This is a genomic window from Pyxidicoccus caerfyrddinensis (assembly GCF_010894405.1).
Classification (GTDB): Bacteria; Myxococcota; Myxococcia; order Myxococcales; family Myxococcaceae; genus Myxococcus; species Myxococcus caerfyrddinensis.
In genome coordinates, this window is sequence record NZ_JAAIYA010000002.1 from 169,771 (window position 1) to 282,966 (window position 113,196).

General features: G+C 70.6%; 96 protein-coding genes (2 of these 96 cut by a window edge). 54 read left to right on the plus strand and 42 right to left on the minus strand.

Annotated elements, in window-relative coordinates:
• Together G4D86_RS04300 and G4D86_RS04310 are read right to left on the minus strand one after the other, a co-directional pair.
• Positions 1–110, minus strand: partial view of a zinc-ribbon domain-containing protein gene (locus G4D86_RS04300; protein ID WP_163989665.1) — the start only. Its footprint begins 556 nt before the window's first position; only the first 110 of its 666 coding nucleotides appear in the window; its start codon is at positions 108–110; its stop codon lies off the left edge, out of view.
• A 764-nt stretch (positions 111–874) separates the two neighbouring features.
• A complete protein-coding gene (locus G4D86_RS04310) occupies positions 875–5,101 on the minus strand; it encodes a DEAD/DEAH box helicase family protein (protein ID WP_163989671.1) in 4,227 nt (1,408 codons plus the stop codon).
• 159 nt (positions 5,102–5,260) lie between these two features.
• Between G4D86_RS04310 and G4D86_RS04315 the strand changes: the two genes are divergently transcribed.
• The 4 genes from G4D86_RS04315 to G4D86_RS04325 all read left to right on the plus strand — a co-directional run bounded on the left by G4D86_RS04315 (position 5,261) and on the right by G4D86_RS04325 (position 9,873).
• Positions 5,261–6,667 (plus strand): M16 family metallopeptidase, encoded by a 1,407-nt coding sequence (locus G4D86_RS04315; RefSeq protein WP_205519454.1) that lies wholly within the window; start codon positions 5,261–5,263, stop codon positions 6,665–6,667.
• Positions 6,664–8,139: a M16 family metallopeptidase gene (locus tag G4D86_RS04320; protein WP_163989674.1), complete on the plus strand. Its 1,476-nt coding sequence runs from the start codon at positions 6,664–6,666 to the stop codon at positions 8,137–8,139. The genes G4D86_RS04315 and G4D86_RS04320 overlap by 4 nt, the downstream gene beginning before the upstream one ends.
• Before the next feature lie 120 nt (positions 8,140–8,259).
• Positions 8,260–8,733, plus strand: a complete 474-nt coding sequence (locus G4D86_RS52580; RefSeq protein ID WP_240360034.1) for a hypothetical protein — start codon at positions 8,260–8,262, stop codon at positions 8,731–8,733.
• Positions 8,734–8,745: 12 nt separating this feature from the next.
• Positions 8,746–9,873, plus strand: coding sequence for a hypothetical protein (locus tag G4D86_RS04325; RefSeq protein WP_240360035.1), 1,128 nt, complete (start codon positions 8,746–8,748; stop codon positions 9,871–9,873).
• Between the two features lie 18 nt (positions 9,874–9,891).
• On the opposite strand, the gene G4D86_RS04330 is transcribed toward G4D86_RS04325, so the two are convergent.
• The 5 genes from G4D86_RS04330 to G4D86_RS04350 form a co-directional block, all read right to left on the minus strand.
• Positions 9,892–11,100, minus strand: a complete 1,209-nt coding sequence (locus G4D86_RS04330; protein ID WP_163989677.1) for a DUF1615 family protein — start codon at positions 11,098–11,100, stop codon at positions 9,892–9,894.
• 159 nt (positions 11,101–11,259) lie between these two features.
• Positions 11,260–11,928 (minus strand): hypothetical protein, encoded by a 669-nt coding sequence (locus tag G4D86_RS04335; protein ID WP_240360036.1) that lies wholly within the window; start codon positions 11,926–11,928, stop codon positions 11,260–11,262.
• A gap of 697 nt (positions 11,929–12,625) precedes the next feature.
• A complete protein-coding gene (locus G4D86_RS04340; RefSeq protein WP_163989680.1) occupies positions 12,626–13,435 on the minus strand; it encodes a hypothetical protein in 810 nt (269 codons plus the stop codon).
• A gap of 121 nt (positions 13,436–13,556) precedes the next feature.
• Positions 13,557–15,359, minus strand: a complete 1,803-nt coding sequence (locus tag G4D86_RS04345; protein WP_163989683.1) for an acyl-CoA dehydrogenase — start codon at positions 15,357–15,359, stop codon at positions 13,557–13,559.
• A 22-nt stretch (positions 15,360–15,381) separates the two neighbouring features.
• On the minus strand, positions 15,382–15,798 hold the full coding sequence (locus tag G4D86_RS04350) for a hypothetical protein (protein WP_163989686.1): 417 nt from the start codon (positions 15,796–15,798) through the stop codon (positions 15,382–15,384).
• Positions 15,799–16,087: 289 nt separating this feature from the next.
• On the opposite strand from G4D86_RS04350, the gene G4D86_RS04355 reads away from it, so the two are divergent.
• Positions 16,088–16,705, plus strand: coding sequence for a hypothetical protein (locus G4D86_RS04355; RefSeq protein WP_163989688.1), 618 nt, complete (start codon positions 16,088–16,090; stop codon positions 16,703–16,705).
• Positions 16,706–16,708: 3 nt separating this feature from the next.
• Here the strand turns inward: G4D86_RS04355 and G4D86_RS04360 are convergent, their stop codons facing one another.
• On the minus strand, positions 16,709–17,299 hold the full coding sequence (locus G4D86_RS04360) for a hypothetical protein (protein ID WP_163989692.1): 591 nt from the start codon (positions 17,297–17,299) through the stop codon (positions 16,709–16,711).
• 65 nt (positions 17,300–17,364) lie between these two features.
• Between G4D86_RS04360 and G4D86_RS04365 the strand changes: the two genes are divergently transcribed.
• Complete coding sequence (locus G4D86_RS04365; RefSeq protein WP_163989695.1) at positions 17,365–18,102, plus strand: hypothetical protein; 738 nt, start codon at positions 17,365–17,367, stop codon at positions 18,100–18,102.
• A gap of 14 nt (positions 18,103–18,116) precedes the next feature.
• Here the strand turns inward: G4D86_RS04365 and G4D86_RS04370 are convergent, their stop codons facing one another.
• The 5 genes from G4D86_RS04370 to G4D86_RS04390 form a co-directional block, all read right to left on the minus strand.
• Positions 18,117–18,317, minus strand: a complete 201-nt coding sequence (locus G4D86_RS04370; protein WP_163989697.1) for a hypothetical protein — start codon at positions 18,315–18,317, stop codon at positions 18,117–18,119.
• The gene (locus tag G4D86_RS04375) at positions 18,314–19,162 is read right to left on the minus strand and encodes a hypothetical protein (protein WP_163989700.1); all 849 of its coding nucleotides are present in this window, start codon (positions 19,160–19,162) and stop codon (positions 18,314–18,316) included. The genes G4D86_RS04370 and G4D86_RS04375 overlap by 4 nt, the downstream gene beginning before the upstream one ends.
• A 43-nt stretch (positions 19,163–19,205) precedes the next feature.
• Entirely contained in the window at positions 19,206–20,273 is a 1,068-nt protein-coding gene (locus tag G4D86_RS04380) for a pilus assembly protein (RefSeq protein ID WP_240360037.1), read from the minus strand.
• Positions 20,274–20,325: 52 nt separating this feature from the next.
• Positions 20,326–21,900, minus strand: coding sequence for a pilus assembly protein (locus G4D86_RS04385; protein WP_240360038.1), 1,575 nt, complete (start codon positions 21,898–21,900; stop codon positions 20,326–20,328).
• A 76-nt stretch (positions 21,901–21,976) separates the two neighbouring features.
• Positions 21,977–22,738: a TadE family protein gene (locus G4D86_RS04390; protein WP_240360039.1), complete on the minus strand. Its 762-nt coding sequence runs from the start codon at positions 22,736–22,738 to the stop codon at positions 21,977–21,979.
• A gap of 270 nt (positions 22,739–23,008) precedes the next feature.
• Between G4D86_RS04390 and G4D86_RS04395 the strand changes: the two genes are divergently transcribed.
• The 6 genes from G4D86_RS04395 (at position 23,009) to G4D86_RS04420 (ending at position 31,545) form a co-directional block, all read left to right on the plus strand.
• Positions 23,009–23,857, plus strand: coding sequence for an FAD binding domain-containing protein (locus G4D86_RS04395; protein ID WP_163989712.1), 849 nt, complete (start codon positions 23,009–23,011; stop codon positions 23,855–23,857).
• On the plus strand, positions 23,850–24,320 hold the full coding sequence (locus G4D86_RS04400; protein ID WP_163989713.1) for a (2Fe-2S)-binding protein: 471 nt from the start codon (positions 23,850–23,852) through the stop codon (positions 24,318–24,320). Before G4D86_RS04395 ends, G4D86_RS04400 begins: the two co-directional genes overlap by 8 nt.
• Positions 24,317–26,662, plus strand: coding sequence for a xanthine dehydrogenase family protein molybdopterin-binding subunit (locus tag G4D86_RS04405; protein WP_163989716.1), 2,346 nt, complete (start codon positions 24,317–24,319; stop codon positions 26,660–26,662). Before G4D86_RS04400 ends, G4D86_RS04405 begins: the two co-directional genes overlap by 4 nt.
• Before the next feature lie 148 nt (positions 26,663–26,810).
• Positions 26,811–29,945 carry a GAF domain-containing protein gene (locus G4D86_RS04410; RefSeq protein WP_163989720.1) on the plus strand — a complete coding sequence of 1,045 codons (3,135 nt, stop codon included), beginning with the start codon at positions 26,811–26,813 and terminating at the stop codon, positions 29,943–29,945.
• Entirely contained in the window at positions 29,942–30,400 is a 459-nt protein-coding gene (locus tag G4D86_RS04415) for a response regulator (protein ID WP_163989723.1), read from the plus strand. Before G4D86_RS04410 ends, G4D86_RS04415 begins: the two co-directional genes overlap by 4 nt.
• The gene (locus G4D86_RS04420) at positions 30,397–31,545 is read left to right on the plus strand and encodes an ATP-binding response regulator (RefSeq protein WP_163989726.1); all 1,149 of its coding nucleotides are present in this window, start codon (positions 30,397–30,399) and stop codon (positions 31,543–31,545) included. The genes G4D86_RS04415 and G4D86_RS04420 overlap by 4 nt, the downstream gene beginning before the upstream one ends.
• On the opposite strand, the gene G4D86_RS04425 is transcribed toward G4D86_RS04420, so the two are convergent.
• Positions 31,542–32,417: an alpha/beta fold hydrolase gene (locus tag G4D86_RS04425; protein WP_163989729.1), complete on the minus strand. Its 876-nt coding sequence runs from the start codon at positions 32,415–32,417 to the stop codon at positions 31,542–31,544. The genes G4D86_RS04420 and G4D86_RS04425 overlap by 4 nt on opposite strands.
• Before the next feature lie 185 nt (positions 32,418–32,602).
• On the opposite strand from G4D86_RS04425, the gene G4D86_RS04430 reads away from it, so the two are divergent.
• Both G4D86_RS04430 and G4D86_RS04435 read left to right on the plus strand, forming a co-directional pair.
• On the plus strand, positions 32,603–33,373 hold the full coding sequence (locus G4D86_RS04430; RefSeq protein ID WP_163989732.1) for a cysteine hydrolase family protein: 771 nt from the start codon (positions 32,603–32,605) through the stop codon (positions 33,371–33,373).
• Positions 33,374–33,436: 63 nt separating this feature from the next.
• Positions 33,437–33,646: a hypothetical protein gene (locus tag G4D86_RS04435; protein ID WP_163989735.1), complete on the plus strand. Its 210-nt coding sequence runs from the start codon at positions 33,437–33,439 to the stop codon at positions 33,644–33,646.
• A gap of 9 nt (positions 33,647–33,655) precedes the next feature.
• Here the strand turns inward: G4D86_RS04435 and G4D86_RS04440 are convergent, their stop codons facing one another.
• The 7 genes from G4D86_RS04440 to G4D86_RS04470 form a co-directional block, all read right to left on the minus strand.
• Entirely contained in the window at positions 33,656–34,444 is a 789-nt protein-coding gene (locus G4D86_RS04440) for an FRG domain-containing protein (RefSeq protein ID WP_163989737.1), read from the minus strand.
• Between the two features lie 97 nt (positions 34,445–34,541).
• Entirely contained in the window at positions 34,542–35,468 is a 927-nt protein-coding gene (locus G4D86_RS04445; protein ID WP_163989739.1) for a DUF4202 family protein, read from the minus strand.
• 179 nt (positions 35,469–35,647) lie between these two features.
• The gene (locus tag G4D86_RS04450) at positions 35,648–36,055 is read right to left on the minus strand and encodes a response regulator transcription factor (RefSeq protein WP_163989743.1); all 408 of its coding nucleotides are present in this window, start codon (positions 36,053–36,055) and stop codon (positions 35,648–35,650) included.
• A gap of 148 nt (positions 36,056–36,203) precedes the next feature.
• The gene (locus G4D86_RS04455; RefSeq protein ID WP_163989745.1) at positions 36,204–36,440 is read right to left on the minus strand and encodes a hypothetical protein; all 237 of its coding nucleotides are present in this window, start codon (positions 36,438–36,440) and stop codon (positions 36,204–36,206) included.
• Between the two features lie 257 nt (positions 36,441–36,697).
• Positions 36,698–37,411, minus strand: coding sequence for a SitI6 family double-CXXCG motif immunity protein (sitI6, locus tag G4D86_RS04460; RefSeq protein ID WP_163989748.1), 714 nt, complete (start codon positions 37,409–37,411; stop codon positions 36,698–36,700).
• Positions 37,412–37,413: 2 nt separating this feature from the next.
• Positions 37,414–38,130: a SitA6 family polymorphic toxin lipoprotein gene (sitA6, locus tag G4D86_RS04465; protein ID WP_163989751.1), complete on the minus strand. Its 717-nt coding sequence runs from the start codon at positions 38,128–38,130 to the stop codon at positions 37,414–37,416.
• Between the two features lie 52 nt (positions 38,131–38,182).
• Positions 38,183–39,205, minus strand: coding sequence for an aldo/keto reductase (locus G4D86_RS04470; protein WP_163989754.1), 1,023 nt, complete (start codon positions 39,203–39,205; stop codon positions 38,183–38,185).
• A 126-nt stretch (positions 39,206–39,331) separates the two neighbouring features.
• On the opposite strand from G4D86_RS04470, the gene G4D86_RS04475 reads away from it, so the two are divergent.
• Both G4D86_RS04475 and traC read left to right on the plus strand, forming a co-directional pair.
• Positions 39,332–40,255 (plus strand): LysR family transcriptional regulator, encoded by a 924-nt coding sequence (locus G4D86_RS04475; protein WP_240360040.1) that lies wholly within the window; start codon positions 39,332–39,334, stop codon positions 40,253–40,255.
• Between the two features lie 89 nt (positions 40,256–40,344).
• The gene (traC, locus tag G4D86_RS04480) at positions 40,345–42,156 is read left to right on the plus strand and encodes an outer membrane exchange accessory lipoprotein TraC (protein WP_205519455.1); all 1,812 of its coding nucleotides are present in this window, start codon (positions 40,345–40,347) and stop codon (positions 42,154–42,156) included.
• Positions 42,157–42,434: 278 nt separating this feature from the next.
• Here traC and G4D86_RS04485 read toward each other — a convergent pair whose 3' ends face one another.
• Positions 42,435–43,685 (minus strand): MDR family MFS transporter, encoded by a 1,251-nt coding sequence (locus G4D86_RS04485; RefSeq protein ID WP_163989756.1) that lies wholly within the window; start codon positions 43,683–43,685, stop codon positions 42,435–42,437.
• 241 nt (positions 43,686–43,926) lie between these two features.
• Positions 43,927–44,523, minus strand: coding sequence for a hypothetical protein (locus G4D86_RS04490; protein ID WP_163989759.1), 597 nt, complete (start codon positions 44,521–44,523; stop codon positions 43,927–43,929).
• A gap of 125 nt (positions 44,524–44,648) precedes the next feature.
• On the opposite strand from G4D86_RS04490, the gene G4D86_RS04495 reads away from it, so the two are divergent.
• From G4D86_RS04495 to G4D86_RS04505, 3 genes are all read left to right on the plus strand, one after another.
• Entirely contained in the window at positions 44,649–45,686 is a 1,038-nt protein-coding gene (locus tag G4D86_RS04495) for a LysR family transcriptional regulator (RefSeq protein WP_163989762.1), read from the plus strand.
• Entirely contained in the window at positions 45,683–46,588 is a 906-nt protein-coding gene (locus G4D86_RS04500; RefSeq protein WP_163989765.1) for an AEC family transporter, read from the plus strand. The genes G4D86_RS04495 and G4D86_RS04500 overlap by 4 nt, the downstream gene beginning before the upstream one ends.
• 186 nt (positions 46,589–46,774) lie before the next feature.
• Positions 46,775–47,575, plus strand: coding sequence for a nucleotidyltransferase family protein (locus G4D86_RS04505; protein WP_240360041.1), 801 nt, complete (start codon positions 46,775–46,777; stop codon positions 47,573–47,575).
• Between the two features lie 120 nt (positions 47,576–47,695).
• Here G4D86_RS04505 and G4D86_RS04510 read toward each other — a convergent pair whose 3' ends face one another.
• Positions 47,696–47,905 carry a hypothetical protein gene (locus G4D86_RS04510; RefSeq protein ID WP_163989770.1) on the minus strand — a complete coding sequence of 70 codons (210 nt, stop codon included), beginning with the start codon at positions 47,903–47,905 and terminating at the stop codon, positions 47,696–47,698.
• A gap of 242 nt (positions 47,906–48,147) precedes the next feature.
• Between G4D86_RS04510 and G4D86_RS04515 the strand changes: the two genes are divergently transcribed.
• On the plus strand, positions 48,148–48,351 hold the full coding sequence (locus tag G4D86_RS04515) for a hypothetical protein (protein ID WP_240360042.1): 204 nt from the start codon (positions 48,148–48,150) through the stop codon (positions 48,349–48,351).
• A 60-nt stretch (positions 48,352–48,411) separates the two neighbouring features.
• Positions 48,412–48,702 (plus strand): hypothetical protein, encoded by a 291-nt coding sequence (locus tag G4D86_RS04520; RefSeq protein ID WP_163989775.1) that lies wholly within the window; start codon positions 48,412–48,414, stop codon positions 48,700–48,702.
• A gap of 6 nt (positions 48,703–48,708) precedes the next feature.
• Here the strand turns inward: G4D86_RS04520 and G4D86_RS04525 are convergent, their stop codons facing one another.
• Entirely contained in the window at positions 48,709–49,899 is a 1,191-nt protein-coding gene (locus G4D86_RS04525) for a hypothetical protein (protein ID WP_163989776.1), read from the minus strand.
• A 122-nt stretch (positions 49,900–50,021) separates the two neighbouring features.
• On the opposite strand from G4D86_RS04525, the gene G4D86_RS04530 reads away from it, so the two are divergent.
• The 10 genes from G4D86_RS04530 (at position 50,022) to G4D86_RS04575 (ending at position 66,242) form a co-directional block, all read left to right on the plus strand.
• A complete protein-coding gene (locus tag G4D86_RS04530; protein WP_205519456.1) occupies positions 50,022–53,117 on the plus strand; it encodes an MG2 domain-containing protein in 3,096 nt (1,031 codons plus the stop codon).
• Positions 53,114–55,564 (plus strand): alpha-2-macroglobulin family protein, encoded by a 2,451-nt coding sequence (locus tag G4D86_RS04535; protein WP_240360043.1) that lies wholly within the window; start codon positions 53,114–53,116, stop codon positions 55,562–55,564. Before G4D86_RS04530 ends, G4D86_RS04535 begins: the two co-directional genes overlap by 4 nt.
• A gap of 174 nt (positions 55,565–55,738) precedes the next feature.
• On the plus strand, positions 55,739–56,773 hold the full coding sequence (locus G4D86_RS04540; protein ID WP_163989784.1) for an effector-associated domain EAD1-containing protein: 1,035 nt from the start codon (positions 55,739–55,741) through the stop codon (positions 56,771–56,773).
• A 61-nt stretch (positions 56,774–56,834) separates the two neighbouring features.
• Positions 56,835–59,186, plus strand: coding sequence for a hypothetical protein (locus G4D86_RS04545; protein ID WP_163989787.1), 2,352 nt, complete (start codon positions 56,835–56,837; stop codon positions 59,184–59,186).
• A 93-nt stretch (positions 59,187–59,279) separates the two neighbouring features.
• Positions 59,280–59,657: a hypothetical protein gene (locus G4D86_RS04550; RefSeq protein WP_163989790.1), complete on the plus strand. Its 378-nt coding sequence runs from the start codon at positions 59,280–59,282 to the stop codon at positions 59,655–59,657.
• A 255-nt stretch (positions 59,658–59,912) separates the two neighbouring features.
• Positions 59,913–60,749 carry a Hint domain-containing protein gene (locus G4D86_RS04555; RefSeq protein WP_163989793.1) on the plus strand — a complete coding sequence of 279 codons (837 nt, stop codon included), beginning with the start codon at positions 59,913–59,915 and terminating at the stop codon, positions 60,747–60,749.
• A 145-nt stretch (positions 60,750–60,894) separates the two neighbouring features.
• The gene (locus G4D86_RS04560) at positions 60,895–62,628 is read left to right on the plus strand and encodes a M1 aminopeptidase family protein (RefSeq protein ID WP_163989795.1); all 1,734 of its coding nucleotides are present in this window, start codon (positions 60,895–60,897) and stop codon (positions 62,626–62,628) included.
• A 53-nt stretch (positions 62,629–62,681) separates the two neighbouring features.
• Complete coding sequence (locus tag G4D86_RS04565; protein ID WP_240360044.1) at positions 62,682–63,545, plus strand: hypothetical protein; 864 nt, start codon at positions 62,682–62,684, stop codon at positions 63,543–63,545.
• Between the two features lie 240 nt (positions 63,546–63,785).
• Positions 63,786–65,369 carry a M4 family metallopeptidase gene (locus G4D86_RS04570; protein WP_240360045.1) on the plus strand — a complete coding sequence of 528 codons (1,584 nt, stop codon included), beginning with the start codon at positions 63,786–63,788 and terminating at the stop codon, positions 65,367–65,369.
• Positions 65,370–65,405: 36 nt separating this feature from the next.
• Positions 65,406–66,242 (plus strand): Hint domain-containing protein, encoded by an 837-nt coding sequence (locus tag G4D86_RS04575; protein ID WP_205519457.1) that lies wholly within the window; start codon positions 65,406–65,408, stop codon positions 66,240–66,242.
• 69 nt (positions 66,243–66,311) lie between these two features.
• On the opposite strand, the gene G4D86_RS04580 is transcribed toward G4D86_RS04575, so the two are convergent.
• From G4D86_RS04580 to G4D86_RS04590, 3 genes are all read right to left on the minus strand, one after another.
• On the minus strand, positions 66,312–66,956 hold the full coding sequence (locus G4D86_RS04580; protein ID WP_163989805.1) for a solute carrier organic anion transporter: 645 nt from the start codon (positions 66,954–66,956) through the stop codon (positions 66,312–66,314).
• Between the two features lie 2 nt (positions 66,957–66,958).
• Positions 66,959–67,360: a hypothetical protein gene (locus tag G4D86_RS04585; RefSeq protein ID WP_205519458.1), complete on the minus strand. Its 402-nt coding sequence runs from the start codon at positions 67,358–67,360 to the stop codon at positions 66,959–66,961.
• 113 nt (positions 67,361–67,473) lie between these two features.
• A complete protein-coding gene (locus G4D86_RS04590) occupies positions 67,474–68,961 on the minus strand; it encodes a serine/threonine-protein kinase (protein WP_163989809.1) in 1,488 nt (495 codons plus the stop codon).
• A 79-nt stretch (positions 68,962–69,040) separates the two neighbouring features.
• On the opposite strand from G4D86_RS04590, the gene G4D86_RS04595 reads away from it, so the two are divergent.
• From G4D86_RS04595 to G4D86_RS04625, 7 genes are all read left to right on the plus strand, one after another.
• Positions 69,041–69,874 carry a YARHG domain-containing protein gene (locus tag G4D86_RS04595; protein ID WP_163989812.1) on the plus strand — a complete coding sequence of 278 codons (834 nt, stop codon included), beginning with the start codon at positions 69,041–69,043 and terminating at the stop codon, positions 69,872–69,874.
• Positions 69,875–69,946: 72 nt separating this feature from the next.
• Positions 69,947–70,618, plus strand: a complete 672-nt coding sequence (locus tag G4D86_RS04600; protein ID WP_163989815.1) for a MotA/TolQ/ExbB proton channel family protein — start codon at positions 69,947–69,949, stop codon at positions 70,616–70,618.
• Positions 70,619–70,620: 2 nt separating this feature from the next.
• Entirely contained in the window at positions 70,621–71,049 is a 429-nt protein-coding gene (locus tag G4D86_RS04605) for an ExbD/TolR family protein (protein WP_163989818.1), read from the plus strand.
• Between the two features lie 10 nt (positions 71,050–71,059).
• Complete coding sequence (locus G4D86_RS04610; protein ID WP_163989821.1) at positions 71,060–71,851, plus strand: energy transducer TonB; 792 nt, start codon at positions 71,060–71,062, stop codon at positions 71,849–71,851.
• A gap of 150 nt (positions 71,852–72,001) precedes the next feature.
• On the plus strand, positions 72,002–74,749 hold the full coding sequence (locus G4D86_RS04615; RefSeq protein ID WP_163989823.1) for a TonB family protein: 2,748 nt from the start codon (positions 72,002–72,004) through the stop codon (positions 74,747–74,749).
• A gap of 1 nt (position 74,750) precedes the next feature.
• Positions 74,751–75,671 carry a hypothetical protein gene (locus G4D86_RS04620; protein WP_163989826.1) on the plus strand — a complete coding sequence of 307 codons (921 nt, stop codon included), beginning with the start codon at positions 74,751–74,753 and terminating at the stop codon, positions 75,669–75,671.
• Between the two features lie 90 nt (positions 75,672–75,761).
• The gene (locus G4D86_RS04625) at positions 75,762–77,918 is read left to right on the plus strand and encodes a caspase family protein (RefSeq protein WP_163989829.1); all 2,157 of its coding nucleotides are present in this window, start codon (positions 75,762–75,764) and stop codon (positions 77,916–77,918) included.
• A gap of 63 nt (positions 77,919–77,981) precedes the next feature.
• Here G4D86_RS04625 and G4D86_RS04630 read toward each other — a convergent pair whose 3' ends face one another.
• The gene (locus tag G4D86_RS04630; RefSeq protein ID WP_205519459.1) at positions 77,982–78,890 is read right to left on the minus strand and encodes a DUF5995 family protein; all 909 of its coding nucleotides are present in this window, start codon (positions 78,888–78,890) and stop codon (positions 77,982–77,984) included.
• A 125-nt stretch (positions 78,891–79,015) separates the two neighbouring features.
• On the opposite strand from G4D86_RS04630, the gene G4D86_RS04635 reads away from it, so the two are divergent.
• Both G4D86_RS04635 and G4D86_RS54250 read left to right on the plus strand, forming a co-directional pair.
• Positions 79,016–79,651 carry a hypothetical protein gene (locus G4D86_RS04635; protein ID WP_163989832.1) on the plus strand — a complete coding sequence of 212 codons (636 nt, stop codon included), beginning with the start codon at positions 79,016–79,018 and terminating at the stop codon, positions 79,649–79,651.
• A gap of 37 nt (positions 79,652–79,688) precedes the next feature.
• On the plus strand, positions 79,689–80,108 hold the full coding sequence (locus tag G4D86_RS54250) for a hypothetical protein (protein ID WP_163989835.1): 420 nt from the start codon (positions 79,689–79,691) through the stop codon (positions 80,106–80,108).
• Between the two features lie 13 nt (positions 80,109–80,121).
• Here the strand turns inward: G4D86_RS54250 and G4D86_RS04645 are convergent, their stop codons facing one another.
• Positions 80,122–80,904, minus strand: coding sequence for an alpha/beta fold hydrolase (locus tag G4D86_RS04645; RefSeq protein ID WP_163989838.1), 783 nt, complete (start codon positions 80,902–80,904; stop codon positions 80,122–80,124).
• Between the two features lie 98 nt (positions 80,905–81,002).
• Here G4D86_RS04645 and G4D86_RS04650 point away from each other — a divergent pair, with 98 nt between their 5' ends.
• Complete coding sequence (locus G4D86_RS04650) at positions 81,003–81,545, plus strand: nuclear transport factor 2 family protein (RefSeq protein WP_163989841.1); 543 nt, start codon at positions 81,003–81,005, stop codon at positions 81,543–81,545.
• 80 nt (positions 81,546–81,625) lie between these two features.
• On the opposite strand, the gene G4D86_RS04655 is transcribed toward G4D86_RS04650, so the two are convergent.
• A complete protein-coding gene (locus tag G4D86_RS04655; protein WP_163989843.1) occupies positions 81,626–82,969 on the minus strand; it encodes an erythromycin esterase family protein in 1,344 nt (447 codons plus the stop codon).
• 143 nt (positions 82,970–83,112) lie between these two features.
• A complete protein-coding gene (locus G4D86_RS04660; RefSeq protein ID WP_205519460.1) occupies positions 83,113–83,481 on the minus strand; it encodes a winged helix-turn-helix transcriptional regulator in 369 nt (122 codons plus the stop codon).
• Between the two features lie 167 nt (positions 83,482–83,648).
• Between G4D86_RS04660 and G4D86_RS04665 the strand changes: the two genes are divergently transcribed.
• The 3 genes from G4D86_RS04665 (at position 83,649) to G4D86_RS04675 (ending at position 89,351) form a co-directional block, all read left to right on the plus strand.
• Positions 83,649–84,425: an SDR family NAD(P)-dependent oxidoreductase gene (locus G4D86_RS04665; protein ID WP_163989847.1), complete on the plus strand. Its 777-nt coding sequence runs from the start codon at positions 83,649–83,651 to the stop codon at positions 84,423–84,425.
• 556 nt (positions 84,426–84,981) lie between these two features.
• On the plus strand, positions 84,982–86,169 hold the full coding sequence (locus G4D86_RS04670; protein ID WP_163989850.1) for an efflux RND transporter periplasmic adaptor subunit: 1,188 nt from the start codon (positions 84,982–84,984) through the stop codon (positions 86,167–86,169).
• On the plus strand, positions 86,166–89,351 hold the full coding sequence (locus G4D86_RS04675) for an efflux RND transporter permease subunit (protein WP_163989853.1): 3,186 nt from the start codon (positions 86,166–86,168) through the stop codon (positions 89,349–89,351). The genes G4D86_RS04670 and G4D86_RS04675 overlap by 4 nt, the downstream gene beginning before the upstream one ends.
• Before the next feature lie 82 nt (positions 89,352–89,433).
• On the opposite strand, the gene G4D86_RS04680 is transcribed toward G4D86_RS04675, so the two are convergent.
• Positions 89,434–90,336: a LysR family transcriptional regulator gene (locus tag G4D86_RS04680; RefSeq protein WP_163989855.1), complete on the minus strand. Its 903-nt coding sequence runs from the start codon at positions 90,334–90,336 to the stop codon at positions 89,434–89,436.
• Positions 90,337–90,512: 176 nt separating this feature from the next.
• Between G4D86_RS04680 and G4D86_RS04685 the strand changes: the two genes are divergently transcribed.
• On the plus strand, positions 90,513–91,205 hold the full coding sequence (locus tag G4D86_RS04685) for a type 1 glutamine amidotransferase domain-containing protein (RefSeq protein WP_205519461.1): 693 nt from the start codon (positions 90,513–90,515) through the stop codon (positions 91,203–91,205).
• 211 nt (positions 91,206–91,416) lie between these two features.
• On the plus strand, positions 91,417–92,673 hold the full coding sequence (gene cglB / locus G4D86_RS04690) for an adventurous gliding motility lipoprotein CglB (protein WP_163989861.1): 1,257 nt from the start codon (positions 91,417–91,419) through the stop codon (positions 92,671–92,673).
• Here cglB and ureG read toward each other — a convergent pair.
• Genes ureG through ureA form a run of 4 tightly spaced genes read right to left on the minus strand, consistent with a single transcriptional unit; the run spans position 92,670 to position 96,572 of the window.
• Complete coding sequence (gene ureG / locus G4D86_RS04695; protein ID WP_163989864.1) at positions 92,670–93,398, minus strand: urease accessory protein UreG; 729 nt, start codon at positions 93,396–93,398, stop codon at positions 92,670–92,672. The two genes, cglB and ureG, sit on opposite strands and share 4 nt — an antisense overlap.
• A 12-nt stretch (positions 93,399–93,410) precedes the next feature.
• Entirely contained in the window at positions 93,411–94,073 is a 663-nt protein-coding gene (locus G4D86_RS04700; protein WP_163989867.1) for an urease accessory protein UreF, read from the minus strand.
• 16 nt (positions 94,074–94,089) lie between these two features.
• Complete coding sequence (gene ureC / locus G4D86_RS04705; RefSeq protein WP_163989869.1) at positions 94,090–95,805, minus strand: urease subunit alpha; 1,716 nt, start codon at positions 95,803–95,805, stop codon at positions 94,090–94,092.
• Positions 95,802–96,572, minus strand: a complete 771-nt coding sequence (gene ureA / locus G4D86_RS04710) for an urease subunit gamma (RefSeq protein ID WP_163989872.1) — start codon at positions 96,570–96,572, stop codon at positions 95,802–95,804. Before ureA ends, ureC begins: the two co-directional genes overlap by 4 nt.
• A gap of 374 nt (positions 96,573–96,946) precedes the next feature.
• On the opposite strand from ureA, the gene G4D86_RS04715 reads away from it, so the two are divergent.
• A complete protein-coding gene (locus G4D86_RS04715) occupies positions 96,947–97,822 on the plus strand; it encodes a PDDEXK nuclease domain-containing protein (RefSeq protein WP_240360046.1) in 876 nt (291 codons plus the stop codon).
• A 108-nt stretch (positions 97,823–97,930) separates the two neighbouring features.
• Positions 97,931–98,080: a hypothetical protein gene (locus G4D86_RS04720; protein WP_163989875.1), complete on the plus strand. Its 150-nt coding sequence runs from the start codon at positions 97,931–97,933 to the stop codon at positions 98,078–98,080.
• Between the two features lie 154 nt (positions 98,081–98,234).
• Here G4D86_RS04720 and G4D86_RS04725 read toward each other — a convergent pair whose 3' ends face one another.
• Both G4D86_RS04725 and G4D86_RS04730 read right to left on the minus strand, forming a co-directional pair.
• Positions 98,235–101,624 carry an Ig-like domain-containing protein gene (locus G4D86_RS04725; RefSeq protein ID WP_163989877.1) on the minus strand — a complete coding sequence of 1,130 codons (3,390 nt, stop codon included), beginning with the start codon at positions 101,622–101,624 and terminating at the stop codon, positions 98,235–98,237.
• A 105-nt stretch (positions 101,625–101,729) separates the two neighbouring features.
• A complete protein-coding gene (locus G4D86_RS04730) occupies positions 101,730–102,575 on the minus strand; it encodes an urease accessory protein UreD (protein WP_163989880.1) in 846 nt (281 codons plus the stop codon).
• A 384-nt stretch (positions 102,576–102,959) separates the two neighbouring features.
• On the opposite strand from G4D86_RS04730, the gene G4D86_RS04735 reads away from it, so the two are divergent.
• Positions 102,960–106,040, plus strand: a complete 3,081-nt coding sequence (locus tag G4D86_RS04735; protein ID WP_163989883.1) for a tetratricopeptide repeat protein — start codon at positions 102,960–102,962, stop codon at positions 106,038–106,040.
• Complete coding sequence (locus G4D86_RS04740) at positions 106,037–106,930, plus strand: sigma factor-like helix-turn-helix DNA-binding protein (protein ID WP_163989886.1); 894 nt, start codon at positions 106,037–106,039, stop codon at positions 106,928–106,930. The genes G4D86_RS04735 and G4D86_RS04740 overlap by 4 nt, the downstream gene beginning before the upstream one ends.
• Positions 106,931–106,942: 12 nt before the next feature.
• Here the strand turns inward: G4D86_RS04740 and G4D86_RS04745 are convergent, their stop codons facing one another.
• Entirely contained in the window at positions 106,943–107,854 is a 912-nt protein-coding gene (locus G4D86_RS04745; RefSeq protein ID WP_163989889.1) for a LysR substrate-binding domain-containing protein, read from the minus strand.
• Between the two features lie 34 nt (positions 107,855–107,888).
• On the opposite strand from G4D86_RS04745, the gene G4D86_RS53710 reads away from it, so the two are divergent.
• Entirely contained in the window at positions 107,889–108,014 is a 126-nt protein-coding gene (locus G4D86_RS53710; RefSeq protein ID WP_275899096.1) for a hypothetical protein, read from the plus strand.
• Positions 108,015–108,037: 23 nt separating this feature from the next.
• Here G4D86_RS53710 and G4D86_RS04750 read toward each other — a convergent pair whose 3' ends face one another.
• Positions 108,038–108,406: a PilZ domain-containing protein gene (locus G4D86_RS04750; RefSeq protein WP_240360047.1), complete on the minus strand. Its 369-nt coding sequence runs from the start codon at positions 108,404–108,406 to the stop codon at positions 108,038–108,040.
• A gap of 172 nt (positions 108,407–108,578) precedes the next feature.
• Positions 108,579–109,697 (minus strand): hypothetical protein, encoded by a 1,119-nt coding sequence (locus G4D86_RS52060; protein WP_205519462.1) that lies wholly within the window; start codon positions 109,695–109,697, stop codon positions 108,579–108,581.
• Between the two features lie 87 nt (positions 109,698–109,784).
• On the opposite strand from G4D86_RS52060, the gene G4D86_RS04760 reads away from it, so the two are divergent.
• The 3 genes from G4D86_RS04760 to G4D86_RS04770 form a co-directional block, all read left to right on the plus strand.
• Positions 109,785–110,336, plus strand: a complete 552-nt coding sequence (locus tag G4D86_RS04760) for a YaeQ family protein (RefSeq protein WP_163989895.1) — start codon at positions 109,785–109,787, stop codon at positions 110,334–110,336.
• Complete coding sequence (locus G4D86_RS04765) at positions 110,333–110,695, plus strand: hypothetical protein (protein WP_163989898.1); 363 nt, start codon at positions 110,333–110,335, stop codon at positions 110,693–110,695. The genes G4D86_RS04760 and G4D86_RS04765 overlap by 4 nt, the downstream gene beginning before the upstream one ends.
• Before the next feature lie 82 nt (positions 110,696–110,777).
• Positions 110,778–113,196: the 5' portion of a M20/M25/M40 family metallo-hydrolase gene (locus G4D86_RS04770; protein ID WP_163989900.1), read on the plus strand. 380 nt of this gene lie beyond the right edge of the window; only the first 2,419 of its 2,799 coding nucleotides appear in the window; it begins with the start codon at positions 110,778–110,780; its stop codon lies beyond the right edge, outside the window.

A 113,196-nucleotide genomic window follows, 5' to 3' on the forward strand; every position in this document is an offset into this window, starting at 1 on the left:
CCGGCAGCAACCGAAGTAGACGTCGCTGGTACAGGAGCACCGCAGCTCGGACATGAGGCGGCCTTGTCGGAAATTTGCTTGCCGCATTCGCTGCACGAAATCAGTGCCATGCTTGGTTCTCTTTCTTGGGGGCTGCCGCCTACGTCCTGCTTGTGAGTGGAACCGGCAGGCGGAACGACATCCAAAGCAGGCATTCTGAGCTGCGAGCAGCCTTCGTCAATATTGCTAGATGATTGCGGCCTGCTGGGTGGTTGCGGAACCACATGAGGGTCTCGGGGGACCTGTCCTGAGGTGGATTTGACCTGATGTTTAACAAATATGTATGCTTGTCGGGTCTTGTTGAGGGATTCGTGAGGACGTATGAGGGACAATGACAATCTTGTTGAGCTTTGTGTCGAATCCGCAGGACGTGTGGCGATCGCTTCTTGAATTCAACGAGGGGATTCGCGAAGATACGAGCTTGGCTCGGCAGCTGCTGCGGCAGACTTCGTATTGGGTATATGAGCCTTCGAAGCAGCTATTCGGTCCCTCCAAGTTCGTAGGGTTTGTCGACATGGATTTCCGCAGGTACCGGCAATGTCGGCAAGGAGAGTTCTCTGGCTACTTCGATGGGCACGATACCCGAAACGCTATTGCTGCTGCCCTTGGGGTCAGTTTCTCACCAAGCCTTGAGCTGGCCGGTAAGCTCGCGAGCTGGGGCGAGGCTCAGCTCGGAACAGGGTGTTTCAATGGTATCAAGACTGATAAGTGGAGGTTCGTCGTTCTGAATTTGTCGACAAGATAGGTAGCTGTGATGTCGGCAAGCATGGATGGGGTGGCATTGTTGAAGATGCTTGCGCCGACATTCGGGTGAATGAATGGTGTTGTTGTGTGTTTATTGCATGGTCCGCGCTTTCAGCAGGAATAGGGCCCATCCAGTGTCAATCCAACGGGTGGACTCCTTGGGCGTGCCTTCGAGATAGCGCAGCTGATTGACGAGCGCCTCATCAAGCGTACCGCCGGATTCATGTGCCGCCTGTTGGGCTGCCATTGCCCAGGCAAGGTCCGTGAGGCTGACCGTCCGCTCAGCAAAGCCACCTTTTCCGCCGTCGATGCGCAGCCCTCCTGCTGGAGCCCTGCCTACGACGCGGCACCGCTTCCCGTTGTGTTCGATGAATTGGTCCGGTGGGCTCTCCGCCAGGAAGCGGTCGACCCATGCCGCAGCCTGGCTTGTTGCCTCGTCGGGCAGACGCCTCGAGCTGCTACGACCATGGCCCAGTGCACGCCAGGTGTCATGGTCCACTGGTTCCGAAAGAGCCCATCGGCCCTCGTCATCTCGCCAGTGCACCACGCCCCAGTATTGCCAGGGGCTCTGCGGCCCCTCTCGCGTCAGCACGAAGGCGGTTTCAGCAGGGCGCCGGTCCGCGACTCTCAGGTCGATGCGGTCTGGCTCGGTGAGCATTCCCTGCTTCGAGACACACAGGAACAGATGGCCTTCGTAGCGCCCGGTCTTCGGTGCCGCGCTCAGGCCGAAGTACTCCATGAGCTGCCCATCCGTGAGCTGTGCCCCTCGCTCCGGGCCAAGCCGCTCGGGCGGGATGACTTCGGCGAGCAATGCGATGGGTACCACCGTCTTGCCTGCCTCGAACGAGGGACGCTCCGGATTGTCGGAACGCAGGAGCCAGAGACCATCGACTCGCACGAGCCTTTTCACCTGGTAGGCGTACCCAGCGGGGTCCGGCACCTGGACGAGGGCCACCTTGCCCTCCACGGAACCCGCACCGGCGGCTCGCGCGAAACGCATGACCAGCCAGTCGCCATCTCTGATGGGCCGTTCGCCTCCCTCCATGGAGTCACCCGAGGCGCGCACCGCGAACAGACCTTCGCCGCGTGTTTGGACTGGCAGTCGGACGTGCTCCGCTTCTGGTGCACTCTCCAGCGACACCGCAGGGTCCACCGCACCTGCGGCTGCTCGCAGGCTGGGAAAGGCCACAAGCGTTCCGGGGCGAACGAATGGAATGACCTCCGCCTGAACGGGCTCCACCCACCAGCCATCAGGTCCAGGCGTGAACCGGGCGCGAAACCCCGTTCCCGGCGCGCCCGCGGTGGGGCCAAACCACTGCCTCAAGAGGTCTGGTAGCTGGTTTCGCTGTGCCCCAGGTGAACGAGCCACGTTGATGGCGATCTTCACGAAGTCGAAGCGCCAGACACTGCCATCGGGCAGCCGGACATCCGTGGGGCCCGAGGGCAGGTCCGGGCGCTTGTCCCGGTCCGGCAGCTTGAGAATGGGGTCTCGCTTGTTGGAGAAGACCTTGGCCTCGAACGCCGTTCCCTCAAGCTGGGAATTTCGTCGCCGTCGGTACTGTGCGAGCCGATAATCTACCAGCTCGTAGGTCATCTCCTCGAAAGATTGCTTTCCTTCCGGCTCAATCGAAAGACGTGGGACGAACCGGTCATCTTCCACCCGGAACCACCTGCTGCCCTGGGTCCAGGCCTTGATGGGATTGGCCTTCCAGTAGGCGAGGAAATTCGTGGCGCTCGGGTTGCGAGGGTCGTCGAGCGCCTCCACGTCCTCCAGGTCCCGGAGCAGCTCGGGTGAGCGCTGCAGGAGGGCGAGGCTTCGCCGGGCCAGCTCGGGCAATGCCATTCCTCTCTCCAGTGCGTCCGCTTCGAGCAGTGCCTCCAGCAGCACCATCTTGAAGCACTTGTTCAGGGGCGTGAGCTCGAGCTCCTCGAACCAGCCCTGTCCCTTCTCCAGCGCGCGAGCCTCTCCTTCGTTGAGGTCTCCCTCGCTCTTCACGAAGTTGAACCAGCTCCCATGGACCTTGCGCAATGTCGTGGGGGCGTAACCCCGGCGGTACAGCTCGCCCACGCTGGGGCGGGTGCCTCGCGCATCTCGAAGCTCGCGGTAGATGCGCTCCACCTCTGAGCCTCCCGAGGGGAGCAGACGCTGGAGCAGGTCCTTGGCCTCCACCTCCACCTGCACGGCGCACCCTGGGGGCAGCTCGGGTTCCTTGCCGCCCACCAGGAAGTCGCGCAGCGACACCGGGCTCCTTCCCAGCGCGAGGAGCGTGCGCACCCGGTCGAGGAACACCTTGTGATTGCCCACGAAGTCGATGACGGTGACCTGCTCCTTGCCCTCGAACTTCCGCAGTCCCCGGCCGAGCTGCTGGAGGAACACCACCGGTGACTCCGTGGGGCGCAGCATCACCACCCGGTCGATGCTCGGGACATCGACACCCTCGTTGAACAGGTCCACGGCGCACACCGCGTCCAGCGTCCCTTCGGCGAGTTGCCGGAGCGACCAGGCCCGGTCCGCCGAACCCGTTCCCGAGTAGACCGCGACCGCGCGCACACCCTGGGTGGTCAACCACTGTTGGACGTAGTTGGCGTGGCTCACCGAACAGCAGAACACCAGGGTGCGGCTCGCGGCGTGTTCCCGCCACGCGCGCCACAGTGTCTGCATGCGTGCTTCCGTCTGCACCGCCTGGGCAAGCTGCTCGGAGTCGAAACGCCGGTTCCGCCAAGGGATGTTCTCGTAGTCCACCGCGTCCTTCAGGCCGAAGTAGGCGAAAGGCGCGAGCAGGCCCTCCTGGATGCCCTCGCCAAGGTCCGAGCGCCAGGCGAGATGGTCATCGAAGAGTCCAAGTACATCGCCGTCATCCGCGCGCTCGGGCGTCGCCGTGAGGCCCAGCAGGAACCGCGGCTCCAGACACGCGAGGATGGCCCGGTAGCTCGCCGCCGCGGCGTGGTGCACCTCATCCACGATGACGTAGTCGAAGGCCGCCGTCTCCCGGAGCCGCTGGAGTCCCTCCGGGCGTGAGAGCTTCTGGACCGACGCGAACACCACCTCCCCCGCGAGTTGGGAGCGCTCACCCACGCACCAGCCGAAGCGCAGACCCGGCATTTGTCTCCGGAAGGTCTCCGCCGCCTGGACGAGGAGTTCCTCCCGATGCGCGAGGAAGAGCACGCGCGGTGTTCGTTCCAGCTCCTTCCCGAACGCCTCCACGTCGAGCACGGCGAGCAGGGTCTTTCCCAGCCCGGTCGCGAGGACGACGAGCGCCCGGCGGCGCCCCTCTCTCCTACTGCGCGCCAGCTCCTCGAGGGCCTTCTCTTGCAAACCATGGGGCTCACGCCTGGCAAGCGTGGGCTCCGCTTCCACGTCACCCGGTGGGAGCGTACGGCCCGCATCCCGCGCCCGGAGGGCGTAGCGTTCCACCCACTCCGCATCCAGCGGCGATGCTCGCGTCCACCAGCCCTCGAAGGCCTCCACCACCTCGTTCCAGGCCCGTGGGTCGCGGTCGCGCTCGACGCGGAGGTTCCACTCGATGCCTGTCTTCAGCGCCGCCCGGGAGATGTTGCTCGAACCGACATAGGCCACCGCCAGCCCTGGCCCCAGGAAGCGCCACGACTTCGGATGGAAGGAGGGCACCCCCTGCTTCTCCACCTCCACCACTCGCGCCTCGAACCGTCCACGTCCTTCACGCTGGAGCGCGGTGTCCTCGTCCATCCAGTCGAGCAGCCGGCGCAGTGCGTCCGCCTGGGTGATGGCGAGATAGTCACCCGTGAGGATTCGGACCCGGGCCCCGCGAGTCAGTGCCGCGTCCACGGACTCGCGCAGCACTTCCAGCCCGCTGTCCTGGACGAAGGCCGCGAGCACCGCGACCTCCATCGCCTGCGAGAACAGCGGCTCCAGGTGATGAATGAACGGGTCCTTCGTGCCGCCCGTGGCCAGCGGCTTCGCCTGCCCGGTGAGGTAGTTGCCCTTGCCTGGAATCACGTGTCGGACTCCACCGCGAGGGTCCGCCATGTCTCCGGTGAAGCGCGGAATGACATGCACGTGCAGGTGGAACACCGTCTGCCCGGCCGCCTGACCCACGTTGATTCCAATGTTGTAGCCGTGCGGCTGAAGCTCCAGCTCCAGCCCGTGCCGCACCACGTCCACCAGCTCGAAGAGGGCGCGCTGCTCCTCGGCCGTGGCCTCGAACCAGGTGGCCACCAGCCGCCGGGGAATCACCAGCGTGTGGCCCGGACTCACCGGGAAGCCGTCGCGGATTGCGAAGGCATGCGCGTTCGACGCGACCCACTGGGATTCCGGAATCGACAGAAAGGGGGAGGACACTCAGGGACTCTAACCCACACCTCTTTCGGGCTTTCTCCACTCCGGGTCCGTGTCCCCTCGCCCTGTCGTCCCCCTCCCTCAGTCACACGGGAGGGCGGCACCTGGAATATGGTGCCCGGCCGCCCGTTCCCGGGCGTCTTCCTCACGACAGGAGCACGGATGTTCCGTCAGTCGTTACTCTGGGCGTCCTGCCTGGCCCTGCTCGCGGCCCCCGTCGCGGGCGCGCAGGGACAGGGCAGGGCGGCGTCCAAGCCTTCCTCGGCCACCACGCAGAAGCTCGGCGCCGGCATCGAGGCTCGCACCCTCAAGAACGGGATGAAGGTCATCGTCTGGCCCGACCAGGACATCCCCAACGCTGTCCTCTACAACTGGTTCCGCGTCGGCAGCCGCAACGAGTACCCCGGCATCACCGGCCTGTCCCACTTCTTCGAACACATGATGTTCAACGGCGCCAAGAAGTACGGTCCCGGTGAGTTCGACCGCGTCATGGAGGCCAACGGCGGCGCCAACAACGCCTTCACCTCCGAGGACGTCACCGTCTACATGGAGTGGTTCCCCCGCTCCGCCCTCGAGCTCATCTTCGACCTCGAGGCCGACCGCCTCCAGAACCTCGCCTTCGACCCCAAGGTCATCGAGTCCGAGCGCGGCGTCGTCTACTCGGAGCGCCGCTCCTCCGTGGACAACTACAACGCCGGCGCCCTCCAGGAGCAGGTCCAGGCCACCGCCTACGTCGCCCACCCGTACCAGTTCCCCGTCATCGGCTGGCCGTCCGACATCGAGTCCTGGAAGCTCGAGGACCTCCAGCGCTACTTCAAGACGTACTACGCCCCCAACAACGGCACCCTCATCGTCACCGGCGCCGTCACCCCCGCCGAAATCTTCGCGCTCGCGGAGAAGTACCTCGAGCCCATCCCCTCCCAGCCCGCCCCCGCCCCCGTCCGCACCCAGGAACCCGAGCAGCACGGGGAGCGCCGCGTCGTCGTCCGCAAGCTGGCCCAGTCCCCCATCCTCCAGCTCGCCTACCACGGCATCTCCGGGAAGGACGCGGACGCCGAGGCGCTCAACCTGCTCCTGCGCATCCTCGCCGACGGCGACTCCTCGCGCCTGCACCGCCGCCTCGTCGAGGAGGCCCGCGTCGCCATCAAAGTCGAGCCCCTGTTCTCCCCCGGCTTCGACCCGTCGCTCGTCTGGATTCAGGCGGACCTGCCCCCCGGCGGTGACCTCGCGAAGGTGGAGGCGATGCTCACCGAGGAGCTCGACCGTGTCGTGAAGGACGGCGTCACCGAGGCCGAGCTGCGCAAGGCCCGCAACATCGCCCTCGCCGGTTACTGGCGCGGCCTGGAGACCAATGACGGCCGCGGCCGCGCGCTCGGCACCGCCGAGGTCTTCCGCGGCGACTACCGCCAGCTCTTCGACGCCCCCGCACGGTTCGAGAAGGTCACCCGCGAGGACGTGCGCAAGGTCGCCGCGCGCATCTTCAACTCCCAGCGCCGCACCGTCGGGTGGCTCGTGCCCACCGACGAGAAGGACGCCACCCCCGACACCCGTAAGGAGGCCACGCGATGATGGCGCCCCTCTCCTGGAAGGTCCTGCTCAGCGCGCTGCTGCTCTCCGCCTTCCCCTCCGCCGCGCAGGGCCCCGCCACTCCGGCTCCGAAGCCGGCGACGCCTGCTCCGGCTCCGGCGCAGGGCGTAACGCTCCCCAAGCCCACCACCGTCACGCTGAAGAACGGCGCGAAGCTGCTCCTCGTGGAGCGGAGGAATCTGCCGCTCGTTTCGTTCAGCGCGTGGATTCGCGGCGGCGCGCTCGGCGCTCCCGCCGGCAAGGAGGGCCTGGCCGCCCTCACCGGCGAGCTGATGCAGAAGGGCGCCGGCCCTCGTGACGCCCGCCAGTTCGCCGAGGCCGTGGACGGAGTGGGAGGCACCCTCGAGGTGCTGCCCACCCTCGAGTCCCTCATCATCAACGGCCAGTTCATGTCGCGCGACACCGGGCTGATGGTGGAGCTGCTCACCGACATGCTCACCCGTCCGCGCTTCTCCCAGGACGAGCTGGAGAAGACGCGCGAGCGCATGGTGTCCGAAATCGCCTCCGCCAAGGACGGTGACCTGCGCGCCCTCATTGGCGCCTACTTCCAGGCGTTCCACTTCACCAGCCACCCGTACGGTGCCCCCGTGCGCGGCAGCGAGGCGTCCCTGCCGGGCCTCACCCGCGAGGACGTGCTCGCCTACGCGAAGAACCACCTCGGCGCGGACCGGCTCATCCTCTCCGTGGTGGGTGACTTCGACTCCAAGGCGCTCGCGTCGAAGCTGGAGTCCGCCTTCGGTGGCTGGGCGAAGGCCGCCTCGCCCGCGCCCGAGGTGCCCGCCACCTCCGCCTCCAAGGGCCGCCGCGTGCTGCTCGTGGACAAGCCGGACGCCACCCAGACGTACTTCTGGATTGGCAACACCGGCATCTCCCGCGATGACCCGGACCGCGTCGCCGTGGAGCTGGCGGAGACCGTGTTCGGCGGCCGCTTCACCTCGCTGCTCAACACCGAGCTGCGCGTGAAGTCCGGCCTCAGCTACGGCGCCAGCGCGTACTTCATCCGCAACTCGCGCCCGGGCCCCGTGGTCATCAGCTCGTACACGAAGACGGAGTCCACCGGCCGCGCCATCGACCTGGCGCTGGACGTGCTCTCGCGCTACCGCCAGTCCGGCATGGATGACGCCATGCTCGCGTCGTCCAAGGCGTACGTGCTGGGCCAGTTCCCGCCCACGCTGGAGACGGGCGCGCAGGTGGCCGGCAAGCTGTCCGAGCTCGCCTTCTACGGGCTCGACTCCAGCGACGTGGACGGCTTCGCCAGCGACGTCTCCGCCGCCACCCGCGACAGCGTGCGCGCCGTCATCCAGCGCACGCTGCCCTCGCCGCAGGACCTCACCGTCGTCCTCATCGGCAAGGCGTCCGCCATCCGCGACGTGGCCCGCAAGTACGGCACCGTCACCGAGATGAAGATCTCCGACAAGCGCTTCGCTCCGCTCGCCGCCCCCGCGAAGAACTGAAGGCGCGTCGCACCGCGCCGGCCCGAATCCTCTCGGGCCGGCGCATGTCAGACGGCTCACCCGTCGACGTCAGAGGCCCCCCGTAGGGTGTTCCACCCTTTCCATTCTTTCGGGGGTTTCATGTACCTGCGTCACTTCTCCCTCCTGCTCTGTGCCACGTGGCTGGGCTGTGCTGGCGGTGAGCCCGGCACCTCGTCGGAGCTCCAGGACGGCCAGTCCCCGGTGGACACCGACTCCACCGGCGGTGACGGCACCTGGATGGGCGTGCCCATCGCCGAGGGCTGTGCGTCCGATGGCGGCACTCCCATCGGCGACACGGTGCTCGTGACGAGCACCACCCGCTTCCACACCGCGGTGGGCGTCGCGGAGCGGACCGATGACCTGTCCACGCGCTCGCTCGAGGTGCTCGTCCCCAACGGGGCCACCTTCACGCGCCTCACCGGTGCGGCCGTGGACGGCGGCTACCAGTTCGCGGGTGTGCCCTCCGGCCCGTACTACCTGAAGACCGGCTCCAGCTACATCGTCACCGATGAGCGGCAGGTGGACATCGGCGGCAACCGCCTGGGCCGCGCGGACACCGTGCTCAGCCAGTAGTCGACGACGCCCGTGCAGCTCAACCTCGTGGGCCTGGCGCCGTGGGCGCCATGGCAGGGCAGCTCGGTTCCCGGCTCCAGCCTCCAGGTGGCCTCCCGGCAGGTGGACCTGTACGGCGGCGTGGACATCCTCGACGTCGACCCCACCGGGCAGACGAGCGTCGTCTCCACCGGCTCCGAGCTGTGGTCCGGCACCGGCCCCATCCCCGTGTTCGAGGCGGACAAGGGAGACCGTCTCGTCGTGAACCAGCTCAACCCCATGGACGCGGGCACGCTGCCGGATGGCGGCGCGCTGGCGTACTCCACGGTGGTGCGCAGCGTGGAGATGGGCGCCTTCGACTTCACCCCGGACGGCACCACGCCGCTGCCCATCACCGGGGTGATGCAGCCCGTGCCCATGGCGGAGTTCCCCATCGAGTGGCGGCTGCCCCAGTACACCGCCCGGGCCGCCGAGGTGCACCCGTCGGCCACGCCGTCCTATCCGTACTTCTACGTCACGCCCGCCGCGCACGGCCTCTCGGACGGCTGGGTGGGCTACTCGGGCGAGCTGCTCACCCTGCAGCTTCCCCGGGGCGCCTCGTATGACTTCACGCGCCGGCTGACGTACGGCAATCCGTTCCCGTCGAGCTGGGGCACGGTGGCCGCCGCGCAGTACTCGTTCCGCACCCTCCAGCCCATTCCGGATGGCTCGGGCAGCCAGCTCTACCTGTCGGGGACAATGGTGATGTACGACCGGCTGGACAGCCTCGTCGCGGGGCCCGTGCAGCCGCGCGTGTCTCCGCCCCGCGAGCTGAACATCGACGGTGTGCCCGCGAGCGTGGCGCGTGAGGTGGGCTCGGCCAGCCCCGTCATCTCGTGGCAGGCGCCCACGCTGGGAGGGGCCAACGCGTACCGGGTGAGCATCTACAAGTTCGACCCGGAGAGCTTCCTGGGCACGTCGTACGTCCGCTTGTACCTGCCCGGCTCGGCCACCCAGGTGCGGCTGCCGCCCGGGGTGCTGCCCTCGGGGGGCATCTACTACCTGCGCGTGGCGGCCATGGACTCGCCCGGGTCCGACATCGAGCGCAAGCCCTTCACCTTCGGCGAGTCGCTGCCCTTCGCTTCCTCGGAGGCCATCAGCTCCTTCTTCACCACGCCGTGAGCTGAGTCGTCGGGCCCGCTACTTCGCCAGCGCGCGGTAGCGGGCCTGGCACTTCTCGAATCTCCCCTGCACCGAGCGCGCGAACCACGCGGTGGTGCGCTCCGTCTTCAGCTTGGGGCTCCGCAGCGTCACCTGGGGAAGCTGCGCGTAGGCGGGGGACTCGCCCGTCTCCCGCGCGTAGACGCGCTTCACCGCGCGGAACGTGTCGGTGTCCTCGAAGTCCCGCTCCTTCTCCTTGCGCACGTCCCGACGCACCTGCCGCTCGCTGACTTCCGGGGCGTAGCGCTGGCGGAAGGCGAGCAGCGCCTGGAGCGACTTGCTGTCGTCGTCCAGCGGCTCGCCCTGCTTGTCGTAGAGCTGGAGGTCTCCGTCCGGCGCCAGCGCCAGGCCCGTGAGGCGGCTCACCTGCGCCTGTAGGGCCGCGTTGCGCGAGGCGTAGACGCCCGCGTTGTAGTCCGCGAAGCGGAAGAGGGGCTCCGGGTAGGCGGCCTCGTAGCCCAACAGCCGCGCGGTGCCGTAGCGCACGCCTCCCGCTCGCGTGTACATCCGCTCGCGCACTTCAATCGGGTCCGCGTCGTCGCCTTCCTTCTCCACCGCGTACCGCACGCTCACCTGCATGGATCCGGCGGTGGTGATGGGGTTGAGGTCCTCCAGCTTCCCCGACGCGAAGAGCGAGCTGGCCAGGTCCGCCAGCGCGTACGTCTTCGGGTACTTGTCCTCGTAGTACGCGAGGATGTCGCGGAAGAGCCGGTCCAGGTCGTGCTCGGTGCGCACCGTGCTCAGCCGCTCGTCGAAGGTGCGCTTCTGGCCCGGCGCCTTCCCCTCCAGCACGGAGGCCAGCACCTTGCGGCCTGGGGGGCCCAGCTTGTCCGCGTGCGACTCCAGTCGCGTGCGTACCAGCTTCGGCAGGCCCGGCACCGCCGGGTCCGCCTCGAAGCCGGACTCCTGCTCGATGACGGCCAGCACCGAGCACACCGCCGGCGGCGAGGGCGCGAGCTCCTCCACCTCCAGCGCGGCGAGAACGTCCCTCGCCCAGCCCTCGCGCTCCTTCACGTTGGGTGGGAGGAGCCGCGCCACCTGCTCCACGGTGAGCCGGGGCGGAGGCGGCACGGAAGGCTCCAGCGTGCCCGCTCCGCGCCTGCACGCGGTGAGCGCGCAGGCCGCGAGCAGCACGGTGAGCCAGAGGTGACACCGCGTCCCGGACCGCCGGGGTGCTCCTGCCTCCATGCGCTCGCCTCCAGGGCTCCACACTCGGACACTGCAACAGCCGGTGGGGTGCCATCGCCCGCGGGCCGCCCGCTCTCTCGACGGGTGGGCGGCCGGGCGAATTCATGAACCGGGGCGTCATACCGCGTGACGCCCCGGCCGCGTGGAGGAAGCGTGGCGCTAGCGGCGAATCTGCACGTCGCGCGCGACGGTGCGGCCGCCCATGAGGACGAACTGCGCGCGCACCGGTGTGCCCTCCTCGAGCCCGCGCAGGGAGACCTTGCGGCCCTGGCGCAGGCCCCGGCTGCGGCGGTCCAGTTGCAGCTCGTAGACGCCGCCCTCCTGGTCCCTCACGGTGATGGCGTTCTTCCCCACCCGCGTGACGCGCCCGCTCACCGAGCTGGAGGCGATGACCACGTCCTCCAGCGTGGCGCCCGCGTTGCCGCTGCCGCCCGTTGCCGCGTCCTTCGCCGCGCGCGCCGCGCCCAGGTGCCAGGCTTCATCGTCGCTCGCCTGCACCGCTTCGTAGCCAATCATCACCCGGCCGCCTCGCGCGGGCGCCTGCGCCGTGCCGGCTGCTCCCGGGGATGCGGTGCCAGTGCCGGTCGCGGCCGTGCCCGTCGCGGGCGCACCCGCCGTGCCCGTGCCCGTGCCCGTGCCCGTGCCTGCGTTCGCGTTCGCCGAGCTGGCCGATGCTGGCGGGGTGCCCGTGTTCGTCGCGTTGGCTCCCGCCGGAGCGCTGGCTGTCGAGCCGCCTTCCGTTGGCTCACGCACCTGCGTGCCGGTGGGCGGCGCGCGCCGCTCTGTTGTGCCGGGCTGGACCACCGGGCCCTGCGCCACTGCATTCATCACCGGCGCCTGGATCCCCAGGGCCCCCGCCTCCGCGGTGTCCGGCGACGCCGCCTCCACACGCGGTGCAGCCGAAGAAGTGTTGTCCTCTCCACGCTCGTGACACCCCGAGGCCAACGCGCAGAGTCCCACCATTCCCACCCACGCCCATCGACTGCCCATCCGTCCACCTCGCGTTCCCATCCGAATTGACTCGCGGCTTGCCGCTGCAAGCTGCGTGCTTGCCCGTCAGGGTGGGAGCGACGTCACCGGTAACACGGTGGCGGGTAGACAGTGGCCACCTGGGATGTGCGGTGGCGGACGATGGGGCGGCTCCTTCAGGTCCAGGAACGGCACGGCAACCGGGTCCCACCCCGTCGGGCGGCGGACTCGTGGAAGGAATGTTCCTTCCGCCATACCGCGAGACGGCACGGCGCCCGGGGTCTCCCTTGGGCGGAGGACTCGTGGAAGGAATGTTCCTTCCGCCAGACCTCAGCCAGGCACGGCACCCGGGGTCTCCTTCGGGCGGCGGGCTCGCGGAAGGAATGTTTCTTCCACCAGACCTCAGCCAGGCACGGCACCTGGGACCACCCCGTCGGGCGGCTGCCCCGTGGAAGGAACGTTCCTTCCACTTCGACCGGCCGCGGGACGGGGCGATGGCCCGGTGGCGGCGGGTTCTCTCCCCCGTCACGCCATTCCAGGCAGGCCCCAGCTCCGCTCAGCCCGCGAGCAGCCGCGACACGGCCTTCACGTGCGAGCGCACCAGCTCGCGCGCCGCCATCAGCTCGGTGGAGTCCTGGGGCGTGTAGCCCAGGCACAGCACCACGTCGTCCTCGGGCGACGCGCGCATGCCCAGGCGCACGTAGTCCACCGTGCGCGGCACCGGCTCGCCCTCGGTGTCCCGGCTGAAGCGGCCGAACACCGTGGCCTTCGCGTCGCGCCGGGGCGCGGTCTCCTTCAGCGCGAAGAGCTTGCGCACCGCCGCGAGCACCTCCGGCTTCTCCATCAGCACCTCGGGCTTCGCCGGCCCGCCCAGCTCCCACTCGATGAGCCGCAGGCAGCCGCGCACGAACTCCACGTCGGTGATGACCAGCCCGTACAGGTACCAGTCCGCGCACGCCGCCTGGACCAGCCGCGCCTGCGCGTCATTGAGCCAGCCGAAGGACGGACACGTGAACGTCTCGCACACGGAGGCGCGGTACGCACCGCAGTCGCGCAGGTCCGTCCCGCCCGTCACCAGCGGGTGCCCCAGGCAGCCCACCTGCTTGCGGTCCTTGTCCAGGAAACCCAGCAGCGGGCACACCCGCACCGCGGGGAACATCGGCTCCGCGCGCCGCGCCGCGATGAGCTCGCGCGCCGCCTCCTGCCACGCCGACGGCTCCCACGGCGCACGGCGCAGCCGCTCCGTCTGCATCGCGAGCTGCTCCGTCACCGCCGCGCGCGAGTGGTCCCTGAAGTTGTACAGGCCACAGCAGGCACCACATGAGGCGCCGCCGCCGGGTTGGCAGAGGTGGAAAGAAACAGTCACGCTCTACATCTTACGAGCACCAACAATCGGTGCATCAGAAACGTGCGAGCGGGCGCCTTCGCGGGGACCGCCCCCTCCGCCGCTCGGGCGGGGAGGGCAGGCGGGCAGACGTGCGAGGCGGTCAGAACCATTCGGGGCGCATGCGAGCGTAGGAGTCCTCGCCCGTCCGGCACAGCGAGGCCAGCAGGGGCACGCGGGGCAGCTCCACGGCGAACCAGTACTGCGCGGCCGCCAGCTTGCCCTCGTAGAAGTCCCCGTCGCCGCCGCGCGCCAGGCCCTCCTTCGCCGCCGCCGCCTGGGCCAGCCAGCGCCACGCCACCGCGAGCACGCTGAACAGGTCCAGGAAGTCCGCGCTGTGGCGCAGCATCAGCTCCACCTCGCCGGACATGCCGCGCGCGCCCAGGGCGCCCACCACCTCCGCCACCTCGCCCAGCGCCGCCTCCAGCGCGTCGCACCACGCCGCCTCCACGCCCGCCTTGCGCGCCCGCGCCACCGTCGCCGCGACCTCCTCGCCGAAGGACTGCAGCGCCGCGCCGCCTCCCGCCACCACCTTGCGCCCGAGCAAGTCGAGGCCCTGGATGCCGGTGGTGCCCTCGTGGATGCTGTTGAGCTTCTGGTCCCTCAGCCACGCCTCCGGCAGGTACTCGCTGGAGTAGCCGTAGCCGCCGTGCACCTGCACCGCGAGCGCGTTGGACTCGAAGCCCCGCTCCGCGGGGAACGTCTTCGCCACCGGCGTCAACAGGTCCACCAGCAGCTGCGCGCGCTTGCGCGAGTCCTCGTCCGTTCCATGCAGCGCCACGTCCGCCTGGTACGACGCGGCGAGCAGCAGCGAGAGGCCGCCCTCTACAATCGACTTCTGCCGCAGCAGCATGCGCCGCACGTCCGCGTGCTCGATGATGGGCGACTGCGGGCGCGTGGCGTCGCGGATGCCGGCGGGTCGGCCCTGGGGGCGCTCGCGCGCGTAGGCCACCGCCTCGTGGTACGCCACCAGCGCGGTGGCCACCCCGTTCATGCCCACCATGATGCGGGCCTCGTTCATCATCTGGAACATGCACGCCAGCCCGCGTCCGGGCGGGCCCACCAGCCAGCCGTGGCAGTTGCCCTCCTCGCCGTAGTTGAGCGCGAGGCTGGGGATGCCCTTCCAGCCAATCTTGTGGATGACGCCCGCCACGCGGACATCGTTGTCCACCAGCTTCCCGCCCTCGAGCCGCCGCGCCGGCACCGCGAAGAGGGAGATGCCCTTCACGCCCGTCTCGGCGCCCTCGGTGCGCGCCAGCGTGAGGTGGATGACGTTGTCCGTGAAGTCCTGGTCGCCGCCGCTGATGAAGATTTTGGAGCCCTGGATGCGCCAGGTGCCGTCCGGCGCGGGCGTGGCGCGCGTCCTCACGTCCGCGAGGCTGCTGCCCGCCTGCGGCTCGGTGAGGGCCATGGTGCCCGTCCACTCGCCCCGGTACAGGGGCTCCATGAACATGGCCTGCACCTCGGGCGAGCCGAACACCTCCAACAGGTGCGCCGCGCCCAGCGTCAGCCCCACGTACGCGTAGGCGCTCAGGTTGGCCGCCATGAGGTACGCGCTGGACACCGCGTGCACGGTGAGCGGCAGCTGCTGCCCGCCCACCTCCGGCGGCCGCGTGGCGGTGAGCAGGCCCAGCTCCACCAGCTGCGGGTAGAGCTTGCGCATCAGCGGGTGCACGTGGACGCGGCCGTCCTTGAACACCGGCGGCTCCGCGTCCATGGGGCGGTAGGTGGGGTAGAGCACCTCGCGTGCGAAGCGGCGGGTGCTGTCCAGCAGCAGGGTGAAGGTGTCGCGCGAGTGCTCGGAGAAGGCGGGCAGCGCGCACAGGGACGCGGCGTCCAGCACCTCATAGAGCTGGAAGTCCACGTCGCGGTCCGACAGCAGCGGGTTGGGGCGAGGCGCGGTCATGCGCCCGGTGTTACCAGGAGCGCTACCAGGACGCGATGGCCCCGTTGAGGCCCAGGTCGTCCCAGTCCTCGCCACCGTCATCTACCGAGCGCGCGGACGCGGCTTCCTTCCCGGGCGGTGGCGTGGGCCTCCGTCGGGTCGGCGTTTTCGCCTCCTGCTCCCGCATGAGCGGCAGCGCCAGCGCGCCGAGCACCGCCATGGCGAGCGCCGTCTTGAGAGGCTCTCGCGTCGTGGCAGGTGCCAGGCGGCGGACCCGCCGGTTCCCCTGGCGCAGGTAGTCCAGGCGGGACTTCAGCAGCCGCAGCGTCGCGCCCCCCAGGGCCGCGATGGCCAGCCCGCGATTCGCGCGTGCGCGCGTCAGCCCGCCGCCCGCTGCGCGCCGCAGGGACAGCACCTCCAGCACCGCGAAAGTGATTGCCGCCGTCCTGGGGCCCAGCACTCCCTCGCGCGGACTTCGCGACCGCCAGGGCGTGCGTTTCGCTCTGCGGAACGATGGACTCCACATGGGACTCACGCTCCCCGGACGCAGGCACCCCCACCGAGGCACGTCCGTCAGGGAAGGTTGATGACGGGCAGGCAGGCCCGCCATGTAGGGGCGCTCCGGTGCCGTCCGTCCGTGGGCAGGGCGTGAAGCAGGGCTGGCGCCTGCCTGGTCGGCTACCTGACGGGAGTCGACGGTTTCCCCGTATGCCCAAGCCACCGGTGATGTGATGCGCTCGGAGCAACAGATGAAGAGCCCCTCGTTCCCACGCTTTGCTGTCGGCTTCCAGGTGCTGGCGCTGGTGTTCTTCAGCGGCTGCGCGGTGGGGCTCGTCCGGGAGTCACAGGCGCTGGGCGGGCGCCGGGGGATGATTGACCTGGGCGTGGCCGTGGCGGCGGTGGGGCTCGCGCTCCTGTCCCTCCATGGCGCGTGGGTGCTGGCGCGGGCCCGCGTGCTGCGGGTCCTCGAGGCCCATGCGCGGGTCGGCACCTATGTGCAGGTGCTCATGGCGATGGGCGTGCTGGGGCTCCTGGGACTGCACCTCCTCTACACGGAGGGGAGGCCCGCCCTGGGGACGTTCTGCCTGGGGCTGGCCGCGTGGCTCGGAGGTCTCGGCCTGCGTGTCGTGCCCGCCCTCTTCCTGGGAGGTGACAGCTTCATCGACCCGCTGGGCCGGCGGACGCGCTTCTCGGAGCTGGAGTGGTTCAGCCTGCACAAGCAGGAGGAGGGCCTGCCCCGCGTGCTCCTCCTGGCGGGGCGCGGCATGGCGCTGCACCTGGAGGCCCGGCTCGCCGACGCGGACGCCGGCACCGTGCGCGGGAAGCTCCTCCAGGCGGGACTCGCCTCGCGCCCGGGGCGGCCCTGACGCTCAGGGCGCCGCCGCGCCCTTCCAGGGGTCTCCCCGGGTGCCGAAGGCGACGAGCTGGAAGGGCTGGGGCCCGGACACGCGGACCAGTCCCAGCGCGGGCACCGAGGCAGACCACTCCGCGGTGAGCCCCTCCGGATAGGAGTACTCCGTCACCTCGAGCTTCCGGCCGGCGACCGTCTCCGTGCCCCGTCGGAGCACGCGAGGCTGCCGCGGCGGCTGCTTCGCGTCGGCGAAGGCGTCCGAGGATTCGCGCGGAGTCTGTCCGGGCACCAGCACCCGCAGCAGGAGCACCTTGTCGGCCGTGAAGCGCTCTCCCTCGACGAGGAAGTGCAGGGCGACGCGGCCCGTGGAGGGCACCTCGATTTCGAGGAGGAGCCACCGGCCGCTCCGGCCGCCGTGCTTCCCGGGCGCACCGACCCTGACCACGAACTGCGTGGGCCCGTCCGAGGACTCCGCCACGTAGCGCGCCCAGCCGCCCTCGCGGACGACGAGCGGCAGTCCGAGCATCCCTCCGGGTGCGGACTCCTGGGCGCGCACCGGTGAGGCCAGGAGGCACAGCAGTGCTCCCATGACAACCCATGCCCTGCTCATTGACGCTCTCCGATGTCTGGCTTTTGTCTCGAATCCAAGACAGGGCCCTTGATAGTGTGGCTTCCATGGCCCGCCTTCCGACGGTGTTGCTCTGCGGCAAGCTGTTGCTTGGCACGACGGTGGCGCTGGCCGCTGACGGCGGCGCCGCGGGGCCTGGGGCGGCTCCCATGACCGACGCCGGCACTCCGGCGCTGGAGGATGGGGGCACCGTCGTGGACCCTTCGCGCCTGGCCGAGGCGCGGGCCCTGGTCCCTCCACCGCTGCTCTACGGCACGTTCCAGCCCGTGGTCGGCACCTGGGTGGAGTACGAGTTCAGCTCGAAGCAGGGGCGCTTCCCGGTGCGCGCCGCCGTCGTGGGCGAGGCGATTCGCCGCGAGGATGGCAGCCCGCTGTACCAGGTGGAGCTGGACTACGGCACGAAGCCGCGCACGCTGGTGGTGGTCTGGGTCATCGGGGGCACGCGCCCCATGGTGGAGCGGCTGGCCGTCTCCGTCCCGCCCAATGCGCCCATCTCCATTCCCGTCGACCTGTACATGGACCAGCCCGAGCTGCGAGGCGCGCTGACGGCGGAGACGGACACCGAGCTGCGGGGCGGTGCCTTCGCGGGAAGGGCTCGCCAGCGCACCTTCCGGCGGGAGACAGGGGCCGCGGTGACGGTGGTCTCCACGCCGAAGGTGCCGGTGTTCGGCGTGGAGTCCATCCGTGACACCGAGGCCACCTGGGTGGCCCGGAAGACGGGCACCGGCGCCCGCCCGGAGCTGGGCTCGGTGCCCATCGCCATCCCCCGGACGCCGGGACAATAGGGGGCCGGCGCCGCTCAACCCAGCGGGTACCCGAGCACGATGTAGAACCCGCACACGTACATGGTGAAGGCCGCGAACATGTCCGGCGCGAAGGTGGTGATGCCGAGCGCGCCGAGCATCAGCACCATCAGCAACAGTGAGAACTCCGCGGCGGCCTGACCGCGCGAGCGGGAGCGCACGAGCCAGCGGTACGAGCGGGAAAGCCATCCGTTCATGGTGGGTGCTCCTCGGTCGACGGGGTCCGCTCCAGGACCAGGGTGACGAGCGATTCGGGCAGTCCGTCCTTCGCGACGGGGGAGAGCGAGAGGGAGAGGTGCTCGCCGGGCCGCTCGAAGTCGCGCAGCTCCACGCCGTGCTCCGCGGAGCGCGAGTCCACCTGCGAGAAGCCGCGCTCCCGGAGCTGCGCGAGGTAGAAGCCGGCGAGCATGCTCGGGGTGCCGGGAGCCACCTCGGTGACGGTGGTGCTTCCCTCCGAGGGGCCCGGGTTGCGGTCGTCGACCCGCAGCACCGTCATCGCGCCGGGAGGGCGGGGCAGCGAGTCCGGCACGCTGCTCTTGAGGTGGACGCCCTCGGGGGCATCGACGATGGAGGGGAAGACCATGGTGCGCGGCTCCTTGCCGCCCAGTCCGATGGCCGTGACGGAGACGAGCGCGCCGCGGGTGGCGTCGTAGTAGTTGACCGCTCCGCCCCCGGTCCCGTCCGGCTGGTTGACGACGCGGTGCCCGCGTCGGCGGAACTCGCGGGCGTAGAACTCGAGCACCTCGGCGGCGGGGCTCGTCGTCTCGAAGTACGCCATCTCCATCGGGTTGCCGTTGGCCTCCAGGCGCCCCATGGGGATGACGGTGGCCTTCGGATAGTCCGGGAAGAGGCGCTGCATGCGGCCCGTCCCCACCCGCGGCACGGGCTGCACGGGGGGTGGGAAGGCTGGCGCCAGCGTGGGCGCGGGGACGGGTGGGGGCGGAGGCTCGCGCAGCAGGGCCGCGGTGGCCACCAGCAGCAGCAGTCCCCCCAGGCCGACCCAGCGCGTGAGGTGGCCCGTCCGGTCCGACAGCGGCTTCATGTGTCCGTGGCTCCGTACCGCGCGGGCCGCAGGCCGGTGCGCATCACTCGCACGCGTTGGCTCCTCCGTAGTTGTGGTAGCCGCGGGCCATGGCTCCGAGGGTGGAGGGGTCCGCATAGACGGACTCGGGGGCCTCGGACTTGATGGCGCCCTGGAAGAACGCGCCGCGGCAGTTGTAGGCGCGCATGGGCCAGTTGTCGCCGTAGTCGGTGCGGCTGACGAGGCCCCGCTTCTGCTTGATGGCCTGCGGCTCACAGCTGTTGAAACAGCCCCGGGTGTCATTGCGCCAGTAGGCCGCCTGGAGCACGTCTCCTGGCACCGTGCGGGTGGGGCGCGTGGCCGGGTAGTGGCCATTCGCGCCCACCTCGCGCATCAGCACCGAGTCCCGCATGTAGGAATCGTCGAGCGGGTAGTCCAGCCCGAGCACCGAGAGCATGTTGCCGATGGCGTTCAGCGCGCCTCCGCCCCCTTGTGCCAGGCCCGCGTAGACGATGCGGCTCGTCCGGTCGTAGGTGTGCTGCTCCACGATGGGGTAGCTGTTGTTCGGGTCGTCTCCGGGCGCCCAGGCGCGCCACGTGTCATGGAAGACGTAGAACTCCTCGGTGAAGTGGAGGTCCAGCCACGGGCCATCGAAGCCGGTGGTGTAGAGGGCAATCTGGCTGGGGATGATGCCGTTCTCGATGTGGACCTCCACCGTCGTCCGGACGGCCCCCTTGCTCGGGTCCAGGTCCATCTGCCGGGCGACCGCCTCCGCGGTGCCGCCGAGCGCACCGGCGGCCGCGCCCAGCAGCCCGCCGGCGCCTCCCAGGCCGCCCCGCTCCGATATCCCTTCGGACTTGAGGGGCGCCGGGGCGTCCTCCGCTTGGACGGTGAGGGTGAGCCGGTTGCGGTAGGCCGTTCCCAGCTCCCCCGTCTTCGTCGAGCCGTCGAGGTCCTTGTAGCGCGCATAGGCCTCGGCGGCGATGGCGTCCACGTCCTGGCGCACCGTGCGCTCGAAGGACACATAGCGCGCCACCTCCGCGGCCTTGAGGCGGACGCGTTGCACTTCCCAGAAGTAGTTCGCCCAGAGGACCAGCACCACCAGCATGGGGGCCAGCAGCGCGAGCTCCACCGTCGCCGCACCCCGCTGGCGTCGGTGCCTGGGGGCGCTCGAGAGGCACCGGTCAGTAGCTGAGCGCATTGCTGAAGTCCCTGTCGGAGATGTCCCACTCGGGAATGAACGCCTTCAGCATCTTCTCTTCCCAGTGCGTCTTCACGGGCGCCAGGCGCGCCGTCCAGAGCGGGTTGAAGAAGTTGGGTTCCTCCTTCCAGTCGCCCGGGCGGTGATAGATGGCGCGGCCCACCGCCATCGCCATCATGCCTCCCGTCTTCTTCCGGAAGGCCCAGGCATCGACGTCCCGCTCGCCGTTGAGGCCGCCCACGGCCTGCCACGTCATGTCGAGGAAGCCGCCTCCAATGCCTTCGTCCGGGTCATCGCGCTTTTTGGAGCCCTGCCCCTCCATGAAGGCGTTCCGGGAGAGGTTCTCCATGTGGAAGGGTTTGTCCTCCCTGTCGTCGGCGGGCATCATGTCCTTGGTCAGGATGATGATGTTGCACGGGTAGCTGAAGTGGTTCTGCCAGGGTTTGATGAAGCTCGTGTCCGACGTCAGGAAGGGCGTGATGCCCGTCCAGCGGTGATGCCGGTCGGTCTTGGTGGAGCCATTCTCCTGGTGGAACCCATCCCGGGCGTCCGCGGCGGCGCGGAAGCGCAGCTCGAAGAGGGTCTTCCAGGGGAAGATGCCGAAGCACCCCGCGCGCGCCTCAATCTTGACGTCGTCCGAGGCGAAGAGCTGGTCCTTGCGGTTGCCCTCGAAGGTCTCCGAGAAGCTCTTGATTTGACTGTCGGCCACCTTGTCGATGCGGACCTGCCCGATGAGGATGCAGAGGTTGAGGTCCCACCTGCGCCCGATGAGGAAGGGGCCCTTGCCCACCGCGGTCCACTCCCGCCGCACGGCGTTGGCCAGGTTGCCCATCAGCAGCCGGTACTTCGCCATGTCCGGGTCGGAGAGCGCGTTGTCCTTGAGCAGCTTCGAGCGCTGCCGGAGCCCCGTCGGGTCGGTCAGGCTGAAGCTGGTCTCGCTGCTGTGGGGGCCATCGTCGATGGCGTGGAGGAAGTTCTTCATGTTGGAGAAGTTGGCGATGTCGTTCCCGTCCAGCGTCTCCTGGTCCGGGAGGGAGCTGCCCGACGTGACGAAGCCCGGCCGGGCATTGGGGTCCGTGCCCTGGTAGACGCCGTTCGGGTCTTTGGCCAGGAACAGGTCCTTCACGGTGCCGAGCATCATCGCTTCCTGGGCGAGCCAGAGCGCGACATTGAGCCCTGTCAATATGGGTATCAGGACGCGGGCAACTGTCTCCACCGCGGTCTTCCACACCCGGATGGCCTGCTCCACCGCCGCGAAGATGGCGCCGATGCCTGGAATGACCTTGAGCACGCTCGCCGCGACGCGGACGGTCTGGTCCAGGTACACGGCGTGGCTCACATAGGACATCACCGTGAGCATGGCCGAGTAGTGCACGATCATCGCGCGGTTGGTGTAGGCCAGGAAGTTGTAGGCCCGGGCCTCCTTCACCGCGAAGGAGTAGGCCTGTGCGTCGGCGGCGTCCTGGAGCTTTATCTTCTCGTAGACGCCGTGCCCGATGCTCACGGACGCCATCACGCTGACGGCCAGCACCAGCATGGCCACGGCGCCGATGACCATGGCCTGCCCACGTTCGTCACGGCGCAGCCTTCTCAAGAGGCCAAACATTGAACTCCCGTCCGGGTCGTCCGGCGGCTCAGGTGTCGGTGGCGCAGCGGCCCGGTCCGTACCGGTCGTTGCCCAGGAGGTTGGACTGCATGCGCATGGACCAGGTGGAGACCAGGGGCATGACGTACCGGCCGCTCTCCGCCTGTCTGGCCACGCCTTCGAAGTCTCCACCCCGCTCGGCGCCCCGGCGCTCCAGGTATTGCGTGGCGGACTGTCCCCCGACGCGCTTGTTCTCGAACTGCACGCCGCGCAGTCCGTCCAGGTACTCACGTCCCATGTAGAAGCTGTGGAGCTGCCAGTTCGCGAAGGGGATGCGCAGCTCGTAGAAGTAGGTCAGCCGCACCGAGAGCAGGTTGGCCTCGATGACGCGGTCGTCCCGCACGTCGTCGTAGTCAATCTCCCGCCCCTGCATGTGGGAGCCGTAGGTGCCGAACAGGCTGGAGAGCTGGCTCTTCTTCGGGTTGACCACCTCCACCCGAAACAGGGGCAGGTTGCCCTGCGGATAGAACGTGTCGCGGGGCGGCAGTCCCTGGGCCGTGAAGACCGCGGCGGTGTACGCCCGATTGACCTCGATGGTCCGGTCCAGGGTGTCGACACGACCCGCGATGACGCCCCGCAGGGGCCCCACGGTGGGAAGCAGCGCCACCATCGCGGACCGCTCCATGATGCCGCAGTCCCCATGGTTGACGATGCCGGCCCGCGCGGCACGGTAGGCGCCGTACTCCGTCATCAGCCGCGCGTGGTGCACCATGCCGAGCTGGATGATGCCCAGCACGAGGAAGACCATCATCGGGACCACGAGCGCGGTCTCGACGGCGACCTGGCCTGACTGAGAGGAATTGGGTCGGCGAGTCGGGTGCATGACCCCTCAAACGCTTGTAGTGGATTGCCCTTAGTCTGGCCCGCGTCTGAAGGCCTGGTGCAATTGTACTGCAAGTATTTGTAAGGGAATGCCCTCGTGTCTGGTTTGTCTGTCCGCCGGGCGACAGTCCTTTTTCTCGTAACTTGATTGCGCTACCCTGGAAGGTCGAACCGCCTTGGAGCACTGGGGGGTGACGCGATGAGATACGCGGAGCCGGAGACGGTGGAGGAGGGGCTCGCACTCCTCTCCACCCACGATGATGCGCGCTGCCTCGCGGGAGGCGCCTCGCTGGTGTCGAGGATGAACGCGGGCCAGGTCGCGCCCGCGATGCTGGTCAGCCTGCACCGCATCGACGAGCTGGCCACCACCACGGAGAGCGCGGAGGGGCTCTGGCTGGGCGCCATGTCCATCCACCGCGCCGTGGCCACCGAGGCGCGCCTGCGCGGGGCCATGGAGGTGGTCCGCAGCGCGGCGAGCCAGCTCGCGCACCCGGCCATCCGCAACATGGCCACGCTGGGCGGCTCCCTGTGCCTCGCCGACCCGAAGACGGAGCTGCCCGCGGCCCTGGTCGCCGCCTCGGCCCGCGTCGAAGTCGCGGGCCCCGCCGGCCGGCGGAGCCTCCCCGTCGAGCAGCTCCTCGTGGGCGCCTTCCAGACGTCCCTGGGGAAGGGCGAGCTGCTCACGCGCGTCTTCCTCCCCCGGGGCCTCGGCGGCGCGGTGGGCCACCACCTCCGGTTCAGCCGCGTGTCCGCCGACTACCCCACGGTGTCCGTGTCGCTGGTGCTGGCGATGGACGGCGAGACGTGCAGTCACGCGCGCGTGGTGCTGGGCTCGTGTGGCCCCGTGCCCCTCCACGTGGACGCGGCGGACGCGGTGCTCGTGGGCAGCAGGCTGGAGGCGCGCGACGTGGCCGAGGCGGGACGGCTCCTCGTCCAGGCCTCGGCGCCCCTCGATGATGTCCGTGGCTCGGCGGAGTACCGGCGCATGCTCATTCCGCGCCTGCTCGGCCGCGCCCTGTCCCAGGCCCGGGAGCTGGCCCATGTCTGACAAGGTTTCCCTCTCACTCACCATCAACGGCGCGCAGCACGCGCTCACGGTGGCCCCGGAGCGGACGCTGCTGGACGTGCTGCGCGAGGAACTCCGCATGACGGGCACCCGGCGCGGCTGCGACGCGGGGGACTGCGGGGCGTGCACCGTCCTCGTGGATGGCCTGCCCATGCTCTCGTGCCTGTCCCTGCCCGCGCGGCTGGGCGGCCGTGACATCCGCACCATCGAAGGCGTGGAGTCCGGCGGCGAGTTGCATCCGGTGCAGCGCGCCCTGGTCCAGCACGGCGCGGTGCAGTGCGGCTTCTGCATGTCCGGCATCGTCCTGGCCGCGAAGGCGCTGCTCGCGCGCAACCCGTCCCCCACGCTGGATGAAGTCAGACACGCGCTCGGCAGCAACGTGTGCCGGTGCTCGGGCTATGCCCGCGTCGTGGAGGCCATTGCCTCGGTGGGAGGGCGTCCATGAGCCACGACGCGAAGCCGAAGCCCGTACCGGTGCCCGTGGGCGAAGTCGTGGGCCAGTCCGTGCCCAAGCCGGACGCACGCGAGAAGGTGACGGGGCGCGCGCTCTACACCGATGACCTCGTCCTGCCCGGCATGCTGCACGGCGCCCTGCTGGGCAGCCCGCACCCGCATGCGCGCATCCTCGCGTATGACACCTCGCGAGCGAAGGCGCTGCCCGGCGTGCGCGCCGTGCTCACCGCCGAGGACCTGCCGCCCGTCGACATCGGCCCCGTCATCAAGGACCAGCCGCTGCTCGCGCGGGGCAAGGTCCGCTACGCGGGCGAGCCCGTGGCCGCCGTCGCCGCGGTGGACCTGCCCACCGCGCGCAGGGCACTGGAGCTCATCGACATCCGGTACGAAGTCCTCCCCGCAGCCCTCGACGTCGACGCGGCGCTGCGACCGGATGCGCCCGTGATTCACGCACCGCGCGGCGAGGGGCACCCCAACGTCGCCACGCACATCCGGCTGGTGGAGGGCGAGCCCGACAAGGTGTGGGCGCGGTGCGACGCCATCATCGAGGACGTCTACGAGACGCCCGCGCAGCAGCACGTCTACCTGGAGCCGTGCACCACGCTGGCGGCGGTGGACCCGGACACCGGCCGAATCACGATTCACACGTCCACGCAGACGGCGTTCCGGGTGCAGGCCATCACCGCCGAGGCGCTGGCCGTGCCCATGTCCCGCATCCGCGTGCAGGTGCCCCGCGTGGGCGGCGCGTTCGGCGGCAAGGTGGAGTCCACCAACCAGCCCATCACCGTGGCGCTGGCGAAGGCGGCCGGCGCGCCGGTGCGGCTGACCTTCTCGCGCACGGACGACATGCGGATGATGCGCTCGCGCCACGGGGCCCGCATCTACATGCGCACGGGCGCGACGCGGGACGGACGCATCCTCGCCCGTCAGGTGCGCATCCACTACGACACCGGGGCCTACGCGGACGACGGGCCCTTTGTCGCGGCCATCGGCAGCTACTTCTCGCGCGGGCCGTACCGCATCCCCCACGTCGACGTGGAGTGCTGGAGCGTCTACACCAACAAGCTCCGCGCCGGCGCGTTCCGTGGCTTCGGCAATCCGCAGGTCCATTTCGCCAGCGAAATCCAGGTGGACCGGCTCGCAGAGGCGCTGGGCATGGACCCCATCGAGCTGCGCCTTCGCAACGCGCTGGAGACGGGCGAGAAGTGGCTGGGCGGCGCGCCGGTGGAGAGCGGCACGCTGCGCGCCTGCCTGGAAAAGGCCCGCGAAGTCTCGGACTGGCACCGGCGCCGGGAGCGCCCGTCCACCACGAGTCCCGGAAAGCGGCGCGGCCTCGGCATCGCGGCCGTGGGGCACGTGTCCGCGCTGCTGGGCTCCAGCGCCACCGTGCGGCTCAACGAGGACGGCACCGTCAACGTGAGCACCGGCGCGGTGGACACCGGTCAGGGCTCGGACACGGCGCTCGCGCAGGTGGCCGCGGGCGCGCTGGGGCTTTCACTGGAGCAAATCAATTTCAGCCGCCCCGACACGGACACGTCTCCGTATGACTGGTGTACCGGCGGCACCCGCACCACCTTCACCGTGGGGCACGTCATCACCGAGGCGTGTGAGCAGGTTCGCGAGCAGCTCTTCGAGCACGCCAGCGCGATTCTGGAGCGTCCCGTGAAGCAGCTCGAGCTTCGGCCCGGCGGCGTCGTAGGCGTCCGGGGCGAGCCCGGCCTGTCCACCACCTTCGGAGCCATCTCCGGGTATGCGCTCTATGTCGCGGGCGGGCCCATCATCGCCTCCTCGCGCTGGCTGTTCCCCGCGTGGCAGCTCGACACGCGCCGCACGAAGGTGGAGGGGCTTCCCTCCATGGGCAACGGCTTCTTCGTCTTCGCCGCGCAGGTGGCCGAAGTCGAGGTGGACGAGGTGACGGGCAAGGTCGACGTGCTGGAGGCGTGGTGCGTCCACGACGTGGGCCGGGCGCTCAACCCCGCCGCGGCGGCGGGGCAGGTGCAGGGCGGCTTCGTCCAGGGGCTCGGCTACGCGCTGACGGAGGAGCTGGTGTGGAAGGACGGCCACCTCGTGAATCCCTCCATGAGTGGCTACAAGGTGCCGGGCGCGCTCGACGTGCCCGTCGCCATCCACCCCGTCCTGCTGGAGCGTGCCTTCGGGCCCGGGCCCTTCGGTGCCAAGGGCGTGGCGGAGGTGGGCGTGGTGGGCGCGGCCCCCGCCATCATCAACGCCATCCGCCATGCCACCGGCGCGCGGCTCAATCAGATTCCGGCCACGGGTGAGCGCGTGCTGCGCGCCCTGCTCGCGCACGAGGCGCCGGCCACGAAGGACGGCTGAGTCCGGGTGACGGGTCGGCGTGAGAGACGACTGCCGCCCGCACGCTCGGAGAGGGGACTGCCCTCGGGGGCGATTGTCGGCTGCCGGAAAGGCTTTCCCCCGGCGAAAGGGTGGGGCGCGGACGGGCTGTTAACGTCGGGTGCCTCCCATGACCCACCCACTCTCCAGTCCTCCGGAGCCTGCGGCGACGGACCTGCTGGCGGGGCTGCTCCCGGGGGACGTCCTCCAGCAAATCGCGGAGAGCATTCCCCAGCTCATCTGGATTGCGCGCCCGGATGGCTACCACGAGTACTACAACGCGCCCTGGTACGAGTACACGGGCCTCACCCCCGAGCAGACGGCGGGAGCGGGGTGGCGGCGGGCCTTCCACCCGGATGACCTGGTGGAGGCCGGCAGGCGCTGGGACCACTCGCTGCGCACCGGCGAGCCCTACGAGGCGGAGCACCGCTGCCGCCGCCACGACGGGGCGTGGCGCTGGTTCCTCGGCCGCGCGCGCCCGGTGCGAGACGACAGCGGCCGCGTCGTCCGCTGGTTCGGCACCTGCACGGACATCGACGACCAGAAGCGCGCCGTGGACTCCATGCGCCTCATGGACGAGGCCAGCGCGCTGCTGTCCGCCTCGCCGCTGGACTACGAGGCCACGCTGGCGGCGCTGACGCGGCTGACGGTGCCCCGGCTCGCGGACTGGTGCGCCATCGAAATCGCCAGCGAGGACGGTTCCACGCGGCAGGTGGGCGTGGCGCACGTGGACCCGAGCAAGGTGCGCTTCGCCGAGGAGCTGCGGGTGCGCTACCCGCCCAACCTGGAGGACCCGTACGGCGTGCTGGCCGTCATCCGCACGGGCCAGCCGGTGCTGCTGCCGGACATCCCGGACGGGCTGCTGGTGGCCGGTGCCCGGGACGCGGAGCACCTGCGCATCTCCCGCGAGCTGGGGCTGCGCTCGGCGCTGGTGCTGCCCTTGAAGGCGCGCGGGCGCACGCTGGGCGCGCTCACGCTCGTCACGGCCGAGTCGGGCCGGCGCTTCTCGTCCGAGGACATTCCGCTCGCCGAGCAGCTCGCCGCGCGCGCCGCGCTCGCGGTGGACAACGCGCGCCTGTACCGCGACGCACAGGAGGCCCTGCGCCGCAGCGAGGCGGAGCGGACCCTCGCGGAGCTGTTGATGCGCATCGGTGGCTCGCTCGCGTCCGAGCTGGACGCCACGAAGCTCGTGCAGCGCATCACCGACGAGACGGTGGCCGTCACCGGCGCCGCCTTCGGGGCCTTCTTCGAGAACCGCGTGGACGAGCGCGGTGACTCGTACATGCTCTACACGCTGACCGGCGCGCCGCGCGAGGCCTTCGCGCACATGCCCATGCCGCGCGCCACCGCCATCTTCGGCCCCACCTTCCGCGGCGAGGGCACGCTGCTGCTGGACGACGTGACGCAGCACCCCGACTACGGGAAGAACGCGCCCTACCACGGCATGCCGCGGGGACACCTGCCCGTGCGCAGCTACCTCGCCGTGCCGGTGAAGAGCCGCTCGGGGGCGGTCCTCGGCGGGCTGTTCTTCGGGCACCCGGAGCCGGGGCGCTTCCGGCCGGAGCACGCGCGCCTGGTGGAGGGCGTGGCGTCCCAGGCGGCGGTGGCGCTGGACAACGCGCGCCTCTTCCAGGACGCCCGCCGGATGGAAGAGCGCTTCCGCTCGCTGGTCTCCGCCACGGCCCAGGCGGTGTGGGTGACGCACCCGGAGGGCGACATCGTGGAGGACAGCCCCTCGTGGCGCGCCTTCACCGGGCAGACGTACGAGCAGTGGCGGGGCCGGGGGTGGCTGGACGCCATCCACCCGGACGACCGCGAGCTGGCGGCCCGCGCCTGGCACGCCGCGGTGGTGGCGCGCGCGCCCTACGAGGTGGAGTACCGCGTGCGCCGCCCGGACGGCACCTATACGCCCACGAAGGCGCGCGGCGTGCCCATGCTCAACGCGGATGGAAGCGTGCGCGAGTGGGTGGGCACCAACTCGGACATCAGCGCGCAGCTCCGCGCGGAGGAGGGCGCCCGCCGGCTGGAGCGCGAGAAGGCCGCTCGCCGGCTGGAGGCACTTCGCGCGGAGGTGAGCCACGCGCTGTCCCGCGAGGGCACCGTCTCGGACATCCTCCAGGACTGCGCCCAGGCCCTGGCGAAGCACCTGGAGGCCGTGGTGGCCCGGCTGTGGCTGCACGTGCGCGCCACGGAGACGCTGGAGCTGGCGGGCAACGCCGGCTCCCTGGCCCCGCCCCGTGAGCGGTGGGGCCGGCTGTTCCTCAAGGATGCGAGCATGGTGAGCGACGTGGCCCGCACGCGCCAGCAGCTCTGGTCCGACCACCTGGAGTCGGACCCCCGCGTGCTGGATGCCGCGTGGGTGCGGGAGAGGGGCATCCACGCCTTCGCGGGCATCCCCCTGCTGGTGAAAGAGCAGCTCGTGGGCGTGCTGGGCATCTACACCCGCCAGTCGCTGGGCGAGGACGCGGTGGCGGCGCTGGCCACGGTGGCGGACTCCATCGCCCAGGGCGTGGAGCGCCGCCGCGCGGAAGAGGCCCTCAAGCAGCACGCGCAGGAGCTGGCCCGCTCCAACGAGGAATTGCAGCAGTTCGCCTACGTGGCCTCGCACGACTTGCAGGAGCCGCTGCGCATGGTGGCCAGCTACACCCAGTTGCTGGGCCGCCGCTACAAGGGGAAGCTGGACGCGGACGCGGACGAGTTCATCGGCTACGCGGTGGACGGCGTCAACCGCATGCAGCGGCTCATCCAGGACCTGCTGACGTACTCGCGCGTGGGCACGCGTGGCATGAAGCCGAAGCCGTGTGACGCGCGGCGGGCGCTGGAGCGGGCCACGGCGAATCTCCAGGCGGCCATCCAGGAGTCCCGGGCCACGGTGCACGCCGGCCCGCTACCCCCGGTGCTCGCGGACGAGACGCAGCTGGCCCAGGTGTTCCAGAACCTCGTCGGCAACGCGCTCAAGTTTCACGGCGCCGAGCCCCCTCACGTGGAGGTATCGGGAGAACAGCGGGGCACGGAGGTCCGCTTCACGGTAAAGGACCGGGGCATCGGCATCGACCCGCAGTACTTCGACCGCATCTTCGTCATCTTCCAGCGGCTGCACGGCAAGGAGGAGTACCCGGGCACCGGCATCGGGCTCGCCATCTGCAAGAAGATTGTCGAGCGCCATGGCGGCCGCATCGGCCTGGAGTCCCAGCAGGGGAAGGGAGCGACGTTCTGGTTCACCCTGCCCGCCGCGCCGTCCACCCAGGAGCCTGAGGCACGATGAATCACGACGAGTCTGGACGACCGATTGAAATCCTCCTCGTGGAGGACAACCCCGGCGACGTGCGGTTGACGATTGAGGCCCTCAAGGAGGGCAAGGTGCGCAACACCCTGTCGGTGGCGCGCGACGGCGTGGAGGCGCTGGCCTTCCTGCGCAAGGAGGGCCCGCATGCCCACGCGACCCGGCCGGACCTCATCCTCCTGGACCTGAACCTGCCCCGGAAGGACGGGCGCGAGGTGCTGGCTGAAATCAAGGGGGACACGTCCCTGCGCCGCATCCCCGTGGTGGTGCTCACCACGTCCAAGGCGGAGGAGGACATCCTGCGCACCTATGACCTGCACGCGAACTGCTACATCTCCAAGCCGGTGGACCTGGAGCAGTTCATCTCCGTGGTGCGCTCCATCGACGACTTCTGGCTGACGGTGGTCCGCCTGCCGCCCAAGCCCGAGGCGTCATGAGCGAGAGGGCGCCGGACGAACAGCCGCTGCGCGTGCTGCTGGTGGAGGACAACCCCGGCGACGCGCGCCTCCTCCACGAGGAGCTGCGGGAGTACGCCTCCTCCACGCGCTTCGAGGTGGTTCACGTGGAGCGCCTGGGAGACGCGCTGCGCGTGGTGGGCGAGGCGCGAGTGGACGCGGTGCTGCTCGACTTGTCGCTGCCGGACGGGCACGGGCTGGGCAACATCTCGCGCATGCTGCAGGCCGCGCCCTCGGTGCCGCTGGTGGTGCTCACCGGCACGGACGACGAGCGGCTCGCGGTGCAGGCCGTCCACCAGGGCGCCCAGGACTACCTCGTGAAGGGGCAAGTGACGGGCCCGCTGCTGGTGCGCGCCCTGCGCTACGCGATTGAGCGCAAGCGGGTGGAGGAGGGGCTCAAGCGCGAGGAGGCCGCACGGCAGACGGCGGTGTTCCGCGAGCAGTTCCTCGGCATCCTCGGCCATGACTTGCGCAATCCCTTGCAGGCCATCTCCGGCAACGCGGCGCTGCTGCTGCGCTACGGCGGGCTGGCCGAGCCGCAGCGCAAGGCCGTCAACCGCATCTCCATCTCCGCGGACCGCATGGCGCGGATGATCAATGACCTGCTCGACTTCACCCGCACGCGCCTGGGCGGCGGCTACGCGCTGAGCCGCGCGCGGATGAACGTGCACGACGTGCTCCAGCAGGTGGTGGAGGAGCTGGAGGTGGCGCACCCGAAGCGCCGCTTCGAGCTGAGCCTGTCCGGCAACGGCTGGGGCGAGTGGGACGCGGACCGGATTGCGCAGGCGGCCTCCAACCTGGTGGGCAACGCCGTGCAGTACTCACCGGAGGACACGGCGGTGACGGTGTCCGTGCGCGACGAGGACGACGGCGTGCGCCTGGACGTCCACAACCGGGGGCTGCCCATCCCCGCCGAGCGCCTGCCGCACATCTTCGACCCCTTCGTGCGCGCCCAGGACATGCGCAGCGCGCAGCGCAACGGGCTGGGGCTGGGGCTCTACATCACCCACGAAATCGTGCGCGCCCATGGCGGGCAGTTGTGGGTGACGTCCACGGCGCAGGAGGGCACGCGCTTCTGGCTGTACCTGCCGCGGCACCAGGCCCCCGCTGCGGCCGCCGCAAGCTAGCCCTTGATGAAGGCCAGCAGGTCCTTGTTGATGACGTCCTTGTTGACCGAGCACATGCCGTGGCTGAAGCCCGGGTAGGTCTTCAGCTTCGCGCCCTTGACCAGGGTGACGGTGAGCCTCCCCCCGCCGTCGATGGGGACGATCTGGTCGTCCTCGCCGTGCAGCACCAGGGTCGGCACGTCGAAGCTCGCGAGGTCGGCGCGGAAGTCCGTCTCGGAGAAGGCCTTGATGCAGTCGTACTCGGCCTTCAGCGAGCCCATCATGCTCTGCATCCAGAAGCTCTCGCGCAGGCCCTCGGAGATTTTCGCGCCCGGGCGGTTGAAGCCGTAGAACGCCAGGCTCAGCTCCTTGAAGTAGCTGGAGCGGTCATTGTGCACGCCGGCGCGGATGCCGTCGAAGACCTCGCGGGGCAGGCCGTTGGGGTGCCAGTCCGTCTTCAGCATGATGGGCGGCACGGCGCTGATGAGCACGGCCTTGGCGACGCGTGACGTTCCGTGTCGGCCGAGGTAGCGCGTGACTTCGCCGCCGCCCGTCGAGTGGCCGACATGGATGGCCTTCTTCAGGTCGAGCGCGGCGGTGAGCTGGGCGAGGTCATCCGCGTAGGTGTCCATCTCGTGCCCGCCCCACGGCTGTGACGAGCGGCCGTGGCCCCGGCGGTCATGCGCGATGGTGCGATAGCCCTGCTCGGAAAGGAACACCATCTGGTCCTCCCACGCGTCGGAGCTGAGGGGCCAGCCATGGGAGAAGACAACGGGCTGGCCGTCCTTCGGACCCCAGTCCTTGAAGTAGAGCTGCGTGCCATCCCGGGTGGTGAGGTAGCTGCCGTCGAGCTTGCCAGCGGGAACGGTATGGGGACGCGTCTTGGTATCCATGAGCGCTTCCTTTCGGCGAGGGGGAGTTGAAGCGCCGGGAGGATGCGCGTCGCAATCACGCCCCGCCATCGTACCGGGGGTTGGGGTGCCTCATACGAAGGTTCAGGTCGGCCAGCCCACAGTACAAAAGACGGCGCCGGGTTCCTTCCGCATGATTCCGCTCAGGTCCACCACGGAGCTCGAGAATGACATCCACCTATTCCAGGCAGGACACCGCGCTGATCTTCATCGACCCCTACAACGACTTCCTCGCGGAGGGCGGCAAGATGTGGCCGTTCGTCCAGGAGGTGGCGAAGCGCGTGGGGTTGCTCGACAACCTGCGCGCCGTCACCGCCGCCGTGCGGAAGGCGCGGCTGCGCGTCTTCGTCGCGCCGCACCGGCGCTTCCAGCCCGGGGACTACGCGGACTGGGCCTTCCCCAGCCCGGACCAGCGGGGGGTGATGCGGCTGCGCCCCTTCGAGGCCGGCACCTGGGGCGGCGAGTGGCACCCGGACTTCGCGCCGAAAGAGGGCGACATCGTCATCAAGGAGCACTGGGGCCAGAACAGCTTCGCCAACACGGACCTGCACCTGCTGCTGACCCAGCACGGCATCCGCAAGCTCATCTTCGTCGGCATGATTGCCAATACGTGCATCGAGGCCACGGCGCGTTACGCGATGGAGCTCGGCTACCACGTGACGCTCGTCACGGACGCCACCGCCGCCATGAGCGCCGACCGCATGCACGCGGCACACGCGCTCAACGGCCCCAACTACGCCCACGCCATCCCTGATGGTCTTCCCCCAGATGGGACACGGCCCGCAGCACGAGGCCCCGGAGGTCTGCGCCGACCTGATGACGAGCTTCATCGCGAACCGCTGACGGGCTCCCGGCCGGCCGCCTGCCCTGGTGGCGGGCGGCCAGCGGGCGAGCGTCCGGGGAGGCGGCGCCGCGAACGGCGGCAGGACACATCTTGACGGGGTGGAGTCAACGCGGCCGCCCGTCCCTGGCGCGCGGCCCCCGACACGGAGGTCTACCGCATGGCGCTTCTTGGATTCACGCTGCTGGGAGTGGTCATCTTCTACGGGCTCATACTGGCGGTCATCGTTGGAGGCGCCTTCGGCAACAAGCGCGTGAAGGACCTGCGCGAGCTCGTCGAGCAGCAGCGGGCGGCGGGGCTGACGGGGGACACCACGATGAACGACCCCCACGCGCTGGACTACGACGACCAGCGGCACGTGCCCGCGTAGGCGGACGCTTCAGCGGGGCCGCGGGCTGTAGTAGCGGCGCAGCCAGCGGCTCAGCCCGTCCAGGCCGGGGAAGAGCACGCGCTCGGTGACGTTGGCCTGGTCCAGCTTGTCGCGCACCTCCCACTTCAGGGCGGCGGGGATGATGAGCTTCCTCACGCCCTTCTTCTGGTCTTCGAGGAACTCGTCCAGGCGCAGCGCGGGCCCGTTCATCACCGAGAAGAGCGCGAACTGGTTGACGATGCGCGCGTCCAGCGAGGGCGGCTCGAAGAAGAGCACGAAGGGGTGCTTCGCCAGCCGGTCGAACGCGCTCAGGTCCCCGGCCCCCGCGGCCAGCATGTCCGCGGTGAAGACGTCCGCGCCCTCCTGCTGGAGCTGGGCCTTCAGGGGCTTGGGCAGCAGGCGGTTCGTCTCGTGGTAGTCCACGCACCACACCACGCCGTCCTGGCCCGCCAGCTCGGTGTCCTCGGTGAGGAAGTGCAGCGCGACATTCGGACTGAACGTCCAGTCCAGCAGCCGCGTGGGCAGCCCGTGGTGTTGGGCCAGCGCCAGCCAGTCCCAGACGGACGTCATCTGCTGCTGGGCGGAGGCGTGCGCGTACTTGCGGAAGGCGCGCAGCAGGTCCCGCTCCTGCCGCACGAACATCCCCTGGCGGTTGAGCGCCGTGGACAGGTCGTGCTCCACGTGCGGCATGCCCCGGAAGACGAAGCTGGGGCGGTGCCGTGCCAGTTGCTCGTTCCAGGAGCCCGCGAAGAGCGCGTCCTGGAGCTCCAGCCATGTGCCGACCCGCTGCTCCCGCATGGGGTGCCCATCCCTCCGCCCGTGTCTTGCCAGCTGTAACACGGCGTCCCGGTGCGTATATCCCGGTCGGGTGGCGGGAGCGGGACTTCCCGCCGAATCAGACCGTCCCTTCGTCGTAGAGCGACGCGGAGGCGAGCTGCACGTCGAGGAGGTTCTTCACCGTGGGGGCGAAGCGCATCTGCCCCAGCCGCCGCCGCTGCTCCGGGCGCAGGCGCGCGAGCGTGTTCGCCACCTTGCGCCGGCTGAGCTCCGCGTCGAAGTAGCGGATGAAGCCGGAGGCGTTGAGCGAGAAGAACGACAGCGCGTCCGCGTCGTTGAGCAGCGCCAGGTCCGGGTCCTCGCCGGGGCACTCGTGCTGCGTCACCAGCTCCTTCACGCGCTGGCAGATGGCCACGTCCGTGCCCACCTCCTTGAGCACCTTGCGCGCCAGCTCCGCGCCTCGCCCCGCGTGGGCGTCCATGAAGGCCAGGGTGTCCCTGGCCCGGTGCTCCAGGCGCCGGTCCGCCTCGGACACCAGCTTCTCCACTTCGTGGAAGAGGGCGGCGGCCTGCACCGCGAGGTCCGCGTCCGGGCGCAGCCGCAGCACCCACTGCCACGCGTCCAGCGCGTGCTGGTAGTCCGCGCGCACCAGGGGACGGCTCAGGTCATGCAGCGCCCGGTGGCGCGCCAGCACCCGGTCGAACAGCGGGGCCGCGGACGCCTCGTTGCGGCGGCCCACGAGGCCCTGGTAGCGGGTGAGGACCTCGAGCGCGGCGAGGACGAGCGCCTCGCCCCGCGCTCCCTCCAGGTGCAGCGCGAGCTGCTCGGAGGCCTCGTCGGCGCCGAAGACGCGCGCGTCCCAGGTGATGGGGTCGAAGTCCAGCGAGCCCCACTCGGACACGTCCAGGCTCAGCACGCGCATGCCCCGGCCGGCGGACAGCGGGGCCACCACCACCGTGGGGAACTCGGCCTGCACCAGGGCCCAGCCGTTGCCCGCACAGGGGCCCTCGGTTCCGTAGTCGGACAGCAGCAGCTGGCGGAGCATGGCGCCTCCCGTCCGGCGGCGTACCCGAGCCCAAGCCGGTTGCCCGGCAACCTGGGGCCGCGGCACACCTGCGCCCAGTGTCTCCAGAGACAGGACGAGGTGCGCTGGCGCACAGCGGGGCGGTGGGGTGTGGCCCGAGGAACGAAAGCGGGCGCACGGGTGTCTCACCCGCCCAGCGTTCAGGCCACGCGCGTGGCGGGCGGCGGCGCGGCTCCGCAGCCGCCCGGGTGGGTGAGGCTGCGGAGGAGGCGCGACAGCTCGCCGGGGACGAAGGGCTTGCGCATCAGGCACACCGCGCCCTCGAAGCTGGGAAGCTCCAGGTCCAGGCCGGTGGTCAGCACGATGGGAAGCTCCGCCAGTTCACGCTGGGCGTGCAGCAGCCGGATGAGGTCCCTGCCCTCGATGTCGGGCAGCATCCAGTCCAGCACCAGCACGTCCACGCAGGGCTCCGCGAAGAAGGCCTTCAGCGCGGCGAAGCCATTCTCACAGGCGAGGACGCGGTAGCCCTCCAGCTCGAGGGCTTCCACCATCGTCTCGCGCAGGACGGAATCATCCTCGGCCAGCACGATGACGGGACGGTGGGACATTCAGGGGCTCGCTTCCCGGAAGGAGGGCAGGGCGGGGAAGGGCTCCGGAGATTGTCCTCACCACTGCGCAAGAACCCCGGCGCTCGCGCGTCCTCGTCCCACGGGAGGCGCGCTCGGCCGGGGCCCGTTCCTCCTGCTGCCGAGCGGGCTACGGCCGGCCGGCGTCAGCAGGCTGGTTGAAGGCGTAGGTGTCCGCGCCCGGGGCCCGGTCCTGATGGAACATGGGGCACTTGGCGCAGGTGAAGCTGTCCCAGTCCTTCTTCACCGCCACGTCGATGCAGCCGCCGTAGAAGCGGCAGTGCACGTTGCGGTGCTCTTCGATGGAGAAGGTCTCTGCTCGCAGAGGAAGACGGAACTCGGTAGGTCGCGGTTGTGGACAGGACATGGTGACTCTCTCGCCCCCCTCGTGGGTGCTGATTCCCAGGGTGCTGATTTCCTCTACCGGCTATTGCGTCGCGTCATTCCCGACGCACCCCCGGGCGGTCCGCGCGACATGCGGGGCCTGCCTCATGGGGTCCAGCAGAGAGGGTCGTCCTGTCTAACGTCCCGGGTGCCCCTGTGCATGCGCGGGGGCGCCGCACAGTGGGGCGCGGACGGCCGCACGTGGGGCGAGCGGCCCATCAGCGGATGCCGGGCAGCCAGCTAGCGAGTCGGCAGCTCCTGGAACTCCACTTCCTCGAAGCCGAGTTGCCGCACGGTTTCCGCGAAGCGCTCTGTCCCGATGATGGCGGTCGAGAAGTTGCCGAGCCGGAAGAGGTCACGGTCCGTTGGTAGAGATGCGGCGTCGAGGACGGGGGCTTGCGGAAAGCTGAACGTGACCATTTCGCACGTTGCGCAGGGGGCGGGCAGGTTCCGGGGGAGGCAATCCGGATGCAACCGCCCGCGCAGCTCGAGCTGTAGTTCCAGCAGCTCCGGCGGGTTCTTGTCCCGAAGGCGCAGTTCCGTGCGGCAGCCCATCAAGCCGCGCAGGCCCGCCGCCTGGAGCTGTTCTAGCGCCTCCCGGCGCATGAGCAGCGTCCATGGCATTGGAAAGACGAGCTGGGTGAAGTGCCCGCGCCCCCTCCCGACGAGAGGGCCAAAGGCTGTTCCGGGTTCGAGCTGTGCACCCTCCGGTACCAGCGGACGCACCAGCTCGCGCAGTCGCGTGAACTCCTCGAAGTCTTCTTCAAGTCGTGCCTGGAACTTCCTCTGGTCTGGCAACGCCGAGAGGTCCGCCGCTGGATACGCCTCCCCAATGCCAGCGCGAATTTCATCGCAGTCGGGGCAGTGGACTCCGGGCAAGAACCACTTGGGGTCTGCACGAAGGTCCCAGGAGAAGTGCGATGGCGTCACTTTTCGCAGTCGGAAAAATCGCATGGTCAGTAGACGTCATCTTCCACGACAGGGAAGAGCGGAAGGGTCTTCTTGCTGTGGTACGGGACAACAGGTCCTGCCAGGTCGAATCGGAAAATCATCTGCATCGCGAAGAGATGGATGGCCTGTGGTGCCGCCCCGCGATTCTGTTCGATGTAGTGCTGCCACTCCCAATTCCAGGGGCCGCCCTCTGCACCTCGGTGGATGTTCTGGTGGACCTGCTTGTCGATGACCAGCGTCCACTCATGGATGTTGACGCCCCTGGAGTTGAACCATTTCTTGAAGGCCTGGGGAAACACGTGGTGCTTGACCCATGTGCGCTTCGGGTTCTTCTCCAGCTCTTCCTTGAGCCGCGCTTTGTACTCCTCCGCCGTCTCATGCCACGGGATGATGAAGATGGGTTCCGCGTCCCCGGGTAGCCCCTGCATGCTGCCCCAGTTGCGCTGGGGATTGGCTGGTGTCGGGAACGGCACCGCTTGAGGCATCGGGGGCCGGACGGGCGCCACGGCCTGCGCACGCACGATGCGGCCCGGGTCCACGTCCTCGCAGTAGTAGAGGCCGCACGCCGCCACACCGCAGATGAACGTGGTGCACCGGTCCGCCCCGGGGTCGTCACACTCCGCGGTTTCCGCTTCCGCCGTCTCCCAGCGTTGCTGGGTGGGGTTCGTTGACGCGCACGACGTCACCAGGAGTCCGCACAGCAGGGCCGACCAGCTTCTCATGAGCGTCTCGATTAGCACGCTCGCGGCCCGAGCTGCCGCCGGAGGACGTCGCTCAGCGCGCGAGTGCGTCGTGCAACTTCGAGTCGCGGAGCTGCTGGTTGAACCAGCTCGGGTAGTAGAGCGCGTGGGGGCTCACCTCATCGAGCCGCCGCACCTGCTCGTCGGAGAGGCTCACCTTCAGCGCGCCCAGGTTGTCCTCCAGCTGCGACAGCTTGCTCGCGCCCAACAGCACGGTGCTCACGCCCGGCTTTTTCAGCAGCCACGCCAGCGCCACCTGGGCCACGGATGCGCGGGAGGCTTCGCCAATCTCGCGCATGACCTCCACTACGCGGAAGCCCGCCTCCTTGTCGAAGGGCAGGAAGTCGAAGCCCGCGAGGCGGTTGTTCGCGTCCTCGAGGCTCTCGCGCGTGTACTTGCCCGACAGGAAGCCACCGGCCAGCGGGCTCCACACCATGGTGCCGATGCCGGCCTCCTGTACGAAGGGCAGCACCTCGTGCTCCAAATCCCGGCCCACCAGTGAGTAGTACATCTGCGCGGCGGTGAAGCGCGCCCACTGGTAGCGCTCCTGGATTCCCACTGCGCGGGCCGCCTGCCATGCGGACCAGTTGGAGAAGCCGACGTAGCGCACGCTGCCCTTGCGCACGAGCTGGTCCATCGCCTCCAGCGTCTCCTCCATGGGCGTGTGCGGGTCGAAGCGGTGGACGATGTAGAGGTCGAGGTAGTCGGTGCCCAGCCGCTTCAGGCTCGCCTCCGCCGAGGCCAGCACGTGGCGGCGCGACAGCCCGGTGTCGAGCAATCCCTCTCCGGTGCGCATGCCCACCTTCGTGGACAGCACCACGTCCTTGCGGCGGGTGCCGAGCAGCCGCCCCAGCATCTCCTCGGACTGGCCACCCGCGTAGGCGTCCGCCGTGTCGAAGAAGTTGATGCCGGCCTCCAGCGCGCGGTCCACCAGCGCGCGCGCCGCGTCCGTGTCCACCTTGTAGACGCTCGGGACGTTGCCCGTGCCGAACGTCATCACCCCGAAAGCCAGCCGGGAGACCACCAGCCCCGAGTTGCCCAGTCGCGTGTATTCCATGGCGCTTCCTCGCGTGTCCGTCGCGGGGGGCTCCAGTGCCCCCCGCTCACGTGAAGAAGACTGCGCCCCGGGCGCTTCAAAGAAAATGCGCTGACTGCTACATGGGATTTGAAGGAGAACTTCAAAGTGCGCCTCGGACAGCTCAACGGACTGATGGCCTTCCTCGCGGTGGCGGACAAGCGCGGGTTCTCCGCCGCCGCGCGGGCGCTGGGCGTGTCGCCCTCCGCGTTGAGCCAGGCGGTGCGGGGCCTGGAGGCACGCATGGGCATGCCGCTGCTGGTGCGGACGACGCGCAGCGTGAATCTCACGGACGCGGGTCGCCGCCTGAGGGAGCGCGCGGGCCCCGCGCTGCATGAGGCCCTGGCCGCCGTGGAGGAGGTGCAGGGCGGGATGGACCACGTGGCGGGCACGCTGCGGCTGACGGTGCCGCGCATCTCGGTGCCGCTCGTCATCGAGCCGGTGGTGCCGGGGCTGCTGGCGCGCCATCCGGAGTTGTCGGTGGACGTGTCCGTGGACGACCGCAACGTGGACATCGTCGCGGAGGGCTACGACGCCGGGGTGCGCCTGAGCGAGTTCGTCGAGAAGGACCTGGTGGCCGTGCGGGTGACACCGCCGTTCCGCTTCATCATGGTGGGCTCGCCCGCGTACCTCGCGCGCAAGGGGCGGCCGCAGCGGCCCAAGGACTTGCTGGGGCATGACTGCATCGGCTTCCGCATGAGCTCCTCGGGCCAGCGCTATGTCTGGGAACTGGAGAAGGGCGGGCGCGAGTACCGGATGGCCGTGCGCGGGCCCTTCGTCACCGACGACGCGGCGCTGATGGTGGCGGCGGCGCGCTGGGGCGCCGGGCTGGCCTACGTCAACGAGCAGGCCGCGGCGGCGGACCTGAAGGCGGGCACGCTGGAGCAGGTGCTGCCCGACTACGGGCCCTCCGTGCCGGGCCTCTTCCTGTACTTCCCCGCGCGAGCCCAGCGCCTGCCCAAGCTGCGCGTCCTGGTGGATGCGATGACGGCGCGGCTCTCCCGGAAGCCGGGGCGGGCGGGGGGCGGATAGGGGCAACAGGGCCTGCTCCCGGGCAGGGGGGCAGGCGGGCATGCGGTCGAAGTCTTCACCCGGGGAGCGCTTTCCCCGAAGATGCAGCCGTGCCTACCCCCGCCCGAAGCCCTCACCCCGCTCCCGCCACTTCCCGCTGGCTGGGAGCCCTGGCCCTGGCCACGCTGCTTGCCCTCACGGGTTGCTCTGCCTTCTCCCGCGCGGTGAAGGAGGGCGACACCGCCAGCCAGCAGCAGAAGTGGGCGGAGGCCGAGGCCGCCTACCTGCGCGCGCTCGCCGCGGACCCCGAGGCGTCCGAGGTGAAGGTGAAGCTGGGCAAGGTGCGCACGGCCTGGAGCGACGTGGTGCTGGAAGAGGCCCGGAGCGTCCACGCCAGTGGTGACCTGGACGGCGCCATGAAGCGGCTGGTGCGCGCGCTGGAGTTGAACGCGGAGAACGGGCCCGCGCGCGAGCTGCTGGGCCAGACGCTGGACCAGCGCGTGGCGGTGGGCCAGACGGCGCTGAAGGAGGAGCGGCTGAAGGAAGCGCGCGCCGAGTTCGACGCGGTGCTGTCCGTGGCCCCGGACCATGCGGCCGCGAAGCGGGGCGTGGACGGCGTGCAGGTGGCGTGGGCCAAGCGCTGGTTCGGCACCGGTGACACCCTGGAGAAGGCGGGCAAGCTGGGCAACGCGCTGGTGGCGTACGTGCGCGCGGACCAGGAGCGCGTGGGCGCCACCGCCGCGCGCGAGCGGGCCGAGGCGGTGCGGCAGAAGCTGCGCGACGAGGTGGCCTTCCTCGTGGTGGCCTCGGCCGTGGAGGACCGCGCCGGGGCGCCGGACGTGGTGCAGCGCCTGTCGGCCGGCCGGCTGGCGACGATGTTGCCCACGCAGCTTCCCCTGCGCGTGGTGACGGACGCGCCCGAGGGCCGTGAGGGCGTGCGGTTGGACTTGTCGCTGGAGCGCGTGCTGCCGCTGAAGGTGACGGAGGACTCGCAGCGCACGCAGCGCTACCTCGCTGGCAACCGCTCCGTGCCCAACCCGCGCCGCGCGGGCTTCGAGGGCAAGCTGCTCCAGTCCGAGCGCACCCTGGAGGAGACCGACCGCAAGCAGGCCGCGGCGCTGCGCGAGTACCTGCGCATGCAGGCCGAGCTGCTCACCGTGCGCGAGGGCGCCGAGCGCTGCCGGGACCGCGAGCGCCGCGAGTGCCGCGAGGCCCTGCAGGAGTGCGGTGAGGCGGCACGCGAGGCGAAGGAGCCGGGACAGCTCCCGGGCGACTGCAACCCCGCCCGCTGCGCCAGCGGCGTGTGCGCGCAAGAGGAGCAGTTGCTCGTGCAGAAGGCCAACGCGGTGAAGGAGAAGGAGAAGGCGCTGGAGGCGGCGCTGGACAAGTCGGAGACGCAGCGCATCGACGTGCAGCGCAACCGCGACACCGTCTTCCGCGAGCCCGTCACCGTGGAGGAGCCCATGTACTCGGACTTCGTCTATGACGTGCAGCTCCACCGGCTCACCGTCACCGCCTCCGTCACCGCGGTGATGAAGGACCTCATCAAGGACGCGGGCGTGGTGGCCCCCCAGACGCAGGACTACGCGGTGGCGCACGAGGACGTGGCGCACAAGGGCTATGACCGCTACGGCGTGCTCGCGGACCCGGTGCAGCTGCGCAACGAGCTGGAGCTGCGCGTGGAGGTGGGCGACAAGGCCGTGGCCGACGTCGCCCGCCGGGTGAAGGAGCGCTTCGACACGTACCGTGGCAAGCGCGTGGCGGACGCGCGCCGGGGCATGGTGCGCCCGGGCGCCGAGGACGTGGTGGAGACGGCCGTGCGGGCGCTGCTGCTCACCGCGGACGCGCCCCCGCCGGACATCCTCCAGCCGCTCGGCCGCGCGCGTGGTCTCAACCGCCCCGAGGCCCTCCTCGGCCTGTAGCGCGTGAAGCCCCGCCCCCGCCGCCTGTCACACGGGCGTCCCAGGGGGCGGAGGCCGGTGCCCCTCGCAATCACAGACGGTGACTCCCCGTAGCCCCTCTTGAAGGGACTTCCACGGGGGCACCGCCATGCGACTCGACTTCAACTACCTGTTCCACGAGAGCGACCTGGACCTCGCCGCCGTGCTGTTCGTCCTGGTCGCCTTCCTCGTCCTCACCCTGCTCGCCATCATCCCGACGTGAGGGGGCGGATGACCGGGTGTCTCGTCCGCCGTGCGAGTCAGTCCGCGCTGGCGCTCATCTCGGGGCGCAGGGTGCGCAGCGCGTCCAGGCGGCGGCGCCGGGCTCCGGCGATGGCCAGGTGCCAGCCGGCCGCAGCCACGCCCACGACGAGACAACCGAGCCACAGCGAGGTGGCGCCGAAGCGGCCCAGCACCTGTCCGCCCACCGCGGGCGCGGCGCAGGCGGCCAGTCCCCAGAGCATGTGGTAGGCGCCCTGGTAGCTGCCGCGCAGCTCGGCCGGAGCGAGGTCCGCCACCACGGTGGAGGCCACCGGCGCCTGGGCAATCTCTCCCAGCGTCCACACCACGACGGCGAGCATGGCGAGCCCCATGTTGGCGGAGAGCGCGTGCAGTCCGAAGCCCACGCCGGTGAGCACTCCGGCGAGGGCCAGCGCGTGGGCCCGGCGCATGCGGCCCATCCGCCGGCCCGTGAAGGGCTGCAGCACGACGATGAGGACGCCGTTGACGGCGAGCACCGAGCCGAACTGCGCCGGCGTCAGCCCCTTCTGGCCCAGGTCCAGCGGCAGCGCCACCTGTCCCTGGAAGAAGATGAGGGCCACCGCGAAGATGGGCAGGCCGAAGGCCAGGAACGTCGGGTCCTTGAAGGGCGCGAGCAGCGAGCTGTGCGCGGCGGCGCCTGCCTCGGGGGCCTTGCGTGGGGGGCGCGTCTCCGGGAGCAGTAGCCAGACGCAGCAGCCGTAGACGAAGGTGGTGATGGCGTCGGCGATGAAGAGCGCCACGTAGCCGAAGCGCGTCATCAGCCCCGCCAGCGGGAGGGCGATGGAGAAGCCCAGGTTGATGACCCAGTAGAAGAGGCTGTAGGCGCGGGCCCTGTCCAAAGGCGGCACCACGTCCGCGATGGCGGCGGACACCGCGGGCCGGTACAGTTCTCCGAGGATGCCGAGCGTGAAGGCGGCCACGGCAATCCACTTCGGCTCGCGGGCGAAGCCGAGGAAGAGCATGCCGCCCGCGCCCAGCCAGAGGCCCATGGCCAGGGTGAAGCGGCGGCCCACCTTGTCCGCGAGCGTGCCGCCCAGCGGAGCGGCGAGCACCGTCCCCGCGCCGTGCAGCGAGACGACGAGGCCCGCCTGCTCCACGGAGTAGCCGCGCTCGCGCGTGAGGTAGAGGGCGAGGAAGGGCACCACGAAGCTGCCCAGCCGGTTGACCAGTGTGCCCGTCCACAGCACCCAGTATGTGCGCGGCAGCCCGCCCGCCATCTCCCGCAGCGCCTCGCGCAGCGCGCGGGTCATGGCCGCTTCTCCGGGACGGTGGGGAAGGGCGTGGGACGGGGTGGTGCGGGACGGGGTGGCATGACGGTGTCGGAGCATGGGGCAGCGGGGCCGTCGCTCCAAGCCGCCGGGAGTGGCGCGACGCCCGCACATGGGGCGACGGCGCGCGAGCCCTCCACCTGACAGGGCGCCCGGCTTTTGCGTCGCCTCGGAGGTTGCCTGCTCGGGCGCGACGGCGTACCGGGCCCCGGACGCGAGGGCCTCAGCCCTTGACGACGGGGTGCGACGCGAGCGCCTGCGGCCGCTTGTCCGGGGAGCACATGTCGTTGTCCGCCGGGCGCTGGCCGAAGAAGAGCTTGTCGCCGTCCACCTTCACCACGTCGTGGTCGGTACCGCACTGGGTGATGGGCTTGAAGAAGAGGCACGCGCCGGGGACGGGCTGCTCGGCGCCCACCGTCCACGCGCCCGTGCCGCAGCCGGACTGGACGAAGGCGTCCGCGAGCGGCTGCACGTGCGCGGTGAGGTAGCGCTCGCCGAAGACGAAGTTGCCCTCGGTGGCGCCAGTCACCTTCTCCGAGTCGCGCTCCAGCGTGTACGGGCCGACGACGCGGGCGGTGAAGAGCTTCGTCTGGCACTGCGCGTCGCCGAAGGCGTCGAGGTCGAGCGTCCACTTCGCCTCGGTGAGCTGGAAGTGGCGCTGGATGTAGCTGTTGCTGCCGTCCCCGTTGGGGATGGCCTCGCAGGTGGCGCTGTCCCACTTGCCGGCGAGGTCCTGCGGCTTCACGGCCGTCTTCGCGCCACCGCACGCGGCGGCGGAGAGGGTGGCGAGGGTGAGGGCGAGGCGGGTGGTGGCGTTCATGGCGGTGCTCCCGTGGGGTGTGGGCCGCCTTCGTCGCGGCCCGTGGTGGAGACATGAATGCCCTGGAGGCGGCCATGCGGAAACGCTGGAGTTTGCCGGGGGGGCCTGCAATCTTGCAGGGCGCCATGCCGGACTGGAATGACCTGCGGTACTTCCTGGCCATCTCGCGCGAGGGGACGCTCGCGGCGGCGTCTCGGGCGCTGAAGGTGGATGCGACGACGGTGGGGCGCCGGCTGACGGTGCTCGAGGAGGAGCTGGGGACGCGGCTGTTCGACCGCACGCCGGGGCGGCTCGTGCTGACGGCGGCAGGGCAGGGCATCCGCGGCACGGTGGAGGAGATGGAGGCGTCGGTGCTCGCGGTGGAGCGCCGGGCGGGCGGAGAGGACGCGCGGCTGGAGGGCGTGGTGCGGGTGACGACGACGGAGGCGTTCGCCGTGAATCACCTGCTGCCGCGCTTCGGCGTGTTTCGCGAGCGGCATCCGGGCATCGAGGTGCAGTTCCTCACGGACTATGGCGCGCTGGACCTGGCGCGGCGCGAGGCGGACCTGGCGGTGCGGCTGACGCGGCCGAAGGAGGCTTCGCTGGTGGCTCGCAAGGTGGGGGAGATTGCGATTTCCCTCTACGCGTCGGAGGGGTACCTCGCGCGGCGCGGGCTGCCGGACCCGGCGGTGGGCTTCGCGGGGCATGACGTCATCGGGTACGTGGACGCGGCGGCGAAGTGGCCGGAGGCGCGGTGGATGGGCGAGGTGGCCACGTCCGCGCGGGTGGTGGTGCGGTGCAACTCATTGCTGTCGGTGGTGGCCGCCGCGGGCGCGGGCGTGGGGCTGGGGTTGATGCCGTGCTTCCAGGGGGACACGGCGCCGGGGTTGCGGCGGCTGCTGCCTCCGGTGGCGGCGTTGAAGCGGGACATCTGGCTGGTGGTGCATCCGGACCTGCAGCAGAGCGCCCGGGTGCGGGCGGTGATGGACTTTCTTTCGGAGGTCATCCAGCGGGACCGGCCGTTGCTGGCGGGCGGTGGATTGGCTTCGGAGTGGAGTGGTGAGGTGGGGTCGGTCGGTGGGGCGGATGCGCGGAAGACGCCGGCCGGGGCGGTGAAGCGTGGGAAGGCGGCGTCGCGTGCTCGAGCGGGACAGGCGCGGCGAGGGAAGGCGCGGACGTCATGAGTGCGGTCATCGGGTTGCTGGGGACGTGCCTGCTGCTGGGGGTGCTGGCCCGGCGCAGCGGCAAGTTCGCCGAGGGCGCGGCGGGCGCGTTCAACACCTTCATCCTGTACGTGGCGCTGCCGGCGCTGGTGCTGCGGGTGATGCACCGGCTGGAGTTCGTGCCGGAGCTCATCGTGGCCGCGGTGGTGCCGTGGCTGTACTACCTGGCGGCGGGCCCGTTCTTCCGGCTGCTGGGGCCACGGCTGGGGCTGTCACGGCAGTCGGTGATGGCGCTGGTGCTGACGGCGGGGCTGGGCAACACGGCCTTCGTCGGCCTGCCCATGGCGGAGGCGCTGCTGGGGCAGGGTGGCTTGGCGGTGGCGGTGGTGGCGGACCAGCTCGGCTCGTTCCTCGTGCTGTCCACGCTGGCGACGCTGGCCGCGACGCGAGCGAGCGCGGAGAAGGAGTTGCCGTGGAGTGAGCTGGCGCGGAAGGTGGCGACGTTTCCGCCGTTCCTCGCGCTGGTGGTGTCGCTGGCGCTGCGGCCGTGGGGCTTTCCCGTCTGGGTGGACACGGTGCTGGAGCGGCTGGGTGCGCTGCTCACGCCGCTGGCGCTGTTCTCGGTGGGGTTGCAGCTGCGGCTGACGGGCGTGAGCCACCGGCTTCCGGCGCTGGCACTGGGGCTGTCCTACAAGTTGTTCCTGGTGCCGGGACTGGTGGCGCTGGGACTGCTGGCGATGCCGGGGCTGGCGCCGGTGGTGGTGCAGGCGACGGTGCTCCAGGCGGCGATGGCGCCCATGGTGAGCGCGGCCATCCTCGCCGCCGAGCACAAGCTGGATCCGGAGCTGGCCGTGCTGATGGTCGGCGTGGGGATTCCGCTGTCCTTCGCCACCGCGCCGTTGATGCTCTGGCTCGTTCGCTGAGCCCCTGAAACGCGCGCTGCCCGACACTCCGCCGCGAGCCCCAGAGCAACCGCTGAGCCTGTCCGCCTGCCCTGCATCCGGGCACGCGGCCGTACCGCTGTCGTGCAGGCTCCGTCCTCCTATCTTTTGCGCATGGCTGAGCAACCACCGAAGGCCTCGGGAGCACCCGGGGGGGACCCGCGGCGGATGGAGGTCCGGCGACCTGTCGCCGAGCTGGGCGCACGCGCCTACGCCATCCAGTTACTCTCTGATGCCGGCATTCCATTTCTCGTCGGCGGTGCGTACGCGTTCGCGCACTACACCGGCATCTACCGCGACACCAAGGACCTGGACCTCTTCATCCGCAAGGTCGACGCAGACCGCGCCCTCGAGCTGCTCGCGCAGAATGAGTGGCGCACCGAGAGCAACGTCCACGGCTGGCTCCACAAGGCCTTCTGGGACGACTACCTCGTCGACATCATCTTCGCCTCCGGCAACGGCCTCACCGTCGTCGACGACGGCTGGTTCGAGCACGCCGTCTGCGCCCAGCTCCTCGGCTGTGCGTGCAAGGTGCCTCCAGCGGAGGAAATCTTCTGGAGCAAGGCCTTCGTCCTGGAGCGCGAGCGCTTTGACGGCCACGAGCTCACCCACCTCCTCGTGAAGGCGGGCGCGAACTTCGACTGGCCGCGGCTCCTCAAGCGCTTCGACCGGTACTGGGAGGTGCTCCTCTCGCACCTCATGCTCTTCCGCTTCGCCTACCCCGCGGACCGCGCCATCGTCCCCGAGTGGCTGATGCAGGAGCTGCTGTCCCGCGCCAGCGGCTCGGTGCAGGAGGGCAACTGGGAGCGGAAGCTCTGCCGCGGCCGGCTGCTGTCCCACGTCCAGTACCAGGTCGACCTCAACGAGTGGGGCTACGAGGACGGCCGCACCTGGGATGAAAAGGACCGCGAGCGCGGCGACGAGGTGCTCGCCACGGGGCATGCCAGCAGCATCCACGGGCCTCACTGAGGCACGCGGGGCACGGCACTCGCGGTGAAAGAGAAGGGGGCCCCACGGGGCCCCCGGTTGAAGCAGCGGAGGGTGGCGGGGCAGGACTGCCTCCGCGCCACCCGAGAAGGATGTCGAGCGCTACGCCTGCGCCGTCGTGGCGAAGGACAGCTCCACGCTGTTGTCGTGCACGCGCATGCTCGGCTTGGACAGCCAGTGACACTGCGGGCAGTAGCTGTGCGCGCCCGCCTGTGAGGCGCGCACAGTCACTTCGCCGCCGCAGAGCACGCAGCCGTCGGGAAGCACGAATTCGGCGAACCGGTCGCCGTTGCTGCTCTCGAAGTGAGTCATGCCTTTGAGTTAACGCAGGATTCGCGCCGCACAAGGCGACCCGGGGTTGTAGCCCGGGACGTACACCCGCGCCCGCTTCCACGGCGCCTCGGCATGGCAGGCGGCCAACCGGGCCCTCCTGCATTCCTTACCGTCCCCACGGGGAGTGATGACTCCCCGACACCGCAACCCGGAGTCCTTACGACGCGGGGCTGGCACGGGGATTTCAAGGGCGGAGGGGCATGGATGTGGGAGGGGATGGCATGGGCGAGGTGGGACAGGTGGAGCTTCTTCACGACCGGAGAGGCTGGGGCGTGGATGTGCTGATGCGCGATGGGGCCGTCCGGCGCTACCGCTATGGCAGCGAGGCCCAGGCCCGCTACTTCGCGGCGGTGTTCGCCCTGGGGCCGAGGGTGCTGCCCCCCGTGACGGCCGTGCGCCGCAAGCGCACCCGGCGGGCAGCCTGAGGCCTCGGGCCTCCGCTTCCCTCTACCCTTGCGGGCCACTTTCGGAGAGGCTTTCGCACCATGAGCGACGCACCCAAGCCCTTCCTCCACCGTCCCAACCGCCAGCACATCACCAAGGAGCCGGACCCCGCGGGCCGCTGGTCCACGCAGTTCCCGGACATGATTGGCTACACCAGCCAGGGCGGCGGCAAGGTGCCGGCGGACTTCGGCTGGAACACCAACCCCAAGCAGTGGCAGGAGGAGATGACGCCGGAGACGCTCGCCGCGCGCTACGCCGAGCTCCGCGTCACGCCGCCGAAGCCGCTGGCCCCGGCGCTGCCCGCTCCGTCCGCCGACGCCGCGAAGAAGTAGTCCGCTTCAGCTGAACGGCAGGGCCGCGAGCCGCTCCCGGAAGAGCGCGAGCAGCTCCCGCGTCCCTGCCTCGTCCAGGCCCTCGGTGGTCTGCTGGCGCGCCTTGCGCAGGAAGACGTCGAAGGCGCCCACGCGCCCCTGGAGCGCGCCCGCCGCGTCCACCGCGTCCACCACCGCGCGCGCCGCGCCTGGCGAGCCGAGAGACAGGTGCATCTCCCCCTGCTCCAGCTTCACCCCACACGCCGCCCACACCGCGCGGTCGTGCACGATGAGCCACGTGCGCGTCACCTCCTCCATGTGCCCCTCCAGGGCCACGAGGAAGGGCTCCACCAGCGCCGGCAGCGCGTCCTGCTCCAGCTCCGCGCTGGAGGCCGTCTCCAGCAGGCGCGCGCGCAGCTCCAGAATCTGGCGCTTCTGCGGCGTGCGCAGCGCCACCGAGGCGGGCAGCGAGACGAAGGAGGACAGGCTCTCCGCCACCTGCTTCGCCAGCGCGGGGCGCGCGCGGGCCTCCGCCTTCGCGGCGCGCTCCAGCCTTCCTTGCAGGGAGCGGCGCAGGTCCGCCGCCGCCGCGCGCAGGGCGGCCCGCGCGGCCACCTGGTGCGTGTAGCCGGGCACCACGTCCTCGCGGCGCACGTCCTCGAAGGTCGCCGCGGTGAGGTATACGAGGTCGCCGATGCGCACGCTGAAGTCGGCGCGGGAGGCCTGCAGCTCGGCCATCAGCGTCCAGCGGTCGCTCACCACCTCGGGGCGGCGCATCTGCAGGCCCAGCTCACCCACGCGCTTCGCCAGCAGCGCGGCGATGGAGTGCAGCACCGCCTCCACCTCCTGCGCCAGCCGCTCGTCCGAGCTGGCGGGCGGAGGGGCCCAGCCCTCGCTCGCGCCGGCCGGGCGCGAGGGCGGGGGGAACTCCTTGTGGATGGCGGCGACGAGCTGATTGACGCCCACCAGCGTGTCGCCGATGGCGGGCGCCATCGTCTCCCACAGCGACAGGTCCGCGCCGCCGTCCGGCTCCACCGACGTCGGCTCGTACTTCGCGATGCTCAGGTGTCCCAGCCGGTCGATGGCCACGGCGGCCGCGCGGTGCACGCGCTCCAGCCGGTCCGCGAGGTGACGGTCTGTGAGGGACTCCAGCAGCGCCTCCAGCCGCGAGGGCAGGGCGTCCTGGGGAGGTCGGGACTTGGGCGTCGGCGCGGGCATGGTGGGGTGGGGAGACAGCAGGCAGGTGCGGCACCCTAGCGCAGTGCCACCGGAGCGCGAAAAGAGGGGGGCTCGGCAGAGCGTGTGTTTCCCGGCATAGAGTGCGGGGCAGGGGAGGATGCATGACGCAACGTTTCCGAGGCCGGCTCCCGTTGTTCATCGGGGGGCTCGCCGGTCTGGCTGCCGGGGGCTTTTTGACCCTGCTCTCGTTCGAGGTCTGCCTGTCCTCCTACCTGCTGCACGGCGTGCCCATGCCGTACTGCCCGGACGGGCAGATGCGGCAGACAGTGCGCGTGAGCGCGGACGGGCTGTCTCGCGGGGCGACGGGCCAGGTGTCCGTCGTGGCGGAGGCGCACGCGCCCAGTCCTCGCTACAGCGGCATGATGGACGTGCCGGTGCTGCGCGGCTCCGCCGAGCTGTTCCTCGTGGACGCGGACGGCAAGGAGACGCCGCTGCCGCCGGACAAGGAGCACGGCTGGAAGCGGGAGGGCTACGGGCCGCTGGTGACGCGCGTGGCGCTGCCGCAGGTGCCGGACGGTGACTACCGGCTGCGCGCCCGCGTCACCACGCCGCTGGGCACGGACCTGGTGGACGCGGCGCTACCTTTATATGCGCCCGCGCGCGTGCACGTGCTGACGGACCGGCCGCTGTACGAGCCCGGCAACGAGGTGCGCTTCCGCGCGGTGGCGCTGCGCGCGAAGGACCTGTCGCCGCTGGACGGCCGGCCCGGGACGTGGACGCTGACGGACCCGTCCGGCGAGGTGGTGTTGGAGGAGCGCGCGCCCGCGGGCCCCTGGGGCGTGGTGGCCGGCAGCTTCCCGTTGGACAGGGGCGCCGCCACCGGGACGTGGACGGTGAGCTGGGTGAGCAACGGCACCCCGGCGCAGGCGCACTTCAAGGTGGAGCCCTTCACCCTGCCGCGCTTCCGCGTGGAGGCGAGCAGCCCGCGCCCCTTCTGGCGTGCCGGCGACGCGCCGGAGGTGGAGGGGCAGGTGGTCTACTCCTCGGGTGCGCCGGTGGCGGACGCCGAGGTGGAGCTGGACTGGGACGCGTCGGGGGCCTGGCCGCCGCCGGTGGGCTGGCTCGACGGCGGGCTGCCCCAGCATGCGCGCACCGACGCCGCGGGGCGCTTCCGGGTGACACTGCCGCGCGTGCCCGCGGACCTGCGTGGCAACGCGCGACTGAGCGCGAGCGTGGCGGCGAAGGACGCGGCGGGAGACCGGGTGCAGGGCGCGGTGTCGCTGCTGCTGGCCGAGGACGCCATCGCCGTGTCCGCCGTGACGGAGCTGGAGGACGGGCTGGTGGCCGGCTTCAGCAACCGCGTCTACCTGCGCGCCACCACCGCGGACGGCCGCGTGCTGCCCGGCGCGGAGCTGACGGTGAAGCGCACGTGGGACGCTCGCGACGAGGGCGTGCGCGCGGTGGCGGACGAGGACGGCGTGGCCGCCTTCCAGCTGGACCCGGGCCCGCCCGTCAACGTGGTGGTGCCGCCCATGCCGGTGCGCCGGCCGCCTCCGCCGCCCTCGGTGGAGCTGAACGGCCTGAGGGACTTGCTGAACGAGAACACCGAGCCGTCGCTGAAGGACCAGCTCGCGGTGGAGGGCTGGCTGCCGTCGCTCTTCGCGTGCGCGCGCTTCGTGGAGCCGGACGACGGTGACGCCAGCGTCGCGCTGGGCGTGCGCGTGGGCGCGGGCGGCGCGGTGGTGGACGTGGCGGGCGAGGAGGGCCCGCTGGCGGCGTGTCTCGCCACGGCGCTGCGCTCGCGCGTACTGCCGCCCGGCCGGGAGCGCGTGCTGGCGATGCAGCTCGAGGTGAGGGACCCGGGCCTGCCCCGGCTGGAGGTGGAGCTGGAGGAGGCCTTCGGCGAGGGCTCGCACCTGTCGGCCGTGCTGGCCACGGCGGCGAAGGACGCCCGTGCGTGCCTGCCTCGCGAGCTCGCGGCGGAGGCGCCGCTGCCCGTCGCGCTGAGCTGGCGGCTGGCGAAGACGGGGCCCGAAGTCGCGGCCTCGTGGGTGTCGCTGCCGAAGCAGGAGGGCGCGCTGCCGGCGTCGGTGCTGCCCTGCATCCAGGAGCGCTTCTCGCGGCTGAGGCTGCCCGTGCAGGGTGCGGATGCGAACCGGGGCGAGGCCCTGGGCGTGGCGCACCTCACCGCGTATCCGGCGGGCAGCTCGGGCGAGGACGGGCCGGCCCAGGCCACCGTCTTCCCTGGCTACGAGCTGAGCGTGAGCGCGAAGGTGGAGGGCAAGGCCGCGGGGGAGACGAAGCTGGTGCTGCGCCCGGCGCAGCTGCCGAACACGCGCCTGCGGGCCACGCCGGTGCAGGCGCGCGCGGGGGACGAGGTGCGCATCGACCTGATGCGCGGCCCCCACTACGTGGGCCAGCTGCCGGAGAAGCTGGTGCTCCAGGCGGGAGCGACGGCGCTGGAGGCGAAGGTGGACAGGGGCTCGCGCTCGGTGCGCTTCCGGCTGCCCGCGGACTTCGAGGGCTGGGCCGAGGCGCAGTGGGAGGGTGCGGTGGCGCGGGTGTACGTGCCGCCGCGCGCCCAGCTCTCCGTGGAGGTGTCGCCGGAGAAGCCGGTGTACGCGCCCGGCGAGCTGGCCCGCCTCCAGCTCCGCACGCGGGTGGATGGCAAGGAAGGCCCGGCCGCGGTGGGTCTCTTCGGCGTGGACGAGACGCTGGCGCAGCTCACGCCGCTGCCAGGGGCGGAGTCGCTGGACTCCGTGCGGCTCGCGCCGAGCATGGCCTCGTCGGCCTTCGGCGTGCTGGACGGGCAGGCGCTGGCCATGGGGCGCATCCGTGGCTCCAACGCGGCGGCCGCGGCGCTGCTGCGCGTGAGCGCGGTGCCCCGGCGCGAGGAAGGCGAGCCGGCGGTGTCGGTGAGCGCGGCGATGCCCTTCGATCCGTCCGCGGAGCTGACGGACCCCTTCTACGCGGTGCTCGCGGAGCTGCACGCGCGGGTGCGGGCGTGGGAGGAGAAGGCGCCCGAGGGCGAGACGCTGGACCCGGAGGACCTCGCGAAGCTGTGGGACGGCGCGCTGGAGGGGTGTGAGCAGCGCGGCGAGAAGGTGACGGACGCGTTCGGCCGCCGGCTGCGGCTGTCGCGGCTGCCGCAAGACTTGCTGGCCCTCACCGACCCACGGGCGGTGGTGACGAGCGGGACGCGGCTGCCGGAGGACGTGGAGAACTGGAACGCGTGGGTCGCCCGGGAGGCGCCATGAAGCGCACGTTGATGATGGGGACGGTGGGCGTGGTGCTGGGGGCCGTGCTGGCCTTCCTGCTGCTGCTCGGGTTCCGGCTGGTCGGCAGTGCCAGCCGTTCCGCGGAGCCCGCGGGGCAGAGCTTCGCCCTGAAGGATATGACAACCACGTCCGCGTTCGCCGACGGCGCGGAGGGTGCCCCGGTGCTGGCCGCCGCCCCGGCTCCTTCCTCGCCGCCGATGCCGGTGGAGATGGAGGAGGCCGTGGCCGACTCCTTCGCCGGAGCGCCCGGCGGAGGAGGGAAGCTTCGCAGTGCCAACATCGACATGAAGAAGACGGACCGGGGAGGGCGTGAGGAACCGAACGAGGCTCCGGCGGAGGGCTCCGCGCCGAGCCGCGCCTGGTTCCCGGAGACGTTCCTCTTCGAGCCGCTGGTGGTGACGGATGCCTCCGGCGCGGCGACGGTGCCGGTGCGCGTGCCGGACCGGCTGACGCGCTGGCGGGTGCTGGCGCTGGCGCACTCGCGCTCGGGGGCGCAGGCGGGCACGGTGTCGGGCTTCGCCGGCACGCTGCCCACGTACGTGGACCCGGTGCTGCCGCCCTTCCTCCGCGCGGGGGACTCGGCGCGGCTGGCGGTGCAGGTGGTGAACACGACGGACGCCGCCGTGGAGGCGCCGCTGAAGGTGGAGGCCCAGGGCGCGACGGTGGAGGGCGGCAGCCGCACGGTGCGCGTGCCGGCCCGGGGCAGCGTGGTGGAGTACGTGACGGTGCGCGCGGCCGGGCCGGGCGCGGTGGCCGTGCGCGCGACGCTGGGGAGCGCGGACACGGTGGTGCGGGACTTCGACGTGTGGCCCACCGGGCGGCCTGTGGTGAAGCAGCGCGGCGGCACGCTGGCGGCGCCGCGCACGGTGAGCCTGGAGGGGCCCGCCGACGCGCAGGCCGGCAGTGAGCGCGTGCGGCTGCTCGTGTACCCCGGCGCGCTGGGCGTGCTGCGCTCGGAGCTGGCCGCCGCGGGCGGACGCGAGGGCGCGGCGGACGTGGCCTACACGCTGATGCTCGTCGGCCGCTCGCCGGAGCTGCTCGCCGCGCTGGGCGAGACGCAGTCGGCGGAGGCGCTGAAGGCGCTCACCTCGGGGAGCGCGAAGCGCATGGCCATGCCGCCCCAGCCGGTGGAGGGCGTCGTGGACGTGGAGGCGATGCGCAAGGTGCTGGCCCAGGCCACGCAGCGCGCGCTGCGCGAGGGCCGGGCGCCGGACGTGTCCACGGCGGCGCTGCTGGCGGAAGGCGCGCTGGCCCACCCGGACAACGTGGTGCTCTCCCGCCTGGGCGAGCGGCTGGCCGCGAAGGTGGCGGCGGCGCAGCTCCCGGACGGCACCTGCCAGGGCGGCGACGGCTGGACGCTGCAGCGGCTGCTGGTGGCCACCGCGGACTGCACGCGCGCCGTGAATGCGGCGGCGGGGACGCCGGAAGGCAAGCGCCGGGCGGCCCTCTTCACCGCGAAGGCCACGGGCGCGCTGGAGCGCAACCGGGCCCACGTGAAGGACGGCTACACCGCGGCGGCGCTGCTGGCGAGCGGCGCGGTGACGGGCTCGCTGAAGGACGACCTGCGCACCCAGGTGCGCGACGCGGTGAAGACGCGCGACGGCGGCACGGCGTACCTGCCGGTGGAGGCGGGCGTGGTGGACGCCAGCGGCGGGACGCCCTCGGAGGCGGAGGCCACCGCGCTGGCGGTGCTGGCGCTGGAGGGAGACACGAAGGCGCCGCTGGCGGACCTGGGCGCGTCGCTGCTCTCCACCTACGCACCCGCCCTGGGCTGGGGCGGCGGACGCGCCAACCGGCTGGCGCTGCGCGCGGTGGTGTCCCTCTTCCGCGAGCCGCTGCCCGCCCGCGTGCGCGTGGTGCTGGAGCGCGACGGCCAGGTCATCACCGAGGGCACCTACGACGCGAAGGCGCTGCGCGAGGTGCTGGCGCTGGAGGCGGCGGCACCGGGCTCGGGCGGCGCGCACGCGTGGACGGTGCGCGCGGAGCCCGCGGTGCCGGGGCTGGGCTTCTCGCTGGCGCTGGCCGCCGCCGTGCCGTGGAAGCCGGAGTCGCAGGGCGGGCTGGAGCTGGTGGTGAAGGGCCCCACGGAGGCGAAGGTGGGGCAGCCGGCGGAGGTGGTGGTGGAAGCGTCCACCCCGTCCGGCCTGGCGCTGGAGCTGCGCCATGGGCTGCCCGCCGGCGTGCAGGTGGACCCGGCCAGCCTCGACGCGCTGGTGGCCGAGGGGCGGGTGTCGTCCTGGGACGCCGAGGACGGCGCGGTGACGCTGAAGCTGCCACCCCGGGGAGCGGGCGAGCCCTTCCAGGCCCGCTTCCGCGTCATCCCCACGCTGGCCGGCACGCTGCAGGGAGGGGCCTCGTCGCTGAAGGTGGTGTCACGGCCGGACCTGATCTCCTACGTACCTCCCACTATATGGGCGGTGCGCTGAGCGACCCACCCCTGCCCCCGAGGGCACTGCCGTGGACACCGGGCTCGCGAAAGTGTCCGATCAGCACCGTCTGGGTACGGGCCCCGCGTGATTCCACTCCTGGGATGCGGCACATTTTCGTGAGCGTCACGAGGCCGGCCTGCCTCGTGGATGGCCTCGTCGCGGGTGACAACCATGGAGCTCGACGGCGCGGAAAAAGACGAGCTGTTGCGGGTGCTGACCAGCGCCTTCCCCTCGTTGGAGGAGCTGCGCCGCGTGGTGGAGTCCGCCCGGCGCGAGGGGCTGGAGGCGCTCGTGGCTTCCGGCAGCGCGCGTGAGCGCATCTTCGAGCTCATCCACCGCGCGGAGTCGGAGGGGTGGACGCGCGAGCTGGTGACGGGCGCGTACGAGGCCCACCCCCGCCACCGGCGGCTGTTCCGCTTCGTCCAGGCCTACCTCGCGTCCGTGGAGCGGAGCATTCCCCGCGTCAGCCTGGAGCGCCTCTTCGGCCACGGGCGGATGGGCGGCGCGCCGGAGGCCTGGCGGCGGCGGCTGGCGGCGATTGAGCGGCGGGTGTGCCGCGTGGAGCCCCAGGTGGGCGCGGCGCTGGGCACCGGCTTCCTCGTGTCGCCCAACGTCGTCCTCACCAACTTTCACGTCATCGAGAACAAGCTGCTGGAGTCGCTGCGCGTGCGCTTCGACCACAAGGTGCTGCCGGGCCGCACGCTGCTCCAGTCAGGCACGGTGTACCGGGTGACGAAGTGCCTGGCGCACAGCCGCTACAGCCCCGCGGACCTGATGCACCCCAGGCCCCGCGAGGCCCGGACGGACGAATTGGACTACGCCTTCCTCCAGGTGGAGGGCCTCCCGGGCGAGGCGCACGTGGACGGCGAGCAGCGAGGCTGGCTGGAGCTGCCCCGCGCGCGTGAGCCCTTCCTGCCCGGCAGTCTGGTGCTCATCGTCCAGCACCCGGAGGGCCGGCCGATGAGCGTGGCCGTGGACGAGTTCCTCGGCGTCAACGCGTCCCGCACGCGCGTGGCGTACCGCCCCTGCACGGCGCCGGGCTCCTCGGGCGCGCCGTGCTTCACGCGGGACTTGCGTCTGGCCGCGCTGCACCACAGCGGAGGCCCGCGCATGCCGTCCTCGCTGGGCCATAACGAGGGCATCCCCACCGACACCATCCGCGACAGCCTGTCCCGGGAGGTGCTCGACGTGCTCGGATGGGGCTGAAGGGGCAGGGGCGCCCGGGGCGTGAACTGGAGCCGTGGGGCTTGCCTGCTATCGTCGGTGGATGGAACCCGCCTCCCGCCGTTCCTCCGTCTTCCGCCGTGGCGCGCGCCTCGCCCTGTGCCTGCTGCTCACCGCTCCGTGGATGTCCGCCCATGCGCAGACGTCCCGGCTGCGCGTGGCCGGCGCCAACGCCAGCAACGAGGTGAAGCTGCGCACGCCGTCGGAGGACTTCCGGCACGTGCTGCGCGTGGACCTGCTGTCCACCGTGGCGACGGATGGCGGCGTGAGCGTGGACGAAGAAGTGCCCGGCGGGGTGACGGTGCTGGTGGACCCGCTCCAGTCGCAGGACGGCGTGCAGGTGCCGCTGACCGCCACGGTGAGCGGGGCCGCGGACGGTGGCGCCACCGCGAGCCTCACCGCGCGGCAGCCGCTCCACGTCGAGGTGTCCGGGAAGCTGCCGGTGGTGGGCGACTACACGGGACAGGTGGTGCTGATTCACGCGGGAGGGCGTGAGACCACGGCGCTCACCGTCACCCGCGTCCAGGCGGCGCCCACGCTGCAATTCGTCGCGGCGTCCCCGGCGGTGGCCTCATCGGGGTGGGGCTGGCACTCGGTGGACGCCACGGTGCGGCTGCCCTTCAAGGAGACGGCGGGCGTCGCGGGGTTCCTCTCCGCGCCCCGGCTGCTCAACCTCCAGCGCAAGGCGCCGGACCTGGGCACGGCGCTGGTGCAGCCGGACTTCGAGGGCGCCGACTTCGCGGTGGAGGGCGTGCTGGCGGACGGGGGGGTCCAGGACATGGGCTCGCTGCAGGGGCGCATCCCCGTGGGCGCGCACGGCAGCGGCGCGCTGGTGCTGAAGCTGCGCGGGCTGGACGGGCCGGGCGAGTACACCGGCACAGTGCGCGTGGCCGTGCCGGCGGGCGTGCCCGTGGAGCAGTCCTTCACCGTCTGGGTGCGCTCGCCGTGGACGTGGGGCGCGCTGCTCATCGCGCTGGGGGCGCTCTCGTCGTACGCGGTGCGGCTGTACACGCAGCGCATCCGGCCCCGGGCGCAGCGCCTGCAGAGGGCCCTGGGCTTGCGCCGCCGCCTCCAGGCGCTCATGTCGGGACAGGACAAGGACGCGCAGGAGGTGGGCCGCGCGGTGCGGGCCCAGGTGGACACGCTGGTGTCGGAGATTCGCAAGCCGGTGCGCGGCATCCGCGTGGGCGACGCGGAGCTGGCGGCGGTGGAGCCCCGGCTGCGGCTCTACGAGGCCTGGTGCGACGCCTCGAAGAAGCTGCGCGCGCTGCCGGAGGCGGTCCGTCCCCCGCAGGCCAGCAAGCTGCTCGACGAAGTCGAAGACGCGCTGCGCGGCCCGGACACCTCCACCGAGCAGCTCGACGCGCGACTCAAGTCGGTGCGGGAGCTGGACGTGGTGGGGCTCGCGAGCGCGGGGCTGAAGGCGCAGCTGGAGGACATGACCCGGCAGGCGCGCGCGCTGGTGAAGCAGCGTGGAGAGGATGACTCCCTGGGCTTCCGGCTCACGTACGAGCTGTTGCCGCTGCTCGACACGGTGGGCGACAAGCTCGACCGCTCGGACGTGGGGACGGCGCGGCATCAGCTCGAGCTGGCCCGCCGCTCGTACTTCGACATCCTGTGCGAGGAGCTGTCCACGGCGGTGGCCGCCGTCCATCCGCCGCGCGGCTTCGATGCCGAGGAGTGGCGCGAGCTGACGACGGACGTGAAGGAGCGGCTGCGGCAGGCACGGGCCCTGGCCGACGCCAGCGTGGATGATGCCTTCCGCCTGTATCAGGGGGCCCACGCCGTCTACGTGCGCCGGCTCGTCAAGGAGCTGCGCGGGGAGGTGGAGCGGGCGCGCGAGGAGGCCTCCACGGACGCGCAGCTGGCCACGCTGGACGCCGTGAGCGCGAAGCTGGGCGAGGCGCACAAGGCGCTCGCATCGGAGGCGCCGCACGAGGCCGCGCTGCGGTACGACGAGGCGCGCATCGCCTTCGCCCGCTACCAACAGCCCTTCCGTGCCGCGACCGGTGTCGTCATGGAGGCGCTGGTGGACGGGGGGGAAGGTACCTCGCCGCCAGTCGCGAGCCCTGGCGCGCCCACGGGGGGCAGCCTCCCCTCGTTGCCGGAAGCCCCGGCCGGCCTGCCCGCGCTGGCCGACTTCGAGGGCATCCCGCTGCCGTCACCGCGGCACATGTGGATGGTGGAGCTGGGCCTGCTATTGCTGCTCACCGGCGTGGCGGTGGCGCTGGGGCTCCAGCTCCTCAACGTCTTCTCGCCCACGTGGGGCGGCTTCGGCGCGGGCATGACGGCCTTCCTCTGGGGCTTCGGCCTGCACCAGGTGGGCAACGCCACCTTCGAGGGACTCGCCGGCCTGCTCACGCGGGTGGAGAAGCCGGGCGCCCCGGGTTCCTGAGCCGGCGGGCGTCCGGGCGGAAGCTCCGCCCCCCGCGTCACATCCCCCGGTTGTTCCCTCCAGCCCCATGGAGACACAGACCTGGGGAGTGTCATGAGCACCTTGGAAATCATCCTTGTCGGAGCGCTGGGCAGCGCGCTCCAGGAACTGCTGCATTGGTATGGCCTGCGCGAGCACCTCGCGACGCCGCGCTACAAACAGCTCATCAAATCCGTGGGGTACTGGGTCGTCACCGGTTTGATGATTGTCGGCTCCGGCCTGGCCGTCTGGGCGTGGTTCGCGGGGGATGGAGACTTGCCCGCGCGCCAGTACCTCATCGTCGGCGCCGCCCTGCCGTTGCTCCTCAAGAAGGCGGTGGAGGCCGTCACGGGAGAGAAGCCCGCGGCCGTGGCACGCACCTCCTCCAGCGAAGGCGCGAAGCTCAGCGACTACTTCCGCGGCGGAAGCGGCCGGGAGGAGCGCCTGGCCTGAGACAACGCGTCATACCCCTCGAAGCAAAACGCCCCGGCCGTTGCACCTCCGGGGTTTTTTTGTGTCTCGAGCAGACGTGACACAACCGCGTCTAAGGGGATGTGTCTAGGTATTTCCCTCTACGTCATGGTGCCTGTATCGACTCCGTAAGTACTTGTATCTATTCACTCTGAGTGTTGACAGTCTTTGCTGGGGGAGTATATGGATTGTGCCGCTAATCGGCTTAATCCTGCATAGCGGCAGAGGGGGTAGTGCATGCGTAGCATTCCAATGTTGGCGTTACTGCTGTTCGTTGGACTTTCCTCCACGGCGTCGGCCCAGTTGGCCACCCGCTGCTATCAGGATGACCAGCTCACCACCTACGAGCTGGGCATGGGTCGCAATGCCTGGGCACGCAAGTGCGGCTATGCGAGCACCTACCAGGAGACGAACATGAACATGGAGGGCGAATACATCGTGTTCGCCCATGGCTGTTCCGCCTATCCGAGCATCCCCGCCGGCTCCGACTGTCAGTTCTACGTCCCCACCAGCGAGGCCGCGGCCTGCATCGCTGGCCTGTACAAGCTCGGCAAGTGCTACGTCGGCTGCTACACGCCCGGTGAGAAGCTCGTCTTCAACGGCGAGTTCACCGGCATCGCGGACGCGTACGCCACGGGCAAGGTGACGGTGGCTGGCCTCACGCGGGACTCCGAGTCCTTCGCGCCGCGCTTCTCGGAGCAGCCCATCCGCACGTTCATCGTGGGCGACACGAAGGAGGACATCTTCCTCCTGAAGACCAGCGCGGGGCACGAGGTCCAGGTCACCTCCGAGCACCCCATGGTGGACGAGTCGGGCACGGTGGTGAAGGCCAAGACGCTCAAGGTCGGTGACAAGCTGCTCACCGCCGAGGGCAAGAAGGTGACGCTCACGAGCGTCAGCGTCTTCGCCTACGAGGGCCAGGTCTGGAACGTCCAGCCCGCCAGCCACGACAAGAAGGAGAACATCCTCAACGTCGAAGGCCTGCTGACGGGCTCGGTGCGCTTCCAGAACGAGTGGGCGCAGGAGAGCTTCCGGCTGTCGCTGCGTGACGACTTCGACACCCAGGGCCTGTAATCCAATCCACCCGGGCGGGCCCCGCGGAGCGGTGGGCGCCGGACGTCGCGGCGTTCCTCCGCTTCCGGGCCCCGCCCCCCGGCGGATACCGTTTCAACCATCTCGACTGCCGGACCTGTTTCTCCACCCGGAAATGCCAGGGGACATGATGTCGATGCGATTCGTCCAGCGAAGCCGTGCGGGAAGGCTCGGGCTTCACGTTGCGCTGTGGGCCCTCGTGCTCGGCACGGCCAGCCTCGTGTCGGGTTGCGGCGGGGCGGGCCCCGGGCAGGAGGACCTGCGCACGGGGGATTTCCTCTCCGCGAAGGTGACCCGCTACGAGTACAGCCTCGACCTGCGGCCCGCGAACGCCCCGGCGCGCACGGCCCATTCCCTGCTGCTCCTGGACGTCCCACCTCCCGGCGGGGACTGTCATGTGCTCAAGGGCCCCGCGGGCCTCACCGACGTGAAGTGGAACAACGTGCCGGCCACGCGCTTCGAGACGCTGGAGGATGGCGCCGTGCGCATCTGCGGGGCCGCCATCTTCGCGGGACAGGTGCGCCTGGAGGCGGACTTCGTCGTCCCCGAGCAGACGTATGACTTCACCCAGGTGGGTTTCTCCCGGAAGCAGGACCGCTGGGGCAATTCCTTCTCATACCTCCTGGGCTGGGTGCAGCAGTGCGACCGCCTGGGGCTGTGCGACGACGCCCCGGACCAGCTGGCCCACTTCGTCTTCAACGTGAGGCATGACGCGGGCCAGGTGGTGCTCTGCCCGGGGCGCCGGGACACGCCCAACACCACCACCACCCACTGCGAGCTGGTGGGCGCCCAGGCGCCCACGTACTCGTCGTTCGGCATCGCCGCCAACCCGGCCTGGACCCAGTCCCTGTCGCTGGACATCAACGGCACGCGCCTGCAGTTCTTCGAGGTGCCGGGCGGCCGCATCGCGGCGACGCTCGACCAGAACGTCCTGCGGGACTACGTGGGGTGGATTCAGGGGCTGCTCGGGCCGCTGCCCTATGGCACCCGGCTGCGCATCGCGGGAGGGCCCACCGAATGGCTCGGGCTGGAGCATCCCGCCAACATCCTCCTCCGTGAGGACCTGCCGACGCTGCGCGGCGAGTACGCAGACATGACGCGTCACACGTTGATGCATGAAATCGTGCATCAGTGGGCGGGCAACCGCACCACCCTGGCGGACGCGTATGACTTTGCCTGGAAGGAAGCCATCGCGGAGTACCTCACGTATATCTATGAGCTGCGGCACTGGAGCTCGGACGCGGCCCAGACGCGCGCCTACTGGGACCGGATGGCCCGCACGTCCTACCTCTACCCCCGGCCGCTGGACGCGCCCCAGCCGTACCTGTCCTTCGCCTCGGAGGTGTACGGCACCGGGCCCATGCTCCTGTTCCTGCAGCTGGAGGACATGCTGCCGGGCGGCCAGGACACCGTCATCCGCGCCATCCAGCAGTTCCTGCTGTCGCCCGGCGCGCGCGGCACCGAGTTCCTGCGCGAGTCGCTGGAGTCGGCCGCGGCGCTGCCCCCGGGCACCCTGGGGCCCTACTTCGATGCATGGGTGCTGGGCAACGGCGAGCCGGACTGGCCCTACTTCAACGTGACGACGCGGGTGGAGGACGGCCAGCTCACCGTCACCGCCGTGCAGCTGTCGTTCAGCGGCCGCGCCTACCCGGTGCACCTGAAGGTCCGCGTGGCGGGGGCCACCCAGACGCAGGACGTGTCCCTGGACTATGGGCTCGCACCCACCAGCGCCACCCTCAGCGTCACCGTGCCCTTCCCCGAGCCCGTGGTGCAGGTGACGGTGGACCCGGACAGCCGGGTCGTCAATCGCAGGTTCCTGGGCACCGTGAGGGAGGCCGCCCCGAAGCGCTGGAACTTCTGAGCCTGGAGTCATCGGAGTCGAACGCGGCAGTCGGAGAACGAGGGGGTATGCGCATGGCTTCAAACGGTATGGATGGAAGCTCGAAGCAGCGGTCCTTGCGCGGCCTGTGGGGAGGGCCCGGGCTCGGGCTGCTCCTGCTGGCGGGCGCCGGGGCGTACGCGGCCTTCTGCTGGCTGGGGCCGCCGTCACCGGCGACGTCGCCCGGCGCGGTGGCTGGTGGAGGCTCCGCGACGGTGGCGGCCGGGCCGGCCACGCCGACGGCGTCCTCCTCCTCCCGACCCGTGGCCCTGGGCGCTCCCTCCGCGCCGGGCCGTCCCGCGCCCGTTGCCGGGGCCGCGCCCACGTCCGCGCTCGCGCCCTCGCCCTCGTCTTCGGAGGACGCACGCACCCAGGCCCAGCAACGCGAGCTCGTGCGCCAGGCCGCCCACCAATACCGCGTCGGCCGCTTCGACGCCTTCTTCCGCGAGGACACCCTCCTGCAGGAGTTCGCGAAGGCCGGCCCGGCCCGGCTGTCCGCGCTGAAGGCGGAGCTGGCGGACCCGGCTGCGCTGGCCGCGCTGCCCGAGGGCACGCAGTTCCTGGAGAGCAAGCCCGACGCCGTCCTCGAGCGGATGTCGATGATTGACATCCTCGACTCGGCGGCAGCCAAGGACACCGGGGCCCGGGACGCCATGGTGGAGCTGGCGCTCGCGCCCATCGACACGTCTCTTTCCGACACCGCGAAGAAGGCGCTGGTGGGGGAGAAGTACGACATCCTCTTCCGCCTGGCGCAGCTGGACCGGCAGCTCGCGGTGGACACCTATGCGCGGCTCGACAACCCGAAGTTGATGAGCCTCCTGCGCGAGGCGCTCATCGCGGGGCTGGCCGAGGCCGGCGCAACGCAGGACGAGGTGAAGCGACTGACGCAGCACCTGTGATTGCGCACGCGGCGCCGCGCCCGGAAGGCACGGAACCGTTGAGCGCGCGCTGAACCCGACATCCGCGTCCCCTCCCGCGCCTGCCCTTCGAGGTGCTCGGGAGGCGTGTGTCCTCGACGCGTCGACAGCTCGCAACCGGCGGACCGGACTTGCCTCCGCTCCCGCCCGGAATGGCACCGGTCTGCCCGCATGCACGGGCGCAGTAGCAGCACCGTACCTACCGACACCAAGGAGCAATCCGTGACTCGTACGTGGAAGCAGGGACTCATCGGGGCTTGCTGTGTGGCACTGGGCGTGGCGTGTGGCGCACCGGAGGGCGCCGCCAATGACGGGCAGGCGCAGCCGCGCGCGGACGGAGTGCAGGCGGCGCTCGCCGCGCTGGGCCGCGTCGAGGTGGTGGACCAGGGCGCGGGAGGCGTGCCCACGTTCATCCGGGGCAGCTTCGGGAAGGTGGACACGTCGTTCGCGGGCAAGGGGCTGCGCGACACGACGGCGGCCGGTCCGGCGCTGCTGCCGGTGCTGGAGCGGGTGGCGCCCGCGTTCCTGCTTGGCGCGGACGAGCTGCGCCTGCGCTCGGTGCGCTCGGACGACCAGGGCTTCCTCCACGCCCGCTATGACCAGACGCACAACGGCCTGCCCGTCGTGGGCGGCGAGCTCATCCTCCACGTCAACGCCGCGGGCGAGGCGTACGCGGTCAACGGCAGCGCGCGCGGCGCGCACGAGCCTCAGGCCCTGACGCGCGTGGGCCCCGAGGTCGCGCAGGCGGCGGCGCTCGCGGGCTCGGGCACCCTGTCGGCGCGCGGCGCTCCGCGGAGCGTCTACGTCCTCGGCGACAAGGGCGACCTGTCCCTGGCGTACGAAGTCACCGTCACCGGCACCCGCGAGGGCGAGCCCGTGAGGGACCTCGTGTACGTGGACGCCACCAATGGCGGGGTGCTCCAGGTCCGGCCGCAGATTCACTCCACGCGCAACCGGCAGCTGTACTCGGCCAACAACCAGTGGGTGACGCCGGGCACGCTGCGCCGCCCCGAGGGCGGGGGCGCGACGGGCGACGCCCACATCGACATGAACTACGATCACATCGGCACGACGTACGCCTGCTACGAGACCATCTTCGGGCGTGACTCGTTCGACGACCACGGCGCTCAAATCACCAGCACCGTCCACTACGGCCAGGGCTACGTCAACGCGTACTGGGACGGCTTCCAGATTGTCTTCGGCGACGGCGACAACGTGAACTCGGGCCAGCTCGGCCGTGATCTGGACGTGGTCGCCCACGAGATTACCCACGCGGTGACGCAGTACGAGTCGGGCCTCATCTACCAGAGCGAGTCCGGCGCGCTGAACGAGAGCCTGTCGGACATCGCGGCGGCCATCTGCGAGAACTGGGCGCGCGGCAACCCGCTGGACGCGGACGTCTGGAAGATTGGCGAGGACATCTGGACGCCCGGCATCGGCGGGGACGCCCTGCGCTACATGGGCAACCCCACGCAGGACGGCTCCTCCAAGGACTACTACCCCGAGCGCTACACGGGCGGCTCCGACAACGGCGGCGTGCACTGGAACTCGGGCATCCCGAACCTGGCCTTCAAGCTGCTCGTGACGGGCGGCACGCACCCGCGTGGCAAGACCGCCGTCAACGTCGCGGGCCTGGGCATGAACCGCGCCGCGCAGACCTTCTACTTCGCGAACAGCAACTACTTCACTTCCACCACCACCATGTCCCAGGCCCGCGCGTGGACCATCCAGGCCGCGCAGGACCGGTACGACGCCTCGGTGGTGAATTCCGTCCGCAATGCCTGGAGTGCTGTGGGCGTGCCGTAGTCGCAGTGCAAACACACACAACGATGAGGAGATGACATGAAGAATGCTCTCATGGCGCTCGTGGTTGCCGCCACCTGCGTGTCGACGACCGCGATGGCGCAACTCAGTGCGCGGTGTTACCAGGACGACCAGCTGGCAACGATTGATCTGGCGAAGGGCCGCAACGCGTGGTCCCGCAAGTGCGGCTACATCACCCCGCAGCGCGAGCAGTACCTCAATGGCGAGACCGAGTACCAGGTCTACGTCAACGGCTGCAACACGTACCCCAACGTCCCCGCCGGCTCCACGTGCACCTTCTACGTGCCCGTCACCGAGGCCGACGCCTGTATCGGGGGGCTGACCAAGCTGGGCACCTGCGTGGCGGGCTGCTTCACGCCCTCCCAGCACCTGGACTTCAACGGCCGCCTGCTGACCGTGCCGGACGCGTACGAGTCCGGCGTGTCCACCGTCACCGCGCTGACGGCGGGCTCGCAACTGGACGCCATCGACTTCTCCCAGCAGCCCATCCGTAGCTACGTGGCGGGCGACACGCAGGAGGACATCTTCGTGCTGAAGTCCGCCGACGGCCGCCGCATCGAGGTCACCGCCGAGCACCCCATGCTCACCGGCGATGGCGTCATGGTGAAGGCGAAGACGCTGAAGGTGGGCGACACGCTCCTGGGCTCCGACGGCAAGGTGCTCCCGCTCTCCTCGGTGACCGTGTTCAACTACAAGGGCAAGGTGTGGAACGTGCGCCCCGAGAGCCATGACAAGACGGAGAACGTCATGAGCGCGGAGGGCTTCCTCACCGGCTCCGTGCGCTTCCAGAACGAGTGGGCGGCCGACGACTACCGCCTGTCCGTGCGTGACGCGCTGGACGTCAGCGGCCTGTAGCTGACGCCTGGCGGGAGGTGCCCGGGCTCAGGTGGCCCGGGCACCGTCCCGTCTCCGGAAGAAGGAGGGCTACGGCTCGATGGGGCACTGCTGGTAGATGCACGGGCTGACGTAGCAATCAGCCCTGCAGTTGACGCGCGTCTCCGGGTAGGTGCAGATGCCGTCGCCGCAGGTGTGGCAGTCGGACGGGCAGCTGCCCTGGGATTCGCCGCCGTTGCAGACGCCGTCGCCGCAGAGCGTGCCGCAGTCTCCGGGGCAGGTCGCCGTCCCCTCGTTGTTGTTGCAGACGCCGTTGCCGCACAGGTTGGGGCAGCCGCAGTCCTTCGGGCAGAGGCTGACGGACTCGTCGCTGTTGCAGATGCCGTCGCCGCAGTAGCAGTCCGCCGCGCAGCTCGTCTCCCGCTCGCCGACGGCGGTGTTGCACCAGCCGTCCCCGCAGTAGGAGGGGGCCGGGCAGTCATAGGGACAGCTCGTCCAGTCCTCGAAGTACTGGCAGGAGCCGTCGCCGCAGTAGTAGCCGGGCTCGCAGTACGGGTCTTGATACAGGCTGGCGCCGTCCTCGCTCAGGGGGACCTGCGGACACATCTCCATCGCCGCGCGCGACTGCGCGGTGGCCTCGGGCGTCCCGGGGACTTCCTCCGGCAGCTGGGGCCCGCACGCCGTGAGCCAAGCTGTCGCCAGCAGGACGAGCACCGCTCTGAAGGGCGTTCGCATGGTCAGGAGTCCCTTCCCGGGAAGAGGGGCAGGGGCGACTCGATGAGCGCCAGGTACCGGTCCACGGGGTGCATGGACTCCAGGGCCCAGCACGAGCCCACCAGCGTCAGCCCGCCGATGCAGGGCGCGCTGGCGGAGGCAGGGACGAAGTAGGTACAGCTCGCGTTCCTGTCCGCGCAGGGCTGCGAGAAGCAGCCATTGGCAAACACCTGATACGAGCCGTCCGAGTTGAGCGACGTCTCGCGCGTCGCGGAGATGTACCCGCATTTGCGGGCCCAGGCATTCCGGCCCACCGCCTGCTGCGGCGTCAGCCGGTCATCGGAGCCGCATCGGTAGGAAATCTGGGCCTGGGCTGTACCGCCAACACCCAGGAAGAGCACGGCCAGGGGAAGCCAAGTCTTCATCAATCCCTCAGCAAATGAATGGAGTTGAGACTTTCATTTTGCTGAAGATTTATTGGTTGAGTAATGGTGGAAAGCCCTTATCACTGCTCGGCGGCGGAGGGCTCAGTGATGTCTCACGGTCCGCCGCTCGCCACTTCCACCGTCACCGGCATGCCACGCTTGCGAGGGTAGGGGAGCGCCGTCAGCGCATCCTCGATGCAGCGCGCGGCCACGGTGCCCGCCAGCGGCCCCGCCACCTTCGCCTCGGCGCGGCCCTGGCCGTCCAGCGTGAGTTGCACCGGCACGCGCTTCGCTCCGTCTCCGCCCAGGCACGACACCGCCCGCACCTGTCCCTCGTGGGCGAACTCCGTCACCTCCGCGACGAAGGACTCGCGCGTCTTCGCCACCCGCGTCAGCACCGCGGACACGATGAGCAGCAGGAAGCCGCCGTAGAGAATCATCAGCCGTGAGTGCGGAATGAAGCGCGTCCCCCGGCTCGGAGCGGGCGCCACCGCGTCCTCCGGTTCCTGCTCCGAAGCAGGGGGCAGGGCCTCCAGCGCGGCGGCCGCGGCGGCCCGGCCACGCAGCTCCGCCAGCGTCGGCACCCGCGTGCGAGCGCGAATCCGCTCCTCACCGAACAGCTCGAAGAGGAACGCCGCCAGCTCCTCGCGCGCGTCCACCGTCGTCAGCGTGGTGCGCAGCGCCTCCAGCGCGCGGGCGAACTCGGCGGCGGTGGCGTAGCGGTCCTCGGCCTTCGGTGCCATGGCGCGCATCACCACCGCGTCCACCATGGGCGACAGCTCGGGCAGGTGCTTGCTCGGCGGCGGCGCGTCCCCGCTCATCGCCGCCTTCAGCGAGTCGTAGTCCAGCGGGCGCCGGAACGGGTCCACGCCGGTGAGCGCCTCGTAGAGCGTCACGCCCAGTCCATATACGTCCGCGCGCCGGTCCACCTGCCCGCTGCCCTTGCGCTGCGCCTCCGGTGGCTGCGAGCCCACGTGCTTGAAGATGGGGCCGCTCATCAGCCGCACGGCGGTGCGGGCAATGCCAAAGCCAGACAGCCTCACCCCGCCGTCGTACCCGAGCAGCACGTGCGCGGGCGCCACGTCCCGGTGCAGAACTCCCAGCGGCTTTCCTGCCGCGTCCGTGGCCTCGTGCGCGGCGTGCAGCCCGTGCGCCACCTGCGCGACCAGGGACAGCGCCACCGACATGGGCAGGCGCGCGCTCTTCGCGTCCAGCGCGGCGAGCACGGTGGAGAGCGTCTCGCCCGGCACGTAGTCGGTGACGACCTGGAAGAACAGCGGCCGGGGCGCGCCGTCCTGGGTGTCGAGCCACGTGTCCTGCGTGCGGAGGATGTTCGGATGCGACAGGAGCGTCGCCAGCCGCCACTCCTCGTGGAAGACGGCCGCCGCATCCTGGGTGCGCGCGGAGCCGGCGGGGAGCTGGTGGATGAGCACGTCGCCGTGCTCGCTGCCGTCCTCCTCCACGCGCCGCGCGAGCAGCGCGCCTGTGGTCCCCAGCTCCGGCCGCTGGAAGAGCGCCACGTAGGGCCCGAGCTGCCACAGCAGGGGGGCGCCATCCTGGAAGACGGTGCGCTCCCGCGAGGGATAGAGGAGGAAGGACAAGAGGGAGTCTCCTACGCTGAGCGTAGGCTATCGTTCCCAGCGTATGAAACTGCCCATCAGTCGCCTCGGATGTTTCACCGTGCTCGCTTTGTCGCTCGCCGCCCCCAGCGCCCTGGCGAGCAGCTGTCTGTGTGAGGTCGACCTGTACCCCAGGGTGCTGTTGGGCAGGGCCACGCCGCAAGACTTCTCGAAGTGTGAGGAGGGTCGTCCCAGCAAGGTGGACGCGCTCAGCTGCATGCGGGGGCTCTCGTACAAGAATGTGAAGCAGGGCGACCAGACGCCGGAGTCCTTCCGCCTGGGCGTGGACGCGCTGGTGGCCGCGTCGAAGGACAAGGCGCTCTCCAAGGGAGCCATCAACCTGCTGCTCGGCTCCCAGTCCTATGCGGACACCTCGGTGCGCGCGAAGGTCCGCCCCGTCATGGTGGCCGCGGGCCGCGCGCCGCTGTGGGACACGCTGGTCAAGACGACGGAAGGGGACGCCGCCGCCTTCACCCGTGCGCTCTATGCCTACTGCGAGCACTACACCGTCATCTCCGAGCTGGCCCTGGAGGACGTGACGCTGGACCAGCTCTGGCCGCTGCCCTCGGGCATGAAGCCCGCGGACGCGCGCAAGGGCCTGTCATGCCCCTACGGGCAGAACCTCCTCCTCTCCGCCGCCATCCGCTCGCTGGAGGGCAAGCTGCCGGCGGATGCGCTCGTGCTGCTGTCCCCGGCGCAGCTCCGCGTCTTGCGGAACGCCGTGTATGCCCGCCGTGGCCGCGTCTTCCAGGCGAAGGACCTCCAGGACTTCTTCACCCAGGAGCCCTGGTACCAGCCGGACCCTGCCTACACGGACGCACGTCTCACGCCCGAGGACCAGCAGCACCTGGACCTCATCCAGGCCGCCGAGACGAAGGCGGGAAAGAAGGGCTGAAAAGTCCCGGGTGACACATTTCGGAAGGCCCGGTGTTCCCTTCGCGCCAACGTGGTTCACGAGGGGAAAAACATGTCGTCCATCGCCGTCTTCGCCCAGGCGCCCGAAAACCTGGGCTGGCTCAGCAGCAAGCTGCTCGGGGTGACGCTCAGCTCCGCCGAGTGGGTGCTGTGGGTCCTGGTGTGCCTTTCGGTGCTCTCCATCGCCATCATGTTGGAGCGGGCGGTGTACTTCTCCCGCAACCGGCTGTCGGACTCGGAAGGCCTGGCGGTGCGCCTCGCGCGCGGCGAATTGGAGGCGGTGCGCGTCGCCATCCAGGGCAAGAAGGGCATGGAGGCCGCCATCATCCGCGAGGGCCTCGCTTCCTCCTCCCAGGGCGCGGACACCGTGGAGCAGGTGATTGCCTCCACCATGGCGCGTGAGCGTCCCCAGTATGAGCGCTTCCTGTCCTTCCTCGGCACGCTGGGCAACAACGCGCCCTTCATCGGCCTGTTCGGCACGGTGCTCGGCATCATCAAGGCCTTCCATGATTTGGGCTCCATGGGGGCCAAGGGCGCGGCGATTCAGCAGACGGTGATGGCCGGCATCTCCGAGGCGCTCGTCGCCACGGCGGTGGGCCTGGCCGTCGCGATTCCGGCGGTGGTGGCCTTCAACGTCTTCAACCGCCAGCTCAAGACGCTCACCAGCCGCGCCAATGCGCTGGGCCACGCGCTGGTGGGCAGCCTCCGCGCGGAGGTCCGCTAGTCATGGCCGGTAGCGCGCAGGACAACGACGAGGAAATCACCGGCATCAACGTCACGCCGCTGGTGGACATCGTGCTGGTGCTGCTCATCATCTTCATGGTGACGGCCAACTTCATCGTCCGCGAGACGGTGGAGGTGGACCTGCCCCGCGCGGCCAACGGCGGCGAGACGGTGCAGGGCCTGGTCAACGTGGTGCTCGACAAGGAGGGCAAGCTCTTCTTCGACGGCACCGAGGTGAGCGAGGCCGACCTGTCCGTGAAGGTGGCCGAGCAGGTGGCGAAGGACAAGGACACCCGCGCCATCATCAGCGCCGACCAGTCCATTCCCTACGGCCGCGTCATGAAGCTCATCGACGTGGTGAAGGGCCAGGGCGTCGCGAAGTTCGCGCTCAACATCGAAAAGGACGTCGCGCCCACCGCTCCGCGGGGCTGACGCGAATCCCATGAGTGAGCTGGTGCTCGACGACAGGGCGTGGGTGGCGCCGAGGCGCGGAGGCAACGGGCTGCTGGTGGGCTTCGTGGTCGGCTCGCTCGCGCTGCACGGGCTGGCGCTGGTGGTGCTGCACAACCGGCGCGTGGACCGTCCGGTGGTGCAGCGGCCGGTGGAGCTGGTGATGGTGGAGGTGCAGAAGCCGCCCCCGCCGCCGGTGGTGAAGGAGGAGCCGAAGCCCGAGCCGCCGCCTCCGCCGAAGGTGCGCGTGCGTCCTCCCCCGGTGAAGGTGGCCGAGGCGCCCAGGCCCCTGCCTCCTCCCCCGGTGGATGCGCCGCCTCCGCCCAACGAAACGCCTCCTCCGGCCGCGAAGCCGGCGCCGCTGGTGGTGGGCATGTCCATGTCCTCCACCACGAGCGCGGGCAGCTTCGCCGCGCCGGTGGGCAACACCCTCTACGGCCGCACCGCCGACAAGGCGAAGGCCCCGCAGGAGGTGAGGGCCTATAGCGCGCCGAAGTACACGCCCATCTACCAGGTGGACTCCGAGCCCACCGTGGCCTCCGAGGTGAAGATTCCCTACCCCGACGAGGCGCGCCGCGCCGGAATCGAAGGCACGGTGACGCTGTCCATCACCATCGACAACGAGGGCCGGGTGGTGGCCGCGAAGATTCTCAACGGGCCGGGCTACGGCCTGAACGAGGCGGCCAGGGACGCCATCAAACGCTTCCGTTTCAAGCCGGCCATCAAGGGCGGCGAGGCCGTCTCCACGGAGATGAAGTACTCCTACACCTTCCTTCTCGACTGACGCTCCCTCTCCCGCTGAGAGAGGGGCGGAGCGAGGAAGGGCTGCGCGGGGCCGGTGATTTCCCCTCCTCGGCCTCCACCGCGCGACCCTTCTCCAAGGCCTTTCGCTCCGCCCCTCCCTCAGCGGGAGCGGGAAGTCCCATCACCCCGTATGCTCGCCCACGCCATGTCCCCGAACCTGAAAGCCCGAAGCGCGCTCGCCGCGGCCACGCTGCTGCTGACGACTCCCGCGCTCGCGCAGGAACCGCAGGCCGGCGCGCCTCCCGCAGAGGCCGCACAGGCCCACCAGCCCACGATTACGAAGCCTCCCGAGTTGGTGCAGCAGGTGGAGGCGCAATACCCGCCCGACGCGCTCACGCAGGGGCTCACCGCCTCCGTGCGCCTCATCATCACCATCGCCGAGGACGGTGCGGTGTCGGACGTGCAGCCCACGGAAGCCGTGGGCAACGGCTTCGACGAAGCGGCCATCGCCGCGGTGCGCCAGTTCCGCTTCTCGCCCGCGGAGGTGGACGGCGTCCCCGCGCCGGTGCAGGTGGAGTACGTCTACCACTTCACCCTCAACGCCCCGCCCCCGCCGGAAGGCGAGACGCCCACCGAGCAGGAGGCCCCGAAGGCCACCCTCACCGGCCAGCTGATTTCGCGTGGCAGCCGCTCGCGCGTGGCGGGCGCCACCGTGCGCTGCGGTGATGACCCGGAAGCGCCCGAGGCCACCTCCGACGCGGAAGGCCGCTTCACCCTCGAGGTGCCGCCGGGCGAGTGCGCGGTGCGCGTGGTGGCGTCCGGCTACCAGCTCTACCAGACGAAGGAATTGCTCAAGGAGAACGAGACGACGGAGGTGAACTTCTACCTCGCGCCGTCGGGCGGCGCGCTGGAGACGGTGGTGCGCTCCGAGCGGCCGAAGAAGGAAGTGGTGCGCCGCACGATTACGCGCGAGGAGGCGCAGAAGACGCCGGGCACCTTCGGCGACCCCATCCGCGTCATCCAGGCGCTGCCGGGCGTGGCGCGCGCGCCCTTCATCTCCGGCGAGCTGCTGGTGCGCGGCTCCAACCCCGGCCAGACGGCGACGATGATGGACGGGGTCAGCATCCCCATCCTCTTCCACCTGCTCGGCGGCCCCTCGGTCGTGAATGCCGAGTTCATCGACCAGCTCGACTTCTACCCGGGCGGCTACGGCAGCCAGTACGGCCGCGCGGTGGGCGGCGTCGTCGAGGTGGGCACGCGCAAGGGCGCGGCGGACACGCTCCACGGCTCGGTGAAGGTGGACGTGCTGGACGCGGGCTTCTTCCTCGAGGCGCCCATCACCGACGGCATCAGCGTGGCCGCCGCGGCCCGGCGCTCGTACATCGACACGCTGCTGCCCGCCTTCCTCCCCAAGGATGACGGCAAGACGCTGTCCGTGGTGCCCAAGTACTGGGACTACCAGCTGCGCGTGGACTTCGGCGCGAAGCGCGGCGCCCCTTCCGAAGCGGACGCGGGTGGCGCGCGCAGCAGCGGCTACGTCATGGCCTTCGGCAGTGACGACCAGCTGCGCGTGGTGTCCTCGGGCCCGAAGACGGAGCGCGACTTGTCACTCGACACGCGCACCCTCTTCCACCGCGTGAAGGGTGACTGGACGTACCGCAAGGGCGCGCTCACCTCCGTCTTCACGCCGTACGTGGGCTACGACGGCGTCAGCTTCGAGTTCGGCACCGCGAAGCAGGACGGCGTGGGCTACACGGTGGGCGCGCGCGAGGTGGTGGGCATGGAGCTGTCCTCCGCGCTCACCGTGCGCACCGGCCTGGACCTGGTCTACGAGCACCAGTCCTACGACGTGCAGTTCCCCGCCCCCGAGGACTTCGAGTACGTGGCCTTTCCCGGCGCCGAGTCCGTCGGCGAGCTGCTGGTGGAGAAGCTGGCGCTCGGCGCCTTCGACGGCGCGCTCTTCCTCGAAGCGGACATGAAGGTGGGGAAGTTCACCTTCACCCCGGGCGTGCGCGGCAACCTCCAGTTGGTGGGGGACACGCAGAACGTGGCGCTGGACCCGCGGCTGTGGGTGCGCTTCGCGGCCACCGAGCGCACCAGCCTCAAGGGCTCGCTCGGCCTCTACAGCCAGCCGCCGGAGAGTTTCCGCTTCATCAGCCTGCCGTACGGCAACCCGGACCTCGTCTACCAGCGCGCCTTCCAGAGCAGCCTCGGCGTGGAGCACCGCTTCACCGACGTGCTCAACGTGGACGTGACGGGCTTCTTCAACCGCCGCTTCAAGAACATCGCGCTGCCCGGCCAGTTGGTGGAGCGCGAGGGCGGGGGCGTCGTCCAATTGCCCTACTCCAACGACGGCATCGGCCGTGCGTGGGGCATCGAGCTGATGGCGAAGAAGGACCGCGCGTCCGCGACGGACAAGTGGTCCGGCTGGATTTCGTACACCTTCAGCCGGGCCCTGGACGGGCGCGCCGGGCCGAAGCCCGACGGCGGCGGGGGCTTCGGCGGCGGCGACTTTGGCGGCGACTCGGACGCGACGTATGGCCTCAGTCCCTGGGACCAGACGCACATCCTCACGCTGGTGGGCAGCTACATCCTGGGCAGCGGCTGGGAGCTGGGCGGCCGCTTCCGCTACACCACCGGCCGGCCGACGACGCCGCTGGACCACGGGTATGACGTGTACCGCTCCGACCCGAACCGCTACACCCCCACGTTCGGCCCGTACGCGTCGGCTCGTGCGTCCGGCTTCCACCAGCTCGACGTGCGCGTGGACAAGAACTTCCAGTTCCAGAGCTGGACGCTGACGGCCTACCTCGACGTGCAGAACCTCTACAACGCCGAGAACGCCGAGTTCGTCTTCAACGATTACCGAGGCCGGCGCGAGTACGAGATACCCGGCATCCCCATCCTCCCCGTGGTGGGCCTGAAAGGAAGCTTCTGAAATGAAGGCCCTGCTCAAGTGCGCCGGCCTGCTGCTCACGCTCGGCGCTGTCGCCTGCGTGGACCCCGAGGACCAGCCGTCGAAGGTGCACGACTTCCGCGTGCTCGGCATCTCCACCGAGAAGCCGGAGCTGTATGCCTCCACCTGCGAGCAAACGCCGGAGGCGCTGGACCAGCTCGCGGACGAAATCACGTACCGCGCCCTGCTGGTGGACCCCGCCGGCGAGGGACGCCCCATCCGCTACGAGCTGTGGGCGTGCGCGGACACGGCAGACACCACCTGCTCCGACGAGACGAGTCGCGCGAAGCTCGCGGAGGGCACCACGACGGCGGGCGAGCTGGTGCTCCCCATCCGCCCTGGCGCGGTCCGGGTGGGCGACGACCGGCTGCTGCTGGAGCGCGTGATTGAGGATGACGCCTACAAGGGGCTGGGCGGCATCCGCATGCCGCTCGTGCTCCACGTGACGGCGGGCGACGAGGAAGTCTACGCGCAGAAGCTGATGGTCTTCTGGTGTCCGCTGGTGGAGGGCATGAAGGAGAACGTGCAGCCGGTGCTTCCGGGCCTGCGCGTGGATGACGTGCCCTGGGAGGACGGCGCGCTGCCGGAGCTGAGCGGCCCCGGCCCCTTCCTGATGACGTCCGAAGACGTGTCGGCGCTGGAGGAAACGTACGTGGTGCCGGGCCTGCGGCTCAACGCCGTCACGCTCAAGGAAGCCTGGGAGATTTCGTGGCACACCACGCTGGGCGACTTCTCCCCGCAGGTGACGGGCGGCGCGGACTTCGGCGGCCAGCAGGGGCGGCACCGCACGGAGTGGGAGCCGGCCGAGGGTGCGACGGCGCAGGACGTGACGTTCTGGGCCGTGGTGCGCGACGGGCGGGGCGGCAGCTCCTGGCTGATGCGTCGCGCCCACTGGAGTCCTTGAGCGCGAAGGCTCGCGGGGGGGCGGCCAAACGAGGTATGCCACCGGCGCTCATGTGACGCCGGGCCGGGGCTGGCACGGAGCGGGATGCGGATGATGAGACGCACCACAGGGCATGGGTGGGGACGCGTGGCCGGCCTGGTGGCGGCCGCGTGGCTGGGCCTGTGCCTCCTCGCTCCGGAGGCCGCCGCCCATCAACTGGAGGAGCCGGGGGCCACGCTGCGCCGCTTCGCGCTCGTCGTCGGCTCCAGCGAAGGAGGCCCGGGCCGCGAGCGGCTGCGCTACGCGGGCTCGGACGCGCTGGCGATGTCGCGCGTGCTGGAGGAGCTGGGCGGCGTGGCGGGGGCGGACCGGGTGCTGCTGCTGGAGGCGGACCACGGTGCGCTGCTGGCGGCGCTGCAGCAGATGAAGACGCTGGTGGAAGCGGCGGAGGCGCCGGGCGTGCGGCGCGAGCTGGTGCTGTACTACTCGGGCCACTCGGATGGGGACGGCCTGCTGCCGCGTGGCGAGCGCTTCTCCTACGAGGACCTCCGGCGCGCGCTGGGCGCGGTGCCGGCGGACGTGCGCATCGCCATCCTCGACTCGTGCGGCTCCGGCGCGCTCACCCGCTACAAGGGCGGCGTGCGCCGGCCGGCCTTCCTCACGGATGCGTCGTCGCAGGTGCGCGGCCATGCCTACCTCGCGTCCAGCTCCGCGGATGAAGTCGCGCAGGAGTCGGACAGCATCGGCGCGTCCTTCTTCACGCACTTCCTCGTCACCGGCCTGCGGGGCGCGGCGGACGCCAGCGGCGACGGGCGTGTGACGCTGCACGAGGCCTACCAGTTCGCCTTCCACGAGACGCTGGCGCGCACGGAGCGCTCCCAGGGTGGCCCGCAGCACGCGGCCTACGACATCCAGCTCGCGGGCAGTGGCGACCTGGTGATGACGGACCTGCGCGGCTCCAGCGTGCGGCTGGCGGTGGCGGAGGACGTGCAGGGCCGGCTCTTCGTGCGCGACTGGGGCAACCAGCTCGTCGCGGAGCTGCAGAAGCCCGGAGGCCGGCGCCTCGCGCTGGGGCTCGCGGCGGGCCGCTACACCTTCGTGCTGGAGCGCCCCACGCAGCGCTTCGAGGCGGAGCTGACGGTGACCTCGAAGGGCGGCGCGGAGTTGCGCGCGGAGCACTTCGTCCCGGTGACGCTCACGCGCACGGCGGCGCGCGGCGGCGAGCCCGTGACGGCGGTGGCTGACGCGCCCATGCTCGCGGTGGACATGCCCACGGTGCCGCTGAACCTGTCGCTGGTGCCGCCGCTGTCGAGCACCGCGCTGTGGGGCGGCAGCGGCCTCAACCACGTGGCGCTGGGTGCGCTGGCGGTGCGCTCGCTCCAGCTGCGCGGGCTGGGCGCGGCCGGCGGGGTGGGGTGGGTGGACGGGACGATGGAAGGGCTCCAGGTCTCCGGCATCGCCAACGTCGCGGGCGGCGAGGTGCTCGGGCTTCAGGCGGCCATCGGAGGCAACCTCGCCTTCGCGGGCGGCACGGGAGGCCAGGTGTCCGCGGTCTTCAACATCGCCGAGGGCGACTACACGGGCTTCCAGCTCAGCACGACGGCCAACCGCTCCGCGGCGAGGCTTCGGGGCGCCCAGGTCGCGGCGGGCATCAACCTGACGGAGCGGCTCGCCGGGGCACAGGTGGGGCTCATCAACATCTCCGGGGACGTGTCCGGCGCGCAGGTGGGGCTCATCAACGTGGCGGCCAACGTGCGCGGCGTGCAGCTGGGGCTCATCAACATCTCGGATGACGTGTCGGTGCCCATCGGACTCTTGAGCATCGTCCGCAAGGGACGGCTGGCCTTCGAGGCGTCCTCCGATGACGTGCTTCCGCTGGCGGTGAGTCTCAAGTACGGCAGCCGCACCGTGTACGTGCTCGTCACGGAGGGCGCGCGGCTGAAGGACCGCTCCGTGCGCACGCTCACGCTGATGGGGCTGGGCGTGCACTTCCCGCTCGGCGCATCGGAGCGGTACTACCTGGACGTGGACGTCGGCACGCAGTTCATCGGCGGGGACGAGGACGGCTCACTGAGCCGCCTGCGCGCCATGGTGGGCTGGGAGCTGAAGCGGCGCTTCGCCCTCTTCGCCGGCGTCTCCCTCAACGTGTACGAGCCTTCCTCCGAGGAGGAGGACCCGGACGTCAGCCTGCTGCCACAGTGGAAGCTGGGGCGCGGGCCGGACGCGACGCGGATGTGGCCCGGGCTGCTGCTCGGCGTGCGGATATGAGCCGTCTGAGTCCAACGCGCCGAGACACCCTGGTGCTGCTGGGCATGAAGCTGCCGGACGACCTCAAGGCGCTCTACCTGGAGAACAACGGCGAGCTCGATAGCGCACGCGCACCGGTATAGGCACGAGCTTGGGAGCAGGCGCGGGTGCCAGTCGGAGCACCGGCGCGGGGCGTTCGCGGGACAGCGTGGCACGGGCCGGAGCGAAGCCCCAGGTGCGCGCGAGCCGCCGCACCTCGCTGCCCATTGACAGCACGCGGCCCAGGTACTGGGAACGCTGATGCATGCGGGAGATGACGGCCTGCTGCGCGGCCTCGCCCGGTGCATGGACGAGCGCGAGCACGTCCTCCCAGACCTGTGCGCGCCACCGGCCGAGGACGAGGAGGGCCACCTCGCGCGTCAGCGGCATCATCGCCGGGCCGCGAAGCCACGGTGTGAGGGTGCAGCCGTAGCGCTCCTCCAAGCGGGCCACGGCCTCGGGCAGGGACTCGGCCAGCAGCGTGTTCACCGCGTCGTGGTCATGCTTGTAGCGGGCGAGTTTCTCCGGGCTCGTGTCGCCCAGCTCCTCAATCGTCTGCCAGAGGCCGAGCGCGAGGTCGAAGTTGATGTGCGCGCTGATGCCGAGCGCGGCGTCGTCGAGGGCGATGGTGGTGCCGGCCCAGGCGGCGCGGTAGGCGATGTCCCACGCGGCGCAGTCCTGGGCCTCGCCGCGCAGGGACCACGCGAGCGTCTCCAGGTAGCGCTCGGCGAAGCGGCCGGCGAGGCGGGAAATCCAGGCGGGCTCCAGGAAGAGGCCGTGGTCGCCGCGGCGGACCTCGCGCGCGACGTTGCGGGTGATGACGCCGTAGACGTCGGGGAACACCGCGCGGGAGTCGCTCCGGGCGGCCAGCCGCGCCACCACCGTGTCCAATCCCACCAGGGCGGACTCCACATCGCGGGGGTGAAGGTCGATTCCATCGAGCAGAGCAGTCATGTTGATGGAACGAGGCCCTCCGGCAATCTTCCCAGCACGCCGCGGGCCCTCCACCATGGCTCCGGGAACTTCCATGGGTGGACAGCCCCGGCCCGGCGTCACATGGTTCAGAGGGGAGGGCGTTCATGCGCGCCGAGCTGAGCTGGGCGGTGATGCTGGGCCTGCTGGTGGGCTGCGCTTCCAGCACTCCGGCTGCAAGTGTGCCCGAGAGCTACTGGCGCACGGGCGACCATGTCCATGTGAGGGGGCCCTGGGCCGCCGTCACTCCGTCGAGCAACGTCGACGAAGTCATCGACCAGCTATGCCCTGCCATCATGAAGCTGCCACGCTCGCAGGATGGCGAATATGGCCAGGAATACTGCGGAGCCATCTACTCGCTGGGTGACGGCACGTACTACGCCAGCATGCCATCGCCCTTGGGAGAGCCAGTGCTCGTGGGACCCGCGAAGCAGAAGAAGTGCATTCCTCCTCGCTACGTCGCTGACGAGCGCGGCCGTCCCGCCGTCCTTGGGGATTTCCATAGCCACCCCTGGTCTCCGTCGCAGATGAGTGCTGGCGACCGGATTGCAGCCACGCAACTCTGGAGCATTCGCATCCAGTTCGACCGGGCCTGTACCGTCATGAAGCTCATCCCCTATGTCGAAAATGATGAGCGTCCTGGCGAGTTCTATCTGCGCAAGGAGAAGAGCTGGAAGCTGGTGGGCATCATCAGGCCGGAGGACAAGAGGTACGGTCTGGTGACGGCAGTAGGGGATGAATGACGCACGACATGCGGACTCTTCAGTCGAGGCACCTTCCATGAAGCGCGCGCTGCCAGCCCTTTTCCTGATTCTCCCCGCCTGTGCGCTGTTCCAGCGCCCTCCACGTCCGGTCCATGCGCCTCCGGAGGAGGCGGCAGCCGTGGAGTTCCCCCTCGCGCTCCCACTCGAAGGGCGGCAAATCATCGCAGGGACCACGCTGAGAGCGATCCAGTTGGCGATGGAGGACTACCTTCCCTGGGACCGCAAGCTCCCGGCCGGTGCCACCCCACTCCAGGAGTGTCTCTCGCGGCGTGAGTCCTACGATGTAGCGACAGCACCTGGCCCCGAAGGTGTCATGTACGTCAGCCTCATCCCTAACGCGGAGGCGTGTGACATCGGCGGGCCGCCCATCCTGGACGTCGGCGCCAGCTACGTCATCGACGTCCGGGGGTGGCGCATCCTCAAGGTGCAGCAGTAGGCCCAGCCCGGCGTCACGCCCCCTGCAGCAGCCACTCCAGCAAAGCCTGCGCCGCGTCCACGTGGACGAAGTGGCCCGCGTCCGGGAGCGTGGCCACGGGGCAGCCGGCGGCGACCATGCGCTCCGCGTCCGCGTCCGACACGTACTTCGCCTTCCCGCCCCGGATGCAGCGCATGGGCGGGCGGCCCGGGCGCTCCACCGCTTCCCACAGGTCCGTGCCGTTGACGCGCGAGTGCAATTCCGCCAGCGCCTGCCGGTCGAAGCGCCACTTCACGCCGTCCGGCTGGGTGACCAGGTTCATCAGCAGCCAGTCCGCCAGCGGCTCGGACAGGCCGCGTCCGGTCAGCTCCGTGCGCATCGCCCGGCGGTTGTCCGCGCGCGGCGGCGCCTGGAGCAGCACGCCCAGCACCTTGCCGCTCTCCGACAAGTCGCCCGGCACCGGGCCCGGGGTGATGTCCAGCAGCGTGACGCTCCGGACGGCCTCGGGCACGTGGAGGCTTCCGGCCAGCGACACGCGCCCGCCCAGCGAGTGGCCCACCCAGTCGAACGCACCGGTGATTCCCTGCGCGCGCGCCGTGTCCACCACGTCGCGCGCCAGGGTGAAGAGGTCCGCGCCCGCGGGCGGCGGCGGAGAGCTGCCATGGCCGGTGAGGTCCGGCAGGAGGAAGCGCCGACGCAGGTCCGCCGCGCTCCAGGCCGCCGCCAGAGAGCGCAGGTTCCGCCCCGTCCCGAGGAAGCCGTGCAGCATCACCGTGGGCACGTCGCCCTCACCCACCAGGAAGCTCTCGAGGACCATCTGCGAGACACCTTTCTATTCCATGCCCGAGCGCCTTGACCCGGGGCACCGCGTGCCGCTTCATACCGCGAACCTTCTGCCTGACGAGGTCTCTCCGCGTGACCACTGTCTCCCTGCTGCTCCTAGCGCTCGCCGCCGCCCCCGTGGGCACCACCACCCCCGCCGACCCCAAGGCCGCCGTCGCCGCGGTGCTGGATGACTGGCACAAGGCCGCCGCCGCCGCGGACGAGCCGCGCTACTTCGGCCACTTCACCGCCGATGGCGTCTTCATGGGCACCGACGCCACCGAGCGTTGGACTCGCGACGAGTTCCGCGCCTGGTCCAAGCCCTACTTCTCCAAGGGCAAGGCGTGGAGCTTCAAGCCGGTGAAGCGCTTCATCTCCCTCTCGAAGGACGGCAGCGTCGCCTGGTTCGACGAGACGCTCGACACGCCCAACCTGGGCCCCAGCCGTGGCAGCGGGGTGCTGGTGAAGGAGGGCAACGCCTGGAAGATTGCCCAGTACAACCTCTCCGTCCCCATCCCCAACGACCTGATGGGCGAAGTCACCAAGCGCGTCGCCGCGTACGAGAAGGCGCAGGCGGCGAAGGCCGCGCCCGCCACCCCGGCCCCCACGACGCCCGCGCCCGCTCCGAAGAAGTAGCGCCCTTCCGGGGTGAGGAAGGGAGTGGGAGTGCCACGGCCCCTGGGGTCGGACCCGGGTCGTGGCCCCCACTCCGCTCCTCACAAGCCGAAGGGATAGGTATCGGGCGCGTCCTCCTTCTCATGGCCGGAGTCGGTGTCGAGCGGTCGCAGGGCGCGCGTCTCGTCGTAGTGCAGTACGGCGTCGAACTGCGCGGGCAGGTCCGCGTGGAAGTAGTGGCTCCAGCGCTCGGTGCGCGGCGCGTACACCACGCCGATGGCGCGCTCCAGCCGGCGCTCGCGCAGGCCGCTCGCCGCTTCGCCCAGATCCTCCATGCGCAGCAGGAACGACGACAGGCCCACCTCGTGGAAGAGGTGCTCGTAGCTGCCTGCCATGGCGGGTTGGATGCGGCGGCGCAGGCCCGGCTCGTCCCACTCGTGCGCGGCGATGACCACGCCGGTGTACGTGGTGAAACCCACGTTGTACGTGGCGTCGCCGTGCCGCTCGCGCAGCAGCTGCCCTAGATTCAATTCGCCCTGGTCGCCCATCTGCGTGGCGCGCGCGTCGCCCAGGTGCGAGTTGTGCGCCCAGATGACCATGCGCGCCTTGCGTCCCTTCCGGGACAGGTGCTTCAGGAGCGCATCCGCGGTGTCCGCCATGTGCGTGTCGCGCAGGTTCCACCCCTCGTGCCGTCCCGCGTACATGGCGCGGTAGTAGGCCTCCGCGTCGGCGGCGAGCCGGGCGTTCTGCTCGGCGGAGAAGCGCGCGTCCTCGTCCCGTGCGTCGAGGGGGGCGCGTCGCTGCAGCTCCCGCAGCTGCGCCCGGACCGCGTCCTCACAGGTGTCGGCATGGCCGTACGCGGTGGCCGCGCCATAGGCCTGTGGCTCTTCGCCGAAGCTGTCGAAGCAGGCGTAGCGCTCGCGGGCCCGCCGGGCGGCGGCGGGGTCCACCGTCTCCAGGTACGCCACCACCTCACGCATGGACGCATGGAGGCTGTAGAGGTCCAGCCCGTAGAAGCCGGCGCGAAACTCCGGGGCCACGCTGGCGTTGCGAGCGCGCAGCCAGGTGACGAGCTCCTCCACGTCACGGTTGCGCCACATCCACTTGGGGAAGCGCTGGAAGTTGCCGAGCGCGCTCGCCGCGTCCCTGTCATTGCCGTCGCCGTGGACGAAGGTGTTGACGCGCAGGGCGTCCGGCCAGTCCGCCTCCACGGCCACGGCGGTGAAGCCGTGCTCGGCGATGAGGCGGCGGGTGAGGGCGGCGCGGGCCTGGTAGAACTCGTGGGTGCCGTGGGTGGCCTCGCCCAGGAGAACGAAGCGCGCGTCACCGAGGCCCTCGATGAGCGGGTCCAAGTCTTCGGACCTTCCACTCAGCGGGAGCGCGGCCGCCCGCACACCCTCCAGCAGGGCAAGCGAGGTGTCCTGCTCGTCCTCGAACGGGCTCATACCCCGTGGCGGGCTCATGCCCTCAAAGGTGGGACGGCCAGGCGCCGCTGACCAGCGGCCTCCCACCGCAGACCGGAGGGCGGGCAGGGGAGCGCGCGCCCCAGCGGCCTCGGTGACGGCTCAGTGGAATGGAAGCCAGGCGCTCAAGTCAGAGAAGCGGTGCGCGCCGCCTGCCGGTGTCCGCGGGCGCCACCCGGTCGCTCTTTCTCTTCAGGTCGCTCGAGCCCGCTCAGCTCCGCTTCATGACGGCGGCCCCATTCGCAGAGCGACGCGATGATGGGCTGGAGGCTGAGGCCCAGCTTCGTCGCCGAGTACTCCACGCGCGGAGGTACTTGAGCGAAGACCTTGCGGTGAACGATGCCGTGCTCCTCCATCTCGCGAAGCTGCTGAACCAGGACCTTCTGGCTCGCGAGCGGCGCCAGGCGCCTGAGCTCGGACAGCCGCTTCGGACCTTCAAACAGGTAATAGAGAATCACGGCCTTCCAACGACCGCCGATGACCTTTGAGCGCACGCTCTGCGGGCAGGGGCGGAAGCTGTTTGAAGAGAGTCGGCATGGTTACCACCAGGTGCCTATGGGACGAACCGGTGCGTATGGGACGAAAGAGTATCTAGCGACGACCCGGGCCGTACTGCACATCTCTTTCACGGCACACCGTGGGCCGTTTGAAAGGGAGCCTCATGAGCACGACGAACGACAGCACCGTTGCCCCGATTGCCCTCATCACCGGAGGCAGTCGCGGACTGGGCAGGAGCATGGCCCTCAACCTCGCCGACCGTGGCGTCGATGTGATTCTCACCTGGCGGACCTCGGAGAAGGAGGCGCGCGAGGTAGCGGCGCAGGTTGAAGCCAGGGGGCGCAAGGCCGTGGTGCTGCCCCTCGACGTCAGCAAGAGCGGAGGGTTCGCGGCGTTCGCAGGGACGGTGAAGGCCGAGCTCGAACGCGTGTGGAAGCGCGAGCGCTTCGACTACCTCGTGAACAACGCCGGCACGGGCGTCGGCGCCCTCTTCGCTGACACCACGGAGGAGCAGTTCGACGAGCTCCTGAACATCCACCTCAAGGGCACGTTCTTCCTCTCGCAGAAGCTCCTACCGCTCATCGCGGACGGCGGCCGGATTGTGAACGTGTCGACCGGGCTCGCGCGCTACACGTTCCCCGGCTACTCGGCCTATGCGGTGATGAAAGGGGGCGTCGAGGTCCTCACGCGGTACATGGCGGCAGAGCTGGGACCGCGGCGCATCTCCGTCAACGTCATCGCGCCGGGGGGTATCGAGACCGACTTCGGCGGCGGAGCGATGCGCGACGTCGGGCTGCAAAAGTTTGTCGCCTCGGAGACGGCGCTCGGTCGCGTCGGAGTGCCCGACGACATCGGCGGCGTCGTCGCCATGCTGCTCGCCCCGGAGACCCGCTGGCTCACCGGCCAGCGACTCGAGGTGACAGGCGGCTTCAAGCTCTGAGTGTCCGTCAAGCCGTTCCAGCAGCGAGATTATTTTCATCCGGGCCTGCGCCACCGCGAGCCCGGACGTGTCCTCTTCAGCTGCAACCCGGAAACGGTTCACGGGTGGTCTCCGCCCCCGTCCCGAGGGGAAGGAAGAATCCATTGCGCCCTTCGCTCCGGGGTGATTAGTAACCCGCCATGTTTCATTTCGTGGCCGGTTACACCCCCGGAATCTCCCACGCCCCCATGGACGGGGCGCGGATGGCCGCCACTTCCCCGACGTTCCGCCATGACGCGCGAGAACGCCGGACGCTCCCGGCGCGCCCATGTTGTCGTCGACAACGCAGCGGCGCGACACGCGCCCCGGTCGATTCTCCGTAAGAGCCCCAGCGGACGTCCGTTCGCGCCCCTGAAATCCATCCACATCCCGGCTCCCCGGCGGACACGTGTGTTCCGCTGGAGGGGCCCGGGCGGAGCCCTGCTCACGCCCTGAATCTCGACGCCGGCAACAACGCGGCGGCTCGCGGGCGCGAGCCGTTTCGTGCCGTCGTGTCTTCGCAGCAGAGGAGTCATCCATGAAGCTCAGACGTGTCGTGGTGGGAGCGGCCCTGGTCGCCCCGCTGGTGGTAGGTGGTTTCGTCCTGGCCCGGGACGGGAAGGGTGAGCAGTCAGGGCCGGCGGCCGCGCAGCCGGCGGCCCCCGAAGTCGTGGTGGCCGAGGTCGTCACGAAGCCCCTGTCGGAGAGCGCGGAGTTCACCGGCGCGCTCGCCGCCGTGGAGAGCGTGGAGCTGCGCCCCCGCGTCGGCGGCTACATCGACGCCGTCCGCTTCGCCGAGGGCGGGCTGGTCAAGGCCGGGCAGGTGCTCTTCCAGCTCGACGCACGCACCTACGAGGCCACGCTCGCGCGCGCGCAGGCCGACCTGCGCCAGGCCGAGGAGCGCAGCACCCTGGCGAAGAGCCGCTTCGAGCGCGGCGAGAAGCTCGTAGCCGAGCGCGTCATCTCCCAGAGTGACTTCGACGTGCTCAAGGCCGAGCACGCCGAGAGCCGCGCCCGCGTCGAGTCCGCCCGCGCCGCCGTGCGCTCGGCGGAAATCGACCTCCAGGACACCAAGGTCCGCGCGCCCATCAACGGCCGGGTGGGGCAGGCGCTCGTGACGCCGGGCAACCTCGTCAGCGGCGGCACCGCCGGGGCAACACTGCTCACCACCATCGTCTCGGTGGACCCGTTCTACGTCTACTTCGACGTAGACGAGCCCACCTACCTGCGCTTCGCCAGCGCGGGCCCCTCGGGTCGCCAGGCCGACGGGCGCATCCAGCCCGTGCCCGTGCGCGTGGCGCTGCTGGGCGAGGACGGCTTCCCCCACGAGGCCCGGCTCGACTTCCTCTCCAACAAGGTGGACTCCGGCACCGGCACCGCGCGCGCCCGCGCCGTCCTCTCCAACCCCGACGGCCGGCTCACCCCGGGCCTCTTCGCGCGCGTGCGCCTGGAGACCGGCCCCTCCCGCGACACGGTCCTCATCGACGACCAGGCGGTGGGCACGGACCAGCAGGGCCGCTACGTACTCGTAGTCGGTGCGGACGGAGCGCTGGAGCAGCGCCGTGTGGAGCTGGGCGCCAGTGACGGCGGTCTGCGCACGGTGGTGAAGGGCCTGTCGTCCGGCGAGCGCATCGTCCTCAAGGGGCTCGCCCGGCCCGGCATGAAGGTGACGCCGAAGCTCGTGGCGATGGCGAAGACGCAGCGCGCGGGGGACTCCCGGCCATGAAGTTCGCCCACTTCTTCGTCGACCGGCCCATCTTCGCGGCCGTGCTCTCCGTCCTCCTGCTCATCGCGGGAGGGCTCTCCATCGTCCAGTTGCCCCTCAGTGAGTACCCTGCCGTCGCGCCGCCGACGGTGGTGGTGCGCGCGGCCTACCCCGGCGCCAACCCGCGCGTCATCGCGGAGACGGTGGCCGCGCCGCTGGAGCAGGAAATCAACGGCGTGGAGGGCATGCTCTACATGTCCTCGCAGTCCACCAGCGACGGCCGCGTGTCCCTCACGGTGACGTTCGCCCAGGGCGTGGACGCGGACCTCGCGCAGGTGCAGGTGCAGAACCGCGTGGCGCGCGCGCTGCCACGCCTGCCGCAGGAGGTGCAACGGTTGGGCGTGCTCACGGAGAAGACGAGCACGGACATCCTGATGGTGGTGCACCTCGTCTCGCCGGACGCGTCGCTGGAGCCGCTCTACCTCTCCAACTACGCGGTGCTCCAGGTGAAGGACGTGCTCCAGCGCATCCCCGGCGTGGGCAGCGTGGTGGTGTGGGGCGCGGGCGAGTACAGCATGCGCGTCTGGTTGGACCCGCAGAAGCTGGCCTCGCGCAAGCTCACGGCGAGCGACGCGGTGGCCGCCATCCGCGAGCAGAACGTGCAGGTGGCCGCGGGCGTCGTCGGGCAGCAGCCGGACGCCAGCTCCGCGTTTCAAATCACCGTCACCACGCAGGGCCGACTCACCGACGAGCAGCAGTTCGGCGACATCGTCCTCAAGGTGGGCGAAGGCGGTCAGGTGACGCGCCTGCGCGACGTGGCCCGCGTGGAGATGGGGGCCAGCAGCTACTCGCTGAAGGCGCTCCTGGACGGCAAGCCGGCGGTGGCCATCGGCATCAACCAGGCCTCCGGCTCCAACGCGCTCGAAGTCTCCGCCGCCGTGCGGGAGCGCGTGGCGGAAATGAGCAAGGCCTTCCCGAAGGGCATGGAGTACCGCGTCGCGTATGACCCGACCTTCTTCGTGCGCGCGTCCATCAAGAACGTGGTGAGCACGCTGCTGGAGGCCGTGTTCCTGGTGGTGCTGGTGGTGGTGCTCTTCCTCCAGACGTGGCGCGCGTCCATCATTCCACTGGCGGCGGTGCCGGTGTCGCTGGTGGGTACGGCGGCGGTGATGCACCTGCTGGGCTTCTCGCTCAACACGTTGTCCCTCTTCGGGCTGGTGCTCTCCATCGGCATCGTGGTGGATGACGCCATCGTCGTCGTGGAGAACGTCGAGCGGCACATCTCGCTGGGAGCCAGTCCGAAGGAGGCGGCCCGCAGGGCGATGACGGAGGTGACGGGGCCCATCATCGCGATTACGTCGGTGCTGGCGGCCGTCTTCATCCCCACGGCGTTCCTCGGCGGCCTCACCGGCCAGTTCTACCGGCAGTTCGCGCTCACCATCGCCATCTCCACGCTGCTGTCCGCCTTCAACTCGCTCACCCTGAGCCCGGCGCTGGCGGGCGTGCTGCTGCGCTCGCACCATGGCCGCAAGGACGCCCTCACGCGTTTCATGGACTGGGCGCTGGGGGGCTGGCTCTTCAAGCCCTTCAACCGCTTCTTCGAGCGTGCGTCGGAAGGCTACGTGCGCACGGTGAAGCGCGTGGTGCGCGTCAGCGCGGTGGCGCTCCTCATCTACGGCGGGCTGCTGGGGCTGACGTGGGCGGGCTTCGCGCACGTGCCCAAGGGCTTCGTCCCCATGCAGGACAAGTACTACCTCGTGGGCATCGCCCAGCTGCCGCCGGCCGCGTCGTTGGACAGGACGACGGACGTGGTGCGCCGCATGTCGGAGATTGCGCTGGCCGAGCCGGGCGTGGCCAACGTGATTGCGTTCTCCGGCCTGTCGGTGAATGGCTTCGTCAACGCGCCCAACGCGGCGGTGGTCTTCACCGCGCTCGACACCTTCGAGAAGCGGCAGTCGCCGGAGCTGTCGGCGAACGCGATTGCCGGGCGCCTCCAGGCGAAGTTCAGCACCATCCAGGACGGCTTCACCGCCATCTTCCCGCCCCCGCCCGTGCCGGGCATGGGCGCGCTGGCGGGCTTCAAGCTCCAGTTGGAGGACCGCGCGGGCCTCGGCCCGGAAGCGCTCTACGAGGCCGCGCAGGCCCTGTCGCGGCGGGCGGCGCAGGAGCCGGAGGTGGCGGGGCTGATGTCGGGCTTCGAAATCAACGTGCCCCAGCTCCAGCTCGACGTGGACCGGGTGAAGGCGAAGACGCAGGGCGTGCCGCTCGGGGACATCTTCGACACGCTGCAAATCCACCTGGGCTCGCTCTACGTGAATGACTTCAACCGCTTCGGGCGCACCTACCAGGTGAACGTGCAGGCGGATGCGCCGTACCGCATGCAGGCGGAGGACATCGGCCGGCTCCAGGTGCGCAATGCCCAGGGCGGCATGGTGCCGCTGGCGTCACTCGTCAACGTGGCGCCGTCCTTCGGACCGGACCAGGTGATGCGCTACAACGGCTACCCGTCCGCGGACCTCAATGGCATGGCCCGGCCGGGTGTCAGCACGGGCCAGGCGGTGGCGGCCATGGAGCGCGTCGCGGCGGAGACGCTCCCCGCCGGGATGAGCTTCGAGTGGACCGACCTCACCTACCAGGAGAAGCTCGCGGGCAAGGAAGGGCTGCTGGTCTTCCCGCTGGCCATCCTCCTCGCCTTCCTCATCCTCGCGGCGCAGTACAACAGCTGGACGCTGCCGCTGGCGGTGCTGCTGACGGTGCCCATGGCGCTGCTCAGCGCCATTGTCGGGGTGTGGCTCACCGGCGGGGAGAACAACATCTTCACGCAGATTGGCCTCGTGGTGCTCATCGGCCTCGCGGCGAAGAACGCCATCCTCATCGTGGAGTTCGCACGCTCCAAGGAGGACGAGGGCATGGGTGTGGCACAGGCGGCGCTCGAGGCGTGCCGGCTGCGGCTGCGGCCCATCCTGATGACGTCGGTGGCCTTCATCATGGGCGTGGTGCCGCTCGCGACGGCCACGGGCGCGGGCTCGGAGATGCGGCAGGCGATGGGCGTGGCGGTGCTCGCCGGCATGCTCGGGGTGACGCTCTTCGGCCTGGTGCTGACGCCCATCTTCTACATCGTCATCCGCAAGCTGGAGCTGCGCCGGGCGGAGCCTGAGCCCGCGCCGCTGCCTCCGGGTGCGACGGGCGCGCCGGGGCACTGAAGCAGCAACGCAGCAGCCGCGCCGGGCGGTGAGTGGGACTCCGCCCGGCGCGGTGTTTGGCCTCTGGACGGGGGCGCTCGCGCTACCATCCCGGGGCCGAGCGCAGCAGCAGCTCCACCGCGGCGCGGACCCGGGGTGCCAGGCCCCGGGCCTCGCGTGTGGCCAGGTGGAGCCGGTTGAGCACGGGCCGGGCAGGCCGCATCAGCTCCACCAGCGAGCCCCGCTGCAAGGCGCCCTCGCACAGGTAGCGGGGCAGCACCGTGATGCCCGCGCCTCCTTCGGCCAGGGCCATCACCGCGCGCAGGTCGGGCACGGCGGCCCGGGCGCTTCCGCGGACACGGGCGCCGAAGGCGTCTCGGAAGAAGCGGCGCAGCAGCGGAAGGTCGCCCGCGTAGGCCAGCCACGGCACGTCCGCGAGCAGCGCCTCGCCGCCCGCCGCCTCCAGCGCCTTGCGCGGCAGCCGCTCCGCCCAGTCCGGGGCGCCCACCAGCACCAACTCCTCGTCATAGAGGACCTGGTACACCAGCCCGCGCGCGGCCACCTTGCGCGAAGCCACCACCAGGTCCAGCTCGCCCGCGCCGAGCGCCTCGAGCAGCGGCGTCACCACGTCCAGCCGCACCTGGAGCGTCAGGCCCCGGGCCACCAGCGGCGCGAGCGCCGGGAGCACCTTCGCCGCCAGCAGCTCCGCCGGCCCACCCAGGTAGAGCGTCCCCTCCAGCGCCGTGTTGCCCGCCCGCATCGCGTCCACGAGGGTGTCCAGCGCGTCCACATGCGCTGCGGCCGCCTGCGCGAGGTCGTGCCCGGCGGGCGTCGGCACCACGCCGCGCGCCCGTCGCGTGAAGAGGGGCCGTCCCAGCCGCGCCTCCAACGCCTGGAGGTGCGCGGACAGCGCGGGCTGCGTGAGGTGCACCGTGGTGGCCGCCCGGGAGATGGAGCCCGCCCGGTAGATGGCGAGGAACGAGTGGAGCAGGTCCAGCTCAGCCATAAAAAATCCTATCGCTCGCAGTCGGAAGCCCGATGGGCGCCCGGCGTCCTCGCCTCATACCTTGCAACGCCATGAACGGCACCCACTCACTCCGCTGGCTCGGCCTGCTCGCCGTGGCGCTCCTCGCCACGGGCGCAGGTCCCCAGGCTTCCCCTTCTCCTCGAGGAAACAAACCCATGCGCATCCTCATCGTCCTCACCAGCCACGACACCCTCGGCGACACCGGCCGGAAGACGGGCTTCTACCTGTCCGAGCTCACCCACGCGCTCGACGTCTTCACCCGTGCCGGCCTGGAGGTGGACTACGTCAGCCCCAAGGGCGGCCGGGCGCCGATGGACGGCGTGTCGCGCGACGATGCCCTCAACCGCGCCTTCCTCGACGACGCTCGGCAGCTGGCTCGCCTGGAGACGACGCTGCGCCCGGAGCAGGTGGAGCCCGCGCGGTATGCCGCCATCTACGTGCCGGGCGGGCACGGGACGATGTTCGACCTGCCGCAAGACGCGCGCCTCAATGCGCTCATCGGCGGCCTCTACGCGCGCGGCGGAGCGGTGGCCGCGGTGTGCCATGGTCCCGCGGCGCTGGTGAACGTGAAGCTGCCGGACGGTGGCTACCTCGTGGCGGGGCGGGACGTGTCCGCATTCACCAACGAGGAGGAGGCGGCGGTGAAGCTCACCCAGGTGGTGCCCTTCCTCCTGGAGTCGAAGCTCATCGAGCGCGGCGCGCGCTTCACGAAGGCGCCCGACTTCCAGCAGCACGTGGTGGTGAGCGAGCGGCTCGTCACCGGGCAGAACCCGGCGTCCGCCGCCGCCGTGGCAGAGGCGCTGGTGCGTGTGCTCACGCCCCAGCGCCAGGCCACCGGCACCCGCTGACGGCGCGTGAGGTGGGACAAGCTGTAGAGCGGTGTTCCGGAGTCTCACAAGCACACCGCGACGTCCCAATTCCCCTCGAAAACTTCAGTGTGCATGGGAGTCGTAGTTGCAATCCGGTGGTGATCGCCGCGCGGCGTGCGGAGTCATTGCCCTCGGGGAAGAACGGCGCGCTACGCTGCACGCGCCCCCCGAACGAAGGAGTCCCTCGTCCATGCGCACCCGGCCGACCCTGCTGAGTGCTCTCGCTTTCGGCGCCTGCATGAGCGCCCTCGCGGGAGCCTGTCAGACCTATGACTTCGAGCCGGTGGAGCCCCTCGCCATCGCGCAGACGACCTTCGAGGAGCCGCTCGTCGGGCGCAAGCCCAAGCCCAACGTCATGCTGCTGGTGGACACCTCGGGCTCCATGACTGAGCCGGTGGACACGTCGGACCCGGACTGTCAGCTCCCGGGCGGAGAGCCCGGCGAGACGTGCGCCGAGACGGACCCCTGCAACCCCGCCGTCTGCCCCACGCGCTGGACGGAGCTGCAGGCCGCCGTGCCGAAGTTCCTCGCCGACACCGGCGCCTTCGTCCGCTTCGGCCTGACGACCTATCCCGACACGCGCGGGGAGGACGGACTCGCCGCGTCGTGCCGGGGGGCCTCGTCGACCTCCGTGCGCAAGGACCTGCCGGTGGCGGAAGATGATGCGTCGCTGCTGGTGAACGCCAACGCCATCAACGACCTCCTCCAGGGCATCCCCAACGCGGGGACGGGGCGTCCCAAGGGTGGCACGCCGACGAGCCTGAGCCTGCGCTTCGTGAAGGACCTGCCCGGGCTCCAGAACAAGGACCGCCGGCAGTTCGTCGTGCTGCTCACGGACGGCCTGCCCAACTGCAACGAGCAGAATGCCTACGAGATCAGCAATCCTCTCTGCCGGTGCACGCTGTCGACCTGCTCAGCGGCGGGGAAGTCTGGCTGCCTGGACATGGATGCCTCGGTGGAGGCGGTGCGGGAGCTGCTCGCGAAGGAAATCACCACCATCGTCATCGGGTTCGGCACGGAGACGGCGGAGGGCAATGGCCCCGCGGTGCTGGACGCCATGGCCCGTGCCGGCGGCTTCGCCCGCACCTGCAAGGAGGGCGAGACGTCCTGCGGCGCCAATGACCCGTGCGACCCCGTCACCCGCCTGTGCCAGCGCCCCTTCTACCAGGCAGGCAACCAGACGGAGCTGGCCCAGGTGCTGGAGGCCATCAGCAAGGAGCTCGTCGACGAGGACGCCTGCCTCATCCGGCTGGACCCGTCCCAGCTCCCGTCTGACCCCAAGCTCATCGTCGTCTACGTGGAAGGCGAGCGCACCCCCGCGGGCGCGGACACCTGGGAGCTGACGGACGACGGCGTCCTCTTCACCGGGGCGATGTGCGAGCGCATCAAGGCGTCCACGCCGGATGCGCCCGTCGACGTGGGCCTGCGCGCCATCCGCCAGCGCTAGGCGGCGGCGGTGCGCTGGCGCCACGCGCCGAGGAGGTGCTCCACCACCTCGTCCAGGCCCACGCCCTTCGTCACCTGGGTGAAGACGAAGGGCCCGCTGCCGCGCATCTTCTTCGCGTCGCGCTCCATGACGCCCAGGTCCGCGCCCACGTGCGGCGCCAGGTCCGTCTTGTTGATGACCAGCAAATCCGACTGGGTGATGCCGGGGCCGCCCTTGCGCGGCACCTTGTCCCCGCCGGCCACGTCGATGACGTAGACGGTGTAGTCCGCCAGCTCGCGGCTGTACTGCGCCGCGAGGTTGTCGCCGCCGCTCTCCACGATGAGCAGCTCCGGCGACAGCTCCTCCATGAGCTGCTCCAGCGCCATCAGGTTGTGGCTGATGTCCTCGCGGATGGCCGCGTGGGGGCAGCCGCCCGTCTCCACCGCCTTGATGCGCTCGGGGGACAGGGCCTGGTTGCGGACGAGGAACTCGGCGTCCTCCTTGGTGAAGATGTCGTTGGTGACGACGCCCAGGCGGACGCGGTCGCGCAGCTTGCGGCACAGGGCCAGCACCAGCGCCGTCTTCCCGCTGCCCACCGGCCCGCCGATGCCGATGGTGAAGGCACGCGCCTTGTAGTCGCGCTTCTTCGGCGCCTCGCGCTCGTCGAAGTGGCCCGGGTGGTCCCACTCCTCGTGCTCGTGGTCATGGTCGTCGTCGTGGCCGTGGCCGCGGTGGTCGTCGTGCATGTGCGCTTCACCTCAGGACAGGAAGAGCCTCGAATAGAGCCGGTCGTGCGTGGACCCGAGCAAATCCAACAGGGGAGAGGGCTGCGCCAGCGCGTCCACGTCCAGTCCGGCGCACTGCTCCAGGACGGCGTCCAGGAGCGGCGTGGCCTGGTGCTGGAGCTGGTGCGACTCGTGCGTGCCGACGATGCCCAGCCGCACCGCCGCGGACAGCGTGCCCCGCAGCGTCAGGGACAGGTAGAGCGCCTGCGCGTCCGGCAGCGCCACGTCCAGCGCGAGCAGCACCGCGCCGAAGAGGGGCGCGTGGTGGAAGCACAGCTTGTCCGCGCGGGCGGCCTCGCGCACGGGCGCCACCGGCCCGGGGAAGATGCGCGCGCAGGTGTCCAGCAGGGCCCGGCCCTGCGTGCGGCTGGCACGGTTGGCCACGTGGCTGGTGAGGAAGGCGTCCGTGCGTGCGTCCAGCGCGGGCAGGGTGGAGGGCTCGCGGTGCGCGGCACCCAGCAGCGGCAGCCCGCCATGGCCCGCCTGCCAGAGCAGCTCGCGCACGAAGCGCCGCAGCTCCGGCGCCCCGCGCACCTCGCCCTGCTGCACGGCGGCCTCCAGCCCCGCCGAGTGCGCGAAGCCCCCGGTGGGAAAGCCCGAGTCCGCCAGCTGCAACACCCTCCACGACGCGCCCATGGGTTTCAGCCCTCCGTCAGAACAGCGAGTAGAGCTGGGCCAGGGGCAGCACACGAGCGGGCTCGCAGCGCAGCAGCTCGCCGTCGGCGCGCACCTCGTACGTCTCCGGGTCCACGGTGAGGACGGGCAGGGCGTCGTTGAGCTTCATGTCCCGCTTGCCCAGGCCCCGGCAGCGGCTCACCGCGGACAGGCGCTTGGTGAGTCCCAGGTCGCGCGTCGTCCCTTCCGCCAGTGCGCGGGCGGAGACGAAGGCGAGGCTCGTGGCCCCGAGCGCCCGGCCGCGCGCGCCGAACATGGGCCGCATGAGGTACGGCTGCGGCGTGGGGATGGACGCGTTGGCGTCACCCATCTGCCCCCAGGCGATGAAGCCGCCCTTGAGCACCAATTCGGGCTTGAGGCCGAAGAAGGCCGGCCGCCACAGCACCAGGTCCGCGAGCTTGCCCACCTCGACGGAGCCCACCTCATGCGCCAGACCGTGGGCGATGGCGGGGTTGATGGTGTACTTCGCCACGTAGCGGCGGATGCGGAGGTTGTCGTTGTCGCCGCGCTCGTCGCGCAGCCGGCCGCGCTGCTCGCGCATCTTGTGGGCCGTCTGCCACGTGCGGCAGATGACCTCGCCCACGCGCCCCATGGCCTGGCTGTCGGACGACATCATGCTGATGGCGCCCAGGTCATGGAGGATGTCCTCCGCGGCGATGGTCTCCCCGCGGATGCGGCTCTCCGCGAAGGCGACGTCCTCGGGAATCTCGCGGTCCAGGTGGTGACACACCATGAGCATGTCCAGGTGCTCATCCAGCGTGTTCACCGTGTACGGGCGCGTGGGGTTGGTGGAGCTTGGCAGCACGTTGGGCGCGCCGCACACGCGGATGATGTCCGGGGCGTGCCCGCCGCCCGCGCCCTCGGAGTGGTAGGTGTGGATGGTGCGGCCCTTGAACGCGGCCAGCGAGTCATCCACGTAGCCGGACTCGTTGAGCGTGTCCGTGTGGATGGTGACCTGGACGTCCTCGTCCTCCGCCACGGAGAGGCAGGTGTCGATGGCGGCCGGCGTGGTGCCCCAGTCCTCGTGCAGCTTCAGGCCGATGGCGCCCGCGCGAATCTGGTCCACGAGCCCCTCGGGCAGGGACGTGTTGCCCTTGCCGGTGAGGCCGATGTTGAGCGGAATGGTGTCCGTGGCCTGGAGCATCCGCTGGAGGTTCCACGCGCCCGGCGTGCAGGTGGTGGCCTTGGTGCCGGTGGCGGGGCCGGTGCCGCCGCCCACCCACGTGGTGACTCCGCTGGCCAGCGCCTCGTCCGCCTGCTGCGGGCAGATGAAGTGGATGTGCGTGTCCAGCCCGCCCGCGGTGACGATGAGTCCCTCGCCGGCAATGGCCTCGGTGGTGACGCCCACCACCATGCCGGGGGTGACGCCGGCCATGACGTCCGGGTTGCCCGCCTTGCCGATGCCGGCGATGCGGCCGTGCTTGATTCCGATGTCCGCCTTGTAGATGCCCGTCCAGTCGAGGATGAGCGCGTTGGTGATGACGCAGTCGAGCGCCTTGTCGTCGCCCACGCCGGCCTGCTGGCCCATGCCCTCGCGCAGCACCTTGCCGCCGCCGAACTTGCACTCGTCGCCGTAGACGGTGGCGTCGCGCTCCACCTCGGCCCACAGCCCCGTGTCCCCCAGCCGCACCCGGTCTCCCGTGGTGGGGCCGAACATGTCCGCGTAGTGGCGGCGGTCCATCTTCCGGCTCATGAGCCCTCCTCCTGGTGACCGAAGCCCTGCGTGCGCACCGCGTCCATGGCGCGCTCGCGACCCTCGGGTGACACCTTCCCGCTGCCCAGCGCGTTGCCGCCGCGCACCACCGCGTCCCCGGCGATGGCGACGAGCGGCACCGTCTTCGTCTCTCCCGGCTCGAAGCGCACCGCCGTGCCCGCGGGGATGTCCAGGCGCCGGCCGTAGGCCTTCGCCCGGTCGAAGACGAGCGCGCGATTGGTCTCGAAGAAGGGGTAGTGGCTGCCCACCTGGATGGGCCGGTCTCCCTTGTGCGTCACGCGCAGGGAGACGGCGTCGCGTCCCTCGTTGAGGACCAGCTCGCCGGGGAGCACGCGCACCTCGCCGGGCGGGCCCTCCTGCGTGGGGGCGGGCACGCTGAAGCGCTCGCGCGGGGGCACCGGGAGGAAGCTGCCGTAGAGGGCCAGCTCCAGGTCTCCGTGCTCGGCGACGACGGGGTGGTGCACCGTCACCAGCTTGGAGCCGTCCGGGAAGGTGCCTTCCACCTGCACCTCCGCGAGCAGCTCCGGAACGCCCTCCATCACCTGCGCGCGGCCCAGGAGGCGGCGGCCCAGGTCCATCAGCTCGGCCACGCCCCGGCCGTCACGGATGAACTCCAGCAACTGGGTGGCGATGAGCGCCACCGCCTCCGGGTAGTTGAGCCGGACGCCTCGCGCGAGGCGCTTCTGCGCGAGGAAGCCGGCCTGGTGCAGCATCAGCTTGTCGACGTCTCGGGGGGAGAGGTGCACGCCCGCAGGGTAGCGCGCTGCGTCAGTTACTTCCAAGGTGAGCCGGCGTTCAGGTTCGGCGCCCGTTGCTGGCCGACATTCGGGAGGGGCCTGCCCCGGCGTGGGATGCCGCCGTGTCGAAGGAGGCAGCATCCATCTTGCCTGGGCGCTTCGCTCGGGCCACCCTGTCCGTGTGACGCGCAAGCGGACGACAGGCGCACTCTTGAATCCCGGTTACGACTCCGTCCTGGCTGATGCCGTGCGCCTGGTCGAAGCCGCGCGCCATGCCTCCTCTCGCTCGGTCAACGCTGTCATGACGGCAACCTACTGGGCGCTGGGGCGCCGAATCGTGGAGCAGGAGCAACACGGGCTTCGGGCGCCGCAACCTCTTCCAGATGCGGGCGTTCTACCTGGCCTTCCGCGAGATTCCGCAGTTGGCGTCATCGGGGGCCCCGTCCTCGCGGGCCCGGAGAAAAGTGCAGACGGTGTCTGCACTATCTCCCATCGAGAAGGCCCTCGGGGAAGCCACCTTTCCGCTCCCCTGGTCCCACTACGTCCGGCTGCTGTCGGTGCGCAGCCCGGAGGCCCGGCGCTTCTATGAGGCAGAGTCGCTGCGGGGCGGCTGGTCCGTCCGGCAGTTGGACCGGCAGATTGGAAGCCAGTTCTACGAGCGCACAGCTCTATCTCGGAACAAGGTGGCGATGCTCGCCCGGGGGGCGATGACCCGACCCGAGGACGCGGTGTCGCTCGAAGAGGAGGTGAAGGACCCGTACGTCCTGGAGTTCCTCGACCTGAAGGACCAGTACTCGGAGAGCGAGTTGGAGGCAGCGCTCATCGAGAAACTGGAGGAGTTTCTTCTGGAGCTTGGCGGTGACTTCACCTTCGTGGGACGGCAGCGGCGCCTGCGAGTGGGGGACGAGTGGTACCGGATTGACCTGCTCTTCTTCCACCGCCGGCTGCGCTGCCTCGTCATCATCGACTTGAAGCTGGGGAAGTTCACCCACGCGGATGCCGGGCAGATGCACCTGTACCTCAACTACGCGCGCGAGCACTGGACTCTGCCAGAAGAGAATCCTCCCATCGGCCTCATCCTCTGCGCCCAGAAGGACACTGCGGTGGCGAAGTACGCGCTGGAGGGGCTGCCGAACAAGGTGCTCGCAGCCGAGTACCAGACGGCGCTGCCGAAGGAGCGCGTCCTCGCCGCCGAGATTGTGAAGACCCGCAAGCAGCTGGAGGTGCGCAGGACACACGGGGGGCCCCGTCGCAGTTGAGAAAGCGACGGGGGCTCCACGTCCGCGCCCGTCGCGTTTGCCGAGGAGGCCGCCTGCTACGTCGACACCTCCGCGTTTGACTACCTCAACCCCGGCTATTGCTGGGGCATGGGCCCCTGGTCGGGCACGGCGGTCTTCGGCGTGCTCGGGCTCGACCAGACCAGCGGCCGCTACAATGTCATCTGGCTGGATGGGACCTGCGACAGCACGTACTACACCGTGCAGGAGGGCTCCATCTGCATCCGTGACATCCACTGAGGTTCCACCACCCAGCGGGTCCAGGTCGTCGACACCTGGACCGGCATCGTGTCACCGATTCTCTACGCCACGGCCGAATACGAGACGAACAACTGACGCCACGCTGGCCCCTGGCGCCAGGTTGCGCCAGGGGCCGATGGGCGGGGCCGGCGCCTCACCCGCCCCAGCTCAAGGGCACATAGGCCTGGAGCTGGGAGCTCTGGGTCTGGGAGCCGTAGAGCGTGCAAGGCAGGTACGCATTCTGGGTGGTGTCCGTGTCCAGGGGACAGAAGTAGAGGTCGGTCCGCATGTTGCCCCACTTGTCCGTGGCATCGACCCAGACCGCGTAGCTCGTGTCCAGGTCCAGGCTCGCGTCGAAGAAGAGGTTGTAGAACCAGGGGGGCTGCGTCAGCGTGGTGCGGAACATGGGGTCCACGGCGAGCCCTCCCCGGAGGACGACAGTCTTTATCCCCCGAGGGTCGCTGATGGTGGAGACAGCAACCTGGTACGAGTGGCCGGAGCCGTACATGGTGAAGCCCTGGATGACGGGCGCGGTGTTGTCGGCGGTCACCGTCCGTGACTCGGCGGGGCTCCAGGCCCCGTAGACGTCGAAGCACTGGAACAGCACCGGGTAGTCCCTGTCCGCCCGCGTGGTGGTGTCGACCACGAACTCGTAGGGCGGCGTGCTGTCCGACAGTAGGACCACGCCGTTCTCCCGCATTTCGACGTGGTGCACGCCGTCGAAGTCGTTGCACTGCACGGTGAACTTCGGCTTCTTCGGCTGGGTGTCGTCGCGGGTGATGGAGGAGATGCCGGGGGGCGTGTAGACCTTGCTGAAGGTCGTCTGGAACTGGGTCAGGTTGCCGCAGTTGTCCCGGACCAGGGCCTGGAAGGCGTGCACTCCGACGGACACCGCCTCGGAGGCCATGACCACGACGTAGCCGGGCGTGGTGGGCTGGCCCACGAGGGTGCCGTCCACGTACAGGGCATACGGGTACTGGACGCCGCAGGTGTCGGACGTGCCGACGGTGAGCGTCATGATGCCGGTGTAGCCCTGCTGGGCGCTGAACGTCACGGCAGGGGGCGCCTTGTCGAGCGGCGCGGCCACGGTGGCGGTGCCCTTGTTCCCGAAGGAGTCCGTCACCTCCACGGTGAGGTTGTGGGGCAGCGGGTCCACCGGCGAGTACGTCGCCGAGTAGGGAGAGCCGCTGGTGCGGGTGGCGAAGATGAGTCCCTCCACCTTGAAATCCGCGCGGACCAGCGCTGAGGCATCCGTCGCGGTGGCGCTGACGGGGAAGGGCGGGGTGGTGCCTCCACCCACGGTCAGCGTCACCACCGGCCGGGTGTTGTCCACGAGCAGGGCGTGGTTGAGGACGGTGACGTTGTTGAAGCGGTCGTACACCTTCGCGACCATGGCGTGGGTGCCGTCGCTCCAGGTGGAGGTGTCGAAGGTCTTGTCGTAGGGCGGGGTGAGCACCGTGGCCAGCAGCTGGGTGCCCTCGAGGAACTCGACCTTGAGGACGCCGGAGGGGTCGGTGGCCGTCACGCTGAGCAGGGGCTGCTTGGGCGTGCCCAGGCGGGACAGCGTGGCCTGGGGCCCCGACTTGTCGAAGGCGACGGTGACGGTCCGGGTGGCCGCGTTGTTCCAGCCGTCCCAGGCCTTCAGCTCGATGACGTAGCTCGCGGTGGAGAGCGACGTGCCGGGGAACGTCTGCGTGAACTGCCAGTCCAGCAGCGCGTTCTTCAGCGAGGTGCCCCGCACGGACAGTTGGGCGGGCCGCAGGGGCTCGCTGGGAATCTGCCCGGTGTCGGTGACGCTGCCGGTGCACTGGAGGTCAAGGCCCACCTGCTGGCAGGACAGCGTCGTCTGCGGAGGGTCCACGTCGGGCCGGCCGCCCACGGCGATGGCCGCGAAGGCGTAGGCCACCGCCTTGCGCTGCTGCTCTCCGGTCACGCTGTCCTCCTGGCGCGCCACCTCGAGGGCCTGCTCCCGGGTCTGGAGGTAGTCCGCGCCCATGGGTATGGCCGCCAGCGTCAGCGCCCAGATTCGCGCCGCGCGCACGGGGCCGATGCCGGCGAAGCCCTCGGGAATCCGCGGGCAGTTCTTCTCCGTCCAGCTCCCCGAGGAGGGCATGGGCTCACAGCCGTACGCGAGCCGCAGGAACATCAGGGAGATGGGGCCGGAGGACTCGTGCTCGTCCTTCCTGCCGATGCCATCGAACCACTCGTTGTAGGTGGGGATGAGGAGGTTGCGGGAGACCTGCCCGACCTGCTCGCCGAGGGTGTAGTTGGAGGTCTGGGGCACCATCTGGTCGATGGAGCCAGGCTGGCGTCCGCCCCTGATGGCATCCCGGGTGAGCTCGGTGAGGAAGCCGATGATGTCCCCCGTGCCCTCGCTGATGCCGTTCAGCTCGGTATTGCTGATGTCCGAGGCCATCCCGTCCGAAGAGAGCTCCGACCAGAAGAAGTCATGCCCGAGCTCGTGGGCGAGGATGTCGGTCGCCGTCAGGGGGACGCGGTAAGGCTTCTGGGGGAAGGTGATGAGCCAGGTGTAGCCCACCAGGAGCTGCGGCTTGGTGGCACTGGGGGAGTAGTACGCGTTGGCGGCGGGGTAGTGGAGCCGGACGGGCATGGGCCTGCCGCGCCCGTTGGGCCCGTCGCGCTTGAGGATGGTGTTGAAGAAGGTCCACGTCATGTTCACGGCGTAGAACGCGTCCACCGCCGCGGTCTCCCCGTTCACGCTGTCCGGTTCGTTGCTGGTGGTGAACACCTTCCCGTCGCCGAACCTCGGGGTGTAGCTGAAGTAGATGTCGGAGTCGGACGAGGTGCTCTTGAAGATGTTCCCGTGCGTGTCCCGGAGCTCGTACAGCTGCTCGCTCGAGTCGTAGAAGGTGAGGAACGAGTGGGTCCCGGAGTTGAGGCCGTACCCGGTGACGGTCCGGAAATCGCCCGCATCGAACCGGAGCGGGGTCAGCTTCAGCACCTGCCCCGACAGGGCGTCCACGTCAGCAATCCATGGCGTCTCGACCGGGAAGTCCGGGTCACGCGTGGACAGCTCCAGCCGGTAGACGAGCGTGAAGCCCGTCACCACCCGCTCGTAGTGCGCGGCGTTGGGCAGCGTGAGGGCCGCGGGCGGGGCATCCGCCCTGCGTCGGCGCTCCTCCTGGGGCAGCAGCACGAGCTGGGCGCCGGTCAGTTGCGCGGAAGCGTCCGCCAGCCGCTCCAGGGCGGCCTGTACCGCCTGCTCCTGCGTCACCCGGGGCTTCGTCTCGGCGCGCACGCCGGGCGCCAGCCGGGCGTTGGTGAAGTGCGTCTGGCCTTGCGCCGTCTTCGCCTCCAGGCCCCAGACGGGCACGCCCCGTAGTTGCAGTTGATGGCGCAGTCCCGTCCCGCCGGGCTTCTCCACCAGCGTCGCCTCGCGCAGGTCGAAGCCGCGCTCCACGGCCAGTTGCTCCGCGCGGGCCCGGGGCGTTGATTCCGGTGGCGCCTGTGAGTCCCCCTGAGTGGGCTCGCACCCCATCGCCAGGCACACGAGTCCCATCCACATCCAGCGGCTACTTCGCATTTGAACTTCCCCCTCTATTTCCGGCCCACACACCTTGGCGTGCGGGCAGGCCCCGCATTGTCGTGGGGAGGGGGAAAAAGTTCCCTGCCGCGCCGCGTCTGGTGCCTACACGCGGCGGGCCCACGGGTCGTCGCCCAGCAGGGGCGGCAGGAAGGACAGCCAGGCCCGGGTGGCGCGCAGCAATTCCTCCACGGAGACGGCGGCGGCGCGCAGCAGCAGGCCGTCGGTACCGAGGGGACTGACAGAGGGAATCAGCGCCGCGCGGGAGGACACGGGCAGCGCGGCGAGCTGGGTGGAGAGCGACTCGCGCGCGGAGGTCAGCGCCGGGCCCAGGAGCAGCACGGAGGCCAGCGCGTTGAAGCGGCCCAGGCGCTCCGGGAGCGGTCCGTGTGCCGGGTCCAGCAGCCAGCGCTCATCCACGCGGGCGCGGCCGTCCACGCAGACGCGCAGCGTGGAGGTGTAGTGCGTGAAGGCCCAGCGCTCGCCGCTGGCGTCGCGGCCGGAGGTGACGAGGTCCACGAAGACGAGCGAGGCCCCGGAGGCGAGCCGCAGGTCGAAGGCCTGCGCGTACCGCGCGCCGGTGAAGCACACGGTGGGGTCCGGCACCACGGCGAGCAGCGCGCCTTTCTCCACGCGGGCAGTGAGCTCGCTGCGGCAGCCGTTGGGCGAGCGGTAGACGCGGTTGGCGCCCTGGGTGGACAGCAGCGCGGAGGCGCCCGGCGCCACGTCCACCTCCAGCGAGACATGGTCCCCGTCCACCAGTCCGCCGCCCAGCGAGGAGGTGTACGCCCACGCGGCGTGGCCGTGGTTGCGCGGGGTGAGCAGCCGCAGCGGACTGTGGGCGAGCGCGGTGCGCACCACTGTGCGCGGGCCCACGCGCTCGAAGGCGAGCCGCGCGAAGCCGGCGCGTCCGGTGCGGGAGGGCGCCTCCGTGGGCGTGTGGGGATTCATGGCGGCGAGCCTGCGGCATGCCCGGCCGGCGCACAACGCCTGTCATGGCTTCATCGCGACGTGGAGGCCCTCTCCTTCATCGACTGCTCGGCCAGCTTGGCCTGTACCTCCGCAGCCAGGCGGGCGATCTCGGCCGCCTGTTGCGCGGCGGCCTCGGCCGCCTCTCGCGCGCGGCGCTGGATTTCTGCGGCGGCGGTGGACGCGTTCGGATTGACGGAGGCATGGCGAGTCCTCGGGGGCGTGCAAAGCAATGACGTCGGGGGGCTCCACGTATGAGGAGCCAGCGTCCATGTCGCCGTCCCAGAAGTTTCCGTCCTCCCAGCCACCTCCGCCACGCAACCGTCGGACAGGCCGGCTCTGGAATGCTGGTACGCTTGCCACCGTATGACGGAGTGCCCGGCCGAGACGACGTTGAGCGACCTGCTGGCGGGGTTGCTGCCACCCGAGCAGAGGGCCGAAGTCCTGTCGCACCTCGAAGGCTGTGCCGACTGTCAGCGGGCCCTGGCCGCGGCAAGGGATGACTCCATCGTCTCGACGGTGGGGCCGGACATGTCCGCCGCGCCGCTGGAGCGAGGCGCCACGCTGTCGCGGTACGTGGTGCTGGAGCGCATCGGCGCCGGGGCCATGGGCGTGGTGTACGCGGCCTATGACCCGGAGCTGGACCGCCAGGTGGCCCTCAAGGTGCTGCGCCCCGAGGGACGCCAGGTGGAGGAGCTTCGGCAGCGCCTGGTGCTGGAGGCCCAGTCCCTGGCCCGCCTCTCCCACGCCAACGTCGTCTCCGTGTTCGACGTGGGCACGCACGGCGACTGCGTCTTCCTGACCATGGAGTTGGTGGACGGCGTCACCCTGGCGGAGTGGCTGAAGCAGCCGCGCTCCTGGCAGGAGGTGCTGCGCATCTTCACCGAGGCGGGGCGTGGGCTGGCGGCGGCGCACGCGGCGGGTCTGGTGCACCGCGACTTCAAGCCCGCCAACGTCCTCGTCGGGCGGGACGGCCGTGCACGGGTGACGGACTTCGGCATGGCGCGTCCCCTCAATCGCGGGCAGGGGACGGCGTCCGCGGGCCCCGGCGTGGCCTCATCCACCGCCAGTCCCCTCACGCGCACGGGCGCGCTGCTGGGCACGCCCGCATACATGGCTCCGGAGCTGCTCGGCGGCCGGCGGGCGGACGCGCTGTCGGACCAGTTCAGCTTCTGCGTGGCACTGCACGAGGCGCTCTACGGCGTGCGCCCCTTCGAGGGCGGCAGCCTGGAGGAGGTGGCCCGTGCCGCGCTGGAGGGCCGGGTGCGCCCGGTGGCCCCTGGCACGAAGGTGCCTGCCTGGGTGCGCCGCGCGGTGCTGCGCGGACTGCTGCCGCGTCCCGAGGAGCGCCACCCGTCCATGGAGCCGCTGCTGGCGGCGCTCACTCCGCCGCCCCGGCGTGTGTGGACCCGGGTGGCGGCGCTGGCCGGTGCGGCCTGCCTGCTGGGCGCTGGCGTGGCGTACTCGGTGTCGCACCGGACCGAGGCGCGCTGCGCGCAGGAAACGGAGAAGCTCGAGGGTGCGTGGGGGCCCGCGCGGCGGGAGCAGGTGCGCGCGGCCTTCCTCGCCACGGGCGCGCCGGCCGCGGCCGAGGTCTGGGAGAAGGTGGCCGGGATGCTGGACGCACACGCCTCGCAGTGGCGCGAGCTGCGCACCGAGGCCTGCGTCATGTCCCACGAGCAGCCCGCGAGCAACGCGTGGCAGACGGCAACCTGTCTCGATGCCCGGCTGTGGCAGCTCGCCGCCGTCACGGACGTGCTGAAGAATGCGGATGCGCAGGCGGTGCGCAACGCGGGGCAGCTCACCGCGTCGCTCGAGGGGCTGGGGGGGTGCCGGGATGCTCCGGAGCTGTCCACCCGCCCGCAGCCGCCGGACGCGCTCCGCCCTCGCGTGGACGCGCTCCGTCGCACGCTGGCGGACGTCGAGGCCCTGCGCGTCGCGGGGCGGTACGGCGAGGGGCTCGGGCTCACGTCCACCCTCCTCGGGGACATCCAGGGCCTGGACTACAAGCCGCTCGAAGCGGAGGTGCTGCTCGCCCATGGCGAACTCCAGGAGTTGAGCGGCAAGCCGAAGGAGGCGCAGGACACCCTCTACAAGGCCGTCTTCGCCGCCGAGGCCGGGCGCGACGACGAGACGGCGGCACGCGCGTGGACCTCGCTCATCTATGTGGTGGGCGTGGACCTCGCGCGCGCCGCGGACGTGGAGCGCATCGTCCAGCACGCCCAGGCCGCCGTGGACCGCCTGGGGCGCGAGCGCTTTCCGGGCATCGCCGCGGACCTGCATCACCGGCTGACCCTGGTGCTGATAGGGCAGGGGAAGTACGTCGAGGCGGAGGTGGAAATCACGCGGGGGGTGGAGCTGGCGCGCAGGGCCTATGCCCCGGACAGCCTGCGCATGGCCCGGTTCCTCTCCGGGCTCGCCAGTGCCCGTCACCGCGTGGGGAAGTACCCGGAGGCGATGGCGCTGCAGCTCCAGGCGCTCGCGCTGTACGAGCACCACCTGGGGAAGGACCACCCGCTGCTCTCCACCTGCCTCAACGGCCTCTCCAACATCTATGCGGCCATGGGCAAGGCGGACGAGTCCATCGCCACCCAGCGGCGGGCCATCGCCATCCACGAGGCCTCAGGGGCGCCGGAGCAGGCACGCTCGTCCCTGCTCGCCAACCTGGGCCTGCGGCTGCGGATCCTGGGCCAGACGGAAGAGGCGACGGCGCTCCAGCGGCGGGCGCTCGAGCTCGCCAAACAGAAGCATGGCCTGGACCACCCCCAGACGGCCGAGGCGCTGTCGAACCTGGGGCGGCTCGTCAGCGACGCGGACCACATCGAGGAAGCCCTCGGGCTCTACCGCGAGTCCCTGGACCACTTCGAGCGCGCCCTGGGGCCGGACTCGCCGCGCATCGCGACGGTGCTGCTCCACCGCTCCAATACCTGGCTCCGGGTGGGGCGCTTCGAGGACGCGCGGCGCGACCTCCTCCGGTTGCAGGCCCTCGTGGAGAAGGGCCAGGGCACCGACAGCGACCTGGCGGGGACGGTGCTCGTGCAGCTGGCGGCGGTGGACCAGCGCACGGGCGCGCCACGACAGGCGCTCGCGCGCTGCCAGCGTGCCCTGGCGATGCACGAGCGCGCCGGGGGCGCGGACTCCCTGGACGTCGCCAGGGACGGGGGCTGCATGGGCGAGGCCTGGCTGCTGCTGGGCGAGCCCGAGAAGGCTTTGCCGCTCGTCGAGCGCGCCCGCGCGCGCCTGGGCACCTCCTCCTTCGAGGGCATGGACACGGCCTGGTTCACCTTCGTCCTGGCCAGGACGCTGCGGGCGCTGAAACCTCCGGACCGCGCCCGCGCGGCCGCCCTGGCCGAGGAGGCCCGGAGCCGCTTCAAGGCCCTGGGCCTGATGGCCCGCCCGGAGCTGGAGAAGGTCGTGGCCTGGCAGCGACGTGAGGGATTGCAATGAGTGACACCCCGACACCCGACTCCCTCGCCGAAGTGCTCCGCGCGTACGTCCCGCTGGAGCGCCGCGCGCAGGTGGCGGCCGTGGAGGGCCTGGACGCCCTGCTGGCCGAGCACCTCGCGGCGGCCCGGGCCGCATGGCCCACGGTGGCGCTCCCGGTGGAGGCCTACCTGCGCCACGTGGCCCGGCACCTGCCGGCCGAGGCGACGGCGGACGTGCTGCGCCAGTTGCACGGCGCGGACCTGTACCTCGCGTGCGCCTGCGCGGAGGGCAACCCGCAGGCCCTGCGCGCCTTCGACCAGCACGTCCTCCAGAAGGTGCCGCCCAAGCTGGGCGGGCTGCCGCGCGCCACCGTGGACGAGGTGCTCCAGGTCCTCCGCGCGCGGCTGCTGATGGGCCGGGGCGATGCGCCTCCGAAAATCGCGGACTACTCCGGCCGGGGTCCGCTCGTGGCATGGGTGCGCATCACCGGCGTGCGCATCGCCGGCGAGCTGTCGCACCGGGACGGGCGCCAGGAGCTCTTCGACGAGCCTCCGGAAGCCTTCGCGCAGATGCTGTCCACCGGGGACCCGGAGCACGAGCTGGTGCGCAAGGACTCGCGCGAGCTGCTCGTCGAGGTGCTGCGCAAGGTGCTCGCGTCCCTCCCCGAGCGCGAGCGCGCGCTCCTGCGGCTGCACCACCTCCACGGCTTCACCATGGACCGGCTCTCCGCGCTGTACGGTGAGTCGCGCTCCGGCATGCAGCGCCAGGTGGCGCACGCCCGTGAGCGGCTCCTGAAGCTCACCCGCGCGGAGCTGGCCGCGCGGATGCGACTGGAGGGCTCGGAGCTGGAGAGCCTGCTGGGCCTCGTGCGCAGCCGGCTGGACTTGAGTCTCAACCGCCTGCTGGACTGACGGCCGGCCGCGCTACTTCCGGGGCCAGGCGTCCTTCATGGCCCCGGCCACTTCCCGCAGGGCGCCGGTGAAGGGCGAGCGCTTCCTCCAGATGAGGGCGAGCGTCCGCTTGGGCGCCGGGTCCGCGAAGGGGCGCACCCGCAGCTCCGAGCGCTTCACCTCCGTGGCCACCGCGAGCGCCGGTAGCAGGGTGACTCCCGCGCCCGACGCAATCATCTGCGTGAGCGTGGGCAGGCTCGTGGCGCGGAACTCCAATTCATGCGCGCGTGCCTTGGAGCACAGGGCGAGCGCCTGCTCCCGGAAGCAGTGCCCCTCGTCCAGCAGCAGCACGTCCTGCCCGCGCAGCTCCGAAGGAGAGGCCGCGCCCTTCTTCTGGCCCAGCGGGTGGTCCTTCGGCGTCACGAGGAAGAACGGGTCCTCCGCGAGCACCGCCGACTCCACGTCGCCCAGGTCCGCCTCCAGCGCGACGAGCGCGGCGTCCAGCCCGCCCCGCTCCAGCTCGCGTGTCAGCACCTCCGTCTTGTCCTCCAGCCAGCGCACGGTGAGGCGGGGGAAGTGTCTGCGCAGCGCGGGCGTCACCGCTGGCAGGAGGTAGGGCGACACGGTGGGGATGACGCCCAGCCGCAGGGTGCCGCTGAGCGGGTCACCCGCCCGCCGGGCCGCTTCGGTGAGGGCCTCCACGTCCACGAGCAGCCGCCTCGCACGCTCGACCAGTTGCGCCCCCACGGCGGTCAACAACACGCGCCGCTGGTCCCTCTCGAACAGTTGCACCTCCAACACGCCCTCGAGCTGGGCAATCTGCGCGCTCAGTGACGGCTGGGACACATGGCAGCGCTCCGCCGCCTTCCGGAAGCTCAGCGAGTCCGCCACCGCGACCACGTACTGGAGCTGGCGCAAGGTGAAGGGATGGGGCGCGAGGTTCATAGCCCCAGGCTATCGACTCCATCCAGCCGATGTCTTGGAGCGCTCAGCCCCGAAGGCGCATCTTCACGCCATCGCCTTCCAGGACTGGGAGCGGGACGAGCTCATCACCTGGTGCGACGCCGACTACGGCAAGCGAGTCGCGCAGGGGCTGGGGCGCTAGTCAGGTGAAGCAGGCGGGGGCGGCTACGGCGAGTCCGGGCTGCCCTCGTCCTCGGGGACGAGCACCGTCTTGAGCTGGTCCATCATGTCGGGCGACGCGTCGGTGAAGGCGAGGCCCAGCTCGAAGCGGGCCACGCCGCCGTCGGGGAGCTTCTTCGTCCACGCCACGCGTGCCACGCAGCTCAGCGATGTGCCGTCCTTGAGGAACAGGTCCAGCTCCAGGGGGCTGTCCTTGGTGTACTCCTCGTCGGAGTAGATGCGGATGCCGCCGAGGCTGGCGTCCAGCACCTGCTGCCGCCAGTCCACGCGCCGCAGTCGCGCCGGGCGCGCATACAGCGGCGCTGCGAGCCTGGGGAAGCGGCGGCGGTCCGACGGGGAGTCACTCTCGCTCACGCTGTGCCTCATGCGGCCTTCTCCGGGGGAGTGCCCGGCGCACCTCCCGGACAACCTGGAGGAGCATAAGGGATTCCCACATCTGCTAGGAAATCCGTCGCTGATGTTTCAGCCGGGCCGCCCCGGGTCTGAGCTGACGACGGTGGCTCGGACCCAGGGCCTGCCTGGCTGGTTACAGGGCGGCCTCGACGGCCTTCTCCAGCTCCGCGCGGGTGTGCCAGTCCACGGGGCGGCGTCCCGTCACCAGCTCCAGCGTCCCGTCGGTGAGGGCCACGGAGGCGTGCTTGTCCGTGCGCAGGTGGATGCGCTTCACCTTCTCGCGGAGGGTGGCGCGGCCGACGTCGTCCTTCACCAGGGCCTCCAGCACCTCGCGGGCGCGCTCCGCCAGGAAGCCGAGCGCCCGCAGCTCCTCCGCGCTCGTGGCGTCGACGCCGGGCGCGAGGCCCAGGGTGACGGACGTCTCGGTGGCGGCGCGCACGCGGGCCTCCACGGCGGCGAGCTGGCGGCGCAACTGGAGCAGCGAGGGGACGGGCACCGAGTCGCGCCTGAGCGCGCCGAAGGCGGGGATGTCGAGGATGGAGATGGCCTCGATGGTGCCCACGGGAATGAGGATGGCCTCGTCGTAGGGGACGCCGCTCTCGGAGGGCACGTAGAGGAGCACGGCGCGGCCCTCGCGGCGGTCCTCCAGTATCTCCCGCACGAAGCCGTTCACGCTGCGCCCACTGCGCAGGGAGAGGCCGAGGCGCGGGAGCACCAGGGGGATGCCGGCCTGCTGGCGCCAGGCGATGCGGAGCACCGCCTGCAGCGTCGCGTCCAGGCCCTTCGCCTCCCAGTCGAGGAAGGCGCGCAGCGGGTCCTTCGTCCCATAGACGTTGGGCAGCTCGGGCGCGGCCTCCAGCGCCTTCTGGATGGCCTGCTGCCGGTCCTCCACCTCGTCCACGTTGGTGGCGGGCTCGTGGTCCAGCGTGAGGACGCCGTCCCGGAAGGTGGCCAGGCTGGAGGCGGAGGAGTTGCCGGCGCTGTTGCGGATGACGACGCGCTTGAGCGAGCCCTGGAGCGACTCGCGCCCGAGGTCATCCTGGCTGATGGCGCGCAGCGCGCCGATGAGCGGGGCGAAGTAGACCTTCGGCCACGTCTCCTCGTAGAGGTGCTCGTAGCCCTCGGCGGCGAGGCTGGTCCAGTCCATCTCCACCGGCACGTCGAAGCGGGCGGCGGCGTCGATGTCCTTCTTCAGCTTCGGGTAGTGCATCTCCTCGAACTGCTTCGCGGCCTTGCGCTCGGCGATTCCCATGCGGCCTCCGGGGTGTGGACGGCCGGCAGTCTCTTCCAGGCGGCCGCACACCGACAACCCGGGGGATGGGCTATACCGCACGCCCTGATGACCCTCGTCCCGACGCTGTACGACTTCCAGGTCGCCTTGAGTCATGTCGACCGCTCGATTGACCAACCCACGCTGGTCATCAAGCTCGCGCGCCACCCGTCGGAGACGATGCAGCGCGCGTGGCTGCGGGTGCTCGCGTTCTGCTGGCTGTGGGAGGAGCGGCTGGCGTTCGGCAAGGGCCTGGCCGAGCCCGACTCGCCGGACATCGAGTGCCGCGACTACACGGGCCTCGTCACCCGCTGGGTGCGCGTGGGGAAGGCGGACCCGCTGAAGGTCCAGCGCGCCGTGGACCAGAACCCGCACGCGAAGGTGGCGGTGGTGTTCGAGTCCGCCCAGCGAATGGAGGCCTTCCTCGCCGAGGCGCGCGAGGCGAAGGCGACACGCGTCTCCAGGGCGGAGCTCATCGCGGTGGATGCGGACCTGCTGCGTGAGCTCTCCCAGTTCGACTCGCGGCGCATCAAGCTGTCGGTGACCTTCGTCGGCGACCACGCCTATGTCGAGTGCGAGGGGCAGAGCTTCGACGGCCCAATCACCCGCGCGACCCCGTGAAGCTGGAGCGCCATGTCGGAGGGCTCTCCCTCGCCCGGAAGGCCCACTACCTGCGCGCGCGCGGCTGGCGCGAAGAGGAGAAGGGGAGATGGTCCAACGACATCTTCGGCCTGCACCCGACGGCGAAGGCCCTCCATCACCAGCTCACCGATGACCTGAGCCAGGCGCTCCGTCAGCGGGGATGGCAGGTGCTCGGCTACTCCGAGCGGGGCTACGTGCAGCTCCGCGATGGTGAGCGCGGCAAGCCGTGCTCGCTGCCCAAGGCGCTGCGGACGCAGGCCCGCCGCGAGAAGCGGCCCGTCGCGGAGCTGACCTACTCCCTGTTCCTCGCGGCGCTGCTCGACGTGGAAGGCGGGTAGGACACAGCGGGCCCACCTGGATGCAATCGAGTTGCTCAGGCAATGATTGAGCTGCGCGGGAGGCTTTGCGATGGTTTCCCCCATGAAGCGTTGCCTCCTGCCCTGTCTCGTCCTCGTTGCCTGCGCCACGCCGCCGAGCACCGTGCCCACCCCGGAGCCCGTGGCCACCTCGTCGTCGTCGCTTCCCCAGGAGGTGCGGCTGGCCGACCTGCGCCAGCTCACCTTCGGAGGGGAGAATGCGGAGGCCTACTGGTCCTTTGGCGGCACGCAGCTCTCCCTCCAGGCCCGGCACGAGGGCATGGGGTGTGACCGCATCTACCGCATGGCCATCGACCCGGCGGCGGGCGCGAAGCCCACGGTGACGCCGGTGTCGAGCGGGAAGGGCGCTACGACGTGCTCGCACTTCCTGCCCGGAGACCAGGAGCTCATCTACGCCTCCACGCACCTGGGCGGCGAGGCGTGCCCGCCGCGCCCGGACCACTCCATGGGCTACGTCTGGGCGCTCTACGACACCTACGACATCTTCAAGACGCACGCGGACGGCAGCGGCGAGCTGGCCCGGCTGACGGAGACGCCGGGCTACGACGCCGAGGGCACCGTCTGCGGGAAGGACGGCTCCATCATCTTCACCTCCGTGCGGGATGGCGACCTGGAGCTGTACCGCATGGACCGGGACGGGAAGAACGTCCGGCGGCTCACGCACACGCCCGGCTATGACGGCGGCGCGTTCTTCAACGCGGACTGCACCAAGATTGTCTGGCGTGCCTCGCGCCCGCACGCGGGCAAGGAATTGGAGGACTACCAGGGCCTGCTCGCCCGGGGGCTCGTGCGGCCCACGAAGCTGGAGCTGTACGTGGCCAACGCGGACGGCTCGGAGGCGAAGCAGATTACGTGGCTCAACGCCGCCTCCTTCGCGCCCTTCTTCCATCCCAACGGGCGGCGCATCCTCTTCTCGTCCAACTACGGCGACCCGAAGGGCCGCGAGTTCGACATCTGGGCGGTGGACATCGACGGCTCCAACCTGGAGCGCATCACCCACGCCCCCGGCTTCGACGGCTTCCCCATGTTCTCCCCCGACGGGAAGTGGCTGGCGTTCTCCAGCAACCGCGCCACCGCGCCCGGGAAGAACGACACCAACCTCTTCCTGGCGCGCTGGGTGGAAGACGCGAAGCCCGCCACCGAGGCCTCGGCCGCGGACCGCATCAAGCAGGACGTCACCTTCCTCGCGGCCCCGGAGCGCGAAGGGCGCGGCATCGGCACCTCCGGGCTGGAGGCGGCGGGCCAGCACCTCGAGCAGCGCTTCCAGTCGCTGGGCCTCTCGCCCGCGGGGGACGGCGGCACGTTCCGTCAGGTGTTCCCGGTGACGACGGCGGTGAAGCCGGGCGCGGGCACGCAGGTGACGCTCGGCGGGACGGTGGTGCCGGCGGACGCGTACACGGTGCTGGGGTTCTCCGCGCAGGGCGTGGCGCAGGGGCCGCTGGTGTTCGCCGGCTACGGCATCGTCGAGCCGTCGCTGAAGGTGGACGACTACGCGAAGGAGTCGGTGAAGGGGAAGCTCGTGGTGGTGCGGCGCTTCGTGCCGGACACGGCCAACTTCTCCGACGCGGACAAGCAGCGGCGCTTCGGGGACCTCCGCTACAAGGCGTGGGTCGCCGCGCAGCGGGGCGCGAAGGCGCTCCTCGTCGTCGACTGGCCCGAGGCCCCCACGCCGCCCCAGAAGGACTGGCAGCTGCCGTCCGAGGCGTCACTGCCCGGCCTGTCGCCCGAGGGCCACGGCGACGCCGGCATCCCCGTGGTGGTGGTGAAGCGCGCGGCCCTGGCGCCGCTGATGGATGCGCTGACGCGGGGCAAGCGCGTCGAGGCCCGCGTCGAGGCGCGGCTCGACTTCGAGAAGCGTGACGCCTTCAACGTGGTGGGCCTGCTCCCGGCGGGCGAGGGGAAGCTGCCCGGTGCCATCGTGATTGGCGCGCACTATGACCATCTGGGCCTGGGCGGGCGCTTCTCGCTCGCGCCGGACCGGCACGAGCCGCACGGCGGCGCGGACGACAACGCCTCCGGCGTCGCGGGCCTGCTCGAAATCGCGCGGACGCTCGTGGAGCAGCGCGGGAAGCTCCAGCGCGACGTGCTCTTCGTGGCCTTCTCCGGCGAGGAGACAGGCGTGCTCGGGTCCACGTACTTCACGCGGCAGCGCGGCGACGCGGGGATGAAGGACATCGCGGCCATGCTCAACCTGGACATGGTGGGCCGGCTGCGCGCGGGCGGGCTGACGGTGCTGGGCGCCGAGTCGGCCGGTGAGTGGGGCCCGCTCATCGCCGCCGCCTGCGAGCAGGCCCGCGTGCCCTGCACGCCCAGCGGTGACGGCTATGGCCCCAGCGACCACTCGCCGTTCTACGCGGCCGGCGTCCCGGTGCTGCACTTCTTCACGGGGGCGCACTCGGACTACCACAAGCCTTCCGACACGGTGGACACCCTCAACATCGCGGGCACGGAGCGGGTGGCGC

What these genes read in the sequence shown, in the direction of transcription:
- G4D86_RS04740 (WP_163989886.1), top strand. Translation starts at nt 106,037, where the DNA reads ATGAGTGACACCCCGACACCCGACTCCCTCGCCGAAGTGCTCCGCGCG.
- G4D86_RS04425 (WP_163989729.1), bottom strand. Translation starts at nt 32,417, where the DNA reads ATGGATACCAAGACGCGTCCCCATACCGTTCCCGCTGGCAAGCTCGAC.
- G4D86_RS04565 (WP_240360044.1), top strand. Translation starts at nt 62,682, where the DNA reads ATGGCTTCAAACGGTATGGATGGAAGCTCGAAGCAGCGGTCCTTGCGC.
- G4D86_RS04580 (WP_163989805.1), bottom strand. Translation starts at nt 66,956, where the DNA reads ATGCGAACGCCCTTCAGAGCGGTGCTCGTCCTGCTGGCGACAGCTTGG.
- G4D86_RS04495 (WP_163989762.1), top strand. Translation starts at nt 44,649, where the DNA reads ATGCCGGACTGGAATGACCTGCGGTACTTCCTGGCCATCTCGCGCGAG.
- G4D86_RS04395 (WP_163989712.1), top strand. Translation starts at nt 23,009, where the DNA reads ATGAGATACGCGGAGCCGGAGACGGTGGAGGAGGGGCTCGCACTCCTC.
- G4D86_RS04440 (WP_163989737.1), bottom strand. Translation starts at nt 34,444, where the DNA reads ATGCGGGAGCAGCGGGTCGGCACATGGCTGGAGCTCCAGGACGCGCTC.
- G4D86_RS04745 (WP_163989889.1), bottom strand. Translation starts at nt 107,854, where the DNA reads ATGAACCTCGCGCCCCATCCCTTCACCTTGCGCCAGCTCCAGTACGTG.
- G4D86_RS04665 (WP_163989847.1), top strand. Translation starts at nt 83,649, where the DNA reads ATGAGCACGACGAACGACAGCACCGTTGCCCCGATTGCCCTCATCACC.
- G4D86_RS04505 (WP_240360041.1), top strand. Translation starts at nt 46,775, where the DNA reads ATGGAGGTCCGGCGACCTGTCGCCGAGCTGGGCGCACGCGCCTACGCC.
- G4D86_RS04680 (WP_163989855.1), bottom strand. Translation starts at nt 90,336, where the DNA reads ATGGCTGAGCTGGACCTGCTCCACTCGTTCCTCGCCATCTACCGGGCG.
- G4D86_RS04385 (WP_240360038.1), bottom strand. Translation starts at nt 21,900, where the DNA reads ATGGTCATCGGCGCCGTGGCCATGCTGGTGCTGGCCGTCAGCGTGATG.
- ureG (WP_163989864.1), bottom strand. Translation starts at nt 93,398, where the DNA reads ATGCACGACGACCACCGCGGCCACGGCCACGACGACGACCATGACCAC.
- G4D86_RS04655 (WP_163989843.1), bottom strand. Translation starts at nt 82,969, where the DNA reads ATGAGCCCGTTCGAGGACGAGCAGGACACCTCGCTTGCCCTGCTGGAG.
- G4D86_RS04445 (WP_163989739.1), bottom strand. Translation starts at nt 35,468, where the DNA reads ATGCTCCGCCAGCTGCTGCTGTCCGACTACGGAACCGAGGGCCCCTGT.
- G4D86_RS04675 (WP_163989853.1), top strand. Translation starts at nt 86,166, where the DNA reads ATGAAGTTCGCCCACTTCTTCGTCGACCGGCCCATCTTCGCGGCCGTG.
- G4D86_RS04515 (WP_240360042.1), top strand. Translation starts at nt 48,148, where the DNA reads ATGGGCGAGGTGGGACAGGTGGAGCTTCTTCACGACCGGAGAGGCTGG.
- G4D86_RS52060 (WP_205519462.1), bottom strand. Translation starts at nt 109,697, where the DNA reads ATGGGAATCGCCGAGCGCAAGGCCGCGAAGCAGTTCGAGGAGATGCAC.
- G4D86_RS04620 (WP_163989826.1), top strand. Translation starts at nt 74,751, where the DNA reads ATGAAGGCCCTGCTCAAGTGCGCCGGCCTGCTGCTCACGCTCGGCGCT.
- G4D86_RS04450 (WP_163989743.1), bottom strand. Translation starts at nt 36,055, where the DNA reads ATGTCCCACCGTCCCGTCATCGTGCTGGCCGAGGATGATTCCGTCCTG.
- G4D86_RS04545 (WP_163989787.1), top strand. Translation starts at nt 56,835, where the DNA reads ATGGAACCCGCCTCCCGCCGTTCCTCCGTCTTCCGCCGTGGCGCGCGC.
- G4D86_RS04320 (WP_163989674.1), top strand. Translation starts at nt 6,664, where the DNA reads ATGATGGCGCCCCTCTCCTGGAAGGTCCTGCTCAGCGCGCTGCTGCTC.
- ureC (WP_163989869.1), bottom strand. Translation starts at nt 95,805, where the DNA reads ATGAGCCGGAAGATGGACCGCCGCCACTACGCGGACATGTTCGGCCCC.
- G4D86_RS04550 (WP_163989790.1), top strand. Translation starts at nt 59,280, where the DNA reads ATGAGCACCTTGGAAATCATCCTTGTCGGAGCGCTGGGCAGCGCGCTC.
- sitI6 (WP_163989748.1), bottom strand. Translation starts at nt 37,411, where the DNA reads ATGCGATTTTTCCGACTGCGAAAAGTGACGCCATCGCACTTCTCCTGG.
- G4D86_RS04375 (WP_163989700.1), bottom strand. Translation starts at nt 19,162, where the DNA reads ATGAAGCCGCTGTCGGACCGGACGGGCCACCTCACGCGCTGGGTCGGC.
- G4D86_RS04535 (WP_240360043.1), top strand. Translation starts at nt 53,114, where the DNA reads ATGAAGCGCACGTTGATGATGGGGACGGTGGGCGTGGTGCTGGGGGCC.
- G4D86_RS04390 (WP_240360039.1), bottom strand. Translation starts at nt 22,738, where the DNA reads ATGATGGTCTTCCTCGTGCTGGGCATCATCCAGCTCGGCATGGTGCAC.
- G4D86_RS54250 (WP_163989835.1), top strand. Translation starts at nt 79,689, where the DNA reads ATGAAGCGCGCGCTGCCAGCCCTTTTCCTGATTCTCCCCGCCTGTGCG.
- G4D86_RS04760 (WP_163989895.1), top strand. Translation starts at nt 109,785, where the DNA reads ATGACCCTCGTCCCGACGCTGTACGACTTCCAGGTCGCCTTGAGTCAT.
- G4D86_RS04700 (WP_163989867.1), bottom strand. Translation starts at nt 94,073, where the DNA reads ATGGGCGCGTCGTGGAGGGTGTTGCAGCTGGCGGACTCGGGCTTTCCC.
- G4D86_RS04435 (WP_163989735.1), top strand. Translation starts at nt 33,437, where the DNA reads ATGGCGCTTCTTGGATTCACGCTGCTGGGAGTGGTCATCTTCTACGGG.
- G4D86_RS04635 (WP_163989832.1), top strand. Translation starts at nt 79,016, where the DNA reads ATGCGCGCCGAGCTGAGCTGGGCGGTGATGCTGGGCCTGCTGGTGGGC.
- G4D86_RS04720 (WP_163989875.1), top strand. Translation starts at nt 97,931, where the DNA reads ATGGGCCCCTGGTCGGGCACGGCGGTCTTCGGCGTGCTCGGGCTCGAC.
- G4D86_RS04645 (WP_163989838.1), bottom strand. Translation starts at nt 80,904, where the DNA reads ATGGTCCTCGAGAGCTTCCTGGTGGGTGAGGGCGACGTGCCCACGGTG.
- G4D86_RS04725 (WP_163989877.1), bottom strand. Translation starts at nt 101,624, where the DNA reads ATGCGAAGTAGCCGCTGGATGTGGATGGGACTCGTGTGCCTGGCGATG.
- G4D86_RS04330 (WP_163989677.1), bottom strand. Translation starts at nt 11,100, where the DNA reads ATGGAGGCAGGAGCACCCCGGCGGTCCGGGACGCGGTGTCACCTCTGG.
- G4D86_RS04610 (WP_163989821.1), top strand. Translation starts at nt 71,060, where the DNA reads ATGAGTGAGCTGGTGCTCGACGACAGGGCGTGGGTGGCGCCGAGGCGC.
- G4D86_RS04415 (WP_163989723.1), top strand. Translation starts at nt 29,942, where the DNA reads ATGAATCACGACGAGTCTGGACGACCGATTGAAATCCTCCTCGTGGAG.
- G4D86_RS04735 (WP_163989883.1), top strand. Translation starts at nt 102,960, where the DNA reads ATGACGGAGTGCCCGGCCGAGACGACGTTGAGCGACCTGCTGGCGGGG.
- G4D86_RS04410 (WP_163989720.1), top strand. Translation starts at nt 26,811, where the DNA reads ATGACCCACCCACTCTCCAGTCCTCCGGAGCCTGCGGCGACGGACCTG.
- G4D86_RS04365 (WP_163989695.1), top strand. Translation starts at nt 17,365, where the DNA reads ATGGCCCGCCTTCCGACGGTGTTGCTCTGCGGCAAGCTGTTGCTTGGC.
- G4D86_RS04490 (WP_163989759.1), bottom strand. Translation starts at nt 44,523, where the DNA reads ATGAACGCCACCACCCGCCTCGCCCTCACCCTCGCCACCCTCTCCGCC.
- G4D86_RS04400 (WP_163989713.1), top strand. Translation starts at nt 23,850, where the DNA reads ATGTCTGACAAGGTTTCCCTCTCACTCACCATCAACGGCGCGCAGCAC.
- G4D86_RS04455 (WP_163989745.1), bottom strand. Translation starts at nt 36,440, where the DNA reads ATGTCCTGTCCACAACCGCGACCTACCGAGTTCCGTCTTCCTCTGCGA.
- G4D86_RS04360 (WP_163989692.1), bottom strand. Translation starts at nt 17,299, where the DNA reads ATGAGCAGGGCATGGGTTGTCATGGGAGCACTGCTGTGCCTCCTGGCC.
- G4D86_RS04525 (WP_163989776.1), bottom strand. Translation starts at nt 49,899, where the DNA reads ATGCCCGCGCCGACGCCCAAGTCCCGACCTCCCCAGGACGCCCTGCCC.
- G4D86_RS04685 (WP_205519461.1), top strand. Translation starts at nt 90,513, where the DNA reads ATGCGCATCCTCATCGTCCTCACCAGCCACGACACCCTCGGCGACACC.
- sitA6 (WP_163989751.1), bottom strand. Translation starts at nt 38,130, where the DNA reads ATGAGAAGCTGGTCGGCCCTGCTGTGCGGACTCCTGGTGACGTCGTGC.
- G4D86_RS04315 (WP_205519454.1), top strand. Translation starts at nt 5,261, where the DNA reads ATGTTCCGTCAGTCGTTACTCTGGGCGTCCTGCCTGGCCCTGCTCGCG.
- G4D86_RS04530 (WP_205519456.1), top strand. Translation starts at nt 50,022, where the DNA reads ATGACGCAACGTTTCCGAGGCCGGCTCCCGTTGTTCATCGGGGGGCTC.
- G4D86_RS04615 (WP_163989823.1), top strand. Translation starts at nt 72,002, where the DNA reads ATGCTCGCCCACGCCATGTCCCCGAACCTGAAAGCCCGAAGCGCGCTC.
- G4D86_RS04730 (WP_163989880.1), bottom strand. Translation starts at nt 102,575, where the DNA reads ATGAATCCCCACACGCCCACGGAGGCGCCCTCCCGCACCGGACGCGCC.
- G4D86_RS04600 (WP_163989815.1), top strand. Translation starts at nt 69,947, where the DNA reads ATGTCGTCCATCGCCGTCTTCGCCCAGGCGCCCGAAAACCTGGGCTGG.
- G4D86_RS04345 (WP_163989683.1), bottom strand. Translation starts at nt 15,359, where the DNA reads ATGACCGCGCCTCGCCCCAACCCGCTGCTGTCGGACCGCGACGTGGAC.
- G4D86_RS04555 (WP_163989793.1), top strand. Translation starts at nt 59,913, where the DNA reads ATGCGTAGCATTCCAATGTTGGCGTTACTGCTGTTCGTTGGACTTTCC.
- G4D86_RS04355 (WP_163989688.1), top strand. Translation starts at nt 16,088, where the DNA reads ATGAAGAGCCCCTCGTTCCCACGCTTTGCTGTCGGCTTCCAGGTGCTG.
- G4D86_RS04370 (WP_163989697.1), bottom strand. Translation starts at nt 18,317, where the DNA reads ATGAACGGATGGCTTTCCCGCTCGTACCGCTGGCTCGTGCGCTCCCGC.
- G4D86_RS04670 (WP_163989850.1), top strand. Translation starts at nt 84,982, where the DNA reads ATGAAGCTCAGACGTGTCGTGGTGGGAGCGGCCCTGGTCGCCCCGCTG.
- G4D86_RS04540 (WP_163989784.1), top strand. Translation starts at nt 55,739, where the DNA reads ATGGAGCTCGACGGCGCGGAAAAAGACGAGCTGTTGCGGGTGCTGACC.
- G4D86_RS04630 (WP_205519459.1), bottom strand. Translation starts at nt 78,890, where the DNA reads ATGACTGCTCTGCTCGATGGAATCGACCTTCACCCCCGCGATGTGGAG.
- G4D86_RS04585 (WP_205519458.1), bottom strand. Translation starts at nt 67,360, where the DNA reads ATGAAGACTTGGCTTCCCCTGGCCGTGCTCTTCCTGGGTGTTGGCGGT.
- cglB (WP_163989861.1), top strand. Translation starts at nt 91,417, where the DNA reads ATGCGCACCCGGCCGACCCTGCTGAGTGCTCTCGCTTTCGGCGCCTGC.
- G4D86_RS04485 (WP_163989756.1), bottom strand. Translation starts at nt 43,685, where the DNA reads ATGACCCGCGCGCTGCGCGAGGCGCTGCGGGAGATGGCGGGCGGGCTG.
- G4D86_RS04520 (WP_163989775.1), top strand. Translation starts at nt 48,412, where the DNA reads ATGAGCGACGCACCCAAGCCCTTCCTCCACCGTCCCAACCGCCAGCAC.
- G4D86_RS04430 (WP_163989732.1), top strand. Translation starts at nt 32,603, where the DNA reads ATGACATCCACCTATTCCAGGCAGGACACCGCGCTGATCTTCATCGAC.
- G4D86_RS04575 (WP_205519457.1), top strand. Translation starts at nt 65,406, where the DNA reads ATGAAGAATGCTCTCATGGCGCTCGTGGTTGCCGCCACCTGCGTGTCG.
- G4D86_RS04560 (WP_163989795.1), top strand. Translation starts at nt 60,895, where the DNA reads ATGATGTCGATGCGATTCGTCCAGCGAAGCCGTGCGGGAAGGCTCGGG.
- G4D86_RS04405 (WP_163989716.1), top strand. Translation starts at nt 24,317, where the DNA reads ATGAGCCACGACGCGAAGCCGAAGCCCGTACCGGTGCCCGTGGGCGAA.
- G4D86_RS04335 (WP_240360036.1), bottom strand. Translation starts at nt 11,928, where the DNA reads ATGAATGCAGTGGCGCAGGGCCCGGTGGTCCAGCCCGGCACAACAGAG.
- G4D86_RS04470 (WP_163989754.1), bottom strand. Translation starts at nt 39,205, where the DNA reads ATGGAATACACGCGACTGGGCAACTCGGGGCTGGTGGTCTCCCGGCTG.
- G4D86_RS04510 (WP_163989770.1), bottom strand. Translation starts at nt 47,905, where the DNA reads ATGACTCACTTCGAGAGCAGCAACGGCGACCGGTTCGCCGAATTCGTG.
- G4D86_RS04420 (WP_163989726.1), top strand. Translation starts at nt 30,397, where the DNA reads ATGAGCGAGAGGGCGCCGGACGAACAGCCGCTGCGCGTGCTGCTGGTG.
- G4D86_RS04715 (WP_240360046.1), top strand. Translation starts at nt 96,947, where the DNA reads ATGCGGGCGTTCTACCTGGCCTTCCGCGAGATTCCGCAGTTGGCGTCA.
- G4D86_RS04500 (WP_163989765.1), top strand. Translation starts at nt 45,683, where the DNA reads ATGAGTGCGGTCATCGGGTTGCTGGGGACGTGCCTGCTGCTGGGGGTG.
- G4D86_RS52580 (WP_240360034.1), top strand. Translation starts at nt 8,260, where the DNA reads ATGTACCTGCGTCACTTCTCCCTCCTGCTCTGTGCCACGTGGCTGGGC.
- G4D86_RS04605 (WP_163989818.1), top strand. Translation starts at nt 70,621, where the DNA reads ATGGCCGGTAGCGCGCAGGACAACGACGAGGAAATCACCGGCATCAAC.
- G4D86_RS04625 (WP_163989829.1), top strand. Translation starts at nt 75,762, where the DNA reads ATGATGAGACGCACCACAGGGCATGGGTGGGGACGCGTGGCCGGCCTG.